Source organism: Streptomyces capparidis (genome assembly GCF_054782095.1).
The window spans coordinates 1-81,700 of record NZ_BAAGTD010000040.1 but is presented as its reverse complement, the minus strand read 5'-3'; the positions used below and the strand labels follow the sequence as shown (position 1 = coordinate 81,700).

The window sequence follows — 81,700 nt, the reverse complement described above, 5'->3', positions numbered from 1 at the left end:
GAACCCGGAAGCTAAGCTCTACTGCGCCGATGGTACTGCGGAGGGGACTTCGTGGGAGAGTAGGACACCGCCGGACTTTTTTTGTGAGGGCCTGGGGCCTTGTCTTCGGACAGGGACCCAGGCCCTTACGCTTGTTTCAACGCCGGTGACTTCTCTCAGTCACCTCGCGTTCACGCCGACCGGTGAGCATGCCGGTATGGTGATCCAACTCTTCGAGGCTGAGTTCGCCGAGCTGGTGGGTGGGCGGCACTGCGTGGCGGTGGACTCGGGCGCGTCGGCGATGTACCTGTCGCTGCTCGCGCTGGGGATCGGGCCGGGCGACGAGGTCATCATTCCCTCGTTCTCGTTCTCCGCGGCGGCCGACGCGGTGCGGGAGCTCGGGGCCGCCCCGGTCTTCGCCGACATAGAGGCGGACAGCTTCTGCCTCGACCCGGCCGCCGTCGAGGCCGCGGTGACGCCGCGCACCGCCGCGGTGATGCCGGTGCACCTCTTCGGACACCCGGCGCCCATGGACGGTCTGCGGGCGGTCGCCGAGCGGCACGGGCTCGCGCTGGTGGAGAACGCGGCGCACGCCCCGGCCGCGGCCGTGCGGGGGCGGGCCGTCGGCACGTTCGGGGCCGCCGCCGTCTTCAGTTTCCGCTCGGCGGGGATCGTGGCCACCGGAGACGGGAACCTGGCGCGGGCCCTGCGGGTGCTGCGCTGTCAGGAGCCGCAACTGCGGCTGGACGCGGAGGGCGCCGCCGCCGGCCGGGCCGAGCTGCGGGAGCTGCCGGACCGTACCGAGCGGCGCAGGGCCAACGCCAAACGGCTCGACGCGCGGCTGAAGGGCGTGGCCACTCCGGCCGTGGCCGACGGGGCGCACCACGTCTACCGGCACTACTCGGTGCGGGTGCCGGGCAACGGCCGGCCGGACCGGGACGCGTTCGCCCGGGCGCTGGCCGCCCGCGGAGTGCGGGGAGCCGTGCCCTACCCGACGCCGGTGCACCGGCAGCGGCCGTACCGGGTGAACGCGGACCTGCCGGAGACGGAGCGCGCCGCGGCGCAGGTGCTGGCGCTGCCGGTGGGGCCGTCGCTGACCCGCCGTGAGGTGGACCGGGTCGCGTCCGCGTGCAACGCGCTCGGCGGGCTGCTGACCCGCTGACGGGGTGTCGGCCGTCGTTCTGTCCAGGGGGCCTTGGCCGGAATCTTGGGCTGTCTGGCTGCCGGACCGGCCCGTGACTAGGGTCGGCACACATGAAACAGCAGTTGCCGCGCAGGGTGGTGATCGTCGGTTTCGACGACGCCGAGATGCTCGACATAGCCTGTCCTTCCGACGCCATGGACGCCGCCAACCGCCTGGGCGCCGCCCGCCCCTACCGGGTGGAACTGGCCACGCTCGGCGGGCGCCCCGTGCGGTGCAGCTCGGGCCTGTCCATCGCGGGGCAGCTCGCCCTGGAGAAGGTGGCCGGGCCCCTGGACACGTTCCTGGTCGCGGGAGGCGTCGGGCACGGGTCGGCGGCCGTGAACGGGCGGCTGCTGGGCGAGGTGCGCAGGCTGGCGCGCATCAGCAGACGCGTGGTGTCGGTGTGCACGGGCGCGCACGTGCTCGCGGCGGCCGGCCTGCTCAACGGGCGGCGGGCGACGACGCACTGGTCGCTGGCGGGAAAGCTGGCCGCCGCGTACGCGTCCGTGCTGGTGGACCCGGCGCCGCTGTACATACGTGACGGCAACGTGTACACCTCGGCCGGGGTGACCAGCGCGCTGGACCTGGCGCTCGCCCTGATCGAGGAGGACAACGGCCCGGAGCTGGCGCGCTCGGTGGCCCGTTCCCTCGTCACCTACTTACACAGACCCGGGAACCAGGCGCAACTGGGCATGCCGCCCGCGGCGCCGCTCCCGGAGCACCGGCTGGTGCGCACCGTGGTCGCGCACGTGCAGAACAACCTCAACGGCGACCTGTCGGCGCCGGCGCTGGCCCGTGTCGCCGGGGTCAGCCAGCGGCACCTCACCCGGCTGTTCGACGGGCACCTGGGCACCTCTCCGGCGCGCTATGTGCGGGTGGCGCGGACCGAGGCCGCGGCGCGGCTGCTGGTGTCCACGTCCTTACCCCTGACGGCGGTGGCCCGCAAGTGCGGGTTCACCTCCACCGAGACGCTGCGCCAGGCGTTCACCGACCTGTACGCGACCTCGCCCTCGGTGTACCGGAGCGTCAACCGGCGCAGCAGCGCCTGAGCCCCCGGTACCCGGGGGCTCTTCGCTGCCCGTGCCCGGGCGGGTCACTCCGGCTCGGGCACCCGCATCGCCAGGATCGCCATGTCGTCGGACGGGGCGTCCGCGGCGAAGCGCTCGACGGCGCGCTGCACCCGGGAGGCGACCGCGCCCGCGGTGAGGCCCGTGCACTGGGCGAGCACCTCCGCCAGGCCGTCGTCGCCCAGCATGCGGGTGCCCTCGCGGCGCTCGGTGACGCCGTCCGTCACGCACAGCAGGACGTCGCCCGGTTCCAGCTCGACGTTCTGCTCGACCAGCTCCAGCTCGTCCATGACGCCGAGCAGCGGCTGCGGGTCCGCGGCCGGGGACACCGTGCCGTCGGGGCGCAGCCGCAGGGGCAGCGGATGCCCGGCGCACACCACCTTCAGCAGCGTCCTGCCGTCCTCCTGCGGCCACATCTCGCCGTACAGCAGGGTGAGGAAGCGGCCGCGGGAGCCCTCGTCGAGGATGGCCGCGTTCAGGCGCTCCAGCACCGCAGGGCCGCCGAAGCCCTCGCGGGCCAGCAGGCGCAGCGCGTGCCGGGCCAGGCCGGTGACGGCGGCGGCCTCGGGGCCCGTGCCGCACACGTCGCCGATGGCGAAGCCCCAGCAGCCCTCCTTGATCGGGAACAGGTCGTAGAAGTCGCCGCCGACCTCGTTGCCCTCACCGGCGGCACGGTAGATGACCTCGACCTCCACGCCAGGGATGTGCGGCAGCTCCGGCGGCAGCAGGCTGCGCTGGAGGGACTGGCTGATGGCGGTGCGCTCCGAGTACAGGCGCGCGTTGTCCAGGGCCAGGGCGGCGCGGCGGGACAGGTCCTCGGCGAGCTCCAGGATCTCCTGCCGGAACCGCTCGTCGGAGGGCTTGCCGAGGGTGAGCATGCCGATGACGCGGTTGCGGGCGAGCAGCGGCAGCACCACCGTCTCCCCGCCGACCGCGGCCGCCGTGGCCAGCGCGGTGCCGGGCCCGGTGGCGGGCCGCCCGGCCTCGCCCAGGCCCAGGGAGCGCAGGGAGGCGCGCAGGGCGGCGGCGTGGGCGGCGTCGGACGGCGCGGTCCACTGGCGGGCGCCCGGGGTGGGGCGCTCGCCGGGGTTGTGCTCGGGCAGGGGCGGGTCGACGCGCTCCAGCAGGGCGCGCAGGCCGTCGATGCGGTCCTCGTCCTCGTGCAGCACGTACGCCAGCTTCGGCTCGGACCGCTCGTCGGCGAGGGTGTAGACGGCGCACCAACTGGCGAGGGTGGGCACGGTCATCTGCGCCATCAGGGCGAGCGTCTGGTCGTGCTCCAGGGTGCCCGCGAGCAGGTCGGACGCCTCCACGAGGAAGGAGAGCGAGCCCCGGCGGAGCCGCTCCAGCTCGTTCAGCCGGGCGCTCTCGACGGCGAGCGCGATGCGGTCGGCGGCGAACTGGAGGCGCAGCGCGTCGTCGTTGCCGTAGCGGCGCGGGGCCTCCGCGGCGACGCCGAGCGAGCCGGTGAGGCGGCCCTCCACCTTCAGCGGCACGGTGACCACCGAGCGCATGCCGGTGCCGGCCAGCAGGGGGACGGCGCCGGGGGCGACGGTGAGGTCGTCGTGGACGGCGGGCAGGCGGGCGCTGCCGTAGCGGCCGGTGCCCGCCTCCACCGGGACCCGGGCGAAGCGCTGGCGGGCGGAGGGCAGGCCCGTGGAGGCGCGGACCTCCAGCTCCGTCTCGTCGTCGGTGGCCAGCAGCAGGTAGGCGGCGTCGCCGTCGAGCATGTCGCGGGCGCGCTCCACGGTGCGCTGGAGCAGTCCGTCCAGGTCGTCGGGGGTGGGGGTGCCGATGAAGACCTCGAACGGGTCGGCGGAGGGGCGCTGCGGCCGGGTGTCCGCCTGGGACGGGCCCGCGCCCTCGGCGGCGGCGCGGGAGCCGGCGGAGCCGCGCGGGCTGAGCAGCACCGCGCGGTCGCTGTCGCGCACCAGCAGGCACACCGACGACGGCTCGCCCGAGGCGTCGCGGACCCGCAGATGGGTGCCGTAGACGGGCAGCACCCGGCCGGCGGCGCCGCGGATGCCGTACGAGCCCTCCCAGCGGGACAGGCGCAGCGCCTCGGCGAACCCGATGCCGGTGCCGGGGGTCTGCGGCCAGGCGGCGAGGTCGGCCAGCGGCTTGCCGACGACCTCCTCGGCGACGTGGCCGAACAGGGCGCGGGCGTCGTCGTTCCACGCGGTGATCGCGCCGCTCCTGTCCACCCGCACCACCGCGACCCGCACCGGCTCGTCGGCGACCGGCAGCGCGTCCTCGGGCAGCACGGGGCCGGCCAGCCTGGTGCCCGCGGGCCGGTCGGGCAGGTCCAGGCGGAACCACACCTGCTTGCGGGTCGGGCTGTACTCCACGCCCCACCGGCCGGCCAGCGCGGCGCACAGCAGCAGGCCGCGCCCGCCCTCCCGGTCGGGGTTGCCGCCGCGCCGCACGGCCTCCTGCACGGGCAGCTCGCGCTCCGGGTAGCGGTCGGCGACCTCGATGCGGACCGCGGTCTCGTAGCGCAGGCACCGCACCTCGGCGACGGTGCCCGCGTGCACGACCGCGTTGGTGACCAGTTCGCTGGTGAGGACCACCGCGTCGTCGACGACGTCGGTGTAGCCCCATCCCTGGAGGGTGTCGCGGACGAAGGCGCGTGCGGCGGCCACCGAACGCCCGACCGGTTCGAAGCTGGCGGCTGCCCGCGCGGTGATCACTGCTCTCCTCAGCTCTGCCTGGTCGTCCGCCGGCGCCTCGCCGTCGTGCGGGGGGACGTCCGTGGCCGCGGTGGTGGAGACGGCGCTCCCTGGCCCGCCCCCGTGCTGCCCCGTCCTGCCGTGCCGGCCGATCAAGGCGGAGCCCTCCCTCCCCGGCTTGCGTGTTGCGCGCCCGTCCAGGGCGGTCCGTGCCAGATTACTTACCCATCCGGGGGGTGTGTGTGCGGGTCGCCGGTGTTTTCCCTCCCCGGCGCGCCTCCCCGTAGCGGGGGATGCCCCGGGAACCGTTAGGGCCGACAGCGGGCATGGTGAAACACTGGGCTCCGGTCCATGCACGACCCGGGTATCTGGGTGAACCCTGCGGGAGGGACACGGTGGAGTCTGGCGCAGCGGCGCGCGGTGGTGTTGTCGCAACGGATGCGCAGCGTGGTTCTCGACGCAACGGCACGTCCGGGCGGGCGGCGACGGGCGCGCGGCCCCGGGCACGGAGCACCACCGAGGTGGACACCGCCTCGCTGAAGCGCCTGCTCGCGGCACTGGAGACGATGCGGGACGGGAACTTCCGCAAGCGCCTGACGGTGACCGGCGACGGTTTGATGGCGCAGGTCGCCGCGGTGTTCAACGAGGTGGCCGAGCGCAACCAGCACCTGACCGGCGAGCTGGCCCGGGTGCGCCGGGTCGTCGGCCGGGAGGGCAAGCTCACCGAGCGGCTGGAGCCGGGGCCGTGCGAGGGCGCGTGGGCGAGCGCGATCGACAACGCCAACGCCCTGGTCGAGGACCTGGTGCACCCGGTGGCCGAGGTCGGGCGGGTGCTGTCCGCGGTGGCCGAGGGCGACCTGGAGCAGCGGATGGAGCTGCGCAGGACCGGCCCGGACGGGGCGGAGCACGCCCTGCGCGGGGAGTTCCTCAAGGTCGGGCGGACGGTGAACGGCCTGGTCGACCAGTTGTCCACGTTCACCGACGAGGTCACCCGGGTGGCCAGCGAGGTCGGCACGGAGGGCAAGCTGGGCGGGCAGGCGCAGGTGCGCGGCATGTCCGGGAGCTGGCGCGACCTGACCGACTCGGTGAACACGATGGCGGCGCAGCTCACCGCGCAGGTGCGGGACATCGCGCTGGTCACCACGGCGGTCGCCAAGGGCGACCTGTCGCGCAAGGTCACCGTCCGGGTGGACGGCGAAATGCTGGAGCTGAAGAACACCGTCAACACCATGGTGGACCAGCTCTCGGCGTTCGCCGCCGAGGTCACCCGGGTGGCGCGGGAGGTCGGCACCGAGGGCATCCTGGGCGGCCAGGCCGTGGTGCCCGGGGTGGACGGCACCTGGAAGGACCTGACCGACTCCGTCAACACCATGGCGGGCAACCTGACCGACCAGGTGCGGGACATCGCGCAGGTCACCACGGCGGTCGCGCACGGCGACCTGTCGCAGAAGATCACGGTGAGCGCGAGCGGCGAGGTGGCGCAGCTCGCGGAGACCGTCAACGCGATGACGGAGACGCTGCGCACGTTCGCCGACGAGGTGACGCGGGTGGCCTCCGAGGTCGGCGCCGAGGGCAGGCTCGGCGGGCAGGCGCAGGTGCCGGGCGCGGCCGGCATCTGGAAGGACCTGACGGACTCGGTGAACACCGCGTTCAACAACCTCACCGCGCAGGTGCGGGACATCGCCCAGGTCACCACGGCGGTGGCCAACGGCGACCTGTCGCGCAAGGTGACCGTCCAGGTGGACGGGGAGATGCTGGAGCTGAAGAACACCGTCAACACGATGGTGGACCAGCTCTCCTCGTTCGGCGCCGAGGTGACCCGGGTGGCGCGGGAGGTCGGCATCGAGGGGCGGCTGGGCGGCCAGGCGAAGGTGCCGGGCGCCGCGGGCGCGTGGAAGGACCTCACCGAGTCGGTGAACACCGCGTTCCGCAACCTCACCGGCCAGGTGCGGGACATCGCCCAGGTGACGACGGCGGTGGCCAACGGCGACCTGTCGCAGAAGGTCGCGGTGGACGTCTCCGGCGAGATGCTGGAGCTGAAGAACACCGTCAACACCATGGTGGACCAGCTCTCGGCGTTCGCCGCCGAGGTCACCCGGATGGCGCGGGACGTGGGCACCGAGGGCATCCTGGGCGGCCAGGCCGAGGTGCCGGGCGTGTCCGGGGTGTGGGAGGACCTCACCGACTCGGTGAACTCCATGGGGCGCAACCTGACCAACCAGGTGCGCAACATCTCGCAGGTGACGACGGCGGTGGCGCGGGGCGACCTGAGCCAGAAGATCACCGTGGACGCGCGCGGCGAGTTCCTCGAGCTCAAGAGCACCGTCAACACGATGGTCGACCAGTTGTCCTCGTTTGCCGAGCAGGTCACCCGGGTGGCCCGGGAGGTCGGCACGGAGGGACGGCTCGGCGGGCAGGCCGAGGTGCAGGGCGTCGCCGGGGTGTGGCGGGACCTGACCGACTCGGTGAACTCCATGGCGGGCAACCTGACCGACCAGGTGCGCAACATCTCGCAGGTGGCCACGGCGGTGGCGCGGGGCGACCTGAGCCAGAAGATCACCGTGGACGCGCGCGGCGAGATCCTGGAGCTGAAGAACACCCTGAACACGATGGTGGACCAGCTCTCGGCGTTCGCCGAGCAGGTCACCCGGGTCGCCCGCCAGGTGGGCACCGACGGCATCCTCGGCGGCCAGGCGGACGTCAAGGGCGTCTCCGGCACCTGGAAGGACCTCACGCAGTCCGTCAACGAGATGGCGAACAACCTCACCTCGCAGGTGCGCAGCATCGCGGAGGTGACCACGGCGGTCGCCCGCGGCGACATGTCCAAGAAGATCACCGTGGACGCCAAGGGCGAGATCCTCACCCTGGTGAACACCGTCAACACCATGGTCGACCAGTTGTCGGACTTCGGTGACGAGGTGACCCGGGTGGCCCGGCAGGTCGGCACCGAGGGCCGCCTGGGCGGGCAGGCCCGGGTCCGCAATGCGTCGGGCATCTGGAAGGACCTGACCGACAACGTCAACCTGATGGCGAACAACCTGACCAACCAGGTCCGCAACATCTCCCAGGTGGCGACCGCGGTGGCCAACGGCGACCTGACCAAGAAGGTCACCGTGGAGGCGCGCGGCGAGGTCGCGGCGCTCGCCGACACCGTCAACGGCATGACGCAGACGCTGGCGAAGTTCGCCGACGAGGTCACCCGCGTGGCCTGGGAGGTGGGCACCGAGGGCCGGCTGGGCGGCCAGGCGAAGGTGCCGGGCGTGTCGGGCACCTGGAAGGACCTCACCGACTCGGTGAACAGCATGGCGCGCAACCTCACCGCCCAGGTGCGCAACATCTCCATGGTCACCACCGCCGTGGCCCGCGGCGACCTGACCAAGAAGATCGACGTGGACGCCCGCGGCGAGATCCTGGCGCTGAAGACCACCATCAACACGATGGTGGACCAGCTCTCCGCGTTCGCCGACGAGCTGACCCGGGTGGCCCGCGAGGTGGGCAACGACGGCATCCTGGGCGGCCAGGCCCGCGTCCCCGGCGTCGTCGGCACCTGGCAGGACCTGACCGTCGGCGTGAACGACCTGGCCAGCAGCCTCACCCGCCAGGTCCGCGCGATCGCCACCGTCGCCACGGCGGTCACCGAGGGCGATCTCACGCAGAAGATCGACGTGGACGCCGCGGGCGAGCTGAACGACCTGAAGAACAACATCAACCAGATGATCGACAACCTGCGGGAGACCACGCAGGCGAACCGCGAGCAGAACTGGCTGAAGACCGAGCTGGCCCGCATCTCCGGGCTGATGCAGGGGCGGCGCGACCTGAAGGACGTCGCCGCGCTGATCATGAGCGAGCTCACACCCGTGGTCGGCGCCCGGCACGGGGCGTTCTTCCTGGCGCAGCCGGTGCGCACCGGCGAGGGCGAGGAGGCGTCGGCGGAGCTGGAGCTGCGCCTGGCCGGCGGGTACGGCTACGTCACCAGGAGCATGCCCACCAGCTACCGGATCGGGGAGTCCCTGGTCGGGCAGGCCGCGTACGAGCGGCAGACGATCCTGCTGGAGAACGCGCCGCCCGGCTACCTGAAGATCTCCTCGGGGCTCGGCGAGGCCGCGCCGGTGAACATCGTGGTGCTGCCGGTGCTGTTCGAGGGCAGGCTGCTCGGGGTGATCGAGCTGGCCTCGTTCCAGCCGTTCACCAAGATCCAGCGCGACTTCCTCGACCAGATCGCCGAGATGATCGCGGTCACGGTCAACACCATCAGCGTCAACACCCAGACCGAGGCGCTGCTCGCCCAGTCGCAGGGCCTGGCCAGCCAGCTCCAGGAGCGGCAGAACGAACTGGAGTCCCGCCAGGCCGCCCTCCAGCGGTCCAACGCCGAGCTGGAGGAGAAGGCACGGCTGCTGGCGCAGAAGAACGAGGAGATCGAGGAGAAGAACCGCGACATCGAGACCGCCAAGCAGGCGCTCCAGGAGCGCGCCGAGCAGTTGGCGATGTCGGCGCGCTACAAGTCGGAGTTCCTGGCGAACATGTCGCACGAGCTGCGCACGCCGCTGAACTCCCTGCTGATCCTGGCCAAGCTGCTCGCCGACAACGCCGACGGCAACCTGTCGCCGAAGCAGGTGGAGTTCGCCGAGACGATCCACCAGGCGGGCTCGGACCTGCTCCAGTTGATCAACGACATCCTGGACCTGTCGAAGGTCGAGGCGGGCAAGATGGACGTCAGCCCCACCAGGATCGCGCTGGTGCAGTTGGTGGACTACGTGGAGGCCACCTTCCGGCCGCTGACGGCGGAGAAGAACCTCGACTTCGCGGTGCGGGTCTCGCCCGAGCTGCCGCCGATCCTGCACACCGACGAGCAGCGGCTGCTCCAGGTGCTGCGGAACCTGCTGTCGAACGCGGTGAAGTTCACGCACTCCGGGTCGGTGGAGCTGGTGATCCGGCCGGCGGGCGCGGACGTGCCGGTGGAGATCCGGGAGCAGTTGCTGGAGCAGGGGGTGCTGCGGGACCCGTCGCAGGAGATGATCGCCTTCTCGGTGGCGGACACCGGCATCGGCATCGCGGCCAGCAAGATGCGGGTGATCTTCGAGGCGTTCAAGCAGGCGGACGGCACCACCAGCCGCAAGTACGGCGGCACGGGCCTGGGCCTGTCGATCAGCCGGGAGATCGCGCGCCTGCTCGGCGGCGAGATCCACGCGGACAGCGAGCCCGGCCGCGGCAGCACGTTCACCCTGTACCTGCCGCTGGTCACCGAGGAGACGGCCGAGCAGCACTACCCGCGGCTGACCGCGCTGCCCGAGGGGCAGGGCGAGGGCGGCGACACCGGGCAGGAGGAGGCCGGCTTCGAGTCCGCCGAGGCGCAGCCGCCCGCCCACGGCGAGATCGAGCCGTCCGTCACCACCCGCAGCCGCGCCGGGACGGGCCTGGCCCGCATCCGGCGCCGCACCCGGCCCGAGCCCGCCCTCCCGCAGCCGCCCGCCCCGCCCTCCTGGCTGCACGGCCAGGACGAGCAGGAGGAACACGCGGAGGCGAGGTCCGGTTTCAAGGGCCGGTTCCGGGGACAGAAGGTCCTCGTCGTGGACGACGACGTGCGCAACGTGTTCGCGCTCACCAGCGTGCTGGAGCAGCACGGGCTGACCGTGCTGTACGCCGAGAACGGACGCGAGGGGATCGAGGTCCTCGAACAGCACGACGACGTCGCACTCGTCCTGATGGACATTATGATGCCCGAGATGGACGGGTACGCGACGACGGCGGCCATCCGCAGGATGCCGCAGTTCGCCGGGCTGCCCATCATCGCCCTGACCGCCAAGGCCATGCAGGGCGACCGCGAAAAGAGCATGGAGGCGGGTGCGACGGAGCACGTCACCAAGCCGGTCGACCCCGACCACCTGCTGACCGTCATCGACCAGTGGTTGCAGTCGCGTTGAGCGCTGCGGCACGGGGCGCCGCCGGGGCGCGCGGGAACTTCTCCGCCCCCGGCGTCGTTCACGGTGCGTGCACAGTGACATGGCGGTGACAGGGTGTGGCGGACGGCGGGGTGCGGCTACCATGACCGGCACGAGAGCGGGCGGCGCACAGGAGCCGTCCCCGGGGGCGGCGCCCGCCGCCTCCCCGGGCTCTTCGAGCAGGCAAGGCCCCATGTCGGGACGAGGAGGACGGGCCATGGTGCAGAAGGCCAAGATCCTCCTGGTCGATGACCGACCGGAGAATCTGCTGGCGCTGGAGGCCATCCTCTCCGCGCTCGATCAGACGCTGGTGCGGGCATCGTCCGGGGAGGAGGCGCTCAAGGCTCTGCTCACGGACGACTTCGCGGTGATCCTGCTCGACGTCCAGATGCCTGGCATGGACGGCTTCGAGACCGCCGCGCACATCAAGCGCCGCGAGCGGACCAGGGACATCCCGATCATCTTCCTCACGGCCATCAACCACGGCCCGCACCACACCTTCCGCGGCTACGCGGCGGGCGCGGTGGACTACATCTCCAAGCCGTTCGACCCGTGGGTGCTGCGCGCCAAGGTCTCCGTGTTCGTCGATCTGTACATGAAGAACTGCCAGCTCAAGGAGCAGGCGTCGCTGCTGCGGCTCCAGCTCGAGGGCGGCGACCACGCGGCGGCGGACGGCAGCCAGTCCGCGGGCCTGCTCGCGGAGCTGTCGGCGCGTCTGGCCGCGGTGGAGGAGCAGGCCGAGGCGCTGACCAAGCAGCTCGACGGCGCGTCGGACGCGGCCGTCATCGCCACCGCCGCCCACCTGGAGCGCAAGCTCAACGGGCTGCGCCGCGCGCTGGACGCGCTGGAGCCCGGCGCGGGCAGGGCCCCGCAGATGCCACCGCAGGGCTGACCCGGCCGCACCGACACGCGTGTCCGGTGGGACACGTGTTCTTCCCGTCGCGGGCCGATAGTCTCCCACCATGGCCACCGTCATCCGCGCGCAGGACCCGCACCGCCGGAAGCCCGGCCGGACGGCGGCCGTGACCACCTCTCCCGCCACTCCCGCGACGAAGGCTTGAGGCCAAGAAGGCCGCCGTGAAGAAGGCTCCCGCGAAGAAAGCCGCCGCGCCGAAGAAGGCCCCGGCGAAGAAGGCCCCGCCCAAGGCTCCGGCAAGGAAGGCCCCGGCGAAGAAGGCGCCCGCGAAGAAGGCGGCCAGGCCGCCGGCCAGGCCCGCGCCCTCGCCGACCGCTCCCGTGCTGCGCCTGGTGCGGCGCTGCTGGCTGGGGGCCGCGCACGCCGTCGGCGCGGTGCTGCGGGGCATAGGCAACGGTGCGCGGAACCTCGACCCCGCGCACCGCAAGGACGGCCTCGCGCTGTTCCTGCTCGGCCTGGCCCTGGTGATCGCCGCGGGCACCTGGTCGGACCTCGACGGGCCGGTGGGCGACCTGGTGACGGTGCTGGTCACCGGCGCGTTCGGCCGGCTCGACCTGCTCTTCCCCATCCCGCTCGCCGTGGTGGCGGCGCGGCTGATGCGCCATCCGGAGCGGCCCGAGGCCAACGGACGGATCGTCATCGGGCTGACCGCGCTCGGCCTCGGGGTGCTGGGCCTGACCCACCTGGCGTGCGGCTCGCCCGAGCGCGGCGACGGCGCGCGCGAGATGCGGGACGCGGGCGGCTGGCTGGGCTGGATCGCCGCGAAGCCGCTGCTGCTGACGGTGGGTTCGGTGCTGGCCGCGGCGCTGCTGCTGCTCGTCACCGTCTTCGGCCTGCTGGTGGTGACCGCGACCCCCGTCAACACCATCCCGCGCAAGCTGCGGGCGCTCGGCGCCAGGGTGGGCCTCGCGCCGCCCGAACGCCGGATCCGGCGCCGCGCCGCGGACGAGGAGTACGCCGAGCCGTACGCGGACGACGAGTACGACGACCTGGCGGACCTGTTCCAGGACGACGACGACCGGGGCGGGCCCGCGGAGGAGTCCGCGGCCGGGTACGGCGCCCCCGAGCCGGAGCCGACGCCGGCGCGCCGCCGCCCGCGCCGCCGCTCTCCCGCGGCCGAGCCCGCCCCGGCGTCCTCGGACGCCGTGGGGGTCGCGGAGGAGGCCGTCGCCGCGCTGGACGGCGCGCTGCTGCACGGTGTGCAGCCCTCGCCGGTCGTCGCGGACCTGCGCGAGACCGTGCGCGAGGCCGAGGAGGAGCAGCCCGAACCGCCGTTCGAGCCCGTCTCCGCGCCCGACGAGCCCGCCCCCGCGCGCACCCCGGCGGCGGCGCGCGGGTCGGGTCCCGAGGCGCCGCGCGAGCACGGCCCCGCGCCGGTGCGCTCCGAGCAGCTCCAGCTCTCCGGCGACCTCGCCTACGCCCTGCCGCCGCCGCGCCTGCTGCGGCGCGGCGGCCCCGGCAAGGCCCGCAGCAAGGCCAACGACGACGTGGTGCGGGCGCTGACCGGGGTGTTCTCGGAGTTCAAGGTGGACGCCCGGGTGACCGGCTTCCAGCGCGGCCCCACCGTGACCCGCTACATCGTGGAGCTCGGCCCGGCCGTGAAGGTCGAGCGGATCACCGCCCTCGCCAAGAACATCGCCTACGCCGTCGCCAGCCCGGACGTGCGCATCCTCAGCCCCATCCCGGGCCGCTCCGCGGTCGGCATCGAGATCCCCAACTCGGACCGGGAGATGGTCAACCTCGGGGACGTGCTGCGCTCGGAGGAGGCCGCGGAGGACGAGCACCCGATGGTGGTGGCGCTGGGCAAGGACGTGGAGGGCGGCTTCGTCGCCGCGAACCTGGCCCGGATGCCGCACGTGCTGATCGCGGGCGCCACCGGCGCGGGCAAGTCCTCCTGCGTCAACTGCCTGATCACCTCGGTGCTGATGCGCGCCACGCCGGACCAGGTGCGGATGGTGCTGGTGGACCCCAAGCGGGTGGAGCTGACCGCGTACGAGGGCATCCCGCACCTGATCACGCCGATCATCACCAACCCGAAGAAGGCCGCCGAGGCGCTCCAGTGGGTGGTCCGGGAGATGGACCTGCGCTACGACGACCTGGCGGCGTTCGGGTTCCGGCACATCGACGACTTCAACGCGGCCGTGCGCGGCGGCAGGATCACCCTTCCGCCGGGCAGCGAGCGCGAGCTGGTGCCGTACCCCTATCTGCTGGTGATCGTGGACGAGCTGGCCGACCTGATGATGGTCGCGCCGCGGGACGTGGAGGACTCCATCGTCCGCATCACCCAGCTCGCCCGCGCGGCCGGGATCCACCTGGTGCTGGCCACGCAGCGGCCGAGCGTGGACGTGGTGACCGGTCTGATCAAGGCGAACGTGCCGTCCCGGCTGGCGTTCGCCACCTCCTCGCTCGCCGACAGCCGGGTCATCCTGGACCAGCCGGGCGCGGAGAAGCTCATCGGCAAGGGTGACGCGCTGTTCCTGCCGATGGGCGCGAACAAGCCGGTGCGCATGCAGGGCGCGTACGTCACCGAGGAGGAGGTCGCCGACGTCGTCCGGCACTGCAAGGAGCAGCTCACGCCCTCCTACCGCGACGACGTCACCACGGGCGGCAAGCCGAAGAAGGAGATCGACGAGGACATCGGCGACGACCTGGACCTGCTGTGCCAGGCGGCGGAACTCGTCGTTTCCACGCAGTTCGGCTCCACGTCGATGCTCCAGCGCAAACTGCGTGTAGGTTTCGCCAAGGCGGGAAGACTCATGGACCTGATGGAGTCCCGCGGGGTGGTCGGCCCGAGCGAGGGGTCCAAGGCCCGCGATGTGCTCGTCAAGCCGGACGAGCTGGACTCCGTGCTCGCCAGGCTGCGGGGGGAGGGCGCGGAGTGACCGCGCCCGGCGCCCCCGGCCCGGCGTCCGGACGGCCCAGGGCAACCTTCCGACCGGCGCCGAAGTCTTGGCGAGCAACAGCGTGACCGTCGCAGAAACCCTCGATCGAGTGACATGGCGAGGGGAAGCGAGGATGACCGTTTCCTCCCTTCGTGTGCCACGTTGAACCGCCGTGGGGAACCTGGCACCCGGTCAGGCAATCCCGATGGCGGACAAACCGGCTCCACCGCTTGCCCAACGCTTTCCGACCGGTCCTAGACTGAACGTCCAGCAGGTGGCTACACGCTCGAAAGGCGCCCTCGTGTCCATCGGCAACCTCCCCCCCGGTGACCCCGTCCCCAGCGACGAGCGGCCGTCCATCGGCCGTGCGCTCGCCCAGGCCCGGATCGACGCGGGCCTGACCGTCGAAGAGCTCAGCGCGCGCACGCGGGTCCGTACTCCGATCGTGCACGCCATCGAAGCGGACGACTTCTCGCGGTGCGGTGGCGACTTCTACGCCCGCGGCCACATCAGGCTGCTCGCCAAGGCGCTCGGGGCCGATCCCGACGCCCTGGTGGCGCGGTACGACGCCGAGTACGGCTCCCCCGCGGCCACCCCGCCCGCGCAACTGTTCGAGGCGGAGCGGATCCGCCCGGACCGGCGCCGTCCGAACTGGACGGCGGCGATGGTGGCGGCCATCGCCGTGGTGATCGCCTTCGTCGGCTTCAACCTCGTCAAGGGCGGCGACTCCGGCGAGCCCTCGGCCGCGAGCTCGCCCAGCTCCCCGACGAGCGCCGCGCCCAAGCCGCCGGAGAGCAAGACCGGCACCGGCGGCGGGCCCGCCCCGACCGAGAGCGCCATCGCCGCCGCGCCCTCCGACAAGGTGACGGTCAAGCTCACCGCCACGGACAAGAGCTGGATCTCGGCGACGGACAGCAACGGCAAGTCGCTGTTCCAGAGCGTGCTCGCCAGCGGCGAGTCCAGGACGTTCGACGACGACAAGCAGATCAGGCTGATCATCGGCGACGCCGGAGCGGTGTCGATGTTCGTCAACGGCAAGGACCTCGGCCCCGCCGGCGAGCGCGGCCAGGTGGTCCGGCTCAACTTCACCCCAGGGGATCCCGAGGCGGGGTGACCGCCGGGGCGCACGCGGGCGCGCTCCGGCGCGCCGCGGCCCCCGGTGACCGGTGAGGGCGCTGGGGGAGCCGTGCACGACCCGGTCTCCTGGGGCCCTCGAGGAGCCCGTGGGGTGGGCCTGGGGCCGGGACAAAGTAGTCTGAGTGCATGCCCGAACGCCGCACTGTCGCCCTCGTCACCCTCGGATGCGCACGCAACGAGGTGGACTCGGAAGAGCTCGCCGGGCGCCTCGCGGACGACGGCTGGGAACTGGTCGAGGACGCCGCGGAGGCCGACGTCGCCGTGGTCAACACCTGCGGCTTCGTGGAAGCGGCCAAGAAGGACTCCGTGGACGCGCTGCTCGAGGCGGGCGACCTGAAGACCGCGGCCCGCGACGGACGGGCGCGCACCCGGGCCGTCGTCGCCGTGGGCTGCATGGCCGAGCGCTACGGCAAGGAGCTCGCCGAGGCCCTGCCGGAGGCCGACGGCGTCCTCGGATTCGACGACTACGCGCAGATCTCCGAGCGGCTGCGCACCATCCTCGGCGGCGGAGTGCACGCCCCGCACCTGCCGCGCGACCGGCGCAAGCTGCTCCCGGTCAGCCCCGCGGAGCGGCAGAGCGCCACCACCGGCGTGGCGCTGCCCGGCCACGGCACCGTGCCCGCGGCCGCCGCGGACGACCTGCCGCCGGGGCTCGCCCCCGCGTCGGGGCCGCGCCCGGTGCGCCGCCGGCTGGACGACAGCCCGTTCGCCGCCGTCAAGCTCGCCTCGGGGTGCGACCGCAGGTGCAGCTTCTGCGCCATCCCGTCCTTCCGCGGCTCCTTCGTCTCCCGCCGCCCCGCCGACGTGCTCACCGAGACGCGCTGGCTCGCCGAGCAGGGCGTGCGCGAGATCATGCTGGTCAGCGAGAACAACACCTCCTACGGCAAGGACCTGGGCGACATCCGCCTGCTGGAGACGCTGCTGCCCGAGCTGGCCGCGGTGGACGGCATCGAGCGGGTGCGCGTGAGCTACCTCCAGCCCGCCGAGATGCGGCCCGGCCTGATCGACGTGCTGACCTCCACTCCCAAGGTCGCGCCCTACTTCGACCTGTCCTTCCAGCACTCCTCGCCCGCCGTGCTGCGCGCCATGCGGCGCTTCGGCGACACCGAGCGGTTCTGGGAGCTGCTGGGCCGGATCCGGGCGAAGGCGCCGGAGGCGGGGGTGCGCTCGAACTTCATCGTGGGCTTCCCCGGCGAGAGCGAGGCGGACCTGGCGGAGCTGGAGCGGTTCCTCGGCGGCGCCCGGCTGGACGCCATCGGGGTGTTCGGCTACTCCGACGAGGAGGGCACCGAGGCCGCCGGCTACCCGGGCAAGCTGGACGAGGACGTGATCGCCGAGCGGCTGGAGCGGGTCACCCGGCTGGCCGAGGAGCTCACCGCGCAGCGCGCCGAGGAGCGGCTCGGCAGCACCGTCGAGGTCCTGGTGGAGTCCGTCGAGGACGGGGAGGCCGTCGGGCGCGCCGCCCACCAGGCGCCCGAGACGGACGGACAGGTGCGCCTGGAGGGCGCGGAGGGGGTGGCCGTGGGTCAGTTCGTGACGGCCAAGGTCACGGGTGCCGAGGGCGTCGACCTCGTGGCGGAGCCGTGCGGGGCGGTCGTATGACCCAAGTCCCCGCCTCGGGCGCCCCGGTGCCGGGCGTGCCCGGCACCGCAGGTCCCGTCGTCCCGCCCGGTCCGAAGGGCGCGCGGGGCGCGTCCGCCCTGTCGGGGCGCCGCTCCGGCGGGTCCGCGCCCGCCGCCGCCGGGTCGCAGGACGGCTCGCTGCGCGTGGCGGGGCTGTGGAACGTCGCCAACGCGCTGACGATGCTGCGGCTGGTCCTGGTGCCGGGGTTCGTGCTGCTCCTCGTCCACGACGGCGGCGACGACCCGGCGTGGCGCTCGTTCGCCTGGGCCGCGTTCAGCATCGCCATGATCACCGACCTGTTCGACGGCGAGCTGGCCAGGCGCCACAACCTCGTCACCGACTTCGGCAAGATCGCCGACCCGATCGCGGACAAGGCGATCATGGGCTCGGCGCTGATCTGCCTGTCCGCGCTGGGCGACCTGCCGTGGTGGGTCACCCTGGTCATACTCACCCGGGAGCTCGGCATCACCCTGATGCGGTTCTGGGTGATCAAGCACGGGGTCATCCCGGCCAGCCGCGGCGGCAAGCTCAAGACCCTCACCCAGGGCATCGCGGTCGGCATGTACGTGCTGGCGCTCACCGGGCCGCTGGCCACGCTGCGCGCGTGGGCGATGGCGGTCGCGGTGGTGCTCACCGTGGTCACCGGCCTCGACTACGTCCGGCAGGCCGTGGTGCTGCGCCGCGAGGGGCTGCGCAAGGCCCGGGAGAGCGCGCGTTGAGCCTGGCGGCCGAGGTTCTCGTACTCCTGGGTGAACGCGGGGCGACCCTCGCCGTCGCCGAGTCGCTGACCGGCGGCCTGGTGGCGGCGGAGCTGACGGCCGTCCCCGGGGCCTCCCGCGCGTTCCGCGGCTCCGTGACGGCCTACGCCACCTCGGTGAAGGCGTCGCTGCTCGGCGTGCCGGAGGAGCTGCTGCGCGAGCGGGGAGCGGTCGACCCGGACGTGGCGGTGGCGATGGCGCGGGGTGTGAGACGGATTCTGGGGGCAGATTACGGGATAGCCACCACCGGGGTGGCGGGTCCGGAACCACAGGACGGGAAGGCGGTCGGCACGGTATACGTTGCGGTGGCCGGACCTGACGGTTCAGCCGCCGTTTCACCCGCGGTCTCCGGCGACCGGGCCGGAATTCGCGCGGGGACGGTGGAGGCGGTACTCGGCCTGCTGCGCGAGACGCTGGCGCGGCGCACCGGGTGACCGCCCGGATCCCAGGGAGGGGACAGTGGAACAGCAGGGGAACAGCGGATGTTTGCAGCCCTGAGTGAACACGACTTCGCTCCCCGCACGCTCGAGGGCGAAGGCGGTACGGTGGGGCAGAGACGTTGCGCGAGAGCGGTCCGAGGAGGGAGCCACCGATGATCCTGCTTCGTCGCCTGCTGGGTGACGTGCTGCGTCGGCAGCGCCAGCGTCAGGGCCGCACGCTGCGCGAGGTCTCGGCGTCCGCACGCGTGTCGCTGGGCTATCTGTCCGAGGTCGAACGGGGGCAGAAGGAGGCGTCCTCCGAGCTGCTCTCCGCGATCTGCGACGCCCTGGACGTGCGGATGTCCGAAGTGATGCGCGAGGTCAGCGACGACCTGTCGCTGGCGGAGCTGGCCCAGGGCGAGCAGCCGGTGCGGCCGGTGCTGGTGGAGCCCGTGGCGCCGGTGCCTGCGGAGGAGCGCGTGGGCGGCCTGGAGCCCTCCGCGCAGGCGGTGGACGTGGTCGCGGCCTAGTTGCGGCCGTTCCGCTGCTTCGCTCGCCGCCCGCTCGCGGCCGGCTGCCGGGCGGGTGTGTGCCCGGGCGCGGTGCCGTGGCGCGGAGAGCGCGCCGGGTGCCGGTGGGCGCCGGAATGCGCCGGCGGTGTCGATGAGAGTGTCCCTACGAGATTCCGAGTTCTCCGAGATTTCCCCGGCCCCGGGCGGCGTGTGCCGCCCGGGGCCGTTCGGTGTCGTGGGGCGCGGCGGGTGCGGGTGCGGGTGCCTTATCCGGCTCCGGCTCCCGGATCCGGGCGATTCGGGTCTTTACCTGCTCATCGGTTCGAATCGGCCCGCATAGCCGGCCCGGGGGCGGGCAGGCGGAGCGTTGAGTGCTCCCGTGGACCATCGCGGAGGGCACCGCGACCGCCGAGTCGAGAGCGTCCAAGGAGGAACCATCCATGAGTGTCGTCACCAGCACCCTTTCCGACGACGCCCGCAAGATCACGGGAGACGCTCTCCAGGGGGCGCTGGTCGACCTGCTCGACCTCTCCCTCGTGGGGAAGCAGATGCACTGGAACATCGTCGGGCCGCGGTTCCGCTCGATCCACTTCCAGTTGGACGAGGTGGTCTCCACAGCGCGCTCCTACGCCGACGCCGTCGCCGAGCGGGCCGCCGCCATCGGGGTGAGCCCGGACGGACGGGCCGAGATCCTGGCCAAGACCAGCGGGCTGCCCGCGGCGCCGGTGGACTGGGTGCAGGACACCGATGTGATCACCTACCTGATCGAGACCCTGCGGGCGGTCATCTCGCGCATGCGGGAGCGGATCGAGGAGACCGAGAAGCCCGACCCGGTGACCCAGGACCTGCTCATAGGCCTGACCCGCGAGCTCGAGAAGGAGCTGTGGATGTTCACCGCGGAGAACCAGACCGACCGGCGGGGGTGAGCGCGGTGACGGCAGCGCGGCGGGGAGTCCCGCCATGACCGAGGGCGTCTACCGCGAGCGGGCCCCGATCCTGGTCCGTGCGCCCACGCCCGACGACCCCCCGTTCCGCCTGGTGGAGATCAAGGGCGAGGTCGTCGGCAAGGCTTTCGGCATCGCGGATCTGATCGAGTTCGCGCGCCGTGCCGGCTTGGAGCACGTCGACTTCGACGATCCCGAGATGGTCACCTGGGTCGGCGGCGACCAGTACCGCTGGGTGCCGCGCCACCGCTGAACGCGGCACCCCCATGGACCCGGACGCCCGGGCGGGGTCTGCCCGCCTTTCCGCTGCGGCTCCTCTCCCCGCGGTGGTTCGCGCGGGCGGGCGGCCCCGTCCCGGGTGCTCCGGCCCCGGCCGTCTCACCACGGCATGGCCACCCCGCCGTTCGGGCGCAGGATCTGCCCCGTGGTGAACGACGACGCGTCGCAGGCCAGGTACAGCACGGCGTGGGCGACGTCCTCGGGCGTGCCCACGCGGGACAGGGGCGACAGACGGCGGGCGCGGTCCCCGAACGAGGGGGCCGCGCCTTCGCCGTCGTGCCGGCCGGTCATGGCGGTGGGGACCCAGCCGGGCGCCACCGCGTTCACCCGCACCCCCGCGGGCCCCAGCTCGGCGGCCAGGGTGCGGGTGAGCTGCACCACCGCCACCTTCGAGACGCTGTAGCACAGCAGCCCCGGCGTGGCCGAGTCCACCGCGCCCGAGGCCATGTTGACGATGCTGCCGCCGCCGCGGGCGGCCATGGCGCGGCCGGCCTCCTGGCAGCCGTGCAGCACTCCCCGGAAGTTCACGGCGAGTACCCGCTCCAGATCGGCGTCGGCGGTGGCCAGGACCGGGCTGGCGTGCATGATCCCGGCGATGTTGGCCATGACGTCGAGCCGTCCGTGGGCGGCCAGCAGCGCGGCCACGGCGGAGGCGACCTGGGCGCGGTCGGCCACGTCCACCGGGTGGGCGGTGGCGGTCCCGCCGTCCGCCCCGATCCGCCGCGCCGTCTCCTCCGCCCCCGCGGCGTCGATGTCGGCGCAGGCCACCGCGGCGCCCGCCCGGGCGAGGAGCATGGCCGAGGCCCGGCCGATGCCGCTCCCCGCGCCCGTGACCAGGGCCGTGCGCCCGCTGAGGTCGTAGGCCGCGGGAAGCCCGGCCGGGGCGGTGCCCGGCGGGTGCTCGGTGGGCATGCGCACGACGGTACGACCGGAACTGACGGACCGTCAACAAGACTTCCGGCCGCTGCCGCCCGCCCGGTGGCGCTCGGTCAGTAGGCGGACGGCGGGGTGGGGGCGAACCGGGTCGGCGCGGGCGCGGGGCCGTCCTGGCAGCACGGGCACCAGAAGGAGATCCTGGCCTGGGGCGCGGCGCCCTGCTCCGCGCCCACCACCCGGGTGCCGCAGCGGCGGCAGGGGCGGCCGGCCTGCCCGTACACCCAGTGGCGGCGGCCGGAGCGGGTGTCCCCCGTGGTGATGTGGCCGGTCCGGTTGCGGTTGGCGTCCAGCAGGCGCCTGGCCAGCTCCACGACCCGCTCGGGCCCGGGGATGTCGCCGACCGGGGTCCACGGGGTGACCCCGCGCAGGAAGCACACCTCCGACTTGTAGACGTTGCCGATCCCGGCCATGACCCGCTGGTCGAGCAGGGCCTCGCCGACCGGGCGCGCCGGGTCCGCGAGCAGCCGCCGCAGCGCCTCCGCCGCGTCCCAGTCCGGGCCCAGCAGGTCCGGGCCGAGGTGGCCGACCACCCGTTCCTCCTCCGCGGTGGGCAGCAGCTCGAGGACCGGCAGACGGTAGCCGACGGCGACCCGCTCGGCGTCGCCCAGCACGGCGCGTATCTGCCACTGCGGGCCGCCCCGCCATCGCTCGCCCGCGCGGTAGACGTGCCAGCTCCCGTCCATGCGCAGGTGGCTGTGGAGTGTCAGGCCGCCGTCGAACCTGGTCAGCAGGTGCTTGCCGCGCGAGACCACCTCGCCGACGCGGCGCCCGGCGAGACCGGCCGTGGCCAGCGCCGGGACCCTGAGGTCGGCGGTGGTCAGCGTCCGGCCCGCCAGCGCCTCGTGCAGCCGCCGGGCGGTCAGCCATACCGTGTCGCCTTCGGGCACTGGTCCTCTTCTCTCCCGGTCTTTCCTGTGTCGGTTCGCCTGCCGGTTTCGCTGCCGGTTCCGCCTGTCGGCTCCGCCTGCTGCGGGTGCTGCCCGCGGGTGCTGCCTGCCGGTTCCTTCCGGTCGGCCGGTCGCGGGGGGCCGAGGGGCCGCTCGCGGCGCGCCCGCGGCTGCGGCGGCCGTCCGCCGGGCGGGCCCGGCCCGCCGCCGGAGCCCGCCGCCGGGCCCCGGGGTCACGACCGCAGGCGCAGCCCCCGGGGGGTGGCGTGGAAGCCGGCGGCCTCCAGGGCGCGGCCCAGCGGGGAGGTGAGGGCGGGCTCCCCGTTGGCGCGCTCCACGGTGAGCCTGCCGAGGGCGCCCTCGCGCACCGCGAGGGCCAGGGCGTCCGCCGCCGACTGGAGCCGCTCCGGACCGGTGTCCCAGGCGATCAGCGACCGCCCGCCGCGCTCGACGTACAGCACCAGCTCACCGTCGCTGAGAACGACCAGCGCGCCCGCCTTGCGGCCCGGCTTGTGGCCCGCGTCCCCCGGCGGATCCGGCCACGGCAGGGCGGCCCCGTAGGCGTTGGCCGGGTCGGCGGCGGCCAGCACCACGGCGCCGCCGCCCCGCCCGCCGCCCGGGCGCCCCGGCGCCGCGTCCGCGCCGCCGTCCGGCGCCCGGTCCCGCGCCGTGTGCACCGCGCGCAGCCGGTCGACGGCCCCGTCGGTGGCGAACTGCGCGGCGCCGAGCCCCTCCACCACGTAGCCGCGTCTGGCCCGGCCCGCCTCCTCGAAGGCGGTGAGCACCCGGTAGGCCGCGGAGAACCCGCCCTGCACGCCCTCGGCCGCCACCGCGCCCCGGGTGACCACGCCGTGCCGGTCCAGCAGGGTCTGCGCCAGGGCGTGCGCCCGGTGGGTGGGATCGGTGACGCGCTCCGGCAGCAGGGACCAGCGGCCCGCCGTGGTGGGCGGCCCCGTCCGGGAGCCCGGTATCCGGGCGGCGCCGCCGAGCCCGCCGGGCCGGCCGGTGAGCGTGCCGTACCGGCCGCGCGGCACCGCCCGGGGCGCCCGGTGGGCGGTGGACCCCGCGGTGCGCCCGGAGCCGAGCAGCGCGCGCAGCGGGGCCAGGGTGTCGTTGGTGAGCCGGCCGGCCCACACCAGGTCCCACAGGGCGGTGGCCAACTCGGTGTCGTCCACGGTGGTGCCGCCCGCGGCGACCCGCTCGGCGAGCTGCCGGAAGAACAGCCCGTACCCGCCGGACAGGGCATCCAGCACGGCCCGGTGCACCTCGCCGGCCTCCAGCGGCTGCGGCTCGGGCAGCAGCAGCGGCGCGGTGTCGGCCGGGTACAGCGCGATCCAGCCGTCCTTGCCGGGCGCGGCGCCCGCCCCGGCCCACACCACCTCGCCGGCCGCCGTCAGCTCGTCCAGCATCGACGGCTGGTAGCCCGCCACCCGCGACGGCAGCACCAGGCGCTCCAGCGCGGAGGCGGGCACCGCCGCGCCCTGGAGCTGCTCCACCGCGCGCAGCAGCCCGTCCACGCCGCGCAGGCTGTGCGCGCCCAGGTGCTGCCACTGCGGGAGGAACGAGGCCAGCGCGGCGGGCGGCACCGGCTCCGCCTCCTGCCGCAGCGCGGCCAGCGAGCGCCGCCGCAGCCTGCGCAGCACCTGCGCGTCGCACCACTCGCCGCCTTCGGCGGCGCCCGGGGCCGCGACGGGCCGGAACTCGCCCTGCACCACCCGGCCGTCCGCGGCGAGGCGGTGCAGCGCCCCGGTGACCACCGCGGTGCCGAGGCCGAACCGGGCGGCCGCCTCCGCCGCCGTGAACGGGCCGTGGGTGCGGGCGTACCGGGCCAGCAGATCGCCCAGCGGATCCCCGACCGGCTCGGTGAACGCCTCCGGCACGCCCACCGGGAGCGCGGTGCCCAGCGCGTCCCGCAGCCGCCCGGCGTCCTCGATGGCGGCCCAGCGCTCCTCGCCCGCCACCCGCACCCGGATGGCGCGCCTGGCCGCGGCCAGTTGCTCGGCCCACTCGGCCCGCCCGCCGCGCTCGGCCAGCTCCGCGCCGGTCAGGGGCCCGAGCAGCCGCAGCAGGTCGGCGACGCCCTCCGCGTCCTTGGCCCGCCGGTCCTCGGTGAGCCGCTGGAGCTCCCGCTCGAGCTCGGCCATCACCTCGGCGTCGAGCAGCTCCCGCAGCTCGGCCCGGCCGAGCAGCTCGGCCAGCAGCCGGGAGTCCAGCGACAGCGCGGCGGCCCTGCGCTCGGCGAGCGGGGAGTCGCCCTCGTAGAGGAACTGGGCGACGTAGCCGAACAGCAGCGACCTGGCGAACGGGGACGGCTCGGGCGTGGTGACCTCCACCAGACGCACCCGGCGCGTCTCCACGTCCCGCATCAGCTCGGCCAGGCCCGGCACGTCGAACACGTCCTGGAGGCACTCGCGCACGGCCTCGAGCACGATCGGGAAGGACCCGAACCCGGACGCCACCTGGAGCAGTTGCGAGGCCCGCTGCCGCTGCTGCCACAGCGGGGTGCGCCGCCCGGGGTCGCGCCTGGGCAGCAGCAGGGCCCGCGCCGCGCACTCGCGGAACCGGGCGGCGAACAGCGCCGAGCCGCCCACCTGCTCGGTGACGACCTGCTCCACCTCGCCCGGGTCGAAGGCCACGGTGTCGGCGCCGACCGGCGCGGCCTGCTCGTCGCCGCCCCAGGCGGAGCCGTGGTCCACGCCGGAGGCCGGGGGCGGCGCGTCCAGCAGGTCGAGCCCCATCATGTCGGCGTCGGGCAGGCGCAGCACGATCCCGTCGTCGGCGTGCATGACCTGCGCGTCCATGCCGTAGCGCTCGGCCAGGCGGGCGCCGAGCGCCAGCGCCCACGGCGCGTGCACCTGCGCCCCGAACGGCGAGTGCACCACCACCCGCCAGTCGCCGAGCTCGTCCCGGAACCGCTCGACGACGATGGTGCGGTCGTCGGGTACGTGCCCGCAGGCGGCGCGCTGCTCCTCCAGGTAGGACAGCACGTTGCCCGCCGCCCACTCGTCGAGCCCGGCCGAGCGCAGCCGCTCCTGCGCCCGGTCCCGCGGCAGGGCGCCGATCTCGCGCAGGAACGCCCCGAGGGCGCGGCCGAGTTCCAGCGGGCGGCCGAGCTGGTCGCCCTTCCAGAACGGCAGCCGCCCGGGGACACCGGGGGCGGGGGAGACCAGCACCCGGTCCCGGGTGATGTCCTCGATGCGCCAGGAGGTGGTGCCCAAGGTGAACACGTCGCCCACCCGGGACTCGTAGACCATCTCCTCGTCCAGCTCCCCGACCCGGCCGCCGCCCTTCTTCGGATCGGAGCCCACCAGGAACACGCCGAACAGGCCGCGGTCGGGGATGGTGCCGCCCGAGGTGACGGCGAGCCGCTGGGTGCCCGGGCGGCCGGTGACCGTCCCCGCGACCCGGTCCCACACCAGGCGCGGGCGCAGCTCGGCGAAGGCGTCCGACGGGTAGCGGCCGGCGAGCATGTCGAGCACCGCCTCGAAGGCGGACCTGGGCAGCGAAGCGAACGGGGCGGCCCGACGCACCAGCGCCAGCAGCTCGTCCGCGTCCCAGGTGTCCATGGCGCACATCGCCACGATCTGCTGGGCGAGCACGTCCAGCGGGTTGGCCGGGATCCGCAGCGCCTCGATGTCGCCGGCGCGCATCCGCTCGGTGACCACGGCCGCCTGCACCAGGTCGCCCCGGTACTTGGGGAAGACCACGCCGGTGGAGACCGCGCCCACCTGGTGGCCGGCCCGGCCCACCCGTTGCAGCCCGGAGGCGACCGACGGCGGCGACTCGACCTGCACCACCAGGTCCACCGCGCCCATGTCGATGCCCAGCTCGAGGCTGGAGGTGGCCACGACCGCGGGCAGCCGCCCCGCCTTGAGGTCCTCCTCGACCAGGGCGCGCTGCTCCTTGGACACCGAGCCGTGGTGGGCGCGGGCGAGCACGGCGGGGGCGCCCCTGGCGGCGCCGGACTGGGCCATCACCTCGGCCGGCGAACCGGTCTCGGGCAGGGCCGCGCCGGTGGCGCGCTCGTGGGCGATCTCGTTGAGCCGGTTGCACAGCCGCTCGGCCAGGCGCCGGGAGTTGGCGAAGACGATCGTGGAGCGGTGGGCCTGCACCAGATCGGCGATGCGCTCCTCCACGTGCGGCCAGATGGAGGGGCGCTGCTCGTTCCCCGCGGCGGGGCCGCTGTGGTCGGCCACGGGGGAGCCGCCGAGCTCCCCGAGATCCTCGACCGGGACCACGACGGACAGCGCGAACCGCTTGTCCGACGGCGGCTGCACCACCGTGACCCTGCGCTGCGGCGACAGGAAGCGGGCCACCTCGTCCACCGGCCGGACGGTGGCGGACAGGCCGATCCGCCGCGCGGGCCGCTCCAGCAGCCGGTCCAGGCGCTCCAGGGAGAGGGCCAGGTGCGCCCCGCGCTTGGTGCCGGCGACGGCGTGCACCTCGTCGACGATCACCGTCTCCACGCCGGCGAGGGCCTCGCGCGCCGCCGAGGTGAGCATCAGGAACAGCGACTCGGGCGTGGTGATGAGGATGTCCGGCGGCCTGGTGACCAGCGAGCGCCGCTCCGCCGCCGGGGTGTCGCCGGAGCGGATGCCCACCCGCACCTCGGGCTCGGGCAGGCCCAGGCGGACGGCGGCCTGGCGCAGGCCCGTGAGCGGGCTGCGCAGGTTCCGCTCGACGTCCACCGCGAGGGCCTTGAGCGGGGAGACGTACAGCACGCGGCAGCGCCTGCGCCGCTCGGCGGGCGGCGGGGTGAACGCCAGCCGGTCCAGCGCGGCCAGGAACGCCGCGAGGGTCTTGCCGGAGCCGGTGGGCGCGACCACCAGCACGTCGGAGCCCTCGCCGATGGCCTGCCACGCGCCGGCCTGGGCGGCCGTGGGCGCGGGGAAGGCCCCGGTGAACCACGCGCGGGTGGCGGGGGAGAACGCGGCCAGGGCGGCGTGCGGGGCCGGCTCCTGCTCCGGGTCCGGTGCGGGACTGGGCTGCGACATGCCTCCATCGTGCCTGGCGGCACCGACAACGGCGCAGGGCCTGTGGACAACCTCACCACCCCCGCGACACGAGCGCCGAATACCACGATTTATTACTAAATGCCAATACAGTGGCGCTGAGTGAGCACGCAGGACCCTTCGGTGGCGGTGAGGCATGGGGTACCGAGGAGGCACGGCCGCGCGACCGCCCGTCCCGCCCGGGCGCACCGCACCCCGGCCGCCCGGCGGCCGGTCCCGCGGGCTCCCCGGGACCGGGACGGCCCCGCCGCCGGGCCCGCGCGAGGGCCGCGCGACCCGGGGCCCGGCGCTGCTGGTGCTGCTCGCCCTGGCCGTGGGGGTCGTCGCGTCGGTACCGGTGCCCCGTCCGAGCTTCCTCAGCTACGTGGTGGTCGCCGAGCGGGCGGGCCCCACCGGCGCGGCGGCCGCCGCGGGCGCGGTGCGCGCGGCGGACGGAGTGCTCGGGCCCGTGCACGCCCCCATCGGCGTCGTCGTGGCGTACGCGGCGCACCCGCGCTTCGCCGAGCGGGTGCGCGCCGCGCCCGGTGTCGCCTCCGCCGGTGCCACCCGCACCGCGCCGCTGTCCGCGCCCCCCGCGCCGCCGGACCGGACGGGCGGCGCGTTCCGTGCCGGCGACGCGGCCCGCGCTCCCGGGGCCCGCGCCGACCGCCCGCCGCTCGTCCCCGACCCGCGGGAGCGCCCCGCCTGGAACCTCGCCATGATCGGCGCCGACCGGCCCCGGCCCGCGGCGCTGCGCCGCACCGTCGTGGCCGTCCTCGACTCCGGTGTGGACGACACCCACCCCGACCTGCGGGACGCCGTGGACCCGGCGCGCTCGGCCTCCTGCGCGACCGGCCGCCCCGACACCGCGCCCGGCGCCTGGCGCCCCGTGGCCGCGCTGCCCGACAACGGCCACGGCACCCACATCGCCGGGACCATCGCCGCCGCCCGCGACGGCAGGGGCGTCACCGGAGCCGCCCCCGGGGTGCGCATCGCGGCCGTGCGCCTGCTGGACACGGCGGGCCAGTACTACGCCGAGAACATCGTGTGCGGCTTCCTGTGGGCGGTGGCGCACGGCGCCCGAGTGGTCAACAACAGCTACTTCGCCGACCCGTGGAAGTACAACTGCCCGGACGACCCCGACCAGGCGGCCGTCACCGCCGCGGTCTCCCGCGCCGTCGGGTACGCCCAGCGGCGCGGCGCGCTGGTGGTGGCGTCCGCGGGCAACGACGGCCAGGACCTCGGCGCCTCCCGGGTGGACCGGCGCAGCCCCAACGACCGCGCGGGCGGCGGCCGCCCGCCGACCCGCCACCTGGGCGCCGACTGCATCCGCCTGCCCGGCGAGCTGCCCGGCGTCGTCGGCGTCACCGCGGTGGACCGGCACGGCGGGCTCGCGCCCTACTCCAACTACGGCGCGGGCCGCGGCTGGCTGGCCGCGCCGGGCGGCGACCCGGAGGCGGGCCCCGAGGGCCAGATCGTCTCCACCTGGCCGGGCGGCCGGTACGCCGCGCTGTCGGGCACGTCCATGGCCGCCGCCCACGTCAGCGCGGCGGCCGCCGTGCAGGCGGCCGGCCACCCCGGCGCGGGCTCGGGCCGCCTGCGCGCCCTGCTCGCCCGCTCGGCCGTCCCCCGCGACTGCCCCTCGGCCTCGGGCGGCCCCGGCGGCTGCCCGGGCGAGCCGTACTACGGCCGCGGACTGGTCACGCTGCGCCCGCCCCGCTGACCGCCCGGCCGGCGCGCGGGCGGAGAGCCTCCGGCGCGCGGGCCGCGGGCCCCGGCGGTCGGAAGCGCCGCGGAGCGCGCGGGCGGCACAAGGCGCGGAGCGCGGCGCGCATACAGGGCGCACGACCGAAGCCCTGCCGCGCCCGAGAGACGGGCTCGCGCCCCGGGCCGGGACACAATGTCGTGTCATGCGAACGGGTGACCTGAGGGAAAGCGCGCACTACTGGCAGCACCCGGCCCTGCCCGGGGTGGACCTGCTGCGGGCGCGGTTCGTCCGGCACGCGTTCTCCCGGCACACCCACGACACCTACGTCATCGCGGCCATCACTTCCGGTGTGGAGGAGTTCCACTACCGCGGCGGGGTCGAGCGGGCGGGCCCCGGGACGGTGGCGCTGATCAATCCGGACACCGCGCACACCGGCCACGCCGGGGCCGCGCAGGGCTGGAGCTACCGGGTGCTGTACCCGGCGCGCGAGGTCGTCGCCGCGGTGGCCGGCGAGGTGACGGCGCTGCGCGGCACGCCGTCCTTCCGCCCGGCCGTGGCCGCCGACGTCCGCGCGGCCGCCCTGGTCGCCGCCGTGCACCGGGCCGCGGAGCAGGACGACGCGCTGGCCGCGGACAGCCTGCTGCGCCTGGTCGTCGCCGCGCTGCTGCGCGAGCACGGCGAGGCGACGCGGCCCCGCCCGCCGCGGGCCGCCGGAGCGCGGGCCGCGGCCCGCGCCCGGGAGATCCTGGAGGAGCGCCTGGCGGACCCGCCCGGCCTGGAGCGGCTCGCCGCCGAGGTCGGCACCGCACCGTTCCCCCTGCTGCGGGCCTTCCGCGCCGCCTACGGCCTGCCGCCGCACAGTTGGCTCACCGGTGCGCGGGTACGCCGGGCCCGCCGTCTGCTGGAGGCCGGTCTCGCCCCGGCGCGGGTGGCCGCCGAGGTCGGCTTCCACGACCAGCCGCACCTGAACCGGCACTTCACCCGCATCGTCGGCGTGCCGCCCGGCACCTACCGGGCGGCGCGGGCGGGGCGCAGGAACGTACAAGACCCGGACGGCGCCCTCTTCCTACGGTGACGGTGTGAACGAGCCCTGCACCTCACACACCTCACAGGTCTCACCGAAGGACGGGACCGCGGACCTGCCCGCGGACGGGACACCGACGGACACGCCGGGGGAGCGCGCGTCGGCGCGAACCGGCGACGGGCCCCCGCACGACCCGGGCCCCGAGCCCCCGCCGCTGTCCGCCGCCGTCCGCGACGGACTCGGCGTGGGCGTCGCCGTGGGCCTGTCCGGGTTCGCCTTCGGGGTGACCGCCGCCGCCGAGGGGTTCAGCGCCGCCCAGGCGTGCGCCTCCAGCCTGCTGATCTTCACCGGCGCCTCGCAGTTCGCGCTGGCCGGGGCGCTCGGCGGGGGCGGCGGGGCGGTCGCCGCGGTCGCCGGGGCGGTGTTCCTCGGGGCGCGCAACGCCTTCTACGGGCTGCGCCTGTCCCAACTGCTCGCCCTGCCCCGCTGGGCCGGGCCGCCGGCCGCGCACCTGGTCATCGACGAGTCGGCGGCCGTGGCGCTGTCCCGGTCCGACCGGCGCGGTGCCCGCACAGGCTTCCTGGTCACCGGTCTGACCCTGTTCGCGCTGTGGAACCTGACCACGCTGCTGGGCGCGCTCGGCGCGTCCGCGCTGGGCGACACCGGCAGGTTCGGCCTCGACGCGGCGGGCCCGGCGGTGTTCCTCGCGCTGCTCGCGCCCATGCTGCGCGGGCGGCGCGAGCGCCTGGCGGCGGTGCTGGCCGTCGCCGTCGCGCTGGCGCTGCTCCCGGTGCTGCCCGCCGGGGTGCCGGTGCTCCTCGCGGGCCTGGCCGCGCCGCTCGCGCTGGTCGGCGTACCCCGGGCGGTGGCGCGGTGAGCGGCGCGAGCACCTGGGCCGCGATCGCGGCGACCGCGGCGGGCTGCTACCTCGCCAAGCTGCTGGGCCTGTCCGTGCCCGCCGCGGCGCTGTCGCGCCCGCTGGTGCGGCGGCTCGCCGCGCTGGTGCCGCTGGCCCTGCTCGCCGCGCTCACCGCCGTGCAGACGTTCGAGAGCGAGGACGGGGGTGCCCTGGTGGCCGACGCCCGCGCCGGCGGGCTCGCGGTGGCCGGAGCGGCGCTGCTGCTGCGCGCCCCCTTCCTCGTGGTGGTGGGCGCGGCGGTGCTGGTGACGGCGCTGCTGCGGGCGGTGGGCTGAGTCCCGCGGCGCCCCGGGCCCGGCGGACCGCCCGCCGCCGGGCCCGGGCCCTCCGTGGCGCGATACTGGCCCCCATGAGGTTGACGGAGTTCTGGCGGCGGATGCGCGAGCAGTTCGGGGAGGCGTACGCCGACTCCTTCGCGTCCGACCACGTGATGACCGAGCTCGGCGGGCGCACCGTGCGGCAGGCGCTGGACGCCGGGTGGGACGCCAAGGACGTGTGGCGGGCGGTGTGCGACGCGATGGACGTGCCGAAGAAGAGCCGCTGAGGTCCACCGCACCGGACCGCGCCGGGCAGGGCGGTGCGCGGGCGGTCGGCGGATCGCCGCACACATTCGAACAGACATTCCCATAGGATGGAGTGCCGCGGGGCTCCGCGGGCAGTTGTCCACAGCCTCCGTTGTCCACAGGCCGGAGCCGGGCCGGGCGCACTGTCAGTGGTACCGGTTAGCGTCGTGGACGTGAAGCGCTCGACACAGACCACCAGGGTGGAACCGATGGCAGGAACCGACCGCGAGAAGGCGCTGGACGCCGCCCTCGCTCAGATTGAACGGCAGTTCGGCAAGGGCGCCGTCATGCGCCTCGGGGACAGCGCCCGCGAGCCGGTGGAGGTCATCCCCACGGGATCCACCGCCCTGGACGTGGCGCTGGGCATCGGCGGCCTGCCGCGCGGCCGGATCGTGGAGATCTACGGCCCGGAGTCCTCCGGCAAGACGACGATGACCCTGCACGCCGTGGCGAACGCGCAGAGGCTGGGCGGCTCCGTCGCCTTCGTGGACGCCGAGCACGCGCTCGACCCCGACTACGCCAAGAAGCTCGGCGTGGACACCGACTCGCTGATCATCTCCCAGCCGGACACCGGCGAGCAGGCGCTGGAGATCACGGACATGCTGGTCCGCTCCGGCGCGCTCGACCTCATCGTCATCGACTCGGTGGCGGCCCTGGTGCCGCGCGCGGAGATCGAGGGCGAGATGGGCGACTCGCACGTGGGCCTCCAGGCCCGCCTGATGAGCCAGGCCCTGCGCAAGATCGCCGGTGCGCTCAACCAGTCCAAGACCACCGCCATCTTCATCAACCAGCTCCGCGAGAAGATCGGTGTGATGTTCGGCTCCCCGGAGACCACCACCGGTGGCCGGGCGCTGAAGTTCTACGCCTCCGTGCGCATGGACATCCGCCGTATCGAGACCCTCAAGGACGGCACGGAGGCGGTCGGCAACCGCACCCGGGTGAAGGTCGTCAAGAACAAGATGGCCCCGCCCTTCAAGCAGGCGGAGTTCGACATCCTCTACGGCGTCGGCATCAGCCGCGAGGGCGGCCTGATCGACATGGGCGTGGAGCACGGCTTCATCCGCAAGTCCGGCGCCTGGTACACCTACGAGGGCGACCAGCTCGGCCAGGGCAAGGAGAACGCGCGGAACTTCCTGCGGGACAACCCCGACCTCGCCGACGAGATCGAGAAGAAGATCAAGGAGAAGCTCGGCATCGGCCCCAGGACCGCGCCGCAGCCCGAGGAGCAGCAGGCCGAGGTCAAGGACGACAAGGCCGCCGCCCCGGCGGTGAAGGCGGCGGTCGCGGCCCCGGCCAAGGCCCCGAAGGCGGCGAAGACGACCACGGCCGTCAAGAGCTGAGGCGCCGTTGGACACCGAACCGCACGGCACCGAACCGGGCGGCACCGAGAAGTACCGCACCGGGAGCCGCCTCACCGGGGGGTACGGCGCCGACGGACACGGGGCCGGCGAGTACGGGACCGGCGAGTACGGCGACGATCCGGGCGGCTCCGCGGGCCCGGACGGCGGGCCGGACGAGCCGGGTGGCGGGTCCGGCCGCGGCCCGGGGCGGGGCCGGGGTAGGGGCAGGCGCCGCGGCGGGGCGGACGGCGGGCGGCGGGAGCGGGCGGAGGCGCCGGCGTCCCCGCCGCGCGACCCGGAGGAGGCCGCCCGCGCGCTGGCCCTGCGGCTGCTCACGGGGACGCCGCGCACCCGCAGGCAACTGGCGGACGCCATGGAGCGCGCGGGTATCCCGGGCGAGGCGGCCGAGCGGGTGCTGGCCCGCTTCGAGGAGGTGGGCCTCATCGACGACGGCGCGTTCGCCAACGCCTGGGTGGAGTCCCGGCACCACGGCCGGGGCCTGGCGCGCCGTGCCCTCGCCAGGGAGCTGCGCACCCGCGGCGTGGACGACACCCTCGTGGACGAGGCCGTGGGGCGGCTGGACCGCGAGCAGGAGGAGGCCACCGCGCGGGAGCTGGTGCAGCGCAGACTGCGCGCCACCCGCGGCCTCGACCGCGACCGGCGCATCCGCAGGCTCGCCGGGATGCTCGCCCGCAAGGGCTACCCGGAGGGCGTGGCGCTGCGTGTGGTGCGACGGGCCCTGGAGGAGGAGGGCGAGGACCCCGAGGTCCTCGAGCGCTACCTGCCGGAGTGAGCCGTGGCCCGGCGGCGCGCCCGCGGGCGGGGGAACACCCGCGGTGCCGCCGGCGGCACCGCCGATGCGGGAGGGGCAGCGGTGCCCGCGCCCGCACCCCGCACGCGGCGCACCTCGCACCCCGCCCCCGCAGGGCCACACACGGCGCCGGCCACACCTCCCGCCGCCGCACACGGCGCCGGCCGCACGCGGCGCCACCCGCCTCCGCGATGGGCGACCCCGCTCACACCCGGGCTCCCACCCGGGGTTCACGCCCGCGAGCGCGCCGAGGACTCGGCGGTGTGCTCCTCGGCGCCGCCGCGGCGCAGCAGCTCGGCGTACGCCAGCAGCTCGGCCGGGCGGCAGCCGTGCATCACCGCCGCCAGGTGGCCGTCGGGGCGCACCACCAGCACCGTGTGCGCCGTGGTGCCCGGGTAGGTCTCGGTGACCAGCACCTCCGCGGGCAGGGGCAGCGCGGCGGCGGCCTCGGTCAGCGACGGCATCAGCCCCGCCGACAGCCAGTGCCTGCTCTCCCACACGCCCGTGCCCGGCGCCACCAGCACCACCAGCAGGCCCTTGCCCAGCCGGGCCCGCAGCGCGGTGCGGGTGCCGTCGAGCGCGGTCACCGGGACGTCGGCGGCCGGGGCGCCGAGCTCCGTGGCCACCGCCGCCGTCGGGGCGGGCCCGGACAGCGGCGAGCGGGCGTGCACGGGCGGGGCGCCCAGCGGGCCGGTGCCCGCGTGCGCGTCCGTCAGCAGCGCGGCGTGCCTGCGCACCGAGCCGGACAGCAGCGAGCGGCGCACCGCCCGCAGCGCGCCCCCGGAGCGGACCTGGGGCAGCGCCTGGTCGGCGGCGCGCAGCCGGGCCGCGACCGCGCCGCGCCGCTCCGCCTGGAAGCTGTCCAGCAGCGCGTCGGACGCCTGCTTGTGCCAGACCAGGGCCAGCTTCCACGCCAGGTTGTCCGCGTCCCGCAGCCCCTCGTCCACCGACTGCGTGCCGAGCGCCCCGAGCAGGTGCGCGGCGTCCCCGGCGAGGAAGGCGCGGTCCACCCGCCACCGCCGGGCCAGCCGTTGGTGCACCCGGTGCTCGGCCGCGGCCAGCAGGTCGTAGGCGGGCACGCCGCCGTCGCACCAGTGCGCGAGGGTGCCGCGGACCCGGGCCACCAGCGCGTCCGGCCGCAGCGGGTCGTCCTCCGGGTGGGTGTCCGCCCGGAGCGGCGGCAGCCGCCAGTCCAGGCGCCAGGCCCCCTCGGGCAGCGGACGCGCCGTCACCTCGTCCTCGCCGCGCCAGGGGCTCCAGTGCAGCAGCGCCTCGCCGGAGAACGGCAGCTCCGCCCGGACCAGCGCCACGGCGTACCGGTCCACGGCGGTGCGCCCGGGGAAGCGCACCCCCAGCAGCTTGCGGACGGTGGAACGCGGCCCGTCGCAGCCCACCAGGTGGCTGCCGCGCCACCAGGTGCCGGGGCCGCCGCCGGTGTGCGCGGACACGCCCCGCTCGTCCTGCTCCAAGCCGTCCAGCCGGGCGTCGGTGACCAGGCGGACCAGGCCGCTGCCCGCGGCGGCCCGGTGCAGGGCGGTCATCAGCCGCCACCGCTCCAGGTGCAGCGGCGGCCCCGGCGCCCCGTCCTCCGCCTCGTCCGGCGCCGGAGCCCGGCCCGCCGCCCGCGCCGGCGCGGCCGCGTCCCTCACCGCGCCACCACCGGCGCCCCTCCCCGAGCCGGCGCCCTTGCCCGCCCCGGAGCCGCCACCTGCGCCCTTGCCGGCACCCGGGCCCGAGCCGGCGCCCGAGCCCTTGCCCCCACCCGCACCGGAGCCCGCGCCGGCACCGGAACCCACACCCGCGCCGGAGCCCCCACCCGCCCCCGCGCCGAACTCCACCCGCAGCACCTCCTGCCGCCGCCGCAGCGTGCGCCAGGTGCTCCACCGCGCCGCCCCGTCCACCGCCGCGCCGCAGCCGATCCGCTTCAACAGGGCCGCGGTGTCGGGCCGCAGCACGCACGTGCTCGCGTCCGCCCCGGTGGGCCCGCCCGCCCGGCCGTCCTCCGCCGCCCGCGCGTCGCCGGCGTGGTCGATGACGACGCTCGGCACCTCGTGCCGGGCCAGCGCCAGCGCGAGCGCGAGGCCGACCGGCCCGGCACCGGCGATGATCACCGGATCCACGGCACGGCCCCGGGGCGGGTGGCACAGCGGAGGGCGGACTTCCCGGCCCGGAAATCTCGCGGGGCCCGAACGTTTCGCGGAGAGGGGCGAGTGCCAGCCCGGCCATGGATCACAATGCGTATGCAACCCACTGCTGACCTGCCGCGTCAAGCGGAGCCTGACGCGGCGGCAGGCGCCGGAGCGCACAGCGGAGCGCCCCACCGTTCCCGCAGGTCGGTGGGGCGCTCAGGGGGCGTGCGCCCGGCTCGCGGCCGGGGTGCGCACCGGGTCCTGGCCGGACCCCGGGCGGACCCCCGGCCGCGAGCCGGCGCCGGGATCCGCGCGGGCCGCTACGGACCCTTCGTGCCGACGGGGCCCTCGCCCTCTATCCCGGTGCCCGCGCCCGTCGCCGCGGTCGCCGCCGGGGTGGGCGGCCTGCCCTTGACGCTCCGCTTGGTCCGCCGCTCCACGAGCGTGGCCAGCGACGACAGCGCCAGGCACATCAGGATGTAGATCGACCCGACCACGATCACCATGGGGATGAACGCGTACACCCCGTTCACCGGCGGCGTCTGCTCGGCGAACGACTTACCCACGAACAGCAGCTCCTGGTACAGGATGATGTAGCCGAGCGAGGTGTCCTTCAGCGTCACCACCAACTGGCTGATGATCGACGGCAGCATGGTCCGCACGCCCTGCGGGATGAGGATGTGCACCATGACCTGCGTCTTGCGCATGCCCATGGCGTACGCGGCCTCGCTCTGCCCCTTGGGGACGGCGTTGATGCCCGCGCGGAAGACCTCCGCCTGCACCGAGCCGTTGTAGAGCGTCAGGCCGAGCACCACGGCCCACATCGGCGAGCCGAGGAAGAACGCCGCCGACAGCAGGAAGATCATGATCAGCAGCGGCATGGCGCGGAAGAACTCCACCACCACCGCGGCCGCCCACCGCACCGGGGCGTGGTCCGACAGCCGCCCCGCCGCCAGCACCGCGCCGAGCAGCAGCGAGAACACCGCCGCGAGCGCGAAGGTCTTCAGCGTGGTGACCAGGCCCTCCAGGATGCGCTCCTGGGTGGCGGAGTACTGGTAGTCGTCCCACAGGCCGGGCTCGAACTGCCCGGTCTCGTCGAACTTGTAGACGATGAACGCCAGCAGGCCGATCAGCGCGGCCGCGGCCAGGACGTTGTAGATGCGGTAGCGCGCCCTGGCCCTGGGCCCGGGGACGTCGTACAGAACGCTGGTGCCGCTCATCGGGCCACCGCCATCCTGCGCTCGAGCAGCCGGAACAGGCCGCTGATGGTGAAGGTGATGATCAGGTAGCAGAGCGCGATCCAGAAGAAGATCACGAAGATGTTGTAGCCGGTGTCGGCGTTGAGCGTCTTCTGCACCGAGCCCAGCTCGCTGACGTTGAACCCGGAGGCGATCGCCGAGTTCTTGGCGAGAGCGATCATGAGGCTGCCTATCGGCGGGATCGCGGTGCGCGCGGCCTGCGGCAGCACGATCTGCCCGAGCGTCTGGGTGAAGGTCATCCCTATGCTGCGCGCGGCCTCGGCCTGGCCCACGGGCACCGTGTTGATGCCGGACCTGACGGCCTCGCAGACGAACGCCGAGGTGTAGCAGCCGAGCGCCATCACGGCGAGCCAGTCCGAGTCCCAGCCCTTGAGGCCGAGCGCGGGCAGGCCCAGGGTGACGATGAGGAACAGCAGCACCAGCGGGGTGTTGCGCAGCAGCGTCACCCAGGCGGCGCCGAACGCCCGCAGCGCGGGCACCGGGGAGACGCGGAACGCCGCGACGAGCGTGCCCAGCACCAGGGCCAGCAGGGCGGCCAGGCCCGTCAGCCTGACTGTGCCGAGGAATCCCTCGCGGAACTCCGCGAAGTTGTCGAGCAGTACGTTCAAGTGAAGTCTCCGGGGTTCGCGTGGCGGGCGCCCGTCCCCGCGGGGCGGCACGGGGCCGCGCCGCGGGGGGTCCCGCGAAGCGGGGAGGAACCGGTCGCGGGACCGGTGGCCCGCGAAGGCGCGGGGCGGCGCGTCACGGAGCGCGCCGCCCGCGTGGGTGAGGTCGCGTCAGTAGCGGTCGACCGCCGGCGGCTCGGGGGCGGCGGAGCCGGACAGGCCGAGCGTGGCGTCGTAGGCGGCCTTCCAGTCGCCGTTCTTCTGGTGCGCCTCCAGGGCGTCGTTCACCGCGGTGCGCAGCGCGTCGTCGCCCTTCTTCAGGCCCACGCCGTACGGCTCCTCGGAGAAGGGCTTGCCCACCACGCGCAGCGCGTCCGGGTTCTGGGCGGCGTAGCCCTTGAGGATGGTGTCGTCCGTGGTGACCGCGTCGACGCTGCCGTTGTTGAGCTGCTGCACGCAGAGCTGGTAGCCCTGCTGCGCCATGGCCTCGGCGACCCCGTACTTCTTCTCCTTGATCCGCTTCAGCGGAGTGGAGCCGGTGGCCGAGCAGACCTTCTTGCCCTTCAGGTCCTCCGGACCCTGGATGTCGCTGTCCTTCTTCACCAGCAGGTCCTGGCCGGCGATGTAGTACGGACCGCCGAAGTCGACCTGCTTCTTGCGCTCGTCGTTGATCGTGTACGTGCCGACGTACAGGTCCACCTGCCCGGCGGCGATCGTGGTCTCGCGGGCCTCGGAGGGCACCGTCTTCCACTCGATCTGCTTCTCCGAGAAGCCGAGGTCGGCCGCGATCATCTTGGCGATCTCGATGTCGAAGCCGGTGCGCTCCTTGGTGCTGGGGTTCTCGTAGCCCAGGCCCGGCTGGTCGGCCTTCGTGCCGATGGTGATCTTCTTGCCCTTGATCCGGTCGAAGGTGGGCGAGCCGCTGATGGCGACGTCCTGCTTGACCTCGTAGGTCGGCAGCTTCGGCGCGTCGCTGGCGTTGGAGCCGCCCGAGCCCGGCTGCTCGTCGTCGGGGCTGCCCTCCTTCCCGCACGCGGCGGTGGCCAGGAGGGTGAGGGCCGCGCACGCGACCACGGCGGTCTTACGGAGCTTCATGACTCATCCTTGCGGTTCGCCGCCCCCACGGGCGGTGGCTGAAGACTTGCGAGACGTGCGGGCGGCCGGCGGACGCCGTCCGGGCCGCCCTCGGCGCGGGGGCCCGGGCGGGGCGCGCGGCCCACGGGCTCAGTGGTGGAGGATCTTGGACAGGAAGTCCTTGGCCCGGTCGCTCTTGGGCGCGGTGAAGAACTGGTCGGGGCTGGCCTGCTCGACGATCCGGCCGTCCGCCATGAACAGCACGCGGTTCGCCGCCGACCTGGCGAAGCCCATCTCGTGCGTCACCACGACCATGGTCATGCCGTCCCTGGCCAACTGCTGCATGACCTCGAGGACCTCGTTGATCATCTCCGGGTCGAGCGCGGAGGTGGGCTCGTCGAAGAGCATCACCTTCGGCTCCATGGCCAGCGCGCGCGCGATGGCCACGCGCTGCTGCTGGCCGCCGGAGAGCTGCGCCGGGTACTTGTCGGCCTGGTTGCCCACGCCGACGCGGTCGAGCAACTGCCGGGCCCGCTCCTCCGCCTGCTGCCGGGGGAGCTTGCGGACCTTGGTCTGCCCCAGGGTCACGTTCTCCAGCACGGTCTTGTGCGCGAAGAGGTTGAACGACTGGAAGACCATGCCCACGTCGGCGCGCAGCCTGGCCAGTTCCTTGCCCTCGGCGGGCAGCGGCCTGCCGTCGATCCGGATGACGCCGCTGTCGATGGTCTCCAGGCGGTTGATCGTGCGGCACAGCGTGGACTTGCCGGATCCCGACGGCCCGATGACGACGACCACCTCCCCGCGGGCGATGGTCAGGTTGATGTCCTGGAGCACGTGCAGCGCACCGAAGTGCTTGTTCACGTTCTCCAGTACGACCAGGGCGTCCGCGGTAGGGGCGGCGTCCTTGGTCACGACAGCGTCGGTCATGTGCGGAATGCTCCCTCAACGGAAAACACCGGGCCTGTCGGGTCCGGCTGCGGGCGCTTCGGTGTCCGGTTCGAGTTTGGTGTGTGCAGAGACGATAGGAGCGGCGGCGACTCCCGTCAGTACATCTGAGCGGAAGTTGAGCATAACGATCTGGGCACCCGCAGGTTGCCGCCGGGCCACCCCTACAAGGGCGGCGACCTGGTGTTACGGGTGAGGGTTAGGGGTGTTTCCGCGTCGTTGCGACCCCCGCGTGGACCCCTCCGGGACACCGGGTGGGCAACGGTGGGTGACATTCCGCGACCGCGGGGTTGACGCGGCGGCCCGGCGTCGGACTGACTTCGGGGGGCACACGGGGAGCATGCCGGACGAGCGCGCCCGGGCGGAACCTCCGGACGGGGACCGGATTCCGCCGGGCGGAGGCGGCCGCGACGGCTGGGACGGCGGCGGGGACGACGGCGACCCCGTCCGCCTGCCCCGGACCACCCGCGCGGGGATGTCCGCCCGCGACCCGAGCAGCGACAATGCGAGGACGAAAGATTTCGGCCACCGGGCTCCCGCGCCGGGCCGTCCCGGGCGCCGCCCCGCCCGGTTCCCCGGGCGGGGCGGCGGCGCGGCCGCGGGAACCGCAGCCGCGGGGAACCGCGTCCACCGGGGGCGCGGCCGCCCGCGGACCGGGACACTTGAACGGCACCGGTCCGAGGCGGCTCGGGCCGGACGAACGGCGCGACGCCCGGGCGGGGACGCCCGGGAGCCAACGCCCGGGGGAGGACGCCCGGGGAAGGAGGAAGCAGGCCATGCGACTGCTGCTGGTCGAGGACGACGACCACGTCGCCGCCGCGCTCTCCGCCGTCCTGGGCAAGCACGGCTTCGACGTCAGCCACGCCCGCAACGGCGAGGAGGCGCTGCACGCCCTGCTCCCCGGCGGCGAGCCCTACCGCGTCGTCCTGCTCGACCTGGGCCTGCCCGACCAGGACGGGTTCGAGGTGTGCAGCCGCATCCGCCGCCGCACCTCGGTGCCGGTGATCATGGTGACGGCGCGGGCCGACGTGCGCTCCCGCATCCACGGGCTGAACCTGGGCGCCGACGACTACATCGTCAAGCCCTACGACACCGGGGAGCTGCTGGCCCGCATCCACGCCGTCAGCCGCAGGGCCGAACCCGCCGCCGAGAACCCCGCCGCCGCGGCGGGCGAACGCGGCGGCGGCATCCACCTGGGCCGGATGTCCGTCGACCTCGCCACCCGCTCCGTCACCGTGGACGGCTCGCCCGTCCCGCTGACCCGCAAGGAGTTCGACCTGCTGGCGCTGCTCGCCCAGCGGCCCGGGGTGGTATTCCGCCGCGAGCAGATCATCAGCGAGGTGTGGCGCACGAGCTGGGAGGGCACCGGGCGGACGCTCGAGGTCCACGTGGCGTCGCTGCGCGGCAAGCTCGGGCTGCCCGCCCTCATCGAGACGGTCCGCGGTGTCGGGTACCGGCTCGTCGCCCCCCGGGACTGAGCCGCGGTGCGCACCCGTCTCCTCGCCATCCTGCTGTCCCTGATGGCCTGCGTGCTGATCGCCCTCGGCCTGCCGCTCGGGGTGAGCCAGGCCCGCGCCCAGCAGCAGCGCGTCGTGGTCGACCGCATCGACGACACGGCCCGCTTCGCCGCGCTCGCCCAGTTCGTCACCGGGCGCTCCGCCGACCCCGCCGCCGGCGCCGGGGCGGGCCAGGAGGGCAGGCTGCGCACCCTCCAGTCCGAACTCGGGCGGTACCACGAGGTCTACGGCATCCGGGCCGGTGTCTTCCACCGCAACGGCAGCGCCATGGCCGCCGCGCCCCGCGGCTGGTCGGCGCCGCTGGCGGAGGAGGAGGCACGGCAGGCGTTCGACGAGGCCCTGGACGGAAGGCGCAGCCACGACCCGCGCCAGGTGTGGCCGTGGCAGCGCGACCGGGTCGTGGTGGCGTCCCCCGTGGTGCTGGACGGCGACGTGGTCGCGGTCGTGCTCACCGACTCCCCGACCGGCGGCATGCGGGACCGCACCCTGGACGCCTGGCTGGTGATCGCCCTCGGCGAGCTGGCGGCGATGCTGGTCGCGGTGCTGCTGGCGATGCGGCTCACCGGGTGGGTGCTGCGGCCGGTGCGGGTGCTCGACCGGGTCACCCATGACATCGCCACCGGCCGCCTCACCTCCCGGGTGGCCGCGGCGGGCGGCCCGCCGGAGCTGCGGCGGCTGGCCCGCTCGTTCAACGAGATGGCCGACAACGTCGAGAACGTCCTCGACCAGCAGCGCGCCTTCGTCGCCGACGCCTCCCACCAGCTCCGCAACCCGCTGTCCGCGCTGCTGCTGCGCATCGACGCGCTCGGCATGGAGCTCCCGCCGGGCCACGAGGCCGAGCTCGACGGCGTGCGGGACGAGGGCAGGCGGCTCGCCCGTGTCCTGGACGACCTGCTGGGCCTGGCCCTGGCCGAGCACAGCCGCCCCGACCTGCGGCTCGCCGACGTGGCGTCGCTGGCCGCGGAGCGGGTCGAGGCGTGGCGGGCCGCGGCCCGGCGGGACGGCGTCACCCTCGACTACGACGGCCCGGCGGCCGCGACCGGCTGGGCCGACCCGGTGGCCCTCTCCAGCGCCCTGGACGCGGTGGTGGACAACGCCCTGAAGTTCAGCCCTGCCGGCGGCCGGGTGCGGGTGGCGGTGGACCGGGCCGAGGACACGGTGGCGGTGACCGTCACCGACACCGGGCCCGGGCTCACCCCGGAGGAGCTCACCCGCGTCGGCGACCGGTTCTGGCGCAGCGGCCGCCACCAGAACGTCAAGGGCTCCGGGCTCGGCCTGTCCATCGCCCGGGCGCTGCTCGCGGCGGGCGGCGGCCGGATCGGCTTCGCCGCCAACGAGCCGCGGGGCCTGGCCGTCACGCTCACCGTGCCCAGGAACCCGCCGGACGGGCCGTGAGCCGGCTCAGCCCTCGGCGAGCCGCCGCTCCACCTCCGCCACCTTGGCGGTCAGCCCGTCGGTGACGCCCCGGCGGATGTCGGCCTTCAGCACCAGGCTCACCCGCCCGGCCCCTTCCCCCGCGGCCTCGACGGCCCGCCGCACCACGTCCATCACCTCGTCCCACTCGCCCTCGACGCTGGTGAACATGGCGTCCGTCCGGTTGGGCAGCCCGCTGTCCCGGACCACCCGCACCGCCTTGGCCACGGCGTCCCCGACGCTCTCACCGGTGCCGACGGGGGTGACGGAGAAGGCGACGATCACGATGACTCACTCCTCGAACGCTCCGCGGCGCCGGGCGCGCCGCTGTTGCCTGCACTGACGAGTCCACCACGGACCCGATGACCGCCCACCGCGGTCAGCCCCCGTCGCCGCACTCGGTGAGCCGGGGCGGCCTCGGTAGCGTCGCCTGGTCCGGGTCGAGCGGCAGCAGGTGGTCGCGGTAGTAGCGGGTCCACTCGCCGTCGGCGATCACCGTGGCGAGCGCGTCGCACACCGCGTGCCGCAGCGCCTCGTCGCCCTTGGCCAGACCCACCCCGTACTCCTCGGCGGTGAACGGTTCCTTCAGCAGCCGCAGCCGGCCCGGGTGCTGCGCCCGGAACCCGGCGAGTATGACGTCGTCGGTGCTCACCGCGTCCACGGTGCCCGCCAGCAGGTCCTGCACGCACTTGCCGTACTGGCTGCGGGTGGTCATCGCCGCGTCGGGCACGTGCCGCGGGAGCTGCTGGGCCGGGGTGGAGCGGTCCACGGTGCAGATGGTCTTGCCGGCGAGGTCCTCGCGGCCGTCGATGGCGGCGTCGCCCTCGCGGACCAGGAAGTCCTGGCCCGCGATGTAGTAGGGCCCGGCGAAGTCCACCTGCCTCCTGCGCTCCGCGGTGATGCTGTAACTGGCGACGATCAGGTCCACGTCGCCCTTGCGCAGGTGGTACTCGCGGCCCGCGGTGTTGACGGTCTGGAACTGCACCCGGTCGAAGCCGAGCTCCCTGGCCAGGGCCCGGGCGATGTCCACGTCGAACCCCCGGTACGTCTCCTTCTCCGCGTTCACCACCTCGCTCAGCCCCGGCTGGTCGGCCTTCACCCCGATCGACAGGAACCCGCGGCTGCGGGCCTCGCGGATCGTCGCGGACCGCTCCAGGTCCGGCGGCCCGTCGTCGCCGAGCAGGTACGTGGTCACCCAGGCCGCGACCAGCAGCAGCACCACCGACAGCGCCCCGGCGACCGCGGTGCGGCGCGGGCGCCGGGGGCGGCGCGGCGAGAGCCGGGACAGGCGGGTGGTCCGCGCCGGCGCGGACGCGGGAGGGCCGCCGTCGTCGGGGGACGGCGGCACCAGGCGGGCGTTGAGCGGCGTCTCCTGGGCGACGTGCTGGAGCAGCTCCTCGGCCCGCTCCGCCGGCAGCCGCTTCTCCGGCTCCTTGGCGAGCAGCCCCTCGATCAGCGGGCGCAGCGGGCCGGCGTGCTCCATCGGCGGCGGCGCGGACTCCCGCACCGCCTCCAGCACCTCGTACGGCGTCGCCCCGCGGAACGGGGCGCGGCCCTCCACCGCCTCGTACAGGGTGACCCCGAGCGACCACAGGTCGGACGCGGGCGTGGCCGGCGGGCGCCGCCCGGTCCACGGCGAGGCGAACTCGGGCGGCAGGTAGTGCGGGGTGCCCACGGTCTCGTGGCCGCGGGTGACGCTGGCCGCGCCCTCGAACGTGGCGATGCCGAAGTCCATCAGCACCGCCCGGCCGTCCTTGCGGAACAGCACGTTGTGCGGCTTGACGTCCCGGTGCAGCACCCCCGCCGCGTGCACCGCCCGCAGTCCCCGCAGCACCTCCAGGCCGATCCTGGCCGCGGTGGCCACCGGCAGCCGGCGCTGGTCGCGCAGCAGATCGGCCAGGGAGCGCGGGTTGACCTGCTCCATGACGATCCACACCTGGCCGTCCTCCTCGATCACGTCGTGCACGGAGACGACGTGCTCGTGGCCGATCCTGGCGATGGCCTGCGCCTCGCGCCTGGCCCGCTCCACCCACGCGGCCTGCGTCTCGCAGTCCACCGCGCCCCGGAACAGCAGCTCCTTCACCGCCACCTGGCGGTTCAGCCGGGTGTCCAGCGCCTCCCAGACCACCCCCATGCCGCCTCTGCCCAACTGCCGCTGCAACGCGTAGCGGCCGTCGGCGAGGGTGCGCGCGGACCCGGCGCCCGCGTCGCCCGTGGGCCGCGGCTCGCCCCCCTGCGTCGGATCCCCGGTTCGCATGTCCGTGCCCCCTGAACGTGTGACTCGACGTTCAGGTTAGGGGGAGAGCGGTGCCCAGGACACGGAGCCACCGGCCGGTGCCGTCACGCGCGGTGTCTCACGGCTTGACGGAGCGGTAGTAGCGCTCCGCCCCGGCGTGCAGCGGAAGCGGGTCGGTGTAGATCGCGGTGCGCAGGTCCACCAGTTGCGCCGCGTGCACCTTCTCCCCGATCTCGTCGCGGTTGGCGATCACCGTGCGGGTGATCCGTTCCATCAGCGCCGCGTCCGCCCGCTCGGTGGTGACCAGCAGGTTCGGCACCGAGATGGTGGACACCGCCTCGCCGCGCGGCACCAGGTCGGGGTAGGCGTCGCCGGGGATGGTGGCCTGGCGGTAGTGGGAGATCCCGGACGAGCCCGAGCGGGCCGCCTGCTCGCGCAGCGGCTCCATCAGCCCGCCGAGCGGCACCAGGCGCACCTCCAGCTCGCGGGTGAGCCCGGCCAGCTTCGCGGTGGGCAGGCCGCCGGACCAGAAGAACGCGTCAAGCGCGCCGTCCTTCAGCCGCTCCGGCGCGGTGTCGATGCCGTCCGACCTGGCCTCGATGTCCCGCTCGGGGTCCAGGCCCGCCGCGCGCAGCACCCGCTCGGTCATCAGCCGCACCCCGGACGACGGCGGCCCGATCCCCACCCGCAGGCCCGCGAGGTCACGCGCGGAGCGGACGCTCGAGGTGGCGGGCACCACCAGGTGCAGGTAGTCGTCGTAGAGCCGGGCGCAGGCGCGCAGGCCGTCCCGGCCGGGTCCGGTGTAGTCGGCGACGGCGTCCGCGGCCGCGACGGTGAAGGTGGTGCGGCCGGCGGCGACCCGGGCCACGTTCTCCACCGAGCCCTGGCTCTCCACCAGGCGCACCCGCACCCCCGGCAGCTCCGCCTCGATGTCCCCTTCGAGCAGTTCCCCGTAGCGCGCGTACACCCCGGTGTCGACGCCGGTGGAGAAGGACACCTCGCCCCTCGGGTACGGCGAGCCGCCGGACGGGACCAGCCACCAGGCCAGCAGGCCCGCCACCGCCAGCCCGAGCAGGGCCCAGCGCACCGGCCCCGAGCGCGCGAGCGCCCCGGCCCGGGACCGTCCCCGCCCCCGCCCGTCGCCCAGTGACATGGGCGCATCCTACGGCGGCCGGCGCCGGCCGCGGGGCCCGGCGAAGGGGCGTCCTGCGGCCCGGCCGCAGCGCGTACCCTGTCACTGACATGAGTGCCAGAACTTATGCGGTCCGCACCTACGGCTGCCAGATGAACGTGCACGACTCCGAGCGGCTCTCCGGCCTGCTGGAGGACGCGGGATACGTGCGCGCGCCCCAGGACGACGACGCCGACGTCGTGGTGTTCAACACGTGCGCCGTGCGGGAGAACGCCGACAACCGCCTGTACGGCAACCTCGGCCGGCTCGCCCCGGTCAAGGCGGGGCGGCCCGGCATGCAGATCGCCGTCGGCGGCTGCCTCGCCCAGAAGGACCGCGACACCATCGTCAAGCGCGCCCCCTGGGTGGACGTGGTGTTCGGCACCCACAACATCGGCCACCTGCCGACGCTGCTGGAGCGCGCCCGGGTCCAGGACGAGGCCCAGGTGGAGATCCTGGAGTCGCTGGAGACGTTCCCCTCCACGCTGCCGACCCGCCGCGAGTCCGCCTACGCCGCCTGGGTCGCCATCTCCGTGGGCTGCAACAACACCTGCACCTTCTGCATCGTGCCCGCGCTGCGCGGCAAGGAGAAGGACCGCCGCCCCGGCGACGTCCTCGCCGAGGTGGAGGCGCTCGTCGCGGAGGGCGTCATCGAGGTGACGCTGCTCGGCCAGAACGTCAACGCCTACGGCTCCGACATCGGCGACCGCGAGGCGTTCTCCAAGCTGCTGCGCGCCTGCGGGAACGTGGCGGGCCTGGAGCGGGTCCGCTTCACTTCCCCGCACCCGCGCGACTTCACCGACGACGTGATCGCCGCCATGGCGCAGACGCCGAACGTGATGCACCAGTTGCACATGCCGCTCCAGTCCGGCTCCGACCGGGTGCTGCGCGCGATGCGCCGCTCCTACCGGCAGGACCGCTACCTCGGCATCATCGAGAAGGTGCGCGCCGCCATGCCGGACGCCGCCATCTCCACCGACATCATCGTGGGCTTCCCCGGCGAGACCGAGGAGGACTTCGAGCAGACCCTGCACGCCGTCCGCGAGGCCCGCTTCGCCCAGGCGTTCACCTTCCAGTACTCCAAGCGCCCCGGCACGCCCGCCGCCGAGATGGACGGGCAGGTGCCCAAGGAGGTCGTGCAGGAGCGGTACGAGCGGCTCGTCGCGCTCCAGGAGGAGATCTCCTGGGCGGAGAACAAGCGGCAGGTCGGCCGCACCCTCGAGGTGCTGGTCGCCGAGGGCGAGGGCCGCAAGGACGGGCAGACCTCCCGCCTGTCCGGCCGCGCGCCCGACAACCGCCTGGTCCACTTCGACCGCCCGGAGGGCGCCGCGCCGCGCCCCGGCGACATGGCGACCGTGGAGATCACCTACGCCGCGCCCCACCACCTGCTGGCCGAGGGCCCGGTCAAGGCCGTCCGCCGCACCCGCGCCGGGGACGCGTGGGAGAGCCGTACCGCGCCGAAGCCCAAGGGCGTCCTGCTCGGCCTGCCCACGATCGGCGCCCCCGCTCCGGCTGCCGCCCCCGCGCCCGCGTGCGGGCCCTGCGGGGACTGAGCCGCCGCGCCATGCTGGTCGCCGCCGCGGTCTGCCCGGCCCCGCCGCTGCTCGTCCCCGAGGTCGCGGCGGGCGCCGCGCCCGAACTCGCGCCGCTGCGGGCGGCCTGCGCCGAGGCGGTGCGGGCCCTGGCCGGCGCCGGGCCCGGCCGGCTCGTCGTCGTCGGGCCGGCCCGGCCGGAGGAGGCGGGGCCCTACCCGCGGGGCTCCACCGGGTCCTTCCGCGGGTTCGGGGTGGACAGCGCCGCCGTGCTCGGCGGGGACGGGGCGCTCGGCGGGGACGGGGCGCCCGGCGGGGAACCCCGCCCCCTGCCGCCGTCGCTGGCCGTGGGCGCCTGGCTGCTGGACTTCGCCGGCCCGCCCCCGGTGCCCTGCTCCGGGCTCGCCGTGGCCGAGACCGAGGACACCGCGCGGTGCCTGGAGCTGGGCCGGGCCCTGGCCGCCGCCCCGGAGCGGCTCGCGCTGCTGGTCCTGGGCGACGGCAGCGCCTGCCGCACCGAGAAGGCGCCCGGCTACCTGGACGAGCGCGCGGTCCCGTTCGACGACGCGGCCGCGGACGCCCTGGGCCGGGCCGACACGGACGCCCTGGCCGCGCTCGACGCCGGGCTCGCCGCCGAGCTGCGGGCCGCCGGGCGCGCCCCGTGGCAGGTGCTGGCCGGGGCGGCGCGCGGGGCCGGGCTCGGCGGCCGGCTGCTGCGGCACGAGGCGCCCTACGGCGTCGGGTACCTCGTCGCCCTGTGGAGCTGAGCCGTCCCGTGGAGCTGACGGGCCCCGCGGAGCTGACGGGCCCCGTGCCACCGCGCCGCGGACGGCCCGAGCCGGACTAGCCCGCGCCCCGGTCCCGGCGCTCCTCGTGGAGCCGCCGCTCCACCAGGTCCCTGCCCCTGCGGATCCGGTCCGTGTAGCGGTGCCCGGTCTTGTCGTCCACCAGCCGGGCGCCCTTCTCCACGCCCCGCTCGATCTGCTCGCTGTGCTGTCCGACCTTGTCGCGGATCTTCCCGAGAATGCTCATCCCGGCCTCCCTGGTCCGGTCGTGTTCCCTGTGGCCGAGCCCTCCGCGGCGGGCTCGTCCGGCCGGGTACCCCGCCGCGGCGGGCGTGCACCGCGAACGCGCCGGAAGCAGCGGAATGCGGGTCGCGCGCGACCGGCGCCGAGCGCCCGTTCCCCGCGTGATCGCGGCGGCGGACGGCGCTCCACCGGAAACCCCGGCACCCGCCGGCCCCGCCCCCGCGACCCCAGTTGGGCACAAGCGCTTGTTTGGGAGACTGGACGGGTGAGCAGCAACCCCCCTCGTGTGATCGCGGTCGTCGGGCCGACCGCGGCAGGAAAGTCCGACCTGGGCGTCGCCCTCGCCCAAGAGCTCGGCGGGGAGGTGGTCAACGCCGACTCCATGCAGTTGTACCGGGGCATGGACATCGGGACCGCCAAGCTCACCCCCGAGGAACGCCAGGGCGTCCCGCACCACCTGATGGACGTCTGGGACGTCACCGTCACCGCGTCCGTGGCCGAGTACCAGCGCCTGGCCCGGGCGGTGATCGACCGGCTGCTCGCGGAGGGCCGCGCCCCGGTGCTGGTGGGCGGCTCCGGCCTGTACGTGCGCGGGGCGATCGACGCGCTGGAGTTCCCCGGCACCGACCCCGAGGTCCGCGGCCGGCTCGAGGCCGAGCTCGCCGTGAGCGGCCCGGGCGTCCTGCACGCCCGGCTCGCCGCCGTGGACCCGGCCGCCGCCAGGGCCATCCTGCCGAGCAACGGCCGCCGCCTGGTGCGGGCGCTGGAGGTCGTGGAGATCACCGGCCGCCCGTTCACGGCGAACCTGCCGGGCCACGACTCGGTGTACGACGCGGTGCAGATCGGCGTGGACGTGCCCCGCCCCGAGCTGGACCGGCGGATCGCGGCGCGGGTGGACCGCATGTGGGAGGCAGGCCTGGTCGACGAGGTGCGGGAGCTGGAGCGGGCCGGGCTGCGCGAGGGCCGCACCGCCTCGCGGGCGCTGGGCTACCAGCAGGTGCTGGCCCACCTGGCCGGGGAGTGCGGCGAGGACGCGGCGCGCGCCGAGACCGTGCGGGCCACCAAGCGCTTCGCCCGCCGCCAGGACTCGTGGTTCCGCCGGGACCCCCGGGTGCACTGGCTCGGCGGCGACGGGCCCGACGTGCGGGAGCGGGCGCTGAGGTTGGTCGAACAGGCGGTCACAGCCTGATCACGTGATGGCTACGGGACGCTCCGGAACGGGTGCGCACCGTCGCCGACATGTCATCATCATCGCGGCGGACGTGGCCCTTGCGGCCCGCCGCCCGATGAGCTACGGGTGTCGAGCCGGGAGGGCGCGTGGCGATGGAGGCCGGCCCTCGCGACAGACCGCACGAGGACGGGGACGGGCTGTCCTTCGGCGGAACGTACCCCTACGGACCCGACCCCGGCGACCCGTACGGCCCGCTGCCCGGCGTTCCCGGCCCGGACGGGCTGTTCCTCGCGGGCCCGCCCGGCGACCGGGTGCCCGACCAGCCGCTGCCGGGTGACGCCCTGGTGGGGGACGCCCTGGTGGGGGACGCCGCCGGCGGCCCGGACGGGAACGAGCTGCGGCCCCGCCGGAAGATGCGCATCTGGGAGGCCGTCCCCATCGGCGGCATCTCGGTGATCGGCTCCCTGATGTTCGCCTTCCCGCTGGCGTTCGGCGACGGCGGCGCGGTGGTGGCCATGCTGGGCCTGCTGCTGTGCGCCTGCTGCGCCGGGTGGGCGCTGACGGTCGCCCGGCGCGTCGGCTACGTGTGGCCGGGCCTGCCCCCGCGCGGCTCCGGCGGCCGCCCGGACTGGCGCTGGGTCGCGGCCTACACGGCCCTGAGCCTGCTCGTCGGCGTCCTCACCATCTGGCGCGTGGCCCGCCTGCGCTGAGCACCCGGCCCGCCGGGCCCGTCGCCTTGCTCGGGCCGCCAGGCCCGTACCCTTGATCCTGTGATCGCGCACTCCCAGCACCCCGCCCCCATCCCCTTCCTCAAGGGGCACGGCACCCAGAACGACTTCGTCATCGTGCCCGACCCGGACGGCGCCCTCGAGCTGTCCCCGGAGGACGTGGCCCTGCTGTGCGACCGCAGGGCGGGCATCGGCGGCGACGGGCTGCTGCGCGTGGTGCGCTCCGCCGCGCACCCGGAGGCGCGGGCCATGGCGGACGCGGCCGAGTGGTTCATGGACTACCGCAACGCCGACGGCAGCGTCGCGGAGATGTGCGGCAACGGGGTGCGGGTGTTCGCGCGCCACCTGGTGGAGGCCGGGCACGCCACCCCGGGCGACCTGGCCGTGGCGACCCGCGCCGGGGTCAGGCGGGTGCACATCGCCAAGGACCACCCGGACGGCTCGCCCGGCGAGATCACCGTGGACATGGGGCGCCCGGTGGTGACCGACCCGGACGACCCGGTCGAGGGCGGGGTGGAGGTCGCGGTGGGCGACCGCCGCTGGCCCGCGCGCAAGGTGGACATGGGCAACCCGCACGCGGTGGTGTTCGTCGACGACCTGGCGCACGCCGGCGACCTGTACACCCCGCCGGCCGTCACCCCCGCCCGGGCGTACCCGGCCGGGGTGAACGTGGAGTTCGTGGCCGACCGCGGGCCGCGGCACGTCGCCATGCGCGTCCACGAGCGCGGATCGGGCGAGACCCGCTCCTGCGGCACGGGCGCCTGCGCGGTGATGGTGGCCGCCGCCCGCAGGGACGGCACCGACCCCGCCGCGACCGGACGCCCCGTCACCTACACGGTGGACGTACCCGGCGGCCGGCTGACGATCACCGAGCGGGTGGACGGCGGCGTGGAGATGACCGGGCCCGCGGTGATCGTCGCGCGCGGCGAGGTGACCCCCGGGTGGCTGACCACCGCGGGGCACGGCGTAGCCTAGGGCCTGTCGTCGGATCCCCGTCGTCGCCCGGAGGGCGGCCTCGCGGCGTCCGGTGCGTGCTCTCGGCGTGCCGGGCGATAGCCCTCGTACCGGGTCGTACTCGGGCTTTCGCCCGGCGCGGCGAGAGTGCGTGCCAGGCGTCGCGGGGCAGGCGGGGATTCGACGACAGGCCCCAGGGCCATCCCGGGAGTGCCGCGTGGCCTGCGCGGTGCCCGGCGGACCCCGCGCGGGCGTCCCGCCGCCTCGGCGGGGACCGTCGCTGTCGGACCGTCAAGCCTGGTCCGTCCCTTGCCGCTTGTGGCCATCGCCTTAGCTCGAACGGGTGATGTCGCTCACTCCGGGCGGGAGCCGGCTCACGCCGCGTGGTGGGGTCGGTAGCATCAAGCGCCGACGGTGGCCGCCCATCGCCGGTGATCGCAGCCGGAGGTGCCCATGGGCGTCGTTGACCGCAAACCCGCGCAAGCGCCGGACTCTGCCGCCCCGCCCCCCGAGACCGCGCCACCTCCCGAGACCGGCCCGCCGCACAAGGCCGGGCGTCCGGGGGCGGGCGCCACCGGCACGCGCCGCCGGGCCCGCCGGGTGGACCTGCTCAGACTCGGCCGCGCGGCCGTGCTCGGCTCGGGGCGCCAGCCCCGGGTGCCCGACGCCATCGAACACATCGTCAAGGTCCATCTGGCGCACCATCCCCGGGCCGACCTCGACACGCTGCGCCGCGCCTATCTGCTGGCCGCGTCCTCGCACAGCGGCCAGATGCGCAAGAGCGGCGAGCCGTACATCACCCACCCGCTCGCCGTCACGATGATCCTGGCCGAACTCGGCGCGGAGACCACGACGCTGGTGGCCTCCCTGCTCCACGACACCGTGGAGGACACCGACGTGACGCTGGACCAGGTCGGCGAGGAGTTCGGCGCCGAGGTGCGCTATCTGGTGGACGGCGTCACCAAGCTGGAGAAGGTGGACTACGGGGCGGCGGCCGAGCCGGAGACGTTCCGCAAGATGCTGGTGGCGACCGGCAACGACGTCCGGGTCATGGTGATCAAGCTCGCCGACCGGCTGCACAACATGCGCACCATCCGTCACATGAAGCCCGCCAGCCGGCTGCGCATCGCCAAGGTCACCCGCGAGGTCCTCATCCCGCTCGCCGAGCGGCTCGGGGTGCAGGTGATCAAGTCCGAGCTGGAGGACATCGTCTTCGCCGTGCTCCACCCGGAGGAGTACGCCGCCACCCGCGAGCTGATCGAGCGGTACGAGGCGGGGCCGCAGCCGCTGCGGGAGCTGGCCGAGCGGGTCCGGCGGGTGCTGCGCGACGCCGGCATAGACGGCGAGGTGTCCATCCGGGCCCGGCACGCCCTGTCGGTGCACCGGTTCCGGCTCAAGCGCGGGGTTGGCCCGGACGAGCTCGGCCCGTTCGACTTCGGCCGGCTGCTGGTCGTGGTGGAGGAGGACGCCGACTGCTACGCGGTCCTCGGCGAGCTCCACACCTGCTTCACCCCGGTGATCGCCGAGTTCAAGGACTTCGTGGCGGCGCCGAAGTTCAACCTGTACCAGTCCCTGCACACCGCCGTGGCCACGCCCGACGGCGGTATCGCCGAGGTGCTGGTGCGCACCCGGCGGATGCACCGGGTGGCCGAGACCGGCGTGGTGGCGCTCGGCGACCCGCACCAGGGCGCGGGGGACTCCGGCGAGCAGGGCGAGGCCGAGCGCTCCGACCCCACCCGCCCCGGCTGGCTCTCCCGCCTCCTGGAGTGGCAGCGCGTCACCCCCGACACCGACACCTTCTGGTCCGCCCTGCGCGAGGAGCTCGCCGAGGACCGGGAGATCGCCGTGTTCACCACCGACGGCCGCACCGTGGACCTGCCCGCCGGCGCCACCTGCGTGGACGCCGCCTACGCGCTGGGCGAGGACACCGGGCACCGGTGCATCGGCGCCCGCGTCAACGGCAGGCTGACGGCGCTGGCCACCGTGTTGCGCGCCGGGGACGTGCTCCAGGTGCTGGTCTCGCCCGACGAGTCCTCCGGCCCCTCGCCCGACTGGCTGGAGCACGCCCGCACCCCCGCCGCCAGGATCGCCATCTCCCGCTGGCTGAAGGCCCACCCCGCCGCCCCCGAGGAGCCCCCGGCCCCCGCGGAGCGGCCCGCCCGCGCGGGCGGGCGGCGCCGGGGCGGGGCCCTGATCGGCGGCCACGGCGAGTACCGCGCCCCGGCCGCGTCCGTCGCCGTCAGCGGGCGGCCCGACGCGGTGGTGCGGCTGGCCCGCTGCTGCACCCCCGTCCCGCCCGACGCCGTGACCGGGTTCGTCACCAGGGGCGGCACCGTCGCCGTGCACCGCACCGAGTGCGCCGCCGTGCAGGGCATGCGCGCCGACGGCCGCGACCCGGTGCAGGTGGACTGGGCGAGCGGCGCCGGCTCGGGGCTTCGGGTGACCGTGCAGGCCGAGGCGCTGGGCCGGCCGCGGCTGCTCGCCGACATCACCGAGGCCATCGCCGCCGCCGGGGTCGCCATCGTCTCCGCCGCCGTGGAGCCGCCCAGGGAGCTGCGGGTGCGGCACACCTACACCGTCGAGCTGCCCGGCCCGGACACCCTGCCCGCGCTGATGCGCGCCATGCGGGACGTGCCCGGCGTGTACGACGTGTACCGGGTCCGGCGCAGCCCGCAGCCCGCCACCGCCGGTCCCTGACCGGGCGCCCCGGGCGGGAATGATCCCCCGACGCGCGGGAAACCGGCGTGACGGGGGCGTCCGCGCGTGCCACCATCGTCATCGGGCCGCCTCCCCGGCGGCCCGGCGCGCCACGGGAATCTTCCCGGTCGGCGCGGCGTTGCACCCCTTGACGGGCCGCGGTCCGTCCCGCTCCGGCCGAAGCGGCCGGGCAGTCCCTGTCACTCAGCCGAAGGAACGCATTGACCTCCGATCACGGAAACAGCCGGCACCACAGCACGGGCGACGGCGAGGCAGCCGGTGGGCGGCGTGGGCGGCTCCCGGAGGACCTTCGTGCCGAGGCCCTGATGGACGAGGAGCTGGCCTACGCCGACGCCGAGGAGCGCGACGGCGACCAGTACGACCGCACCGAGCGCGCCGCGCTGCGCCGGGTGGCGGGCCTGTCCACCGAGCTCGAGGACGTCACCGAGGTCGAGTACCGGCAGCTCCGCCTGGAGCGTGTGGTGCTCGTCGGGGTGTGGACGTCCGGCACGGTGGAGGACGCCGAGGAGTCGCTGGCCGAGCTGGCGGCGCTCGCCGAGACCGCGGGCTCCATGGTCCTCGAGGGCGTCATCCAGCGCCGCGACAAGCCGGACCCGGCCACCTACATCGGCTCGGGCAAGGCGCAGGAGCTGCGCGACATCGTCGCGGCCACCGGCGCCGACACCGTGGTGTGCGACGGTGAGCTCACGCCGGGCCAGCTCATCCACCTCGAGGACGTCGTCAAGGTCAAGGTCGTGGACCGCACGGCGCTGATCCTGGACATCTTCGCCCAGCACGCCAAGTCCCGCGAGGGCAAGGCGCAGGTCTCCCTGGCGCAGATGCAGTACATGCTGCCGCGGCTGCGCGGCTGGGGTCAGTCGCTGTCCCGCCAGATGGGCGGTGGCGGCTCCGGCTCCTCGGGCGGCGGCATGGCCACCCGAGGCCCCGGTGAGACGAAGATCGAGACCGATCGCCGCCGGATCAACGAGAAGATGGCCAGGCTCCGCCGGGAGATCGCGGCCATGAAGACCGGCCGGGACCTCAAGCGCCAGGAGCGCCGGCGCAACCGGGTGCCGTCCGTGGCCATCGCCGGGTACACCAACGCGGGCAAGTCCTCGCTGCTGAATCGGCTGACCGGCGCGGGCGTGCTGGTGGAGAACGCGCTGTTCGCCACCCTCGACCCGACCGTGCGCCGGGCGCAGACCCCCAGCGGGCGGGCGTACACCCTCGCCGACACCGTCGGCTTCGTGCGCCACCTGCCGCACCACCTGGTGGAGGCGTTCCGCTCCACCATGGAGGAGGTCGCCGACGCCGACCTGATCCTGCACGTCGTGGACGGCGCGCACGAGCGCCCCGAGGCGCAGCTCGCCGCCGTGCGCGAGGTGATCCGCGACGTGGGCGCGTCCGACGTGCCCGAGATCGTGGTGATCAACAAGGCGGACGCGGCCGACCCGGAGGTGCTGCGGCGGCTGCTGCGCACCGAGCGGCGGGCCGTGGCGGTCTCCGCGCGGACCGGGCGCGGCATCGAGGAGCTGCGGGCGCTGGTCGACAGCGAGCTGCCGCGGCCCTCGATCACGGTGGAGGCCCTGGTGCCGTTCACCCGCGGCGACCTCGTCTCGCGGCTGCACGCCGAGGGCGAGCTGCTGCTGGAGGAGCACACCGGGGACGGCACCCGGGTGAAGGTCCTGGTGGACGAGGTGCTGGCCGCCGAGCTGGCCCCGTTCACGGTGGCGGCCCAGCGCTAGCCCTCGGGGGCGCGAACCGGACACAGGGCGGCCCGCCGCTCCCCTCGGACGAGGGGAGCGGCGGGCCGCCCGCCGTTTCGGCCGCCGCCCCTACTGGCCGGCGAACTTGTCGCTGATCGCCTGGTAGACGCCCTGGGCCGACTGCCCCAGATAGGGACCGGCCAGCCAGGTGTTCTCCGCCGGGCCGATCGAGGTGTTGCTCACCAGCACCGGGTCGCCGTCCGGGCCGCGGGTGATCCAGCCGCCGCCGCTGGAGCCGCCGGTCATGGTGCAGCCGATGCGCAGCATGGTCGGGGCGGCCGGGTCGAGGGTCAGGTTGGTGGCGGAGTCGGTGCAGCGGTGCATGACCTGGCCGTCGAACGGGGGAGCGGCCGGGTAGCCGTAGGCGGACACGCCGTCGGCCCGCAGCGTCGGGCGCGGCGCGTCGAACCACACGTCGAGCGCGTTGCCCACGGTCTCCTCCAGCGACTTGCCGCCGCCGCTCACCGGCACGACCTTCATCACCGCGAAGTCGTAGGAGGCCCCGGCGCCGCCGCTGGTGGCGCCCTGCTCGATCCACTGGCTGGAGGTCTGCACCCACTCCGCCCAGTAGGCGCCGTACGGGGCCGCGTCCTGCTCGCTGATCTGCTCGGACGCCGGGTCCTGGCCCTGGTTGTTGTACGCCGGGACGAACTGGATGTTGCGGAACCAGCCGCCGCCCTGGCCGCCGTGCACGCAGTGCCCGGCCGTCCACACCAGGTTCGACTTGCCCGGGTGCGCCGGGTCCTTCACCACGGTGCCGGAGCAGACGGCGGGGCCGTCGGGGGTGTCGAAGAAGATCTTTCCGGGCGGGGCGGCGTGGTCGGTGTAGGGCGTCTCCACCCGCTCGGCCTGCACCGGATCCGGCTCGGGGTCGGTGGTGCCCTGGCCGTCGTCGGCGAAGCCGCCCTTGACCTCCTTGTCCAGCGGCTCGGCCTCACGCATGCGGGTGGCGTCCCACAGGTCCTTCACCAGGGGGTTCTTGAACGCCTCCTGGGCGGCGTCGCGCGCCCAGTTCTCCCAGTCGTCCCACTTCCAGTCCTTGAGCTGCTCCAGGGTGGTGGGCAGTCCTTCGGGCAGGTCGGGGAGCTGGAAGTCGTCTCCGGCCGCGGCCCCGCTCGCGGAAGGGCTCACGGCCGGAGCGGAGCTGTCGTCCTCCGGGCCGCAGGCGGTCACCGCGAGCAGCGCGGTCACCGCGCAGCAGGCCGCGGCGAGTCGGCGTATCGATGACATCGGGTCGGTTCCCCCTGTTGAGACAGTGCCATTCCCGGAGCGGGAAAAATGAAGATCCCACTATGCCGGGTGCTGGTGGGGACGGCCGCGTGCGGGTCCCCGGTTCCGGGGTAAGGATCTTTCGGCAGTATGGAACCGTTTGGCCGTGATCGGACGGGGCGTCGGTCGTTGGTCCCCAGGGGATGGAGCGGCGCGAGCTACCCGACGGATCCGTTCGGTTGCCCGGCGTAGTGGAAGTAAGGTATGCCTTACTTTTTTCCGGGAGGTTTCGTGGCCGAGAACGCGACACCAGTGATCGGTACGGGACGGCGTCCGGTGCGCGAGCACGCCGCCACCACCCTGCCCGTCGTCCCCGTCCGCGCCCGCGGCATGACCGTCGAGGGCTCCGACGGCCGCCGCTATCTCGACTGCCTGTACGGCTCCCTGGCGCTGGGTCACCAGCACCCCGTCGTGCTCGAGGCCCTGCGCACCGCCCTCGGCCCCGGGGCGCCGCCGCCCGCCGCCGCCCGGGAGGCGTTCACCTCGGCGGTGCTGGCCACGCTGCCCGAGGAGCTGGCCGGCGACGCGGTGGTGCGGTTCTGCGGCGCCGGGCCCGCCGACGCCGCAGAGACCGCGCTCGGCCTCGCCAGGGCCGCGACCGGCCGCCCCGGCCTGCTGGTGGAGCCGGTGCGGCGGGACGGGGTGACGTTCACTCCGGACGAGTGGCTGCGCCGCGCCCGCCGCCTGACGCACCGTGAGGGCGCCGCGCTGGTGGTGGACGAGACCCGCGGCGGGGTCGGGCGCACCGGCGCCTTCTGGTCGTTCCAGCACAGCGCGGTGGTGCCCGACGCGGTGATCCTCTCCCACGCGGTCGGCGGCGGCCTGCCGCTGTCCGTGGTCGTGCACCGCGGGGCGCTGGGCGCCCGCACCCGCGGGCGCAGGCCGGTCCAGGGCAACCGGCTGGCCCTGGCCGCGGGCACCGCCATAGTCACCTTCGCCCACGAGCACGGCCTGGCCGGGCGCGCCGCCGCCGTCGGCGAGCGCATAGCCGGGCGCCTGCGGGAGCTCGCCGCCGACCACCCCTTCGTCACCGGCGTACGCGGGCGCGGGCTGCTGCTCGGGCTGGAGCTCGACCACCGGCGCCGCGCCGCCGCGGTGCAGAGCGCGGCCCTGCGGCTCGGCCTGCTGGTCGAGCCGGCCGGGCGGGAGCGCCGCGTCATCCGCATCGCCCCGCCCCTGACCATCACCGACGAACAGGCCGACGCGGTGCTCGACCGGCTCGCCGAGGCCGTCCGCCGCGCCGACCCGCCCGCGCTCGCCGGCCGCTGAGGAGCGCCCACGATGAACGCCGTGCCCGACGTCACCACCCCGAGCCTGCCCCGCCAGGACACCGGCGCCGGGGGCGGGAGCGACCCCGACCCGCTCACCCACCCCGACCCGTTCACCGCCGCCGACGCCGCGGCCGTGGAGAACCTGCTGCGCTGCTGGCTGCGGGAGACCGGCGGCCCCGGGCACCCGGTCGGCGAGCTGGTGCTGCCCCTGCCCGCGAGCGGCACCGCGCTGCGCGCCCCCGTCCGCCACTGGTCGCCGGTGGGGCACCACCGGTTCGGCCGGGTGCTGCTGGACGGCGGGCTGCCCGCGGACGCCGTCACCCTCGCCGCCCTGCTCGCCCGCGAGGCCGCCGCCCGCGACAGCGCGCCCCGCGAGAGCGCGCCCCGCGGGACGGCGCCGGCCGGGGACGCGGCCGGGCACACCCCGCTCGGCCGCGACGGCGTGGACCTGGTCGCCCGCGTCGCCGACTCCGTGCGCCGCACCGCCGGCTTCCTCGCCGTCCGCCGCGCCGAGCCGTCCCCCGAGCCCGGCACCCCGCCGTTCCTCGACGCCGAGCAGGCCCTCGTCCTCGGCCACCCCCTGCACCCCACTCCCAAGAGCCGGGAGGGGCTGGACGGCGACGAGGCCGCGGCGTGCTCCCCCGAGCTGCGCGGCCGCTTCCCGCTGCACTGGTTCGCCGTGGACCGCTCCGCCCTGGCCGCCGACTCCGCGTGGACCCGCGGCGGCAGGACCGTCCCCGCCGAGCGGCTCACCGCCGAACTGGCCGGGCTCACCCCGCCGCCCGGCGCCGCCCTGGTGCCCGCGCACCCGTGGCAGGCCGCCCACCTGCGCGGGCAGTCGCGGGTGCGCGAGCTGATCGAGCGAGGGCTGGTGCGCGACCTCGGCCCGGCGGGCGACCCCTGGTACCCCACCTCCTCCGTGCGCACCGTCTGCCGCCCCGGCACGGACCGCATGCTCAAGCTCTCCCTGGCCCTGCGCATCACCAACTCCCGCCGGGAGAACCTCCCCAAGGAGCTGCGCCGCGGCGTGGAGGTGCACCGGCTGCTGCGCACCGGGCTCGGCGCCCGGTGGCGCGCCGCCCACCCCGGGTTCGACATCGTCCGCGACCCGGCCTGGCTCGCCGTCACCGCCCCCGGCGGCGAGCCCGTGCCCGGCTTCGACCTGGTGATCCGGCACAACCCGTTCGGCCCCGGCGACGACGCGGCGTGCGTGGCGGGCCTGACCGCCCCCCGCCCCTGGCCGGGCGGGCCGCGCGACGCCCTGCGCTCGCGCCTGGCCGACGTCGTGACCCGTCTCGCCGCGGCGACCGGCCGGCCGCGGGGAGCGGTGGCCACCGAGTGGTTCCTGCGCTACCTGGACTGCGTGGTGCGGCCGGTGCTGTGGCTGGACGGGGAGGCGGGCATAGCCCTGGAGGCGCACCAGCAGAACACCCTGGTGCTGCTGGACCGCGACGGCTGGCCCGCCGGCGGCCGGTACCGCGACAACCAGGGCTACTACTACCGCGCCTCGCGCCGCGCCGAGCTCGACGCGGCGCTGCCCGGCATCGGCGCGGACACGGACACCTTCGTCGCGGACGAGGTGGCCGACGAGCGGTTCGCCTACTACCTGGGCATCAACAACGTGCTCGGGCTGATCGGCGCGTTCGGCTCCCAGGGGCTCGCGGACGAGCGGGTGCTGCTCGCCGCGTTCCGCCGCTTCCTCGCCGAGCTCGCCCCCGGCCGCTCCGCGCTGCCCGCGCTGCTGCTGGAGCGGCCCACCCTGCGCTGCAAGGCCAACCTGCTCACCCGCCTGCACGGCATGGACGAACTCGTGGGGCCCGTGGACACCCAGTCCGTCTACGTGACCGTGCCCAACCCGCTCGCCGGGAGACCGGCGTGACCTGCCAACCGGCGCACCGCCGGCGGAAGGGGACCGGATGACCGCGGCCGACGACACCGACGACACCCTCGAACTGCCCCGGGCCATCGGCACGGCCCCGCGCGGCTCCCGCGCGCACCGCGGCGCCGACCTGCTCGACGGGGTCGCCGGCTGGGGGCGGGCGGCGACGCCGTTCGGCCCGTTCGAGCTGGTGCCCGTCGATCTGGGGCGGGACCTGGCGCTGCTGACGCGCTGGATGAACGACCCGGCCGTCGCCCCCTTCTGGGAGCTGGCCGGGCCGCCGGAGACCACCCGGGCGCACGTCGCCGCCCAGCTCGACGGCGACGGGCGCAGCGTGCCCTGCCTCGGCGTGCTCGACGGCGTCCCGGTCGGCTACTGGGAGGTGTACCGCGCCGACCTGGACCCGCTGGCCCGCCACTACCCCGCCCGCCCCCACGACACCGGCCTGCACCTGCTCATCGGCGCCGCCGCCGACCGCGGCCGGGGCCTGGGCACGGCCCTGCTGCGGGCCTGCGCCGACCTGGTGCTGGACCACCGCCCGGCCTGCGCCCGCGTCGTCGCCGAGCCGGACCTGCGCAACACGCCGTCGGTGGCCGCCTTCCTCGGTGCCGGGTTCCGGTTCTGCGCCGAGGTCCGGCTGCCCGACAAGCAGGCCGCCCTGATGGTGCGGGACCGGGCGCTGCGCGACCGACTGGACGCGACCTGACCCGCACCCCCACAGCCCGGCGCGGCCGAGCCCGCGCCGCCCCACCCCCGACGAGGAGGCGCCCGTGCCGCCGCTCTTCCGCCCCGCCCACCTCACCGCGGACCACTGGCGCACCGCGAGCCGCCGCATGCTGGCCAAGGCGCTCGCCGAGTTCGCCTACGAGGAACTGATCACCCCCGAGCCCGCAGGGGACGGCGGGTACGCCGTGCGCCTCGCGTCCGGCGTCGAGTACCGCTTCCGCGCCCGCCGCGGCGCCTACGAGAGCTGGCGGGTGGACCCGGCGTCCGTGCTCAGGGACGGCGCGCCCGCGCACGACCCGCTCACGTTCCTGCTGGACGCGCGCACCACGCTCGGCATCACCGACGACACCGCGGGCCACCTGGTGCGCGAGCTGTCCACCACCCTGGTCGCCGACACCCGGCAGCTCGCCGAGGCCCCCACCGCCGCCCGCCTGGCCGGTTACGCCTACGCCGACCTGGAGGGCCACCAGACCGGGCACCCGTGGATCCTGCCCAACAAGGGCAGGCTCGGCTTCTCCGCCTCCGACGCGCACCGCTGGGCGCCGGAGGCCGTCCGCCCCACCCACCTGCCGTGGCTCGCCGTCCACCGGGACCTCGCCGAGTACCGCGGCGTGCCGGGCCTGACCGAGCGGCGCCTGTACGAGGAGGAGCTCGCGCCCGCCACCCGCGAGCGGTTCCGCTCCGCCGTCGCCGCCACCGGCCGCGACCCGGAGCGGTTCCTGTGGCTGCCGGTGCACCCGTGGCAGTGGGACGAGACGCTGCTGCCGCTGTTCGCCGCCGAGGTCGCCGACCACCGGATCGTGCCGCTGCCCGAGGACCCGGACCTGCGGCTGCCCCAGCAGTCCATCCGCACCTTCCTCAACGTCAGCCGCCCCCGCCTGCGCACCGTCAAGCTGCCCCTGTCCGTGCTGAACACGCTGGTGTGGCGCGGCCTGCCCACCGAGCGCACCCTGGCCGCGCCCGCCGTCACCGCCTGGGTGCACGCGCTGCGCGACGCCGACCCGTTCCTGGCCGAGGAGTGCCGGGTGGTGCTGCTCGGCGAGACCGCGTCCGTCACCGTCCGGCACCCCGTCCTGGAGGCCATACCGGCCGTGCCCTACCAGTACCGGGAACTGCTCGGCGCGATCTGGCGCGAGCCCGTCGAGGCGTACCTGGAGCCGGGCGAGCGGGCCCGCACCCTGGCCGCGCTGCTGTACACCGACCCCGAAGGGCGCTCCTTCGCCGCCGAGCTGATCACCCGCTCGGGGCTGTCCGCCGCCGACTGGACGCGCCGCCTCTTCCACGCCCTGCTGCCCCCGCTGCTGCGCTTCCTGTACCGCTACGGCGTGGTGTTCTCCCCGCACGGAGAGAACACGATCGTGGTGTTCGACGACCGGGACGTGCCCGCGCGGCTGGCGGTGAAGGACTTCGTGGACGACGTCAACGTCAGCGAGAAGCCCGTGCCGGAGCTGGAGTCCATGCCCGCCGAGGTCGGCGAGGTGCTGCTGCGCGAACCCGCCGACTTCCTGCCGCAGTTCATCCACTCCGGCCTGTTCGTGGGCGTCTTCCGGTACCTGGCCCCGCTGCTGGAGGAGCAGGCCGACCTGCCGCAGCGGGCGTTCTGGGCGCTGTTGCGCGAGGAGATCACCGCCCACCAGCGGCGCTTCCCCGCCCTGGCCGACCGGTTCGCCGACTACGAACTGCTCGGCCCGCGCATCGCCCGGCTGTGCCTGAACCGCAACCGGCTGCTGCTCGACGGCTACCGCGACCGGCCCGAGCGCCCGCACGCGGCCGTGCACGGCACCGTCCCGAACCCCCTGTACGCCCCGGAGCCCGGGTGACCCGCCGCGGGATGTCGGTGCGGGGACGTAGGGTGAACGGGCTATGACGCAACCACCGCTCACCGAACTCCTCCACGCCGCCGTCGCCTCGGTCGGCGGCGTGGAGCGCCCCGGCCAGGTCGCCATGGCCGGGGCCGTCGCCGACGCCATCGCCTCGGGCGAGCACCTGATCGTGCAGGCCGGCACCGGCACCGGCAAGTCCCTGGCCTACCTGGTGCCGGCACTGGCGCACGGTGACCGCGTGGTGGTGGCCACCGCCACGCTCGCGCTCCAGCGGCAACTGGTCGAGCGGGACCTGCCGCGCACCGTCGAGGCGCTGCACCCCCTGCTGCGCAGGCGGCCCGCGTTCGCCATGCTCAAGGGCAGGTCGAACTACCTGTGCCTGCACCGGGTGAACGAGGGCGTGCCCAGCGACGAGGAGGACGGCCTGTTCGACCCCATGGAGACCGTGGGCGGGCCGACCAGCAAGCTCGGCAAGGACCTGCTGCGGCTGCGGGAGTACGCCGAGGAGACCGAGACCGGCGACCGCGACGACCTCACCCCCGGGGTGTCCGACCGCGCCTGGTCGCAGGTGTCGGTGACCTCGCGGGAGTGCCTGGGCGCCTCCCGGTGCGCCTACGGCGCCGAGTGCTTCGCCGAGGCCGCGCGGGAGCGGGCCAAGCTCGCGGACGTCGTGGTCACCAACCACGCGCTGCTGGCCATCGACGCCATAGAGGGCGCCCCGGTGCTGCCCGGCCACGAGGTGCTGATCGTCGACGAGGCCCACGAGCTGGTCGGCCGGGTCACCGGCGCCGCCACCGGGGAGCTGACCCCGCCCGGGGTGAACCGGGCGGTCAAGCGCGCCGCGAAGCTCGTCAACGAGAAGGCGGCGGACGCGCTGCTCACCGCCTCGGAGGGTTTCGAGCGGATCATGGAGCTGGCCCTGCCCGGCCGGCTGGAGGAGCTGCCCGAGGACCTGGCGCTGGTGCTTGCCGCGCTGCGGGACGCGTGCCGGCTGTGCATCACCTCGCTGGGGGAGGTCCGCGACAGGTCCGTCACCGACGAGGACGCGGTGCGCAAGCAGGCCCTGGCGTCCATCGAGAGCGTGCACGCCACGGCGGAGCGGATCCTGCTGGAGTCCGAGTACGACGTGGTCTGGTACGAGCGGCACGACCGGTACGGGGCGTCGCTGCGGGTCGCGCCGCTGAACGTGTCGGGGCTGCTGCGGGAGAAGCTGTTCGCGGAGCGGTCGGTGGTGCTCACCTCGGCGACGCTCAAGCTCGGCGGGGACTTCACGCAGGTGGCGGCGTCGGTGGGGCTGACGGCGGAGAACCGGCTGCCGGACCCGGTGCCGGCGGAACCGGGCGCCGGGGCCGCGGGCGCGGACGCCGGGGCCGCCGAGGAGCCGGGAGAGGCCGGGGAGGTCGTGCCGCGCTGGCGGGCGATCGACGTCGGCTCCCCGTTCTCCTACCCCCGGCAGGGCATCCTGTACGTCGCCCGGCACCTGTCCCAGCCGGGCCGCGACGGGGCCCGCGCCGACATGCTCGACGAGCTCGCGGAGCTGATCGAGGCCGCCGGGGGGCGCACCCTGGGGCTGTTCTCCTCCATGCGCGGCGCCCAGGCCGCCGCCGAGGAGATGCGCGGGCGGCTGAAGGTGCCGGTGCTGCTCCAGGGCGAGGACACGCTCGGCGAGCTGATCCGCGCGTTCGCCACGGACCCGGAGACCTGCCTGTTCGGCACGCTGTCGCTGTGGCAGGGCGTGGACGTGCCGGGCTCGGCCTGCCAACTGGTGGTGATGGACAGGATCCCCTTCCCGCGCCCCGACGACCCGCTGATGAGCGCCCGCGCCAAGGACGTGGAGCAGCGCGGCGGGAACGGGTTCATGGCGGTGTCGGCGACCCACGCGGCGCTGCTCATGGCGCAGGGCGCCGGGCGGCTGATCCGGGCCGCGGACGACCGGGGCGTGGTGGCGGTGCTCGACCCGCGGCTGGCCGCGGCCCGCTACGGCGGGTTCCTGCGCTCGTCCATGCCGGACTTCTGGTACACCGAGGACCGCAACCAGGTGCGGCGCTCCCTGGCCGCGATCGACGCCTCGGCGCCCGCCCCGCGGCCGGTGGCGGCCCGCACCGTGGGCGCGGCCCCGTGAGGTGACGGGCGGCGCCCACGCGCCGTCCACCCATGGAGACGGGCCCCGGCCGCTTCGCGCGGCACGGGGCCCGTCTCTGCGCTGTCCTGCTTCGCGCTGCCCGGCTCTGTGCTGCCCGGCTCAGCGCCGGGTCTGTGCGCGCCGGGTCTGTGCGCGCTGTCCGGCTCTTCGCCGCCCGGGGCGGCCCTGGCCTTCCCCTCCACTGGTCCGCGCGCCGTGGCGCTCCCCAGGGGGCCTATGGGGCTCATACGCGGCGGAGGACCGCGACCACCTTGCCCAGGATCGTCGCCTGGTCGCCCGGGATGGGCTGGTACGCGGAGTTGTGCGGCATCAGCCAGACGTGGCCGTCCTCCCGCTTGAACCGCTTGACGGTGGCCTCGCCGTCCAGCATCGCCGCCACGATGTCGCCGTTCTCGGCGACCGGCTGGCGCCGCACGGTCACCCAGTCGCCGTCGCAGATGGCCGCCTCGATCATGGAGTCGCCGACGACCTTGAGCACGAACAGGTCACCGTCGCCGACGAGCTGGCGGGGGAGCGGGAAGACGTCCTCGACGGACTCCTCGGCGAGGATCGGGCCGCCGGCCGCGATCCGGCCGACCAGCGGCACGTAGGAGGCGGCGGGCTTGCCCGTGGTGTCCGGGGTCTGGGTGTGCGGGGCCTCGGCGCCGCGGACCTCGTAGGCGCGGGGCCGGTGCGGGTCGCGCCGCAGGAATCCCTTGCGTTCGAGTGCCATCAGTTGGTGCGCCACGGAGGAGGTGCTGGAAAGCCCCACCGCCTGGCCGATCTCCCGCATGCTCGGCGGGTAGCCGCGCCGCTGGACGGAATCGCGGATGACCTCGATGACGCGGCGCTGGCGGTCGGTGAGCCCGGAGCTGTCGGCGCGAATGCCCGGCGGCCGCCCCGGGAGCGCGCGGGCGGGCTTGGCGGGATCGTCATGTGCCTGTGAACCGTGTTCGGGCACGCGGTCGGGGGAGTTGTCCTGAACGGTCATGGTGACGATGTCCGTGGTGGTCATGGCGGCCCCTCTCGAGAAGTTCTCCCGCTGGGACAACGGTAGTTGGTTTCGAAAGGTTGCGCCAAACACACGTTCGAGTGAATTTCCAAAAAGCTCCTGCGTGGATCCGGGCTTCGGGTGTATTGGGCGATTGCATAATTCGGGGTTCCGCGCGGACGCGCGACGGGCTTCCGCCCGGCCGCGCGCCGGTTCCCGATGCCGCGCCCCCTCGGAGGCGGGTGCGCCGACCCGCGTCCCGGGCACCTTTCACGGGATCTTCGCGGCGGCCTCCCCGGGGCGCTTCCCGCGGATGGGTCGCCCCTTCCGGCGGCCGCTGCGGTGCACGCCGCTCCCTTCCGTTCCACCGGATCCCGGTGGCCCTCGCGACGGCCTTCCAGGCCCTTCGCCACGGCCCTCCCGATGCCCGCTCCCGCCCGCGGGCGCGCGCCGGAGCGGCTCCTCGCGCCGCTCCCCGAGCAGACTACCTCCCTGCGCATGGTCGCCGTATGTGAACGCTCTGTGACGGCTGCTCCCCCCGTGCGAGCCGCGCCTCCCGGTCCCGTAGGCTCTGTGGAGCCCTCGGCGGGCAGCGCGACACGCCGACGCCGATGGGATATGCGTTCCCCACATCTAGTGTGTGAACGCGGACCCACCCCAAGAGGTTGTGATCGGTGCGGTCCACGGCCGCCGGAATCGCCTATGCTGGTGGCCACCCGGAAGGGCCTGCGGGCCCGTCGTGGGAGGCGCAGCCGTGCCTTGCCCGTTCACGCGGAGTGAGGACCGCTGCGGCGTCATGGACCGCGCCGGGAGAAGGCGACCGTGATCGCCGAGGTCGTACCGGCCGTCGGCGGCAAGGAGGGAGACTAGCGATGCACTGCCCCTTCTGCCGGCACCCCGACAGCCGTGTCGTGGACAGCCGCACCACCGACGACGGCGCCGCGATCCGCAGGCGCCGCCAGTGCCCCGACTGCGGCCGCCGCTTCACCACCGTGGAGACGGCGACCCTGATGGTGATCAAGCGCAGCGGCGTCACCGAGCCGTTCAGCCGGGACAAGGTGATCGCCGGGGTGCGCAAGGCGTGCCAGGGGCGGCCGGTCACCGAGGACGCGCTCGCCCAGCTCGGCCAGCGGGTCGAGGAGGCGGTGCGCGCCACGGGGCGGGCGGAGCTGCCCGCCCACGACGTGGGCCTGGCGATACTCGGGCCCCTGCGGGAGCTGGACCTGGTCGCCTATCTGCGCTTCGCCTCGGTCTACAAGGCCTTCGAGTCCTTGGAGGACTTCGAGGCGGCGATCGAGGAGCTCCGCGCCGCGCGGCCCCCGGAGCAGGCCGCGAGCGACGCGGAACGCGTCCCCGGACCCGTCCGCGCCGCGCGCTGAGCCGCGCGACGGCAGGGCGCGCGCCGGCGGACGCGGTGGGAGCCGCGCGCCCACGCGTGCGCGGCTCGGCCGGGACGGCGGGCCCGGCCCCGAGCCGTGATCACCGGCCGTGATCACCGGCGACGACGAACATCACGAAGACCACACAGGGCAGGCGGAGCGGGCGTGACCGGCGTCCGCGAGGACAGACGTGCCCGGCGGCGGCCACGCGGCCCCGTCGCGGCGGGAGACACGGTGTCCACCGGGAAGAACGGTGGCACATCAGGGCGTTTCGCCCAGAGGGAGGCGCAATGACAGAGACGACGAGCGGCCCGGCACGCGGTTCGAAGAACCGCGGGGCCAAGGCCGCTGGATCCCCCAAGAAGGGCCTGCGCATGCAGCGCATCCACACGACTCCGGGAGTCCACCCCTACGACGAGGTGGCCTGGGAACGTCGTGACGTCGTCATGACGAACTGGCGCGACGGCTCGGTCAACTTCGAGCAGCGCGGCGTCGAGTTCCCCGACTTCTGGTCGGTCAACGCCGTCAACATCGTGACCAGCAAGTACTTCCGCGGCGCCGTCGGCACCCCGCAGCGCGAGAACAGCCTCAGGCAGCTCATCGACCGGGTGGTGCGCACCTACCGCGCCGCGGGCGAGGAGCACGGCTACTTCGCCTCCCCGGCCGACGCCGACATCTTCGAGCACGAGCTGACCCACGCCCTGCTGCACCAGATCTTCAGCTTCAACTCCCCGGTCTGGTTCAACGTCGGCACCAGCCAGCCGCAGCAGGTCAGCGCCTGCTTCATCCTGTCCGTCGACGACTCCATGGAGTCGATCCTGGACTGGTACAAGGAAGAGGGGATGATCTTCAAGGGCGGCTCCGGCGCCGGCCTGAACCTCTCCCGCATCCGCTCCTCCAAGGAGCTGCTCTCCTCCGGCGGCAACGCCTCGGGACCGGTGTCGTTCATGCGCGGGGCCGACGCCTCGGCCGGAACGATCAAGTCAGGCGGCGCCACCCGCAGGGCGGCCAAGATGGTCGTGCTCGACGTCGACCACCCCGACATCGAGGACTTCATCGAGACCAAGGTCAAGGAGGAGGAGAAGATCCGCGCCCTGCGCGACGCGGGCTTCGACATGGACCTGGGCGGCGCGGACATCACCTCCGTGCAGTACCAGAACGCCAACAACTCCGTGCGCGTCAACGACGCGTTCATGAAGGCCGTGGAGAACGGCACCGAGTTTGGCCTCACCGCCCGGATGACCGGCGAGGTGCTGGAGACCGTCGACGCGAGGAAGCTGTTCCGGAGGATGGCGGAGGCCGCCTGGGCCTGCGCCGACCCGGGCATCCAGTACGACGACACGATCAACCACTGGCACACCTGCCCGGAGAGCGGCCGGATCACCGCCTCCAACCCGTGCAGCGAGTACATGCACCTGGACAACTCCTCGTGCAACCTCGCCTCGCTGAACCTGATGAAGTTCCTGCGCGACGACGAGCAGGGCAACCAGCGCTTCGACGTCGAGCGCTTCGCCCGCGTCGTGGAGCTGGTCATCACCGCGATGGACATCTCCATCTGCTTCGCCGACTTCCCCACCGAGAAGATCGGCGAGACCACCCGCGCCTACCGCCAGCTCGGCATCGGCTACGCCAACCTCGGCGCGCTGCTGATGGCCACCGGCCACGCGTACGACTCCGACGGCGGCCGCGCGCTCGCCGGCGCCATCACCTCCCTGATGACCGGCACCGCCTACCGGCGCTCCGCCGAGCTCGCCGCCATCGTCGGCCCGTACGAGGGCTACGCCCGCAACGCCGAGCCGCACCAGCGGGTCATGCGGCAGCACGCCGAGGCCAACGCCGAGGCCAAGCGCATGGACGACCTGGACACCCCGGTGTGGGCCGCCGCCACCGAGACCTGGCAGGACGTGCTCCGCCTGGGCGAGAAGAGCGGCTTCCGCAACGCGCAGGCGTCCGTGCTCGCCCCGACCGGCACCATCGGGCTGATGATGGACTGCGACACCACCGGCGTCGAGCCCGACCTGGCCCTGGTGAAGTTCAAGAAGCTCGTCGGCGGCGGCTCGATGCAGATCGTGAACAACACGGTCCCGCGGGCGCTGCGCCGTCTGGGCTACCTGGACGAGCAGGTCGAGGCGATCGTCGCCCACATCGCCGAGCACGGCAACGTCATCGACGCGCCGGGCCTGAAGCCCGAGCACTACGAGGTGTTCGACTGCGCCATGGGCGAGCGGTCGATCTCCCCGATGGGACACGTGCGGATGATGGCGGCCATCCAGCCGTGGATCTCCGGCGCCATCTCCAAGACGGTCAACATGCCGGAGACCGCCACCGTCGAGGAGGTCGAGGAGATCTACTTCGAGGCGTGGAAGATGGGCGTCAAGGCGCTGGCGATCTACCGCGACAACTGCAAGGTCGGGCAGCCGCTCTCCGCCAAGCAGAAGGACGGGGCGAAGAAGGAGGACAAGGCCGCGGCCGGCGCCGAGGCCGCGCCCGCGGCGGAGCCGAGGGTCGAGAAGGTCGTCGAGTACCGCCCGGTGCGCCGGCGGCTGCCGAAGGGCCGTCCCGGCATCACCACGTCCTTCACCGTCGGCGGCGCCGAGGGCTACATGACCGCCAACTCCTACCCGGACGACGGTCTGGGCGAGGTGTTCCTGAAGATGTCCAAGCAGGGCTCCACCCTCGCGGGCATGATGGACGCCTTCTCCATCGCGGTCTCGGTGGGCCTCCAGTACGGCGTGCCGCTGGAGACGTACGTCTCGAAGTTCACCAACATGCGCTTCGAGCCGGCGGGCCTGACCGACGACCCGGACGTGCGGATGGCGCAGTCGATCGTCGACTACATCTTCCGCCGCCTGGCGCTGGACTTCCTGCCGTTCGAGACCCGCTCCGCGCTGGGCATCCACTCCGCCGAGGAGCGCCAGCGGCACCTGGAGACCGGCTCCTACGAGCCCGCGGAGGAGGACCTGGACGTCGAGGGCCTGGCCCAGTCGGCCCCGCGCCAGGCCGCGCCCGCCGCGCCGTCGCCGTCCTCGGCACCGGCCGCCGAGCCCGCCGCCCCGCAGCCCTCCGCGGCCCCGCGGGAGGCGCACAGCTCCACGGAGCTGGTGGAGATCCAGCTCGGCCTGAACGCCGACGCCCCGCTGTGCTTCTCCTGCGGCACCAAGATGCGCCGCGCGGGCAGTTGCTACCTGTGCGAGGGGTGCGGCTCGACGAGCGGGTGCAGCTAAGGCGGGCGCGCCCGGCCGGTGCCGTCCGGTGAGGTCCTGCGGCTGACGCCGTCCGGCCCGCGCCGGCCGGCCGGCGGTCGCCGCTGACCGTTCGCGCGGTGAAGGGGATCGACCTTCGTGGTCGATCCCCTTCACCGTCCGCGGGCCCGCCGCTTCGCCTCCCGGCGGGCCCGGCTCAGAACATCCCGTTCGGCGTCAGCGCCGGCTCCGGAACCGGCTGGACGACGTCCCAGTGCTCGGTGATCAGGCCGTCCTCCAGCCGCCAGATGTCCACGACCGCCACGGCGTCCTCCCCGGCGGCCGGTGTCATCCGGTAATGCGCCACCACGTACTGGTCGTCGGCGACGACGCGCGCGAGTTCCAGCCGGGCCCCCGCGGTGGGGGAGGCGGCGACGAACTCCACGAACGCGTCCCGCCCCGAGGGGTTTCCCGGGCTGTGGTCGAGGAAATCCTCCGCGAGCACCTCCCGCAGGGCCTCGACATTCCCTTCCGCGAACCGCGCGAACGCGCGGAGAAACAGCTTCCTGTTGAGTTCCGCCCGAGTGGGCTTGTTCTCGCTCATGCCCGAACCCTCGCCCCTGGCTCGCTTCGGTGTCGATTACATGCCGTGTAATGGCGTCGGGGCACGGCTCTTTGGTAGAACCCGCGTATGAACCAGGACCGCCCGGTCGGGGAACTCCTGCGCGAATGGCGGCACCGCCGGGGGCTGAGCCAGCTCGAACTGGCCATCCGGGCGGAGGTGTCGCCGCGGCACGTCAGCTTCGTCGAGACCGGCCGGACGATCCCCAGCCGCCCGATGGTGCTGCGCCTGGCCGGGCACCTCGGCGTGCCGCTGCGCGAGCGCAACCGCCTGCTCGTCGCGGCCGGCCACGCCCCCGCCCACCTGGAGCGCCGCTGGGACGACCCGGACATGGCCCAGGCGCGGGAGGCCCTGCGGCGGGTGCTGCGCGGGCACGAGCCGTACCCGGCGCTGGTGGTGGACCGCCGCTGGAACCTGGTCCTGGCCAACTCCGCGGTGGACGTGTTCCTCGACGGCGTGGACCCGGAGCTGCTGACCCCGCCGGTCAACATGATGCGGCTCGGGCTGCACCCGCGCGGCCTGGCCCCGCGCCTGCGCAACCTGCCGCGGGTGCGCGACTTCCTGCTCTCCCGGCTCGCCCGCCAGGTGGCGCTCACCGGCGACCCGCGGCTGAGCGTGCTCTACGAGGAGCTGCTGTCCTACCCGCCCGGCGGCCCCGACGAGCGCGGCGACGAGCCGCCCGGGCCCGACCCCGCCGACGTGGCCCTGCCCATCCGCGTCCAGCACCGCGGGACGGAACTCTGCTTCTTCAACACCATCACGACCTTCGGCGCGGCCTTCGACATCACCCTGGAGGAGATCGTGGTGGAGGCGTACTTCCCCGCCGACACCGCCACCGCCCGCTTCCTGCACGCCCGCGCGCGGACCGAGCCGGACGAGCCCTCGCCCGCCGCCGACGTCACGAGCCCCGCGCGGCGCTGAACACCCCCGCCCGCGCGGCGGCGAGCGCGGCGCCCACGGCCTGCTCGGCGGTGTCCTCGCCGACGGGCTCGCGGGTGATGAACAGCCGGAAGTACAGCGGCGCGGTCACGGCGCGGACGACCGCCTCGGCGTCGGTGCCCCCGGGGACCTCGCCGCGCGCCTCGGCGCGGGCGACGATCGCCGAGCAGCGGGTGTGGCGGTCGGCGAAGAAGGCGCGCAGGGCGCCGGCGGCGCGCTCGGACTGGAACGCGGCCGAGATCAGCGCGGACGGCGCCGCCCCGCGCTCCGGGTCGGTGAACGTCTCCAGCACCTCCCGGGCCAGCTCCCGCAGGTCGCCCTCCAGCGAGCCGGTGTCCGGCGCGCGCCAGCCGTCCTCGCCCGCCAGGTCGAGCGCGTCCACCACGAGTCCGTCCACCCCGCCCCAGCGGCGGTACACGGTGGTGCGGTGCACCCCGGAGTGCTCGGCGACGTAGTCCACGGTGAGCCCCGCGTAGCCGAACTCGGCGAGCCCGGCCAGCGTCGCGTCCCGCACGGCGGCCCTGGTCCTGGCGGTGCGGCCACCGGGGCGGACGGTGCCGGGGGGTGGGGAGGGGTCGCTCGGCGAGGGGCTGGACGGTGGGGAGGGGTTGCCCGGTGGGGAGGGGGGCGGAGGGGGCGATGAGGGTGGGGGTGATGAAGGCGGGGGTGATGAGGGAGGCGGGGGAGGCGCGGAAGGCGAAGGGGGCGTCGGCAAAGGAGACTCCTGTTGCGTTTGGCGGGCGGAGTGTGGCATCCTCAAGTTAACGCAACACGAGTAGTCTTTGCTCGGTTCCGCTTACGGGCCGCGCGATCCCGGCTGCCCGTCCCCTCGACCAGGAGGTCCACCCGGCCATGCTCCTTCGACGCGTACCCGCGTTCCGCCCCCCATGCCCGTATGCGTCCGGAGGTGCCCGTGCCCGCTCAGTTGTCCTTTCACGGAGTGTCCAAGTCCTACGGTGACCGCCCCCTGCTCGACGGGGTCTCCTTCACCGTCCGCCCCGGTGAGCGGGTCGGCGTGGTGGGGGAGAACGGAGCGGGCAAGTCCACGCTGCTGCGGCTGCTCGCGGGCACGGAGACGCCCGACGACGGAGAGGTGGTCGCGGTGGCCGACGGCGGCATCGGCCACCTCACCCAGACGCCCGAGCTGCCCCCCGACCGCACCGTCCAGGACGCGGTGAACGCCGCCCTCGCGGAGGTGCGCGCCATGGAGCGGCGGCTGCGCGCACTCGAACCGCGCCTGGCCGCCGGGAGCGAGGCGGAGCTCGCCGAGTACGGCGAGCTGCTGACGAGGTTCGAGCTGCGCGGCGGCTACGAGGCCGACGCGCGGGTCGACAAGGCCGTGCACGCCCTCGGCCTGGCCGGGGTGGGCCGGGAGCGGGCGCTCGGCAGTCTCTCGGGCGGTGAGCAGGCCCGCCTGGGCCTGGCCTGCCTGCTGGCCGCCGCGCCCGAGGTCATGCTGCTCGACGAGCCGACCAACCACCTGGACGGCGCCGCCCTCACCTGGCTGGAGGACCAGCTTCGCGCCCACCGGGGCACGGTCGTGGCCGTCTCGCACGACCGCGTCTTCCTGGAGCGGGTGGCCACGGTGATCCTCGAGGTGGACGCGGACCGGCGCGCGGTGGCCCGCCACGGCGGCGGCTACGCCGACTGGCTCGCCGACAAGGCCGCGGCCCGGCGGCGCTGGGAGCAGGAGTACCGGGCCTGGTGCGAGGAGGTCGAGGAGCTGACGGTCTTCGCCTCGGCCACCGCGCACCGGGTGGCCCAGGGCCGGGTGATGAAGGACCGCAACAAGGTGGCGTACGACCGGGACCGGGGCCGGGTGCAGAGCTCCGTGTCCAGCAGGGTGCGCAACGCCCGGGAGCGGCTCAGGCGGCTGCGGGAGGACCCCGTGCCCAGGCCCCCGGACCCGCTGCGCTTCTCGGCCGGGCTGTCCGGTCCCGGCGGGGGCGGCGGCGCGGGCGAGGGCGGCGAGGTCGTCTCGCTGAGCGGCGTCCGGGTCGGCGACCGGCTGAGCGTGGACGCCCTGGCGCTGCGCGCCGGGGACCGCCTGCTCGTCCACGGCCCCAACGGCGCGGGCAAGAGCACGCTGCTGCGGGTCCTCGCCGGAGAGCTCGCGCCCGACGAGGGCACGGTGCGGCGGCACGGGCGGGTCGGGCTGCTGCGCCAGGAGACACCCGTGACCGCGCCGGAGCGGAGCCTGCTCGCCGCCTTCGCCGGCACGCTGGGGTGCCACCCGCGGGACGCGGCGGAGCCGCTGCTGTCGTTCGGCCTGTTCCGGCCGGAGGACCTGCGGGTGCCGGTGGGGTCGCTGTCCGCGGGGCAGCGCCGCCGTCTCGCCCTGGCGGGCCTGCTGGCCCGGGAGGTGGACCTGCTGCTGCTCGACGAGCCGACGAACCACCTGTCGCCGGTGCTGGTGGAGGAGCTGGAGCAGGCTCTGGCGGACTACCGCGGCGTCCTGGTGCTGGTCACCCACGACCGGCGCCTGCGGCAGCGGTTCGCCGGGGCTCGGCTCGAGCTGCGCGCGGGCCGCGCCGTGGCGCGGCCGGCGACCGGGAGGGAACCGTGCGGACCGAGGGGGTGAGGCCGGGTGCGCGGTGATTGACCGTGGTGGGCGGCGGTGCCAGAGTTCGTCGCGATGACCCCCGACACCAGCAGCTCCCGCTCCGGCGACCCCGGCACCGCCCGCACCACCGACCGCACTCCCGACCCCCGCCTCCGCGACGACGGCCCCGGCGGCCCCGGCCCCGGGGGGTCCCGCGGGGACAGCCTCGCCCGCGCCCGCGCCAGCCTGCGCGGCCTCGCGGTGGGGGACGCCCTGGGCTCGCAGTTCTTCGTCCCCGCCAATCGGCAGGCGCTCGGCGGCAGGTCGCTGCCGCCGGGGGAGTGGCAGTGGACGGACGACACGGAGATGGCCTGCTCGGTGGTGTCCGTCCTCGCCGCCCACGGGCGGATCGAGGAGGACGCGCTGGCCCGCTCCTTCGCCGAGCGGCACGACTTCGACCGCGGCTACGGCCCGGCCGTGAACCGCATGCTGCGCTTGGTGCGGGAGGGCGGCGACTGGCGGGAGCTGGCCGCCGGGCTCTTCAACGGGCAGGGCTCGTGGGGCAACGGGGCCGCCATGCGGGTCGCGCCGCTCGGCGCCTGGTTCGCCGGGGCGCCCGAGGAGGCGGCGCGCGAGGCGGAGCGCTCCGCCGCGGTCACCCACACGCACACCGAGGCGGTGGCGGGCGCGGTCGCGGTGGCGGTCGCCGCCTGCCTGGTGGCGGCGGCCGGAACACCGCCGGACCCGTCCGCGCTGCTCGGCGAGGTGCTGGACCATGTGCCGCGCAGCGCGGTGCACATGGGCACCAGGCGGGCCCGGGACATGCTGGACTACGGCGACGTGGCCACCGTCGCCGCCGTGCTCGGCTGCGGCAGGCGCACCAGCTCGCAGGACACGGTGCCGTTCGCGCTGTGGGCGGCCGCCCGCCACCTCGGGGACTTCCGCGAGGCGTTCTGGACCACCGCGCGCGCGGGTGGTGACGTGGACACCACCTGCGCCATCGTCGGCGGCATCGTGGCGGCCGCGCCCGCGGGGCACCCTCCCGCCGCCTGGGCGGAGCGCACCGAGCCGCTGCCTGAGTGGGTCCCCGCCTCCTGACGGCGCCCCGCCCGGCGGCCCCGCACGGGTCCCGGGCGCCCGCGGGACCCGTCGCGCCCACGCACTAGGCTTGAGGGCATGCCGCCGTACGAACCCCCCACCCACAGCGTCGAACGTTCCCTGCGCCACTTCGGAGCGACGATCGTGGCGGGGATCGACGAGGTGGGCCGCGGCGCGTGGGCGGGACCGGTCACGGTCGGCGCCGCGGTGACCGGGCTGCGCAGGCCCCCCGAGGGGCTCACCGACTCCAAGCTGCTCACCCCGCGCCGCCGCGCCGAGATGGCCGCCGAACTCGGCGGCTGGGTCCGCGGCTTCGCCCTCGGCCACGCCTGGCCCGAGGAGATCGACGAGCTCGGGATGACGGCGGCGCTGCGGCTCGCCGCACTGCGCGCCCTGGAGGCGCTGCCGGTGCGGCCGGACGCGGTGATCCTCGACGGCAAGCACGACTACCTCGGCGGGCCCTGGCGGGTGCGCACCGTGATCAAGGGCGACCGCTCCTGCGTCTCCGTGGCCGCGGCCTCGGTGCTCGCCAAGGTGCGCCGCGACGCGCTCATGGCCTCCTACGCCGCCGAGCACGGGCCGTTCGGCTTCGAGGACAACGCCGGCTACCCCTCCCCCGTGCACCGCGAGGCGCTCGCCGAGCACGGCCCGACTGAGCACCACCGGCTGTCGTGGGCCTACATGGACGCGCTGCCCAAGTGGCGCCACCTGAAGAAGAACCGGGCTCCCGTTGTCGAACAGGAACAACTGGAACTCGGTTGGTGAACGATTCTGACTGACTTTCACCGGGTGACGATTGAGCTCAGATCGGCTTCGATTCGGACTCGGAGGGAGGGGCGCCGCTGCGGTTCCGCGCTCCATTTGATAGACAACGGTTATGCCTCTCATCCCTGAGGAGCCGCAGATTCGCGAGAGTGTCCCGGGGCCCCGCGTCGCACCGGCCGCAGCCGGCCGTACCGCACAGGCCCCTCGCCCTGTTCCGGCCCCTGGTCCCCGTCCCGCAGCGCCCCGGCCCACGCCCCAGCGCGGCGGCAACCGCGTCACCCACCCCGGCCCCGGCCACCCCGGCCACTCCCGCGGCGCCGTGCCGCAGACCCGCTCCACCCGTGAGACGGCACGGATCGAGCTCGTCCCGGCCACCACGCCCACCGCGCTCGACGTGGCCGACGAGACCGTGGACAAGCTGCTCGACGCCGGGCGCGCCCCAGGCGACATCCTCGTGCTCGCCACGGGGGACCCGCACCCCTGGCAGAGCCACGAGCTGTCCTTCGGGGAGGAGTCCTACTGGCAGCAGCAGGACGAGGGCGGCGACGTGTTCTACGCGCACGCCGCCGCCGAGCGCGCCGCCCGCAGGCCGTACGTCGTGCTCGCCGTCAACGGCGGCTCCGACGAGGAGACGGCCCGTGCCCTGCCGGCCGCGCTGGCCAGGGCCCGCACCGAACTGACCGTCGTGGGCGACCCCGACCGCATCCGCGCCCTGCTCGGCGCCTGACCGCGACCCGGCCGCCGAGCCCCGGGCCCGCCCGGATCCGCGGCGGCCACCGCTCGTCCGGCGCCGCCCGCCGCCCGCCCGCCGGGGGGCGGTGCGTCAGCGTGCCGCGTTGCGGCGCAGCGCGCCCAGGGGCCGGGCCACCGGCCGCAGGGCGGCGCCGTCCGCGGCCTGCTCCGCCCAGGAGCCCGCGTGCGGGTTCCGCCCGCCCCGACCGTCCCCGATGACCTGCCAGCCGTGCGGGGTCAGCGCGATGTAGGGCCCGCAGCGCAGCCCGTGCAGGGTGCACGCGTCACGCAGCCCCCACATCCAGGCCCCGTCCGCCTCCGTCCAGCCCGGGGCGCCCTCCCGGCACAGCATCAGCACCCCGGTGCGCACCGGGGTGCGCCGGCGCAGGTCGTGCGGGACGACGCGGCGCAGGTGCCACAGCAGCGCGTTGCGGTGCTCCCAGCCGTCGTTCATGCCCTGGCGCTGGGCGAAGGAGGCGCTGGCCACCAGCCGCTGTTCGTGGTCGAGCACGGCGACCACGGCCGTGGACGCGCTCGGCAGATGACGGACGTGCAGGTCGTTGACCACGCCGCGCGGATCCCGCAGCAGCGGTATCCCGATCCCGGACCACTCCTCCGGCTCCAGGCTGCGCATGGCGTGGGGCGAGGACCCGCTGGATACGGGCGCGAGACCGGTGGTCACGGTTCCTCCCTTCTCGCACCCACGCCCCAGGGCGCACGCGGGGGCGCGGACGGACGAGGCTCTCGCCCCAGCCGGATCTCGGATACCGTTCAATTGTCCCCGCAGCGCCCTACCCGCGGCAATGAGCACCTGGCGGCACCCGCTCCCACGTCCTGTCCGTGCGCCCGTCTCCTCCCCCCGACGCCGCTTTTCTCCCCCGCGGCACCTCCTCTCCGCCGGTCCGTTCGGCCCCGGCCCCTCCTTGCCGGCCGCACCCCGCCCCGCCCGGCCGCACCCCGCGCCCTGCCCGTGCCGCCCCTCACGCCTCGGGACCCGGCCGCACCCTCACACCCCGGGACGCTGCCTCCTCCTCACCCCTGCACCGCGAGCACCAGCGGCAGCACCGCCGTGGCCCCCGCCCGGCGAAGGAGCCTGGCGGTGACGGTCAGGGTCCAGCCGGTGTCGGTCATGTCGTCCACCAGGAGCACCGGGCCCGGGGCCGTGGCGAGGGCCTTGGCCAGTTCCGGCGGCACGGTGAAGGCGTCCACCAGGTCCCGCAGCCGCTGGGCGCTGTTGCTCCGGGCGGCGCGCGGCGGCCCCGCCTCGGTGTACTCCACCCTGCCGAGCAGCGGCAGCCTGCCTATGGCGGCGATCCGCTCGGCGAGGCTCTCCACAAGCTGCGGGCGGCGGGCGGAGGCGACGGCCACCACCCCCACCGGCCGCTCGGGGGCGTCCGCGTCGTCCGACGCCCAGCCGCCGGGGCCCCGGGCCCAGTCGGCGAGCACCCGGACCACCGCGTCCACCACCTCGGCCGGCACGGGGCCGTCCGGAGCGTCCGGGGCCAGCATGGGGCGCAGCCGGTTGCCCCATCCGATGTCGGACAGCCTGCCGAGGGCGCGGCCGGTGGACGCCTGCTCACCGGCGGGGATGCGGCCCTTGAGCGCGATGCCCGCGTCGGCCAGCCCGGTGGGCCACATGCGGCGGGGCTCCACCTCCACCCCGGGGCGGCCCAGCGCCGCGCGGGCGGCGTCCAGCGCGGCGGGGGACACGGCCGTGTCGTACCGGGTGCCCGCGCAGTTGTCGCAGCGGCCGCACGGCGCGGCCTCCTCGTCGTCGAGCTGGCGGCGCAGGAACTCCATGCGGCAGCCGTCGCCGGCCACGTAGTCGCGCATGGCCTGCTGCTCGGCCCGGCGCTCGCGCTCCACCCGGGCGTACCGCTCGGCGTCGTAGGTCCACGGCCGGCCGGTGGCGGTCCAGCCCCCGCGCACCCGGCGCACGGCCCCGTCCACGTCCAGGACCTTGAGCATGGTCTCCAGACGGGATCTGCGCAGGTCCACCCGGGCCTCGAGCGCGGGGGTGGACACCGGGCCCGCGGCGGAGGCCAGCACCTCCAAGGTGGCGTGGACCTGCTCCTGGGAGGGGAAGGCCAGCGAGGCGAAGTAGCGCCAGATCGCCTCGTCCTCCCGGCCGGGCAGCAGCAGCACCTCCGCGTGCTCCACGCCGCGGCCCGCGCGCCCGACCTGCTGGTAGTAGGCGATGGGGGACTGGGGCGAGCCCAGGTGGACGACGAATCCCAGGTCGGGCTTGTCGAAGCCCATGCCGAGCGCGGAGGTGGCCACCAGGGCCTTGACCCGGTTGGCCAGCAGGTCGGCCTCCGCGGCGCGCCGCTCGGCGTCCTCCGTGCGCCCCGAGTAGGAGGCGACCCGGTGCCCGCGCTCCCGCAGGAAGGCGGCGACCTCCTCCGCCGCGGCGACGGTGAGGGTGTAGACGATGCCGGAACCCGGCAGGTCGTCGAGGTGGTCGGCCAGCCAGGCCAGGCGGTGCGCCGGGTCGGGCAGGCGCAGGACGCCGAGGGTGAGGCTCTCCCGGTCGAGCGACCCGCGCAGCACCAGGGCGGCCCCGTCCCCGGCCCCGTCCGTCCCGGTGCCGAGCTGCTCGGCGACGTCCGCCGTCACCCGGGCGTTCGCCGTGGCCGTGGTGGCGAGCACCGGCACGCCCGGCCGCAGCTCGGCGAGCATCGTGCGCAGCCTGCGGTAGTCGGGGCGGAAGTCGTGGCCCCAGTCGGACACGCAGTGCGCCTCGTCCACCACGAGCAGGCCGGTGGTGGCGGCGAGCTCGGGCAGCACCTGGTCGCGGAAGTCGGGGTTGTTCAGCCGCTCCGGGCTCACCAGGAGCACGTCCACCGCGCCCTCGCGCACCTCGGCGCGGACCGCGTCCCACTCGTGGACGTTCGCCGAATTGATGGTGCGGGCGTGGATGCCGGCGCGGGCGGCCGCCTCGATCTGGTTGCGCATCAGGGCGAGGAGCGGGGAGACGATCACGGTCGGCCCCGCGCCCGCGGCCCGCAGCAGCGCCGTGGCCACGAAGTAGACGGCGGACTTCCCCCACCCCGTGCGCTGCACGACCAGCGCCCGGCGCCGGTCGACCACCAGCGCCTCGATCGCCCGCCACTGGTCCTCGCGCAGTCGTGCGCCGCCGCCGGGATCGCCGACGAGCTCGCGCAGCACGGCGTCGGCCCGCTCCCGGACGGCTGCCCTGTCGGTGAGGTGGACTGCGTCAGTCATGCCGTCCATGTAACCGCGTGGGAGCGACATCGCGTCGGCGAGGCCCCGCCGGACGGCCGGAACTGTGGAAAACTCCGCGGCATTCACCCGCTCGGATGATGGAGATTATATTACTTAGGGTAGTTATCCACAGATTCGTTTTCGGCGCCCCACGGCGCCCTCGGCTGCGGGACCTTCGGGTCATGACACCGAAGACGACGATCTCCCAGGTCCACCGAGTCCCCGCGGTCACGCTCCGCAGCCCCGCCGAGCTGGCGGACGCCCTGCCCTACCTGCTGGGTTTCCGCCCCGTCGACAGCGTCGTCCTCATGGCGCTGCACCGCCCGCACAGCCGCTTCGGCGCCCGCCTGCACGCGGCCGTCCCCCTGGATCCGGCCGACTGGCCGGGCACCGCCGAGCAGCTCGCCGCCCACCTGCTGAGCGGCACCGGGCGGCGCCCGGGCAAGCCGGACGGCGTCCTGGCCTTCCTGTGCCGGGAGCCGGACAAGCGCGAGGACGGCCGGGCGGTCATGGAGCGGCTGCGCCCGCTCGCCCAGCACCTGCGCACGGAGTGCGGCGCGCTGGACGTGCCCGTGTGGGAGGCGCTGTGCCTCAGCAACGGCAGGTGGTGGTCGTACGTCTGCCCCGGCACCGACTGCTGCCCGCCGGAGGGCACCCCGGTCGGCGCGCTCGGCACGTCCGTGATGGCGGCCACCGCGGCGTACGCGGGGCTGCGGGTGCGCGGCACCCTGCGGGAGATGGAGGCCAGGTTCGCCCCGCTCACGGGCGCCGCCGCCGAGGCGCAGGAGCGGGCGCTGGACGAGACGTGCGCCGAGCTGGTGCCGCGCCTGGTGGACCGCGCCGTGGCCGAGGAGGTCCGGGAGGAGACCGCGGTGCTGCTGGCGGCGGCCCTCGACCGGTTCCGCCGCACCCCGCCCGGTGGCGGCAGCGAGGCCGACGACGACACGCGCGACGACGCCGTCCTCGGCGAGCACGAGGCGGCCGCCGTGATCATCGGTCTTCAGGACCGCAACGCCAGGGACCGGGCGGCCGAGTGGATGGAGCTGCCCGACACCGGTCCCGCGCTGCGGCTGTGGCGGGCCCTGGCCCGGCGCTGCGTGGGGCGCTACGCCGAGCACGGCGCCGCGCCGCTCACCCTGGCCGGGTGGGTGGCGTGGTCCTCCGGCGACGAGACGGAGGCGCGGGTCGCGTTCCGCCTGGCCCTGGCCGCCGATCCCGACTACGTCTTCGCCCGGCTGCTGTACGAGGCGTGCAACGGCGGACTCGACCCGGAGCCGCTGCGCCGCTGCCTGCGCGAGGAGCGCGACACCCGGACGCGGAGGCAGCCGTGACGCGCGTCGCCGCAGGCCGGGGAGCGGGCCGCGTCTACCCCGGCGGGCGGCGCGGGCGCGGCCGCGGCCGGCGGCCCGGCCGCGGCGCGGGCG

Annotated in this window: 59 protein-coding genes, 1 rRNA gene and 1 pseudogene; 42 read left to right on the top strand and 19 right to left on the bottom strand. The window is 75.0% G+C overall.

Annotated elements, in window-relative coordinates:
• From rrf to ACYVO2_RS27185, 3 genes and pseudogenes are all read left to right on the top strand, one after another.
• Nucleotides 1-76: ribosomal RNA gene (rrf, locus tag ACYVO2_RS27195) — 5S ribosomal RNA — on the top strand; the annotation flags it as partial.
• Between the two features lie 117 nt (nt 77-193).
• A pseudogene (locus tag ACYVO2_RS27190) lies at nt 194-1,141 on the top strand (DegT/DnrJ/EryC1/StrS family aminotransferase); the annotation flags it as partial.
• A 92-nt stretch (nt 1,142-1,233) separates the two neighbouring features.
• Complete coding sequence (locus tag ACYVO2_RS27185) at nt 1,234-2,211, top strand: GlxA family transcriptional regulator (protein ID WP_461010647.1); 978 nt, start codon at nt 1,234-1,236, stop codon at nt 2,209-2,211.
• 44 nt (nt 2,212-2,255) lie between these two features.
• On the opposite strand, the gene ACYVO2_RS27180 is transcribed toward ACYVO2_RS27185, so the two are convergent.
• Nucleotides 2,256-4,919, bottom strand: a complete 2,664-nt coding sequence (locus ACYVO2_RS27180) for a SpoIIE family protein phosphatase (protein ID WP_461010652.1) — start codon at nt 4,917-4,919, stop codon at nt 2,256-2,258.
• Between the two features lie 545 nt (nt 4,920-5,464).
• Here ACYVO2_RS27180 and ACYVO2_RS27175 point away from each other — a divergent pair.
• From ACYVO2_RS27175 to ACYVO2_RS27130, 10 genes are all read left to right on the top strand, one after another.
• Entirely contained in the window at nt 5,465-10,819 is a 5,355-nt protein-coding gene (locus ACYVO2_RS27175) for a HAMP domain-containing protein (protein ID WP_461010651.1), read from the top strand.
• 235 nt (nt 10,820-11,054) lie between these two features.
• Entirely contained in the window at nt 11,055-11,729 is a 675-nt protein-coding gene (locus ACYVO2_RS27170; protein ID WP_461010646.1) for a response regulator, read from the top strand.
• Between the two features lie 185 nt (nt 11,730-11,914).
• Nucleotides 11,915-14,635, top strand: a complete 2,721-nt coding sequence (locus tag ACYVO2_RS27165; protein ID WP_461010645.1) for a DNA translocase FtsK — start codon at nt 11,915-11,917, stop codon at nt 14,633-14,635.
• Nucleotides 14,636-14,936: 301 nt separating this feature from the next.
• Entirely contained in the window at nt 14,937-15,749 is an 813-nt protein-coding gene (locus tag ACYVO2_RS27160; RefSeq protein WP_461010644.1) for a helix-turn-helix domain-containing protein, read from the top strand.
• Nucleotides 15,750-15,898: 149 nt separating this feature from the next.
• On the top strand, nt 15,899-17,374 hold the full coding sequence (gene rimO / locus ACYVO2_RS27155) for a 30S ribosomal protein S12 methylthiotransferase RimO (RefSeq protein ID WP_461010643.1): 1,476 nt from the start codon (nt 15,899-15,901) through the stop codon (nt 17,372-17,374).
• The gene (pgsA, locus tag ACYVO2_RS27150; protein WP_461010642.1) at nt 17,371-18,114 is read left to right on the top strand and encodes a CDP-diacylglycerol--glycerol-3-phosphate 3-phosphatidyltransferase; all 744 of its coding nucleotides are present in this window, start codon (nt 17,371-17,373) and stop codon (nt 18,112-18,114) included. The genes rimO and pgsA overlap by 4 nt, the downstream gene beginning before the upstream one ends.
• A complete protein-coding gene (locus ACYVO2_RS27145) occupies nt 18,111-18,587 on the top strand; it encodes a CinA family protein (protein WP_461010641.1) in 477 nt (158 codons plus the stop codon). The genes pgsA and ACYVO2_RS27145 overlap by 4 nt, the downstream gene beginning before the upstream one ends.
• A 158-nt stretch (nt 18,588-18,745) precedes the next feature.
• On the top strand, nt 18,746-19,102 hold the full coding sequence (locus ACYVO2_RS27140) for a helix-turn-helix domain-containing protein (RefSeq protein WP_461010640.1): 357 nt from the start codon (nt 18,746-18,748) through the stop codon (nt 19,100-19,102).
• Nucleotides 19,103-19,524: 422 nt separating this feature from the next.
• The gene (locus tag ACYVO2_RS27135) at nt 19,525-20,010 is read left to right on the top strand and encodes a Dps family protein (RefSeq protein ID WP_461010639.1); all 486 of its coding nucleotides are present in this window, start codon (nt 19,525-19,527) and stop codon (nt 20,008-20,010) included.
• Between the two features lie 34 nt (nt 20,011-20,044).
• Nucleotides 20,045-20,281, top strand: coding sequence for a hypothetical protein (locus tag ACYVO2_RS27130; protein WP_461010638.1), 237 nt, complete (start codon nt 20,045-20,047; stop codon nt 20,279-20,281).
• A 125-nt stretch (nt 20,282-20,406) separates the two neighbouring features.
• On the opposite strand, the gene ACYVO2_RS27125 is transcribed toward ACYVO2_RS27130, so the two are convergent.
• The 3 genes from ACYVO2_RS27125 to ACYVO2_RS27115 form a co-directional block, all read right to left on the bottom strand.
• Nucleotides 20,407-21,219 (bottom strand): SDR family NAD(P)-dependent oxidoreductase, encoded by an 813-nt coding sequence (locus tag ACYVO2_RS27125; protein WP_461010637.1) that lies wholly within the window; start codon nt 21,217-21,219, stop codon nt 20,407-20,409.
• A 77-nt stretch (nt 21,220-21,296) separates the two neighbouring features.
• A complete protein-coding gene (locus tag ACYVO2_RS27120) occupies nt 21,297-22,130 on the bottom strand; it encodes a DNA-formamidopyrimidine glycosylase family protein (RefSeq protein WP_461010636.1) in 834 nt (277 codons plus the stop codon).
• A gap of 233 nt (nt 22,131-22,363) precedes the next feature.
• Nucleotides 22,364-27,124, bottom strand: a complete 4,761-nt coding sequence (locus ACYVO2_RS27115) for an Lhr family helicase (protein ID WP_461010635.1) — start codon at nt 27,122-27,124, stop codon at nt 22,364-22,366.
• 154 nt (nt 27,125-27,278) lie between these two features.
• Here ACYVO2_RS27115 and ACYVO2_RS27110 point away from each other — a divergent pair, with 154 nt between their 5' ends.
• The 7 genes from ACYVO2_RS27110 to recX all read left to right on the top strand — a co-directional run bounded on the left by ACYVO2_RS27110 (nt 27,279) and on the right by recX (nt 33,468).
• On the top strand, nt 27,279-28,844 hold the full coding sequence (locus ACYVO2_RS27110; protein WP_461010634.1) for a S8 family serine peptidase: 1,566 nt from the start codon (nt 27,279-27,281) through the stop codon (nt 28,842-28,844).
• A gap of 187 nt (nt 28,845-29,031) precedes the next feature.
• Nucleotides 29,032-29,904, top strand: coding sequence for an AraC family ligand binding domain-containing protein (locus ACYVO2_RS27105; RefSeq protein ID WP_461010633.1), 873 nt, complete (start codon nt 29,032-29,034; stop codon nt 29,902-29,904).
• 64 nt (nt 29,905-29,968) lie between these two features.
• Nucleotides 29,969-30,730: an AzlC family ABC transporter permease gene (locus ACYVO2_RS27100; RefSeq protein WP_461010650.1), complete on the top strand. Its 762-nt coding sequence runs from the start codon at nt 29,969-29,971 to the stop codon at nt 30,728-30,730.
• Nucleotides 30,727-31,047, top strand: coding sequence for an AzlD domain-containing protein (locus ACYVO2_RS27095; RefSeq protein ID WP_461010632.1), 321 nt, complete (start codon nt 30,727-30,729; stop codon nt 31,045-31,047). The genes ACYVO2_RS27100 and ACYVO2_RS27095 overlap by 4 nt, the downstream gene beginning before the upstream one ends.
• 74 nt (nt 31,048-31,121) lie before the next feature.
• Entirely contained in the window at nt 31,122-31,316 is a 195-nt protein-coding gene (locus tag ACYVO2_RS27090) for a DUF3046 domain-containing protein (protein ID WP_461010631.1), read from the top strand.
• Nucleotides 31,317-31,544: 228 nt separating this feature from the next.
• On the top strand, nt 31,545-32,675 hold the full coding sequence (gene recA, locus ACYVO2_RS27085; RefSeq protein WP_461010630.1) for a recombinase RecA: 1,131 nt from the start codon (nt 31,545-31,547) through the stop codon (nt 32,673-32,675).
• A gap of 7 nt (nt 32,676-32,682) precedes the next feature.
• A complete protein-coding gene (gene recX, locus ACYVO2_RS27080) occupies nt 32,683-33,468 on the top strand; it encodes a recombination regulator RecX (protein WP_461010629.1) in 786 nt (261 codons plus the stop codon).
• Between the two features lie 248 nt (nt 33,469-33,716).
• Here the strand turns inward: recX and ACYVO2_RS27075 are convergent, their stop codons facing one another.
• The 5 genes from ACYVO2_RS27075 to ACYVO2_RS27055 all read right to left on the bottom strand — a co-directional run bounded on the left by ACYVO2_RS27075 (nt 33,717) and on the right by ACYVO2_RS27055 (nt 39,480).
• Nucleotides 33,717-35,606, bottom strand: a complete 1,890-nt coding sequence (locus ACYVO2_RS27075) for an FAD-dependent monooxygenase (protein ID WP_461010628.1) — start codon at nt 35,604-35,606, stop codon at nt 33,717-33,719.
• Nucleotides 35,607-35,935: 329 nt separating this feature from the next.
• Nucleotides 35,936-36,835 (bottom strand): amino acid ABC transporter permease, encoded by a 900-nt coding sequence (locus ACYVO2_RS27070; RefSeq protein ID WP_461010627.1) that lies wholly within the window; start codon nt 36,833-36,835, stop codon nt 35,936-35,938.
• Nucleotides 36,832-37,482, bottom strand: a complete 651-nt coding sequence (locus tag ACYVO2_RS27065) for an amino acid ABC transporter permease (protein WP_461010626.1) — start codon at nt 37,480-37,482, stop codon at nt 36,832-36,834. The genes ACYVO2_RS27070 and ACYVO2_RS27065 overlap by 4 nt, the downstream gene beginning before the upstream one ends.
• Nucleotides 37,483-37,650: 168 nt before the next feature.
• Entirely contained in the window at nt 37,651-38,574 is a 924-nt protein-coding gene (locus ACYVO2_RS27060; RefSeq protein ID WP_461010625.1) for a glutamate ABC transporter substrate-binding protein, read from the bottom strand.
• 129 nt (nt 38,575-38,703) lie between these two features.
• Nucleotides 38,704-39,480, bottom strand: a complete 777-nt coding sequence (locus tag ACYVO2_RS27055) for an amino acid ABC transporter ATP-binding protein (protein ID WP_461010624.1) — start codon at nt 39,478-39,480, stop codon at nt 38,704-38,706.
• Nucleotides 39,481-40,274: 794 nt separating this feature from the next.
• Here ACYVO2_RS27055 and ACYVO2_RS27050 point away from each other — a divergent pair.
• Entirely contained in the window at nt 40,275-40,976 is a 702-nt protein-coding gene (locus ACYVO2_RS27050; protein WP_461010623.1) for a response regulator transcription factor, read from the top strand.
• Between the two features lie 6 nt (nt 40,977-40,982).
• Nucleotides 40,983-42,410, top strand: coding sequence for a sensor histidine kinase (locus ACYVO2_RS27045; RefSeq protein WP_461010622.1), 1,428 nt, complete (start codon nt 40,983-40,985; stop codon nt 42,408-42,410).
• A gap of 6 nt (nt 42,411-42,416) precedes the next feature.
• Here the strand turns inward: ACYVO2_RS27045 and ACYVO2_RS27040 are convergent, their stop codons facing one another.
• The 3 genes from ACYVO2_RS27040 to ACYVO2_RS27030 all read right to left on the bottom strand — a co-directional run bounded on the left by ACYVO2_RS27040 (nt 42,417) and on the right by ACYVO2_RS27030 (nt 45,817).
• The gene (locus tag ACYVO2_RS27040; protein ID WP_461010621.1) at nt 42,417-42,713 is read right to left on the bottom strand and encodes an MTH1187 family thiamine-binding protein; all 297 of its coding nucleotides are present in this window, start codon (nt 42,711-42,713) and stop codon (nt 42,417-42,419) included.
• 94 nt (nt 42,714-42,807) lie between these two features.
• Nucleotides 42,808-44,685 carry a bifunctional serine/threonine-protein kinase/glutamate ABC transporter substrate-binding protein gene (locus tag ACYVO2_RS27035; protein ID WP_461010620.1) on the bottom strand — a complete coding sequence of 626 codons (1,878 nt, stop codon included), beginning with the start codon at nt 44,683-44,685 and terminating at the stop codon, nt 42,808-42,810.
• 97 nt (nt 44,686-44,782) lie between these two features.
• Nucleotides 44,783-45,817: a TAXI family TRAP transporter solute-binding subunit gene (locus ACYVO2_RS27030; protein ID WP_461010619.1), complete on the bottom strand. Its 1,035-nt coding sequence runs from the start codon at nt 45,815-45,817 to the stop codon at nt 44,783-44,785.
• 89 nt (nt 45,818-45,906) lie between these two features.
• Here ACYVO2_RS27030 and miaB point away from each other — a divergent pair, with 89 nt between their 5' ends.
• Nucleotides 45,907-47,388 carry a tRNA (N6-isopentenyl adenosine(37)-C2)-methylthiotransferase MiaB gene (gene miaB, locus ACYVO2_RS27025; protein WP_461010618.1) on the top strand — a complete coding sequence of 494 codons (1,482 nt, stop codon included), beginning with the start codon at nt 45,907-45,909 and terminating at the stop codon, nt 47,386-47,388.
• An 11-nt stretch (nt 47,389-47,399) separates the two neighbouring features.
• Complete coding sequence (locus ACYVO2_RS27020) at nt 47,400-48,134, top strand: class III extradiol dioxygenase subunit B-like domain-containing protein (protein WP_461010617.1); 735 nt, start codon at nt 47,400-47,402, stop codon at nt 48,132-48,134.
• Nucleotides 48,135-48,210: 76 nt separating this feature from the next.
• Here ACYVO2_RS27020 and ACYVO2_RS27015 read toward each other — a convergent pair whose 3' ends face one another.
• A complete protein-coding gene (locus tag ACYVO2_RS27015; protein ID WP_461010616.1) occupies nt 48,211-48,399 on the bottom strand; it encodes an antitoxin in 189 nt (62 codons plus the stop codon).
• A gap of 261 nt (nt 48,400-48,660) precedes the next feature.
• On the opposite strand from ACYVO2_RS27015, the gene miaA reads away from it, so the two are divergent.
• The 5 genes from miaA to hflX all read left to right on the top strand — a co-directional run bounded on the left by miaA (nt 48,661) and on the right by hflX (nt 55,690).
• Nucleotides 48,661-49,584 (top strand): tRNA (adenosine(37)-N6)-dimethylallyltransferase MiaA, encoded by a 924-nt coding sequence (miaA, locus tag ACYVO2_RS27010; protein ID WP_461010615.1) that lies wholly within the window; start codon nt 48,661-48,663, stop codon nt 49,582-49,584.
• Between the two features lie 128 nt (nt 49,585-49,712).
• The gene (locus tag ACYVO2_RS27005) at nt 49,713-50,276 is read left to right on the top strand and encodes a hypothetical protein (protein WP_461010614.1); all 564 of its coding nucleotides are present in this window, start codon (nt 49,713-49,715) and stop codon (nt 50,274-50,276) included.
• Between the two features lie 60 nt (nt 50,277-50,336).
• Entirely contained in the window at nt 50,337-51,269 is a 933-nt protein-coding gene (gene dapF / locus ACYVO2_RS27000) for a diaminopimelate epimerase (RefSeq protein ID WP_461010613.1), read from the top strand.
• 432 nt (nt 51,270-51,701) lie between these two features.
• Nucleotides 51,702-53,945, top strand: a complete 2,244-nt coding sequence (locus ACYVO2_RS26995; RefSeq protein ID WP_461010612.1) for a RelA/SpoT family protein — start codon at nt 51,702-51,704, stop codon at nt 53,943-53,945.
• Between the two features lie 221 nt (nt 53,946-54,166).
• The gene (gene hflX, locus ACYVO2_RS26990) at nt 54,167-55,690 is read left to right on the top strand and encodes a GTPase HflX (protein ID WP_461010611.1); all 1,524 of its coding nucleotides are present in this window, start codon (nt 54,167-54,169) and stop codon (nt 55,688-55,690) included.
• Between the two features lie 90 nt (nt 55,691-55,780).
• On the opposite strand, the gene ACYVO2_RS26985 is transcribed toward hflX, so the two are convergent.
• Entirely contained in the window at nt 55,781-56,941 is a 1,161-nt protein-coding gene (locus ACYVO2_RS26985; RefSeq protein ID WP_461010610.1) for a trypsin-like serine peptidase, read from the bottom strand.
• 270 nt (nt 56,942-57,211) lie between these two features.
• On the opposite strand from ACYVO2_RS26985, the gene ACYVO2_RS26980 reads away from it, so the two are divergent.
• The 5 genes from ACYVO2_RS26980 to ACYVO2_RS26960 all read left to right on the top strand — a co-directional run bounded on the left by ACYVO2_RS26980 (nt 57,212) and on the right by ACYVO2_RS26960 (nt 64,801).
• On the top strand, nt 57,212-58,249 hold the full coding sequence (locus ACYVO2_RS26980; protein WP_461010609.1) for an aminotransferase class III-fold pyridoxal phosphate-dependent enzyme: 1,038 nt from the start codon (nt 57,212-57,214) through the stop codon (nt 58,247-58,249).
• Between the two features lie 12 nt (nt 58,250-58,261).
• Nucleotides 58,262-60,130 (top strand): IucA/IucC family protein, encoded by a 1,869-nt coding sequence (locus tag ACYVO2_RS26975; RefSeq protein ID WP_461010608.1) that lies wholly within the window; start codon nt 58,262-58,264, stop codon nt 60,128-60,130.
• A 37-nt stretch (nt 60,131-60,167) separates the two neighbouring features.
• Nucleotides 60,168-60,836, top strand: a complete 669-nt coding sequence (locus ACYVO2_RS26970) for a GNAT family N-acetyltransferase (RefSeq protein ID WP_461010607.1) — start codon at nt 60,168-60,170, stop codon at nt 60,834-60,836.
• A gap of 127 nt (nt 60,837-60,963) precedes the next feature.
• Nucleotides 60,964-62,676, top strand: coding sequence for an IucA/IucC family protein (locus tag ACYVO2_RS26965; protein WP_461010649.1), 1,713 nt, complete (start codon nt 60,964-60,966; stop codon nt 62,674-62,676).
• A gap of 43 nt (nt 62,677-62,719) precedes the next feature.
• Nucleotides 62,720-64,801: an ATP-dependent DNA helicase gene (locus ACYVO2_RS26960; RefSeq protein ID WP_461010606.1), complete on the top strand. Its 2,082-nt coding sequence runs from the start codon at nt 62,720-62,722 to the stop codon at nt 64,799-64,801.
• 244 nt (nt 64,802-65,045) lie between these two features.
• Here ACYVO2_RS26960 and lexA read toward each other — a convergent pair whose 3' ends face one another.
• The gene (gene lexA, locus ACYVO2_RS26955) at nt 65,046-65,792 is read right to left on the bottom strand and encodes a transcriptional repressor LexA (RefSeq protein ID WP_461010648.1); all 747 of its coding nucleotides are present in this window, start codon (nt 65,790-65,792) and stop codon (nt 65,046-65,048) included.
• A gap of 872 nt (nt 65,793-66,664) precedes the next feature.
• Between lexA and nrdR the strand changes: the two genes are divergently transcribed.
• Nucleotides 66,665-67,171 carry a transcriptional regulator NrdR gene (gene nrdR, locus ACYVO2_RS26950; RefSeq protein ID WP_461010605.1) on the top strand — a complete coding sequence of 169 codons (507 nt, stop codon included), beginning with the start codon at nt 66,665-66,667 and terminating at the stop codon, nt 67,169-67,171.
• Between the two features lie 290 nt (nt 67,172-67,461).
• Complete coding sequence (locus tag ACYVO2_RS26945; protein ID WP_461010604.1) at nt 67,462-70,395, top strand: vitamin B12-dependent ribonucleotide reductase; 2,934 nt, start codon at nt 67,462-67,464, stop codon at nt 70,393-70,395.
• A gap of 175 nt (nt 70,396-70,570) precedes the next feature.
• Here ACYVO2_RS26945 and ACYVO2_RS26940 read toward each other — a convergent pair whose 3' ends face one another.
• On the bottom strand, nt 70,571-70,957 hold the full coding sequence (locus ACYVO2_RS26940) for a nuclear transport factor 2 family protein (protein ID WP_461010603.1): 387 nt from the start codon (nt 70,955-70,957) through the stop codon (nt 70,571-70,573).
• 87 nt (nt 70,958-71,044) lie between these two features.
• Between ACYVO2_RS26940 and ACYVO2_RS26935 the strand changes: the two genes are divergently transcribed.
• Nucleotides 71,045-71,896 carry a helix-turn-helix domain-containing protein gene (locus tag ACYVO2_RS26935; RefSeq protein WP_461010602.1) on the top strand — a complete coding sequence of 284 codons (852 nt, stop codon included), beginning with the start codon at nt 71,045-71,047 and terminating at the stop codon, nt 71,894-71,896.
• On the opposite strand, the gene ACYVO2_RS26930 is transcribed toward ACYVO2_RS26935, so the two are convergent.
• Nucleotides 71,874-72,428 (bottom strand): TetR/AcrR family transcriptional regulator, encoded by a 555-nt coding sequence (locus ACYVO2_RS26930; protein ID WP_461010601.1) that lies wholly within the window; start codon nt 72,426-72,428, stop codon nt 71,874-71,876. The genes ACYVO2_RS26935 and ACYVO2_RS26930 overlap by 23 nt on opposite strands.
• Before the next feature lie 381 nt (nt 72,429-72,809).
• Between ACYVO2_RS26930 and abc-f the strand changes: the two genes are divergently transcribed.
• The 4 genes from abc-f (at nt 72,810) to ACYVO2_RS26910 (ending at nt 77,046) form a co-directional block, all read left to right on the top strand.
• Entirely contained in the window at nt 72,810-74,495 is a 1,686-nt protein-coding gene (gene abc-f / locus ACYVO2_RS26925) for a ribosomal protection-like ABC-F family protein (RefSeq protein ID WP_461010600.1), read from the top strand.
• Nucleotides 74,496-74,531: 36 nt separating this feature from the next.
• Nucleotides 74,532-75,554 (top strand): ADP-ribosylglycohydrolase family protein, encoded by a 1,023-nt coding sequence (locus tag ACYVO2_RS26920; protein ID WP_461010599.1) that lies wholly within the window; start codon nt 74,532-74,534, stop codon nt 75,552-75,554.
• A gap of 78 nt (nt 75,555-75,632) precedes the next feature.
• Nucleotides 75,633-76,319 (top strand): ribonuclease HII, encoded by a 687-nt coding sequence (locus ACYVO2_RS26915; protein ID WP_461010598.1) that lies wholly within the window; start codon nt 75,633-75,635, stop codon nt 76,317-76,319.
• Between the two features lie 319 nt (nt 76,320-76,638).
• A complete protein-coding gene (locus ACYVO2_RS26910; RefSeq protein ID WP_461010597.1) occupies nt 76,639-77,046 on the top strand; it encodes a hypothetical protein in 408 nt (135 codons plus the stop codon).
• Nucleotides 77,047-77,142: 96 nt separating this feature from the next.
• Here the strand turns inward: ACYVO2_RS26910 and ACYVO2_RS26905 are convergent, their stop codons facing one another.
• Both ACYVO2_RS26905 and ACYVO2_RS26900 read right to left on the bottom strand, forming a co-directional pair.
• Nucleotides 77,143-77,733 (bottom strand): hypothetical protein, encoded by a 591-nt coding sequence (locus ACYVO2_RS26905; RefSeq protein WP_461010596.1) that lies wholly within the window; start codon nt 77,731-77,733, stop codon nt 77,143-77,145.
• 350 nt (nt 77,734-78,083) lie between these two features.
• Nucleotides 78,084-80,276 (bottom strand): DEAD/DEAH box helicase, encoded by a 2,193-nt coding sequence (locus ACYVO2_RS26900; RefSeq protein WP_461010595.1) that lies wholly within the window; start codon nt 80,274-80,276, stop codon nt 78,084-78,086.
• Nucleotides 80,277-80,458: 182 nt separating this feature from the next.
• On the opposite strand from ACYVO2_RS26900, the gene ACYVO2_RS26895 reads away from it, so the two are divergent.
• Nucleotides 80,459-81,607, top strand: a complete 1,149-nt coding sequence (locus ACYVO2_RS26895) for a DUF4192 domain-containing protein (protein ID WP_461010594.1) — start codon at nt 80,459-80,461, stop codon at nt 81,605-81,607.
• Nucleotides 81,608-81,700 lie beyond the last annotated feature (93 nt).

Excerpts from the sequence above, each read along its gene's own strand:
- ACYVO2_RS27185 (WP_461010647.1), top strand. The coding sequence starts at position 1,234 with ATGAAACAGCAGTTGCCGCGCAGGGTGGTGATCGTCGGTTTCGACGAC.
- ACYVO2_RS27175 (WP_461010651.1), top strand. The coding sequence starts at position 5,465 with ATGCGGGACGGGAACTTCCGCAAGCGCCTGACGGTGACCGGCGACGGT.
- ACYVO2_RS27170 (WP_461010646.1), top strand. The coding sequence starts at position 11,055 with ATGGTGCAGAAGGCCAAGATCCTCCTGGTCGATGACCGACCGGAGAAT.
- rimO (WP_461010643.1), top strand. The coding sequence starts at position 15,899 with ATGCCCGAACGCCGCACTGTCGCCCTCGTCACCCTCGGATGCGCACGC.
- pgsA (WP_461010642.1), top strand. The coding sequence starts at position 17,371 with ATGACCCAAGTCCCCGCCTCGGGCGCCCCGGTGCCGGGCGTGCCCGGC.
- ACYVO2_RS27140 (WP_461010640.1), top strand. The coding sequence starts at position 18,746 with ATGATCCTGCTTCGTCGCCTGCTGGGTGACGTGCTGCGTCGGCAGCGC.
- ACYVO2_RS27135 (WP_461010639.1), top strand. The coding sequence starts at position 19,525 with ATGAGTGTCGTCACCAGCACCCTTTCCGACGACGCCCGCAAGATCACG.
- ACYVO2_RS27130 (WP_461010638.1), top strand. The coding sequence starts at position 20,045 with ATGACCGAGGGCGTCTACCGCGAGCGGGCCCCGATCCTGGTCCGTGCG.
- ACYVO2_RS27125 (WP_461010637.1), bottom strand. The coding sequence starts at position 21,219 with ATGCCCACCGAGCACCCGCCGGGCACCGCCCCGGCCGGGCTTCCCGCG.
- ACYVO2_RS27115 (WP_461010635.1), bottom strand. The coding sequence starts at position 27,124 with ATGTCGCAGCCCAGTCCCGCACCGGACCCGGAGCAGGAGCCGGCCCCG.
- ACYVO2_RS27110 (WP_461010634.1), top strand. The coding sequence starts at position 27,279 with ATGGGGTACCGAGGAGGCACGGCCGCGCGACCGCCCGTCCCGCCCGGG.
- ACYVO2_RS27105 (WP_461010633.1), top strand. The coding sequence starts at position 29,032 with ATGCGAACGGGTGACCTGAGGGAAAGCGCGCACTACTGGCAGCACCCG.
- ACYVO2_RS27090 (WP_461010631.1), top strand. The coding sequence starts at position 31,122 with ATGAGGTTGACGGAGTTCTGGCGGCGGATGCGCGAGCAGTTCGGGGAG.
- recA (WP_461010630.1), top strand. The coding sequence starts at position 31,545 with ATGGCAGGAACCGACCGCGAGAAGGCGCTGGACGCCGCCCTCGCTCAG.
- ACYVO2_RS27070 (WP_461010627.1), bottom strand. The coding sequence starts at position 36,835 with ATGAGCGGCACCAGCGTTCTGTACGACGTCCCCGGGCCCAGGGCCAGG.
- ACYVO2_RS27060 (WP_461010625.1), bottom strand. The coding sequence starts at position 38,574 with ATGAAGCTCCGTAAGACCGCCGTGGTCGCGTGCGCGGCCCTCACCCTC.
- ACYVO2_RS27055 (WP_461010624.1), bottom strand. The coding sequence starts at position 39,480 with ATGACCGACGCTGTCGTGACCAAGGACGCCGCCCCTACCGCGGACGCC.
- ACYVO2_RS27050 (WP_461010623.1), top strand. The coding sequence starts at position 40,275 with ATGCGACTGCTGCTGGTCGAGGACGACGACCACGTCGCCGCCGCGCTC.
- ACYVO2_RS27035 (WP_461010620.1), bottom strand. The coding sequence starts at position 44,685 with ATGCGAACCGGGGATCCGACGCAGGGGGGCGAGCCGCGGCCCACGGGC.
- ACYVO2_RS27030 (WP_461010619.1), bottom strand. The coding sequence starts at position 45,817 with ATGTCACTGGGCGACGGGCGGGGGCGGGGACGGTCCCGGGCCGGGGCG.
- miaB (WP_461010618.1), top strand. The coding sequence starts at position 45,907 with ATGAGTGCCAGAACTTATGCGGTCCGCACCTACGGCTGCCAGATGAAC.
- ACYVO2_RS27020 (WP_461010617.1), top strand. The coding sequence starts at position 47,400 with ATGCTGGTCGCCGCCGCGGTCTGCCCGGCCCCGCCGCTGCTCGTCCCC.
- ACYVO2_RS27015 (WP_461010616.1), bottom strand. The coding sequence starts at position 48,399 with ATGAGCATTCTCGGGAAGATCCGCGACAAGGTCGGACAGCACAGCGAG.
- ACYVO2_RS26995 (WP_461010612.1), top strand. The coding sequence starts at position 51,702 with ATGGGCGTCGTTGACCGCAAACCCGCGCAAGCGCCGGACTCTGCCGCC.
- ACYVO2_RS26985 (WP_461010610.1), bottom strand. The coding sequence starts at position 56,941 with ATGTCATCGATACGCCGACTCGCCGCGGCCTGCTGCGCGGTGACCGCG.
- ACYVO2_RS26975 (WP_461010608.1), top strand. The coding sequence starts at position 58,262 with ATGAACGCCGTGCCCGACGTCACCACCCCGAGCCTGCCCCGCCAGGAC.
- ACYVO2_RS26970 (WP_461010607.1), top strand. The coding sequence starts at position 60,168 with ATGACCGCGGCCGACGACACCGACGACACCCTCGAACTGCCCCGGGCC.
- ACYVO2_RS26965 (WP_461010649.1), top strand. The coding sequence starts at position 60,964 with ATGCTGGCCAAGGCGCTCGCCGAGTTCGCCTACGAGGAACTGATCACC.
- ACYVO2_RS26960 (WP_461010606.1), top strand. The coding sequence starts at position 62,720 with ATGACGCAACCACCGCTCACCGAACTCCTCCACGCCGCCGTCGCCTCG.
- lexA (WP_461010648.1), bottom strand. The coding sequence starts at position 65,792 with ATGACCGTTCAGGACAACTCCCCCGACCGCGTGCCCGAACACGGTTCA.
- nrdR (WP_461010605.1), top strand. The coding sequence starts at position 66,665 with ATGCACTGCCCCTTCTGCCGGCACCCCGACAGCCGTGTCGTGGACAGC.
- ACYVO2_RS26945 (WP_461010604.1), top strand. The coding sequence starts at position 67,462 with ATGACAGAGACGACGAGCGGCCCGGCACGCGGTTCGAAGAACCGCGGG.
- ACYVO2_RS26940 (WP_461010603.1), bottom strand. The coding sequence starts at position 70,957 with ATGAGCGAGAACAAGCCCACTCGGGCGGAACTCAACAGGAAGCTGTTT.
- ACYVO2_RS26935 (WP_461010602.1), top strand. The coding sequence starts at position 71,045 with ATGAACCAGGACCGCCCGGTCGGGGAACTCCTGCGCGAATGGCGGCAC.
- abc-f (WP_461010600.1), top strand. The coding sequence starts at position 72,810 with ATGCGTCCGGAGGTGCCCGTGCCCGCTCAGTTGTCCTTTCACGGAGTG.
- ACYVO2_RS26915 (WP_461010598.1), top strand. The coding sequence starts at position 75,633 with ATGCCGCCGTACGAACCCCCCACCCACAGCGTCGAACGTTCCCTGCGC.
- ACYVO2_RS26900 (WP_461010595.1), bottom strand. The coding sequence starts at position 80,276 with ATGACTGACGCAGTCCACCTCACCGACAGGGCAGCCGTCCGGGAGCGG.
- ACYVO2_RS26895 (WP_461010594.1), top strand. The coding sequence starts at position 80,459 with ATGACACCGAAGACGACGATCTCCCAGGTCCACCGAGTCCCCGCGGTC.